The 88,917-nt window shown below is 63.6% G+C and carries 84 protein-coding genes and 1 pseudogene (1 of these 85 cut by a window edge); 36 read left to right on the top strand and 49 right to left on the bottom strand.

Annotation, left to right across the window (positions count from 1 at the left end; genetic code table 11):
• Positions 1–224: hypothetical protein (locus AC1RT2_RS19510; RefSeq protein WP_493104546.1), on the top strand; the 224-nt coding region annotated here is incomplete at its 5' end.
• Positions 225–265: 41 nt separating this feature from the next.
• Here AC1RT2_RS19510 and AC1RT2_RS19505 read toward each other — a convergent pair.
• The 4 genes from AC1RT2_RS19505 to AC1RT2_RS19490 form a co-directional block, all read right to left on the bottom strand.
• Positions 266–1,030: an ATP-binding cassette domain-containing protein gene (locus AC1RT2_RS19505; protein ID WP_493104544.1), complete on the bottom strand. Its 765-nt coding sequence runs from the start codon at positions 1,028–1,030 to the stop codon at positions 266–268.
• Positions 1,030–2,016, bottom strand: a complete 987-nt coding sequence (locus AC1RT2_RS19500; RefSeq protein ID WP_493104542.1) for an ABC transporter permease — start codon at positions 2,014–2,016, stop codon at positions 1,030–1,032. The genes AC1RT2_RS19505 and AC1RT2_RS19500 overlap by 1 nt, the downstream gene beginning before the upstream one ends.
• A gap of 98 nt (positions 2,017–2,114) precedes the next feature.
• Entirely contained in the window at positions 2,115–3,128 is a 1,014-nt protein-coding gene (locus tag AC1RT2_RS19495; protein ID WP_493104540.1) for a substrate-binding domain-containing protein, read from the bottom strand.
• A gap of 175 nt (positions 3,129–3,303) precedes the next feature.
• Positions 3,304–4,851, bottom strand: coding sequence for an FGGY-family carbohydrate kinase (locus AC1RT2_RS19490; protein WP_493104538.1), 1,548 nt, complete (start codon positions 4,849–4,851; stop codon positions 3,304–3,306).
• A gap of 157 nt (positions 4,852–5,008) precedes the next feature.
• Between AC1RT2_RS19490 and AC1RT2_RS19485 the strand changes: the two genes are divergently transcribed.
• The gene (locus AC1RT2_RS19485) at positions 5,009–6,235 is read left to right on the top strand and encodes an ROK family transcriptional regulator (RefSeq protein WP_493104536.1); all 1,227 of its coding nucleotides are present in this window, start codon (positions 5,009–5,011) and stop codon (positions 6,233–6,235) included.
• Positions 6,236–6,478: 243 nt separating this feature from the next.
• Complete coding sequence (locus tag AC1RT2_RS19480; RefSeq protein WP_493104534.1) at positions 6,479–7,975, top strand: methyl-accepting chemotaxis protein; 1,497 nt, start codon at positions 6,479–6,481, stop codon at positions 7,973–7,975.
• A gap of 53 nt (positions 7,976–8,028) precedes the next feature.
• Here AC1RT2_RS19480 and AC1RT2_RS19475 read toward each other — a convergent pair whose 3' ends face one another.
• Positions 8,029–8,646, bottom strand: coding sequence for a Crp/Fnr family transcriptional regulator (locus AC1RT2_RS19475; RefSeq protein WP_493104532.1), 618 nt, complete (start codon positions 8,644–8,646; stop codon positions 8,029–8,031).
• A gap of 207 nt (positions 8,647–8,853) precedes the next feature.
• Here AC1RT2_RS19475 and AC1RT2_RS19470 point away from each other — a divergent pair, with 207 nt between their 5' ends.
• From AC1RT2_RS19470 to AC1RT2_RS19460, 3 genes are all read left to right on the top strand, one after another.
• A complete protein-coding gene (locus tag AC1RT2_RS19470; RefSeq protein ID WP_493104530.1) occupies positions 8,854–11,154 on the top strand; it encodes a putative bifunctional diguanylate cyclase/phosphodiesterase in 2,301 nt (766 codons plus the stop codon).
• A 285-nt stretch (positions 11,155–11,439) separates the two neighbouring features.
• Positions 11,440–11,643 (top strand): cold-shock protein, encoded by a 204-nt coding sequence (locus AC1RT2_RS19465; RefSeq protein ID WP_069063263.1) that lies wholly within the window; start codon positions 11,440–11,442, stop codon positions 11,641–11,643.
• A 426-nt stretch (positions 11,644–12,069) separates the two neighbouring features.
• Positions 12,070–13,161 (top strand): extracellular catalytic domain type 1 short-chain-length polyhydroxyalkanoate depolymerase, encoded by a 1,092-nt coding sequence (locus tag AC1RT2_RS19460; protein ID WP_493104526.1) that lies wholly within the window; start codon positions 12,070–12,072, stop codon positions 13,159–13,161.
• Positions 13,162–13,480: 319 nt separating this feature from the next.
• On the opposite strand, the gene AC1RT2_RS19455 is transcribed toward AC1RT2_RS19460, so the two are convergent.
• The 4 genes from AC1RT2_RS19455 to AC1RT2_RS19440 all read right to left on the bottom strand — a co-directional run bounded on the left by AC1RT2_RS19455 (position 13,481) and on the right by AC1RT2_RS19440 (position 16,344).
• Positions 13,481–14,155, bottom strand: a complete 675-nt coding sequence (locus AC1RT2_RS19455) for a spermidine synthase (RefSeq protein WP_493104524.1) — start codon at positions 14,153–14,155, stop codon at positions 13,481–13,483.
• A gap of 320 nt (positions 14,156–14,475) precedes the next feature.
• Positions 14,476–14,724 carry an Atu4866 domain-containing protein gene (locus tag AC1RT2_RS19450; protein ID WP_493104522.1) on the bottom strand — a complete coding sequence of 83 codons (249 nt, stop codon included), beginning with the start codon at positions 14,722–14,724 and terminating at the stop codon, positions 14,476–14,478.
• Between the two features lie 629 nt (positions 14,725–15,353).
• The gene (locus AC1RT2_RS19445) at positions 15,354–15,809 is read right to left on the bottom strand and encodes a DUF2721 domain-containing protein (RefSeq protein ID WP_493104520.1); all 456 of its coding nucleotides are present in this window, start codon (positions 15,807–15,809) and stop codon (positions 15,354–15,356) included.
• A 247-nt stretch (positions 15,810–16,056) separates the two neighbouring features.
• On the bottom strand, positions 16,057–16,344 hold the full coding sequence (locus AC1RT2_RS19440) for a hypothetical protein (RefSeq protein ID WP_493104518.1): 288 nt from the start codon (positions 16,342–16,344) through the stop codon (positions 16,057–16,059).
• Between the two features lie 242 nt (positions 16,345–16,586).
• Between AC1RT2_RS19440 and AC1RT2_RS19435 the strand changes: the two genes are divergently transcribed.
• Complete coding sequence (locus tag AC1RT2_RS19435; RefSeq protein WP_493104516.1) at positions 16,587–18,800, top strand: adenylate cyclase; 2,214 nt, start codon at positions 16,587–16,589, stop codon at positions 18,798–18,800.
• A gap of 211 nt (positions 18,801–19,011) precedes the next feature.
• On the opposite strand, the gene AC1RT2_RS19430 is transcribed toward AC1RT2_RS19435, so the two are convergent.
• The 12 genes from AC1RT2_RS19430 to AC1RT2_RS19375 all read right to left on the bottom strand — a co-directional run bounded on the left by AC1RT2_RS19430 (position 19,012) and on the right by AC1RT2_RS19375 (position 31,682).
• Positions 19,012–20,280, bottom strand: a complete 1,269-nt coding sequence (locus tag AC1RT2_RS19430; protein ID WP_493104514.1) for an ABC transporter substrate-binding protein — start codon at positions 20,278–20,280, stop codon at positions 19,012–19,014.
• 464 nt (positions 20,281–20,744) lie between these two features.
• Complete coding sequence (locus AC1RT2_RS19425; protein ID WP_493104512.1) at positions 20,745–21,005, bottom strand: hypothetical protein; 261 nt, start codon at positions 21,003–21,005, stop codon at positions 20,745–20,747.
• Between the two features lie 108 nt (positions 21,006–21,113).
• The gene (locus AC1RT2_RS19420; protein ID WP_493104510.1) at positions 21,114–21,554 is read right to left on the bottom strand and encodes a hypothetical protein; all 441 of its coding nucleotides are present in this window, start codon (positions 21,552–21,554) and stop codon (positions 21,114–21,116) included.
• A gap of 16 nt (positions 21,555–21,570) precedes the next feature.
• Positions 21,571–22,467 carry a 3-hydroxyisobutyrate dehydrogenase gene (gene mmsB, locus AC1RT2_RS19415; RefSeq protein WP_493104509.1) on the bottom strand — a complete coding sequence of 299 codons (897 nt, stop codon included), beginning with the start codon at positions 22,465–22,467 and terminating at the stop codon, positions 21,571–21,573.
• Positions 22,464–23,582 carry an enoyl-CoA hydratase/isomerase family protein gene (locus tag AC1RT2_RS19410; RefSeq protein WP_493104507.1) on the bottom strand — a complete coding sequence of 373 codons (1,119 nt, stop codon included), beginning with the start codon at positions 23,580–23,582 and terminating at the stop codon, positions 22,464–22,466. The genes mmsB and AC1RT2_RS19410 overlap by 4 nt, the downstream gene beginning before the upstream one ends.
• Positions 23,566–24,954 carry a dihydrolipoyl dehydrogenase gene (gene lpdA / locus AC1RT2_RS19405; protein ID WP_493104506.1) on the bottom strand — a complete coding sequence of 463 codons (1,389 nt, stop codon included), beginning with the start codon at positions 24,952–24,954 and terminating at the stop codon, positions 23,566–23,568. The genes AC1RT2_RS19410 and lpdA overlap by 17 nt, the downstream gene beginning before the upstream one ends.
• A 4-nt stretch (positions 24,955–24,958) precedes the next feature.
• Positions 24,959–26,236: a dihydrolipoamide acetyltransferase family protein gene (locus AC1RT2_RS19400; RefSeq protein WP_493104503.1), complete on the bottom strand. Its 1,278-nt coding sequence runs from the start codon at positions 26,234–26,236 to the stop codon at positions 24,959–24,961.
• Between the two features lie 2 nt (positions 26,237–26,238).
• The gene (locus AC1RT2_RS19395) at positions 26,239–27,252 is read right to left on the bottom strand and encodes an alpha-ketoacid dehydrogenase subunit beta (RefSeq protein WP_493104500.1); all 1,014 of its coding nucleotides are present in this window, start codon (positions 27,250–27,252) and stop codon (positions 26,239–26,241) included.
• A gap of 1 nt (position 27,253) precedes the next feature.
• Positions 27,254–28,486: a 3-methyl-2-oxobutanoate dehydrogenase (2-methylpropanoyl-transferring) subunit alpha gene (locus tag AC1RT2_RS19390; RefSeq protein WP_069063278.1), complete on the bottom strand. Its 1,233-nt coding sequence runs from the start codon at positions 28,484–28,486 to the stop codon at positions 27,254–27,256.
• 64 nt (positions 28,487–28,550) lie between these two features.
• Complete coding sequence (locus AC1RT2_RS19385; RefSeq protein ID WP_493104496.1) at positions 28,551–29,678, bottom strand: acyl-CoA dehydrogenase family protein; 1,128 nt, start codon at positions 29,676–29,678, stop codon at positions 28,551–28,553.
• Between the two features lie 24 nt (positions 29,679–29,702).
• A complete protein-coding gene (locus tag AC1RT2_RS19380; protein WP_493104494.1) occupies positions 29,703–30,890 on the bottom strand; it encodes an acetyl-CoA C-acyltransferase in 1,188 nt (395 codons plus the stop codon).
• A 24-nt stretch (positions 30,891–30,914) separates the two neighbouring features.
• Complete coding sequence (locus AC1RT2_RS19375; protein ID WP_493104492.1) at positions 30,915–31,682, bottom strand: 3-hydroxyacyl-CoA dehydrogenase; 768 nt, start codon at positions 31,680–31,682, stop codon at positions 30,915–30,917.
• Between the two features lie 134 nt (positions 31,683–31,816).
• On the opposite strand from AC1RT2_RS19375, the gene AC1RT2_RS19370 reads away from it, so the two are divergent.
• Positions 31,817–32,881: an AraC family transcriptional regulator gene (locus AC1RT2_RS19370; protein ID WP_493104490.1), complete on the top strand. Its 1,065-nt coding sequence runs from the start codon at positions 31,817–31,819 to the stop codon at positions 32,879–32,881.
• A 126-nt stretch (positions 32,882–33,007) separates the two neighbouring features.
• Here the strand turns inward: AC1RT2_RS19370 and AC1RT2_RS19365 are convergent, their stop codons facing one another.
• The 8 genes from AC1RT2_RS19365 to AC1RT2_RS19330 all read right to left on the bottom strand — a co-directional run bounded on the left by AC1RT2_RS19365 (position 33,008) and on the right by AC1RT2_RS19330 (position 40,792).
• Positions 33,008–34,129, bottom strand: coding sequence for a mannitol dehydrogenase family protein (locus AC1RT2_RS19365; protein WP_493104488.1), 1,122 nt, complete (start codon positions 34,127–34,129; stop codon positions 33,008–33,010).
• A gap of 14 nt (positions 34,130–34,143) precedes the next feature.
• Positions 34,144–35,139: a Gfo/Idh/MocA family protein gene (locus AC1RT2_RS19360; protein WP_493104486.1), complete on the bottom strand. Its 996-nt coding sequence runs from the start codon at positions 35,137–35,139 to the stop codon at positions 34,144–34,146.
• Positions 35,136–36,017, bottom strand: a complete 882-nt coding sequence (locus AC1RT2_RS19355) for a sugar phosphate isomerase/epimerase family protein (protein WP_493104483.1) — start codon at positions 36,015–36,017, stop codon at positions 35,136–35,138. The genes AC1RT2_RS19360 and AC1RT2_RS19355 overlap by 4 nt, the downstream gene beginning before the upstream one ends.
• A gap of 23 nt (positions 36,018–36,040) precedes the next feature.
• Complete coding sequence (locus AC1RT2_RS19350) at positions 36,041–36,874, bottom strand: carbohydrate ABC transporter permease (RefSeq protein WP_493104481.1); 834 nt, start codon at positions 36,872–36,874, stop codon at positions 36,041–36,043.
• Positions 36,871–37,794, bottom strand: a complete 924-nt coding sequence (locus AC1RT2_RS19345; protein WP_493104477.1) for a carbohydrate ABC transporter permease — start codon at positions 37,792–37,794, stop codon at positions 36,871–36,873. The genes AC1RT2_RS19350 and AC1RT2_RS19345 overlap by 4 nt, the downstream gene beginning before the upstream one ends.
• A 107-nt stretch (positions 37,795–37,901) precedes the next feature.
• Positions 37,902–39,104: an ABC transporter substrate-binding protein gene (locus AC1RT2_RS19340; RefSeq protein ID WP_493104474.1), complete on the bottom strand. Its 1,203-nt coding sequence runs from the start codon at positions 39,102–39,104 to the stop codon at positions 37,902–37,904.
• Positions 39,105–39,128: 24 nt separating this feature from the next.
• A complete protein-coding gene (locus AC1RT2_RS19335) occupies positions 39,129–40,109 on the bottom strand; it encodes an alpha/beta hydrolase (protein ID WP_493104471.1) in 981 nt (326 codons plus the stop codon).
• The gene (locus AC1RT2_RS19330; protein ID WP_493104469.1) at positions 40,106–40,792 is read right to left on the bottom strand and encodes a GntR family transcriptional regulator; all 687 of its coding nucleotides are present in this window, start codon (positions 40,790–40,792) and stop codon (positions 40,106–40,108) included. The genes AC1RT2_RS19335 and AC1RT2_RS19330 overlap by 4 nt, the downstream gene beginning before the upstream one ends.
• Before the next feature lie 100 nt (positions 40,793–40,892).
• On the opposite strand from AC1RT2_RS19330, the gene AC1RT2_RS19325 reads away from it, so the two are divergent.
• Complete coding sequence (locus AC1RT2_RS19325; RefSeq protein ID WP_493104466.1) at positions 40,893–41,972, top strand: ABC transporter ATP-binding protein; 1,080 nt, start codon at positions 40,893–40,895, stop codon at positions 41,970–41,972.
• Between the two features lie 108 nt (positions 41,973–42,080).
• Here AC1RT2_RS19325 and AC1RT2_RS19320 read toward each other — a convergent pair whose 3' ends face one another.
• From AC1RT2_RS19320 to AC1RT2_RS19285, 8 genes are all read right to left on the bottom strand, one after another.
• Positions 42,081–42,449 (bottom strand): hypothetical protein, encoded by a 369-nt coding sequence (locus tag AC1RT2_RS19320; RefSeq protein ID WP_069063290.1) that lies wholly within the window; start codon positions 42,447–42,449, stop codon positions 42,081–42,083.
• Positions 42,450–42,684: 235 nt separating this feature from the next.
• Positions 42,685–44,121, bottom strand: coding sequence for an NAD-dependent succinate-semialdehyde dehydrogenase (locus AC1RT2_RS19315; RefSeq protein ID WP_493104464.1), 1,437 nt, complete (start codon positions 44,119–44,121; stop codon positions 42,685–42,687).
• Positions 44,122–44,140: 19 nt separating this feature from the next.
• Positions 44,141–46,087 (bottom strand): 3-hydroxyacyl-CoA dehydrogenase NAD-binding domain-containing protein, encoded by a 1,947-nt coding sequence (locus AC1RT2_RS19310; RefSeq protein ID WP_493104461.1) that lies wholly within the window; start codon positions 46,085–46,087, stop codon positions 44,141–44,143.
• A 31-nt stretch (positions 46,088–46,118) separates the two neighbouring features.
• Positions 46,119–47,378 carry a CaiB/BaiF CoA transferase family protein gene (locus tag AC1RT2_RS19305; protein ID WP_493104459.1) on the bottom strand — a complete coding sequence of 420 codons (1,260 nt, stop codon included), beginning with the start codon at positions 47,376–47,378 and terminating at the stop codon, positions 46,119–46,121.
• A complete protein-coding gene (locus tag AC1RT2_RS19300) occupies positions 47,375–48,409 on the bottom strand; it encodes an ABC transporter ATP-binding protein (RefSeq protein WP_493104456.1) in 1,035 nt (344 codons plus the stop codon). Before AC1RT2_RS19300 ends, AC1RT2_RS19305 begins: the two co-directional genes overlap by 4 nt.
• Positions 48,406–49,404, bottom strand: a complete 999-nt coding sequence (locus AC1RT2_RS19295; RefSeq protein ID WP_493104454.1) for an ABC transporter ATP-binding protein — start codon at positions 49,402–49,404, stop codon at positions 48,406–48,408. Before AC1RT2_RS19295 ends, AC1RT2_RS19300 begins: the two co-directional genes overlap by 4 nt.
• Entirely contained in the window at positions 49,401–50,237 is an 837-nt protein-coding gene (locus AC1RT2_RS19290; RefSeq protein ID WP_069063295.1) for an ABC transporter permease, read from the bottom strand. The genes AC1RT2_RS19295 and AC1RT2_RS19290 overlap by 4 nt, the downstream gene beginning before the upstream one ends.
• Positions 50,238–50,241: 4 nt before the next feature.
• A complete protein-coding gene (locus tag AC1RT2_RS19285) occupies positions 50,242–51,255 on the bottom strand; it encodes an ABC transporter permease (RefSeq protein WP_493104451.1) in 1,014 nt (337 codons plus the stop codon).
• 167 nt (positions 51,256–51,422) lie between these two features.
• Here AC1RT2_RS19285 and AC1RT2_RS19280 point away from each other — a divergent pair, with 167 nt between their 5' ends.
• The gene (locus AC1RT2_RS19280) at positions 51,423–52,280 is read left to right on the top strand and encodes an IclR family transcriptional regulator (RefSeq protein ID WP_493104449.1); all 858 of its coding nucleotides are present in this window, start codon (positions 51,423–51,425) and stop codon (positions 52,278–52,280) included.
• Positions 52,281–52,303: 23 nt separating this feature from the next.
• A complete protein-coding gene (locus tag AC1RT2_RS19275; RefSeq protein ID WP_493104447.1) occupies positions 52,304–53,599 on the top strand; it encodes an acetoin dehydrogenase dihydrolipoyllysine-residue acetyltransferase subunit in 1,296 nt (431 codons plus the stop codon).
• Positions 53,600–53,602: 3 nt separating this feature from the next.
• On the opposite strand, the gene AC1RT2_RS19270 is transcribed toward AC1RT2_RS19275, so the two are convergent.
• The 3 genes from AC1RT2_RS19270 to AC1RT2_RS19260 are packed head-to-tail and all read right to left on the bottom strand — an operon-like array spanning position 53,603 to position 56,666.
• Positions 53,603–54,247, bottom strand: coding sequence for a class II aldolase/adducin family protein (locus tag AC1RT2_RS19270; protein ID WP_493104597.1), 645 nt, complete (start codon positions 54,245–54,247; stop codon positions 53,603–53,605).
• Between the two features lie 12 nt (positions 54,248–54,259).
• A complete protein-coding gene (locus tag AC1RT2_RS19265; RefSeq protein ID WP_493104445.1) occupies positions 54,260–55,516 on the bottom strand; it encodes a four-carbon acid sugar kinase family protein in 1,257 nt (418 codons plus the stop codon).
• A gap of 10 nt (positions 55,517–55,526) precedes the next feature.
• A complete protein-coding gene (locus tag AC1RT2_RS19260) occupies positions 55,527–56,666 on the bottom strand; it encodes an acyl-CoA dehydrogenase family protein (protein ID WP_493104442.1) in 1,140 nt (379 codons plus the stop codon).
• Positions 56,667–56,826: 160 nt separating this feature from the next.
• Here AC1RT2_RS19260 and AC1RT2_RS19255 point away from each other — a divergent pair, with 160 nt between their 5' ends.
• The 4 genes from AC1RT2_RS19255 to AC1RT2_RS19240 all read left to right on the top strand — a co-directional run bounded on the left by AC1RT2_RS19255 (position 56,827) and on the right by AC1RT2_RS19240 (position 62,990).
• The gene (locus AC1RT2_RS19255; RefSeq protein ID WP_493104440.1) at positions 56,827–58,998 is read left to right on the top strand and encodes an alpha-ketoacid dehydrogenase subunit alpha/beta; all 2,172 of its coding nucleotides are present in this window, start codon (positions 56,827–56,829) and stop codon (positions 58,996–58,998) included.
• A gap of 125 nt (positions 58,999–59,123) precedes the next feature.
• A complete protein-coding gene (locus tag AC1RT2_RS19250) occupies positions 59,124–60,647 on the top strand; it encodes an ABC transporter substrate-binding protein (RefSeq protein WP_493104596.1) in 1,524 nt (507 codons plus the stop codon).
• Positions 60,648–60,700: 53 nt separating this feature from the next.
• Positions 60,701–61,945, top strand: coding sequence for an aminotransferase class III-fold pyridoxal phosphate-dependent enzyme (locus AC1RT2_RS19245; protein WP_493104438.1), 1,245 nt, complete (start codon positions 60,701–60,703; stop codon positions 61,943–61,945).
• Positions 61,946–62,030: 85 nt separating this feature from the next.
• A complete protein-coding gene (locus AC1RT2_RS19240) occupies positions 62,031–62,990 on the top strand; it encodes an aminotransferase class IV (RefSeq protein WP_493104436.1) in 960 nt (319 codons plus the stop codon).
• 133 nt (positions 62,991–63,123) lie between these two features.
• Here the strand turns inward: AC1RT2_RS19240 and AC1RT2_RS19235 are convergent, their stop codons facing one another.
• Together AC1RT2_RS19235 and AC1RT2_RS19230 are read right to left on the bottom strand one after the other, a co-directional pair.
• On the bottom strand, positions 63,124–63,495 hold the full coding sequence (locus tag AC1RT2_RS19235; RefSeq protein ID WP_493104594.1) for a TSUP family transporter: 372 nt from the start codon (positions 63,493–63,495) through the stop codon (positions 63,124–63,126).
• A gap of 483 nt (positions 63,496–63,978) precedes the next feature.
• Complete coding sequence (locus AC1RT2_RS19230) at positions 63,979–64,764, bottom strand: ABC transporter permease (protein ID WP_493104434.1); 786 nt, start codon at positions 64,762–64,764, stop codon at positions 63,979–63,981.
• A 112-nt stretch (positions 64,765–64,876) separates the two neighbouring features.
• Here AC1RT2_RS19230 and AC1RT2_RS19225 point away from each other — a divergent pair, with 112 nt between their 5' ends.
• Together AC1RT2_RS19225 and AC1RT2_RS19220 are read left to right on the top strand one after the other, a co-directional pair.
• Complete coding sequence (locus AC1RT2_RS19225) at positions 64,877–66,973, top strand: 4Fe-4S binding protein (protein WP_493104432.1); 2,097 nt, start codon at positions 64,877–64,879, stop codon at positions 66,971–66,973.
• Positions 66,970–67,845: an FAD:protein FMN transferase gene (locus tag AC1RT2_RS19220; protein ID WP_493104430.1), complete on the top strand. Its 876-nt coding sequence runs from the start codon at positions 66,970–66,972 to the stop codon at positions 67,843–67,845. Before AC1RT2_RS19225 ends, AC1RT2_RS19220 begins: the two co-directional genes overlap by 4 nt.
• Positions 67,846–67,847: 2 nt before the next feature.
• On the opposite strand, the gene AC1RT2_RS19215 is transcribed toward AC1RT2_RS19220, so the two are convergent.
• Positions 67,848–68,744 (bottom strand): substrate-binding periplasmic protein, encoded by an 897-nt coding sequence (locus AC1RT2_RS19215; protein WP_493104428.1) that lies wholly within the window; start codon positions 68,742–68,744, stop codon positions 67,848–67,850.
• Positions 68,745–68,751: 7 nt separating this feature from the next.
• Entirely contained in the window at positions 68,752–69,438 is a 687-nt protein-coding gene (gene pedF / locus AC1RT2_RS19210; RefSeq protein WP_493104426.1) for a cytochrome c-550 PedF, read from the bottom strand.
• Between the two features lie 243 nt (positions 69,439–69,681).
• Between pedF and AC1RT2_RS19205 the strand changes: the two genes are divergently transcribed.
• From AC1RT2_RS19205 to AC1RT2_RS19180, 6 genes are read left to right on the top strand one after another with little or no spacing between them, the layout of a single operon-like run.
• A complete protein-coding gene (locus tag AC1RT2_RS19205; RefSeq protein ID WP_493104424.1) occupies positions 69,682–70,773 on the top strand; it encodes an ABC transporter substrate-binding protein in 1,092 nt (363 codons plus the stop codon).
• A 1-nt stretch (position 70,774) separates the two neighbouring features.
• Entirely contained in the window at positions 70,775–71,740 is a 966-nt protein-coding gene (locus tag AC1RT2_RS19200; RefSeq protein ID WP_493104420.1) for a YVTN family beta-propeller repeat protein, read from the top strand.
• 20 nt (positions 71,741–71,760) lie between these two features.
• Positions 71,761–72,219, top strand: coding sequence for a cupredoxin domain-containing protein (locus AC1RT2_RS19195; protein WP_493104418.1), 459 nt, complete (start codon positions 71,761–71,763; stop codon positions 72,217–72,219).
• A gap of 7 nt (positions 72,220–72,226) precedes the next feature.
• Complete coding sequence (locus AC1RT2_RS19190) at positions 72,227–72,940, top strand: ABC transporter ATP-binding protein (RefSeq protein ID WP_493104416.1); 714 nt, start codon at positions 72,227–72,229, stop codon at positions 72,938–72,940.
• Positions 72,937–73,758 (top strand): ABC transporter permease, encoded by an 822-nt coding sequence (locus AC1RT2_RS19185; RefSeq protein WP_493104414.1) that lies wholly within the window; start codon positions 72,937–72,939, stop codon positions 73,756–73,758. Before AC1RT2_RS19190 ends, AC1RT2_RS19185 begins: the two co-directional genes overlap by 4 nt.
• Positions 73,759–73,787: 29 nt before the next feature.
• Entirely contained in the window at positions 73,788–74,336 is a 549-nt protein-coding gene (locus AC1RT2_RS19180; RefSeq protein WP_493104412.1) for a tetratricopeptide repeat protein, read from the top strand.
• Here AC1RT2_RS19180 and AC1RT2_RS19175 read toward each other — a convergent pair.
• Complete coding sequence (locus AC1RT2_RS19175) at positions 74,276–74,956, bottom strand: ABC transporter ATP-binding protein (protein ID WP_493104408.1); 681 nt, start codon at positions 74,954–74,956, stop codon at positions 74,276–74,278. The two genes, AC1RT2_RS19180 and AC1RT2_RS19175, sit on opposite strands and share 61 nt — an antisense overlap.
• Positions 74,928–75,902, bottom strand: coding sequence for an ABC transporter substrate-binding protein (locus AC1RT2_RS19170; protein ID WP_493104406.1), 975 nt, complete (start codon positions 75,900–75,902; stop codon positions 74,928–74,930). Before AC1RT2_RS19170 ends, AC1RT2_RS19175 begins: the two co-directional genes overlap by 29 nt.
• A 191-nt stretch (positions 75,903–76,093) precedes the next feature.
• On the opposite strand from AC1RT2_RS19170, the gene AC1RT2_RS19165 reads away from it, so the two are divergent.
• From AC1RT2_RS19165 to pqqE, 10 genes are all read left to right on the top strand, one after another.
• On the top strand, positions 76,094–77,860 hold the full coding sequence (locus AC1RT2_RS19165; RefSeq protein ID WP_493104404.1) for a PQQ-dependent methanol/ethanol family dehydrogenase: 1,767 nt from the start codon (positions 76,094–76,096) through the stop codon (positions 77,858–77,860).
• 115 nt (positions 77,861–77,975) lie between these two features.
• Positions 77,976–78,683, top strand: a complete 708-nt coding sequence (locus AC1RT2_RS19160; protein WP_069063786.1) for a response regulator transcription factor — start codon at positions 77,976–77,978, stop codon at positions 78,681–78,683.
• A 74-nt stretch (positions 78,684–78,757) separates the two neighbouring features.
• Positions 78,758–79,909 (top strand): FIST N-terminal domain-containing protein, encoded by a 1,152-nt coding sequence (locus AC1RT2_RS19155; protein WP_493104402.1) that lies wholly within the window; start codon positions 78,758–78,760, stop codon positions 79,907–79,909.
• Positions 79,906–82,095, top strand: coding sequence for a hybrid sensor histidine kinase/response regulator (locus AC1RT2_RS19150; protein ID WP_493104400.1), 2,190 nt, complete (start codon positions 79,906–79,908; stop codon positions 82,093–82,095). Before AC1RT2_RS19155 ends, AC1RT2_RS19150 begins: the two co-directional genes overlap by 4 nt.
• A gap of 76 nt (positions 82,096–82,171) precedes the next feature.
• Positions 82,172–82,612 (top strand): pseudoazurin, encoded by a 441-nt coding sequence (locus tag AC1RT2_RS19145; protein ID WP_493104398.1) that lies wholly within the window; start codon positions 82,172–82,174, stop codon positions 82,610–82,612.
• Between the two features lie 99 nt (positions 82,613–82,711).
• A complete protein-coding gene (gene pqqA / locus AC1RT2_RS19140) occupies positions 82,712–82,813 on the top strand; it encodes a pyrroloquinoline quinone precursor peptide PqqA (protein ID WP_319316463.1) in 102 nt (33 codons plus the stop codon).
• A 10-nt stretch (positions 82,814–82,823) separates the two neighbouring features.
• Positions 82,824–83,711 carry a pyrroloquinoline quinone biosynthesis protein PqqB gene (gene pqqB / locus AC1RT2_RS19135; protein ID WP_493104396.1) on the top strand — a complete coding sequence of 296 codons (888 nt, stop codon included), beginning with the start codon at positions 82,824–82,826 and terminating at the stop codon, positions 83,709–83,711.
• Positions 83,708–84,478: a pyrroloquinoline-quinone synthase PqqC gene (gene pqqC, locus AC1RT2_RS19130; RefSeq protein WP_493104394.1), complete on the top strand. Its 771-nt coding sequence runs from the start codon at positions 83,708–83,710 to the stop codon at positions 84,476–84,478. The genes pqqB and pqqC overlap by 4 nt, the downstream gene beginning before the upstream one ends.
• Complete coding sequence (gene pqqD / locus AC1RT2_RS19125) at positions 84,475–84,747, top strand: pyrroloquinoline quinone biosynthesis peptide chaperone PqqD (RefSeq protein WP_493104392.1); 273 nt, start codon at positions 84,475–84,477, stop codon at positions 84,745–84,747. Before pqqC ends, pqqD begins: the two co-directional genes overlap by 4 nt.
• Positions 84,744–85,832, top strand: coding sequence for a pyrroloquinoline quinone biosynthesis protein PqqE (gene pqqE, locus AC1RT2_RS19120; protein WP_493104390.1), 1,089 nt, complete (start codon positions 84,744–84,746; stop codon positions 85,830–85,832). The genes pqqD and pqqE overlap by 4 nt, the downstream gene beginning before the upstream one ends.
• A 20-nt stretch (positions 85,833–85,852) precedes the next feature.
• Here pqqE and AC1RT2_RS19115 read toward each other — a convergent pair.
• Positions 85,853–85,984: pseudogene (locus tag AC1RT2_RS19115) on the bottom strand (DDE-type integrase/transposase/recombinase); the annotation flags it as partial.
• A gap of 317 nt (positions 85,985–86,301) precedes the next feature.
• Between AC1RT2_RS19115 and AC1RT2_RS19110 the strand changes: the two are divergent.
• From AC1RT2_RS19110 to AC1RT2_RS19100, 3 genes are all read left to right on the top strand, one after another.
• Positions 86,302–86,736: an AraC family ligand binding domain-containing protein gene (locus AC1RT2_RS19110; RefSeq protein ID WP_493104592.1), complete on the top strand. Its 435-nt coding sequence runs from the start codon at positions 86,302–86,304 to the stop codon at positions 86,734–86,736.
• Between the two features lie 64 nt (positions 86,737–86,800).
• Complete coding sequence (locus tag AC1RT2_RS19105; RefSeq protein WP_493104387.1) at positions 86,801–86,989, top strand: helix-turn-helix domain-containing protein; 189 nt, start codon at positions 86,801–86,803, stop codon at positions 86,987–86,989.
• Positions 86,990–87,088: 99 nt separating this feature from the next.
• On the top strand, positions 87,089–88,126 hold the full coding sequence (locus AC1RT2_RS19100; RefSeq protein ID WP_493104385.1) for a threonine aldolase family protein: 1,038 nt from the start codon (positions 87,089–87,091) through the stop codon (positions 88,124–88,126).
• Here AC1RT2_RS19100 and AC1RT2_RS19095 read toward each other — a convergent pair.
• Both AC1RT2_RS19095 and AC1RT2_RS19090 read right to left on the bottom strand, forming a co-directional pair.
• A complete protein-coding gene (locus AC1RT2_RS19095) occupies positions 88,116–88,430 on the bottom strand; it encodes a hypothetical protein (RefSeq protein WP_493104383.1) in 315 nt (104 codons plus the stop codon). The two genes, AC1RT2_RS19100 and AC1RT2_RS19095, sit on opposite strands and share 11 nt — an antisense overlap.
• A 33-nt stretch (positions 88,431–88,463) precedes the next feature.
• A protein-coding gene (locus tag AC1RT2_RS19090) for an isochorismatase family protein (RefSeq protein ID WP_493104381.1) crosses the window boundary here: on the bottom strand, positions 88,464–88,917 show its 3' portion. The gene runs 170 nt beyond the window's last position; 454 of the gene's 624 nt are visible here — the last part of the coding sequence; its start codon lies beyond the right edge, outside the window; it ends in the stop codon at positions 88,464–88,466.

Raw genomic sequence — 88,917 nt, 5'->3', positions numbered from 1 at the left:
TTCATCAAAATCTCCTCATGCATATTGCCGAGAAAATTCTACTTTTGAACCCGATTAGTGCGCGGGAGGATTACCAGCTCAGTGAATCGCGCGCCGGTGGCCGGGCAGTAGCGGGAATGGGTATCCACATCGGCCAGGACACGCATATTTGGCGGAGCAGATCAGAACACTTGGGCTATATCGCGCCCTTGCCGTCGACGATGACGACGTCGGTGTGGGTATAGTTTCCGGCGCGCATGTCGCGCGAGCTTCTGGTCGTGGCGGTTCAAGCGACCGCGGCACCCGTCATGATGGCGACGACGTCGTTCATGGAGTGGGTTTTGGGCGTGACCACCGCAGCGCGCCGGCCAAGGCGCATGATGTGGATGCGGTCGGCGATGTCGAAGACGTTCGGCATGTTGTGGCTGATCAGAACGACGGGCAGGCCCCGGTCGCGGATCGAGCGGATGAGTTCCAACACCTGTCCCGTCTCGCGTACGCCGAGCGCCGCCGTCGGCTCGTCCATGATGACCAGCTTGCGGGCGAAGAGCGCGGCGCGGGCGACGGCCACCCCCTGCCGTTGGCCGCCCGAAAGCGATTCCACCGGGCTGTCGATCGCCGGCAGGCGGAACTTCAGTTCACCCATGGCGCGGCGGGCTTCCTCGCGCATGCCCTTCTTGTCGAGGCGGCGAAAGAGGCTGCCGAGAAGGCCCGGTGCGCGCCGTTCCCGGCCAAGGAAGAGATTTGCGGCGATGTCGAGCGCGGGAGCAACGGCGAGATCCTGATAGACCGTCTCGATGCCGGCATGGCGTGCATCGAGCGGCCCGCGGAAATGGACCGGCTCGCCGTCGAGCAGAATTTCGCCGCTCGTCGGGCGCACGGCGCCGGTCAGCGTCTTGATGAGCGTCGACTTACCGGCACCGTTGTCGCCGACGACAGCAAGGATCTCTCCATCCCGAAGTTCAAAATCGACACCGTCGAGCGCGGTGACATGGCCATAGGTTTTCACCACATTGCGTGCTTCGAGAACCACATGCGGAACGTCAGACATCAGCTCTTCCTCCGGGACATCTGGTCGAGCGCGACGGCGATGATGACGAGGACACCGGTCACAAGGTCCTGCCAGAGCGGATCGATGCCGGCGAGCGTCAGGCCGTTGCGCAGGACGCCAACGATGAGGGCGCCGATCAGCGTGCCGATGAGCCCACCGCGTCCCCCAAAAAGGCTGGTGCCGCCGATCACCACAGCGGTGATCGAATCGAGATTGGCGCTCTGCATGGCGTTCGGATCTGCATTGGGGATGCGCCCAAGCGCCAGCCACGCGGCGATGCCATAGATGAGACCGGCGAGCACGTAGACGGACAAGAGGTGACGGCGCACCGGGATGCCAACGAGACGGGCGGCTTCGGCATTGTTGCCGATGGCATAGACGTGGCGCCCCCACTTCGTCTGGTTTAGCAGATACCAAACGACACCATAGAGCGCGAACATGATGAGCACGCCATACGTCAGCACGAAGCCGCCGAGCTTCATCGTGTTGCCCGTCCAGGCGAGGAAGGGATCGCGCACCGGGAAGGCGCCGCCTTCCGAGATCAACCGCAGCGCCGCCGTCAGGATGCCGAGGATCCCGAGCGTGACGATGAAGGGCGGCAGCCGCAGGCCGCTGACGAGCCCCCCGGCGGCAAGCCCGGCCGCGGTGCAGAGCAGCACGGCAAAGCCCATGGAAAGCACCGGGTCATAACCGAGATTGACCAGCTTGCCCGCGACGATGGTGCCGAGCACGCAGATGGCACCGACGGCGAGATCAATACCGGCCGTCATGATCACGAGCGTCTGGCCGATCGCCAGGACGCCGATGATGACTGTCTGTTGCAGGATGATCGACAGGTTCTGGGTGGCGAGAAAGCGGGGGTTGGTCAGCGCGAAGATCACGCAGAAGCCGAGAAGGACCAGAAGCGGCCCCACCGACGGGGTCCCCAAGATGCGGGCCTTCAGGCTTCGCGGCGTCTCGGCCGGGGAAACGTTGGCTGTGGTCATGGACATCCCGTGCGTCAGGATCATTTATACGGGGCCGTTCGCCCGGTCGGGACCGCAGTGGCTCAACGCCTCAAGCGGCCCCGCCGGGAGAAAGGGGATCAGTCACCCCAGCAGTTTTCAAGGCCCCAGGCGGTGTCTTTCGATTCCAGACCCTCGACCGGCTTGTCGGTGATGAGGAAGGAACCCGTATTGACGAAGCCGCTCGGCTTGGTGCCGGACGCAGCGTATTCTATCACCGCATCGACGCCCATCGAGGCCATCTTGTAGGGGAACTGCATGACGGTAGCGGCAATCTTGCCGTCCTTGACGTCGCGCACGCCGGCGCAGCCGCCGTCGATCGAGGTCAGCATCACGTCGCCTTCCTTGCCGAAGGATTTCAGTGCTGCAAAGGCCCCGGCAGCCGCCGGTTCGTTGATCGTGTAAACGGCATTGATTTCGCCGTTCTTGGAGAGCAGGTTCTCCATTCCGACCTGGCCCTTGTCCTGCGCGCCGTTGGTGATTGCCGCGCCCGCAATCGAGGGGTCGCCCTCGGCGATGCCGAAACCTTTCAGATAGCCGTCGTGGCGGAACGTATCGACCGTGCCGCCGGGCGTACCGTCGAGCATGGCGACGACCGCCTTCTTGTCGCCCATCGCCTTGCGGGCATAGGCGCCCTGCTGCACGCCGGCTTCGAAATTGTCAGTGGCGAAGGTGGCGTCGACGGCATCGGCGGGGTCCGTCGCCGTATCGAGCGCGATCACCAGGACGCCCGCCTCGCGAGCCTTCTTGATGACGTCGAGCATGCCGGACGAATTGTTCGGCGTGACCAGGATGCCCTTGGCGCCGGCGCTGATCAGGTCCTCGATGGCGGCGACCTGCCCCTCGTTGTCGCCGTCGAACTTGCCGGCGCGGGCGATCAGCTTGGCGCCCTTCTCGGTGGCGCGGGCCTCCGCGGCCTGGCGCATCTTTACGAAGAAGGGATTGACCTCGGTTTTCGTGACGAGGCCGACGATGACCTCGTCGGCTGCGGCAGCGCCGGGGCCGAACACAAGGCCGAATGCGAGCCCGGCGGCGGCGATGCCGGCCCGCCAGGTGGTGGAACGTGCGGATGCGCGAATGCGATGAAACGACATGAAATCCTCCCAAAATTCAACGATGCCGCTGAGCCCTCCCGGCTCTTTCGGCGGGCATGGCCTCTCCTCAAAGGCCAAAGAGATTAGGTCATCTCTTTTGGATAAAGTCAAATAGTAATTACTAATCTTTTGTATATTTTTATCCCAAACAGAAACATCAGGCTGGCGTTCCGCTCTACAAGCCGCGCAACGCATGCAGGGCCGTGTGCACGCTCTCCCCGCCTGAAAGGCCGCGATAGATATCATAGGCTGCCTGATAGCGCCGTGCCTGCGGCTCGCGCGGAGAAATCCGCTCCACGCTGCGTGCGCCAAAACGTTCGGCACCTTCGGCATAGCTGTCGACAGTGCCGGCGGCAACGGCACCGTGGATCGCGGCACCAACGGCGGTGGCATTCGCGATCTCGGGCACCTCGATGGGCTGGTCGAGCACATCGGCCATGATCTGGATCAGCAGGGGGTTGGCGCGAGCAAGACCGCTCGCCATCAACACGCGTTCAGGCGCAAGGCCGCCGGCGGGGAGGAGATCGAAGATCGCCCGTGCGCCAAAACAAAGGCCTTCCATCAGGGCCAGGTAGATTTCGGCCGCCGTCGTCTGGCGTGTCAGGCCTGCCAGGAGGCCGGAAAGCATGCCATCTGCATAGGGCACGCGGTTGCCGCCCAGCCAGTCGAGTGCAACGAGTTTCCCTGCGGCTGGCGCAAGCGCCGCCGCTTCCGCATTATAGGCGCGAAAACTCTCGTCGATATCCGCGCCGCGTGGAAAGGTCCGCGCGAACCAGGCGAGCGTATCGCCGAAGCTTGGCTGGCCGGCCTCGTAACACCAGAGCTGGCGCATGGAGCCATCGAAGGCGACGCCCTCGATGCCGGGCGGCAGCGGCCGATAGATGTCGCTGAGATAGAGATAGGCCGCGGAAGTGCCGAGTGCACCGATAAAGGCACCCGGTGCCGTGCCGCCGATTGCCGGCAGCATGACATGAGAATCGATGACGGCGACGGCGACGATTGCGCGCCCTTCAATGCCCGTCAGGTCGCGCCATTGCGCAGAGAAGGAGCCAGCGGGCGAGCCAACGGCAAGCGGGTTCGCCAGCCGTCGATCGAGATCAGCTACGATGCCCTGCGGATAGCCGGCACCGGCTGAAAACTGCGCTTTGTACGCGGCAAAGCCTAGACCCCGCGCCTCCCGCCCGGTCAATTGCCACACGAGCCAGTCGCCGCTCTCGATGAAGCGGTCCGTCTCGGCCCAGATCGCCGGCGCTTCCGCCGCGATCTGCGCCGCCTTCGCCAGTAGCCACTCGCCGGAAACCCGGCCTCCGAAATTGGCGAGGAACGGATCGGGACGCGCACTGATCGCATCGGCATAGAGCTGTGCATTGTGCTTCCACAATTTGACATAGGCATGCGGCACGGCGGGGTGGAGGCGAGAGAGCGGCACGCCATCGGCGAGCGCGGGCAACGGGGAACTGGCGGTAAAGCCGAGGCCGATACCCTCGACGACACGTCCGCGCCCGAGCCGCGAAAGAATCTCGAAGGCCGCTTCCGTATAATCCTCGGCGTTCTGAAGGGCGAAGCCGGAAGGCAGGCGGGTCCCGTCTGGCAGCGCCCGGGTCATGATGCCATGCCGATAAGGATGGACATACTGCCCCACCTGCTGTCCGCTCTCGACCTCCACCAGCACGCCGCGCGCGGATTCAGATCCGAAGTCCAGTCCGATGAGATACGTGGTCACGAGGCGCCTTCCCTTACGGTCATTGTCCAATATACACAAATCCATACATAAATTGCAATCTTATGCATTATATTATACATAACTGCCGACGACACTAAACTGCGGCTTTATCTTGCCTGCCTTTCCCGCTAAACCGATCCGGCAATAGGAGTTTTGCATGGTGCGGTCGGATGAGGCGCAAGACAGACCAACGCTCGACGGCGCCGGAGGCATCCTGTCCCTGATTGCGGCTGGAAGTGCCGCTTCGCGCGCCGAACTGCTCTCGGCCTCCGGCCTATCGCGGGTAACGGTGACGCAGCGGCTGAACGCGCTGCTTTCCAGCGGGCTGGTGCGCGAGACGGAAAAGACCCTGCCGAGCGGCGGCCGTCCAACCCGGGTGCTGGCGATCAACGCGGCAAGCGGCTTCCTGCTGGTCGCCAATATCGGCGAGACCCACATCCATCTCGCCGCCATGGACGCGACGCCGGCGATCCTTTCTCAAACGACGCTGCCCTTTTCAGCGACGAGCGGCCCAGAGGCCACGCTTGCCCAGATCGCCGACGCCTTCACCGCGCTGGCGGGGGAAGCGGAGGTGACCCACGGCATGTTCCTCGGCATCAGCCTCAGCCTGCCGACGCCGGTGGATTTCAAGCGCGGCTGCGTCGTCGGCCCCTCGGTGCTGCCGGGCTGGGACGAGTTCGACATCATCGGCCACCTCAAGGCGCGGTTCGATGTGCCGGTCTATGTCGAAAACGACGTGAACCTCATGACCATCTGTGAGCACAAGCGGCGCTTTCCGGCAGTGGAAGACATGCTCTTCGTGAAAGTCGGCACGGGCATGGGCAGCGGCATGATCGCCGGTGGGCGGCTGTTTCGCGGCGCGCAGGGTGCGGCAGGCGATATCGGCCATATCCAGTTCCTGTCGGAAGACGCACCGCTCTGCCGCTGCGGCAAGTTCGGCTGCGTGGAGGCGCGGGCCGCCGGTTGGGCCATCGCCCGTGACCTCTCCGCGCGCGGCTTTCGTGCCGAGACGGCCCGCGACGTGATCGACCTCGTCGAGCAACGCAAACCCGAGGCGCTGATGCTGCTGCGCGCCGCCGGGCGCACGATCGGCGAGGTCATTTCCGACGTAGTCAGCATCATCAATCCGAGCCTGATCGTCATCGGCGGCACCCTGGCGCGCGGCGGAGATTTGATACTCTCCGGGATCCGCGAACTCGTCTACCAGCGCTGCCTACCGCTCGCCACGCGCGACCTCTCGATCACGTTGTCAACCGTGCACGAGGACAGCGCTTTGTTCGGCGCCGCCTATCTCTTGCTGGACGACGTCTATGCCCCCACGAAGATCGATCAACTTCTTGAACGGTACAGCGCCACGATGATGCGGGCCCACCAAGGCGCATAACCTTCCATCTGGCGACGATCCACTTGGGTTATTGGCCTTGCTTCTCCAACAGCAGGACGGAGATCGACCTCTTATCGTGAGGCCTTAGTGCCGGGTGCCTATGGCATTGGACACCCACGCCCTCGATGAAGACTGCCGCCAATCAGCCATCGCACACAACGCAAAACGGGCAACGTAACGTTAACCATCCAGAATGTACGGTATCGTACGTACGGAATCGTTCATTGCTTTTGGGGAGAGACAATGGCCAAAGATGGCGCATTGGGTGGGGAGTTACAGGAACGGCTCGACTTTATCGGGCTTGGAATGCAGGAAAGGCAGACCCTCAAAGCGGTTGCCAGCCGCGTCAAAGAGGCAGTACGGCCGGCGCTTGATCTCTTCTACGACAAGGTCAACACGACGCCACAGACGCGCCGCTTCTTTCCCGGCGACCAAAAGGTGGCAGAAGCAGGCAAGCGCCAGGAAGGCCATTGGGGCCTGATCCTCAGCGGCGACTATGCGCCCGACTATCTCGATGCCGTGAGGACGATTGGTTCGGTCCACGCGCGTATCGGCCTCGCGCCCCAATGGTATATCGGCGGCTACGCGCTGGTTCTTGACCATCTGGTGAAGACGCTCATCGCTCAAGCGCCCCTTCCACGCAAACGCGGGCTCTTTTCACGCCGGCAGGACACTGCGGCGGCTTGTCTTGCAGACGAAGTCGCCGTCGTGGTGAAGGCCGCTCTTCTCGATATGGAGCTCGCCATTTCCGTTTATCTCGACAGGCTTGAGGAGCGCCGGCAGGCGGCCGAGCAACAGGAGGTGGAATCGCTGGGCCAGGTTGCCGCCGCCTTGCGGCAACTCGCGGGAGGAGATCTCGGCGTTTCCATCGACGTCACCGTCTCGGCACGATCCGGGCAATTGGTGGAAAATTTCAACGGGATGGTGGAAAATCTTCGCGCGATTATCCTCTCGGTTCGAGACGCCTCCGGAAAAATCAAAAGCGGTTCCACCGAAATGGCCAATGCCTCGGAAACGGCGAGCCTCCAGTGCGAACGACAGGCCGCCGCGCTGGAACAGATGGTCACCGCGATTGCAGAGTTAGCCGCCGGTAGCCGGGCGACGACGGAGAGCGCCGCGGAAGCTTCACGTGCCGTCGCCGAAATTCGCGATCAATCGGAAGCCAGCACGATACTGGCCGGAAAGACAGTCGCAGCCATCGGCGAGATCAATGCGTCATCACGCAAGGTCTCCCAGATCGTCAAGGTTATCGATGAAATCGCCTTTCAGACCAATCTGCTTGCGCTCAACGCCGGCGTGGAAGCAGCACGAGCCGGCGATGCCGGCAAGGGCTTTGCCGTCGTCGCGCAGGAAGTGCGTGCCCTTGCCCAACGTTCAGCGGATGCTGCCAGGGAAATAGCAGCCTTGATCAAGTCCAGTTCCGATCAGGTCGCCGAGGGTGTGAAACTCGTCGGCGAGACGCGGGAATGGCTAACGGGCATCACGACGGCCGTCCAGCGAATGGATGGCCTGGTTGGCGATATCGCCACCTCAACCCGGGCGCAGGCCACTGGTATCAGCGAGATTTCCGCAGCCATCGCCCAGATCGACGAGGCAACGCAGCAGAACGCGGCAATGGTCGAGGAAAACAGCTCAGCCAGCAGCGCACTGGCACAGGAGGCAGAGGGGTTGGCCAATGTGGTTGACCGGTTCCGCACATCCCGGGAGGTCGCCTTCCTGCCATTGGCAATGACAGCATGACGACCCGGGCTGACGTTACCCCGGCGCCCGTAGAAGGCGCCACGTACCTGGCCTCACAGCGAGGCACGACGGATGCGGTCGTAGCATTCGCAGGCCCGCTCGTGCAGCACCGCCCGGTTGGTTACCCGCAGCGAACCGCGATGGTAGGAAATCGCACCGGCATCCATGAGATCGGTGCAGATCGCATTGACCGTGGCCCGTCGCAGCGCGAGCAGCATGGAGATCGCCTCCTGGGTCACGCTGTAGGTATCGCCTTCCACCCGGTCGTGTGCGTGCAACAGCCAGCGCGCAACGCGCTGTTCGGCGGTATGCAGGCTGTTGCAGGCAACAGACTCCATCAATTGAACCGTGTGAGACTTGGCGTATCGCAGCATGATCTCACGCACACACTGGAATTCCTCCAGCGCGACGTCGAGGTCGGCGGTCGTTACCCAGGAAGCCTGGCCCGGCACCTGCACGACCGAGCGGCCGAGCGAGGTCCCACCCCCCATGATCACGCTGAACCCGAGGAAGCCCTCGGGGCCGATGGAGGACTTCTCGACGCTTCGCCCGCTGCTCATTTCCGCGATGATCGAGACGACGCCCTCATGGGGGAAAACCACATGCGTGACAGGCGCGCCGTCTTCGAAAATGACGTCACCGGTGTTCATTGGCCTGACGTCGGCATGCATACGGAAGAACTCCTGGGCTTGCGGCCGGATGGAGTCGAGTATCCTGTTGCGTAGCGGTCCCATAGAATTGTCTTTTTCTTTCAATGGGTCAGCCCCGAATTTATCCGTCAAATTTTCTTAGTAGCCGGACAACCTAAATCAATCCCTAATATAAACACGGCGCCTGCACTGACACGAAGTGCGGCCTGATTACGGCTGGAGTCACCAATGGAAGACCTGCCATCGCATCACTTGTCAGAGTACATGCAGCCGTCCGACACATTCAAGCACCGTTCCGACCACGATGATCACGTCAGCGAGAGCCGGATCAGCCACATGATACAGCAAAATGCCGGCTCCCGCACGGACGGCCAAGGGGTCGAGTTGACGAAGCTGCTGGACGCTTATCAGGCAGCACTCGACCGGCACGCCATCGTCGCCGTCACCGACAGACGAAGCAGGATACTCTCTGCCAACAGGCAGTTCTGCGCGGTGAGCGGCTATCGTGAAGAAGAACTCGTGGGGCAGCCGCACCGTCTCGTCAATTCCGGACACCATCCAGGCGAATTCTTCCAGTCCATGTGGAGAACGATCGCCGACGGTCAGGTTTGGCACGGCGAGATCTGCAACCGTGCGAAGGGTGGCAACCTCTATTGGGTCGATACGACCATCGTTCCGCTCATCGGCTTCGACGGGCGCGTGGAGGCCTATATTTCGGTACGCTACGACATCACCAAGCGCAAGGCGGCCGAGCAGGCCCTGCGCGAAGAGGTCGAACGGCGGCGCGATGCCGAGGCGCTGCTCGTCGACGTCATGGAGACGGTGCCGGACGGCATTGCCGCTTTCGATGCGAATGACCGTCTTGTTCTCTTCAACCGTTCCTACGCGAACCTTCATGTGCGTTCGGCCGAGGCGATCCGGATTGGAGCCAGCTTCGGATCCATCCTGCAGCACGGCCTGGAAAACGGCCAATACGTCCTTCCGCGCAAGACAAGCGGGTCCCATCAGGCATGGCTTCGCGCCCGGTTGCGCGCGCACAGCAATCCTGGACGAAGTACGGTGCAGGAGCTGTCCGACGGTCGCTGGATACAAATTCGGGAGCGCCGCTCCACCTCCGGCCACACGGTTGGGACGCGCACCGACATCACCGAACTGAAGCGTTCGGAATCAGCCATCAAGTTCCTCGCGGAACACGATCCGCTTACCGGGCTGTTGAACCGGTCGGTGCTTTCCCAGCGGCTCGACGAAGCTGTAGCGGCCTGCCGACGCAGTCAAACTGGCGGCCTGCTGATGGTCATGGATCTCGACGGCTTCAAAAAGATCAACGATTCCATGGGCCATGCAGCGGGCGATGCGTTGCTCAAGACCATCGCACAACGGCTCATGGAAACACTCCGCCGCTCAGACACCGTTGTCCGGCTCGGCGGCGACGAGTTCGCCGTCATCGTACCGCAGCTCGGCCAGCGCGAAAAAATAGACGCGCTGGCGCAGCGGCTGCTTGCAGCAATTCAGCGTCCGGCGACGATTCAGCGTCGCACCCTTACGCCACGGCTCAGTCTCGGCATCGCACGCTTCCCTCAGGATGGGCATACGCTGGAGGTGTTGCTGCGAAAGGCCGACATGGCACTCTATCGGGCCAAAGCCGAGGGCCGCGGCACCTACCGCATCTTCACGCGCGCCATGCGCGCCCATGTCGAACAACGCGGTCGCCTTACCACCGCGCTCACCAAGGCCGTTGCCCGTGGCGCGATCGACCTCGCGCTGCAACCGCAGTTCACGCTTTGCGATCGCAAGCTCACGGGCTTCGAGGCGTTGGCGCGCTGGAACCATGAGGGGCGGCCGGTCAGTCCGTCCGACTTCATCGCCATCGCCGAGGAAAGCGGCTTGATAGGCGATCTCGGGAATCAGGTCCTGAACAAGGCCCTCGAAGCGGTCAGCGGTTTGCGGCGGAATGGCATCAAGACAGGTCCGGTCGCGATTAACATCGCCTCGGCACAGATACGGCATGCCGGCTTCATCTCCATGCTTCAAGCGAATGTTCACCGCCACGGCTTGAGACCTGGCGACGTCGAAATCGAACTTACCGAGAACATCCTGCTCGATGAAGCTGGCGATGAGATCGCCAGCACGCTGAAGACATTGCAAAGTGCAGGCTTTTCCATTGCACTAGACGACTTCGGGACTGGCTATGCCTCGCTTTCTCACCTCGGCCGCTTTCCCATTGATCGCATCAAGATAGACCATGGCTTCGTGTCCCGGATAAGCAGCACGCAGGATACCTGTACAATCGTTCGTGCGATCATCGGCCTTGCCCATGCCCTCGGCATGACAGTCGTTGCCGAGGGCATTGAAACGCCTGACCAGTTGGAGCAGCTACTGGCCTATGGTTGTGATTTTGGCCAGGGTTACCTGTTTTCGCCGCCGCTTGCGCCAGACCAGCTGGCGACCTGCTTCCGCCACGGAATGGATTTCGCCCCAACTGCAGCAGTCCTCGGCGGACCTCCCGGCGCGGCCCGACCCAACACTTGATCCTGGTTTGCGGCCATTGCACTCCGGGGCTGAAGGAGAGCCGCGACGCAAACCGCCCGGGAAGGTAGGTCGCGGCAACCGCAGCGGTGCCACTCAACCGTGGGTGAAGTGCATCGCACGATCGCCTTCATCGGAAACCGCCTTTTGTGAAAGGCGAAATGAGAACACCCGACAGGGCGGCGGTTCCCTCCCGCGCATGGTCGTGCGGATGAGGAGTTGCAGGACCGTGAAGCAATGCATAAATTGCGTCCGCGGCGCTAAGGCCGTTCAGATCACGAGGATAGAATGGCAACCGGAACCGTTAAGTTTTTCAATCAGGATAAGGGCTTTGGCTTCATCACGCCGGACAGCGGCGGGCCAGACGTATTTGTCCACGTGTCGGCCTTGCAGGCTGGCGGCTCGCTTCAGGACGGCCAAAAGGTCAGCTATGACGTTGGCCAGGACCGCAAGACCGGAAAGTCGAAGGCGGAAAACGTTCACTCGATCTGATCGAGCACCATATGCGGCCTTGCGATGTGCCAGATGAGGCGCATCGCAAGGCCGCAACCGTATCAAAGAGCGGCGGCTTCTCGCCAGTAAGATCGCCGGGAACAACCCGCACTCGCGGCGGCCGCAGATACTTCGGCAGCCGTGGTTGCAACATGACCGCGATCATCCGACAGCCCTCTCTCACTGCCGGTTTCGCCTTGCCGCTCCTCGCCGGCGCACTCATCGTTTCCGCTCTTGCTGCTCTTGGTAGATGTCAGCGTGACGAAGAGCCCCTTTGATCGTCAAACGTGTCTGAAGCCCTCGCTATCGAGCGGCTTCTTTTGCTCAGTGCCGGGCGAAGCAGATTTATTGTGCAGCGCAGCAACTATATCCCCATCCAGGGGTTAGAGTGGACGCGCCATCCCGGCGCGTCACCTGGAGCACCCGATGAGATCCTTATCCGATACACTCGAACGCCTCGCGCGGATGCGGTCGAGCAAACCCGCCACACCAACCGCCTCCTCCATCATGAGGAAGCTCGACCATTTCGGGAGCAACCCTGGCGCCCTGTCAGCCTGGCACCATATACCCAAGCAATTGCCGGTCGCACCGGCCTTGGTGGTCGTGCTGCACGGCTGCACGCAGACCGCCGCCGGCTACGACGCCGGTTCTGGCTGGACCGCGCTGGCCGATGACTACGGCTTCGTGGTGCTCTTTCCCGAACAGGTTCGGCAGAACAATGCGAACCTGTGTTTCAACTGGTTCAACGTCGCCGATACGCAGCGCGATCGGGGCGAGGCGCTGTCCATCCGGCAGATGATTGCGACGATGGTCGCTGCCCACCCTATCGATGAACGGCGGATCTACATCACTGGCCTCTCGGCGGGCGGCGCGATGGCAAATGTCATGATGGCCTGCTACCCGGACGTGTTTGCGGGTGGCGCCATCATCGCCGGCCTTCCCTATGCTGCCGCTTCGAGCATTCCGGAGGCGTTTGATCGCATGCGCGGTCACGGACTTGCCTCCACCAATGGCGCGCAGGCAAGCCTACGCGCCGCCTCGCGGCATGATGGCGCGTGGCCGACGATTTCCGTCTGGCATGGAACGAGCGACAAGACGGTGGTTCCCGAAAATGCGGCGGCGATCGTCGCGCAATGGCGCGGCGTGCATGGCCTGGCGGACCACCCGACCGCATCGGAAACATTTAACCGGCATTCCCGATCGGTGTGGCGTGATGCGCACGGCAGGGATGCGATAGAGCTTTACCAGATCTCCGGCATGGGACACGGAACACCCATCGACGCATCCTCGGGCTATGGCAGGGGCGCACCCTTCATGCTCGATGTCGGCATATCCTCCACGGTAGAGATCGCACGAAGCTGGGGCCTTGTCGCCTCCTTCGAGCGTCGAGAAAATACGAGGCCCGAAACATCGCGGGAGCAGCCGGCCGCGCGCCAAACGCCGCCAAGCGGCGGCGCTGAAAACAGGATTCAATCAGTCATCGAGAAAGCACTGCGCTCGGCCGGGCTGATGAAATGAGAAGCCGGTCCCCAGCCTATCGCACTCTACGTTCCGCCCGGCGGAACGTCATCTCCGCTCGAAGGCTTGTGAGTCCAGTCCACCCGAAAATGTGATCGGATTTTCGAATGCCTACTGAAAAGACATTGAACGACCTCTTCCTTGATGCGCGGAAGAAAGAGGTCGGCGTTCAGGGTTCCCAAATCGCTTGAGCGCCGGTCATTATAGGATGACGTATTGGAGCCCAGAGGTTCTGGCGCCGCTGCGAGGCGGCGTAAAGTGGACGATGCGCGATGGCTGACGATTGCACTATCCCCGCCCGGCAAGGTTGGGGGGTGTCTTAGCGCTTGGTCGCCATCCACAGAACATGGCGAGCACCACCGCGCTTGCCATTGGCGCGCACGTTCACCTCGTCGGTAGCAAAGCCTACGTCACGCAATCGGCGTGTAAAAGCGCTATCCGGCGCAGATGACCAGACGCCCAGCACCCCGCCTGCCCGTAGAGCAACCTTGGCGGCACGAAGGCCGTTGTGGTCATAGAGGCTGTCGTTGGAGGCGCGCGTCAGACCATCGGGACCGTTGTCGACATCAAGCAGGATGGCATCGTAGGCGGCCTTCGTCGACCGGATCAGCGCACCGACATCACCGACATGGATCTTGACGCGTGGATCATCGAGTGTGCCGTTGTGAAGATCTGCCATGGGTCCGCGCGCCCAATCGACGATCGCCGGAACCAGTTCCGCGACAACGACATGGGCGTCGTCGACCAGGGCGCCAAGGGCGGCCCGCAACGTGAACCCCATGCCGAGGCCGCCGATCAATATGCTGGCGTTTTTCCGACCGGCAATCCGCTCGCAGCCAAGCGTCGCCAGTGCCACTTCCGAACCGCTCAGCCTGCTGTTCATCAGCTCTGTCGCGCCAAGCATGATGGAGTATTCGCTACCCCGCTGCTTCAGGCGCAGCTCGCCGCCATCACCGGGAATGGGTGCACGATCCAGCTGAATCCAAGGAAGCATCGGCGTATCTCATTGTTTTGTACAAAGGGCCTCGTAACATGAGTGCAGTGATAAACACATCACCTTATCGATGAACCGGAAAGTAATGAACCGCGTCAGTTCACGGCCCCTGTGCCGAACAGGAACGAGTGAGCGGTTTCACCTATGCTCCCATCTGACAGGGCTTTATGTGCCTGGCCTTTGTAATCGACGCCTTCGCCGGCTAGCGGTTAACCCGAACCGGCGGCCCCACATCACTGATGCTCGGCTCCTCACAGAAACCCAGGACGAAGACGACCCGCTTCCGAACCGTTTTCATCTCAAAGCGCCGGCGCATTGTCTCAACGCCTGCAATACAGGAGCGTCCCGGCATGATGGAGCACACCATCGACAAAATCACCGTCGGCCGTGAAGTCGGTATCGTCCCGGTACTCGATATGGTCGTCGGAAACGTCATATCGTCCCTGGTAGGCGCTTTCGCGCTGGCCACGCGCCTCGTCACAGCGCCTGTTCGCAAGCAGTTCATGCCGGATGCATCCGTCCGCGGTTACCCACAGGCCGACATAAGGATGGGCGATCGCATCCCGCATCACTCGACCCTTCCCAAGAACGTTTCGATGGTTTGCGGCTCTACGACCCAGGCATAGTTGGCTCTGCGCCATCAGTAAGTTCCGGCTGTTTGTCATAGCCACCTCCTCCTTGACGCCACTAGAACCTTTCGGGGGCTTCAAGGCACGCCCCATGGCCCCTCGTCACCACCTAGGATGTCGCGCGAAACCGATCAGGAGGTGCACCGGGTTCTGCTCGAGGTCATCGTGGAACAGGTCCGGGTCCAGGTCCTCACCAGTCGTGTGTCGATCGATCATGGCGCGCAATCGTTGGATACCAGCGTCCGGACACCGCAACGGGAATTGAATCGCGTGGGCACCGATTTTCGCGGGTTGTCGAGCGCAACAAGGGTTCCGCGCCCCACAGAAGTCCCACAACACACCAACGGCTCGATCACGCAGGTATCGGCCGAATTGGGATATTCGTCTCCAGCCAACTTCGGGCGCACTTTCCGAAAGGCAACCAGCCGCGGGCCATGGGAGTTTCGCTCGACTGTCTCGTGTTGACAGGCCCACATCGACCGTTCGGCAACACGAACGTCACTTGGCAATACCAGCTGTTTGGCGAATCTAGACAGCTGTGGTCGTCAATGACCAGGGGATGCGAGCGGTCACTCTTCCTCTATGGCGCCTCGGTCCATTCGCATTTGCCGCACCATGTTTCGTCCCGCGAGCGCCAGTTCAAACAAGAAGACAACGAGCGATCCAATGAGCGAGAGGATGGCTCCTCCGAAGAACCAGAAGAGGTTTTCCTGGCGCAATTCGATGGCAAGAGTGCCAGCGAGCAGATTTAAGATTGCGCCACCCGTGCAAATGCCGGCCAACACGCCAAGTGTCACCGCAACTTCAAGCACAAGTGCCCTTCGCCGCAAATAGGCAAGCTGCGACCGAAACATCTTATTTTGCTGCTGCCCACGATCGGCGATCTCGTTCAGCCGGTCCGATACTCTCCCGAGGCGAATGGTATAGATGCTGACAAAGCCTGCGGTGCCGGCCAACAAGAAAACCGGCGCGAGAGACGTTTGGATGACGACGGCAAGGTCGCTGACAATCGGCGGTGTATCCATCAGTACTCCTCAGGTGTCCACCGCAGGCATTCGAGGCCACCCGGCCTGCGATCAGCCCACGTAGACGCCGACGTAGCGGCCGCTGTAGTTCTGGTAGCGGGAGCCTCGGCAGCCCGGCATTGCGGCCGGAAACCGGCCCCGAGATCGACTTTCACCTGTTTCATGTCACTTGTCCTCTTGTTGGGAGGATGTTCGCGAGCATCCCAAAGATTTGGTCGTGTCGCTCGCGACCGCTTCATACCGGCAATCATTGCTTCTGGCCGGGCTTTCGCCTTTCAAAGCCGAGAGCCTCGCGCATTTCGGCAACCAGTAAATCGATAAGCTCCAGCCATTCGCGGGTTCGTTCTTCGCGCAAATCTTCGGGCGTGGTCTGCGCAACCCTGGAGAGGGCGGCCTCGGCTTCGGCGAGTTCCGTGCAAAGATCGCAGAACGCCTCACTATGGTTCATCAGTCTGCGGATGGCGAGTTCGGCGTGCGGAAGCCGGTGCGCCGCAGCAGTAAACGAAAGCTCCTTGCCGATCAGTCTGCCGTTCATCCCCATCACGCCCCTCCGAGCAGCCATAGACTAGGGGGAGCTCCGCAGTACGCCCAGCGAGTTTCTGTAACCTACGTTGTATATTGCAGCGCCGAGCTTGTTGGCGAACGTTTGCCGGGTTCCGAAACCACCCGCGCAAGTAGCGGCTCTCTCTATTGCCGCGCAGACACCGGGTATGTAACCTGTCGCAGAGCGGTGCCTCTCGAACGAGGGACAGCGGTCTATGCAATCGGGGGGTTGCCGTGACTTATCCTGCCGCATTCAGAGCGGGCACGTCGCTTTCCAGCGATGACAGATGTCGCGCCCAACTTGCCCGCATCCTGCGGAGCCCCGATTTTGATGCAACCGATCGCGAACGCCGGTTCCTTCAATACATCATCGAAGAAACGCTGGCCGGACGGGGCAGCCGGATAAAGGCCTATACGATTGCCGTGGAAGTATTTGGCCGGGACAGTGCCTTCGATCCGCAAAACGATCCGATCGTGCGCATCGCCGCCAGCCATCTGCGCCGCGCTCTCGAACGGTATTACCTAATGGCGCCGACGGCGGAAGACGTTTTCATCACAGTCCCCAAAGGAAGCTATGTCCCCACCTTCTCGGTGCTGTCTCCCAGCGACGCTGATGCGCCGGGAGAGGCCAGTGGAAAACAAGGTATATCGGAGCCAAGCACTGACGTGGCTACGCCGGCTCGGCAGACCCCGAGCGACGAGGATGTTCGCGCCCAGGTCGAACGCATCGTTTCAAGCCCGGAGTTCCACAGTGCCGGGCGCGGAGCGACCTTCCTGACTTACATCGTCGAGGAGACACTGGCGGGCCGCGCCCAGCGCATCAAGGGCTATTCGCTCGCGATCGAAGTGTTCAAGCGGGATGAGAGCTTCACGCAGGACGATCCCGTCGTGCGCATAGAGGCGGCACGCCTGCGGCGGGCCCTCGAGCGTTATTATCTGGTGGCCGGCCAGCGCGACCCGCTCAGGATAGACGTTCCCAAAGGCGGCTACGTGCCCGTCTTTCGCTGGAACACCCCGCTGACGGGAGAAGCCGAGCCCGTAGCGGCGCCGGATGCGATACAGCCCGCGACCGTTGCGAGGTGGCGTTACAGCAGCGGTCTGATCGCGGGCCTCATGGCGGTTATCGCCGTCATGGCACTCGCCTACTGGATAGTCGATCGGCCCGGTTCGGTATCGTTTTTCCAGGCCGGAACCGCGTTGGAGGCCGATGGACCCACGCTCGTAGTCGCGCCCTTCGCCAATCTCGGAGAGGGTCCGAACGCCGCCCTTTATGCGCAGGGGATGACGGAAGAGCTCCTGACGGCGCTTCCGCGTTTCAAGGAGATAAACGTGTTTGGTCGAGAGACGTCGAAATCGCTCTCGCCGGATGTCGATGTATCACAGATCCGCACGGAGCTCGGTGCGGGCTATCTGCTCGCTGGTGGTGTGCGGGCCTCTGGTCACCGCATTCGCGTGACCGCGCGGCTTCTCGACACGTCGGACGGCGCAATCCTGTGGGCGCAGGACTACGACGATGATCTGCAGTCACGCGATTTGTTTGCCATTCAGACCGACATTGCAAACAAGGTTGCCACCGCCGTCGCGCAACCCTACGGCATCATGGCCCGCGCAGACGTCGCGGCGGCGCCGCCCAACGATCTCAGCGCCTACAAATGTACGCTGGACTTCTATGACTATCGCTCGGAACTCAGCGTCGAGCGTCATGCCGAAGTGAGGGAATGCCTCGAGAATGCCGTGGCCCTGTATCCGGGCTACGCGACCGCCTGGGCAATGCTGTCGATCACCTATGTCGACGAGGAGCGTTTCCGGTTCAACCCGAGATCAGGCACGCCGACGCCCGTGGAGCGGGCACTCCAGGCCGCGCGGCGGGCAACCCAGCTTGATCCGAGCAATACCCGCGGTCTTCAGGCGCTGATGATGGCGTTGTTCTTCAACCGGCAATTCGCCGAGTCGATGCGTTTCGGGGAGCAGGCGCTTGCAACAAACCCCAACGATACCGAGCTTATGGGGGAGTTCGGGACGCGCCTGGCCATAGGCGGGCAATGGCTGCGCGGCGCGACACTTCTTGACCGGGCGCTCGCGCTCAATCCCGGTGCCGCCGGCTACTATCATGGAACCCGCGGCCTCTCCGCCTATATGCTGGGCGACTATCCGACCGCCGTCGCGGAGATCAAGCAGGCGGATCTGCAAAAATTCCCGCTCTTTCACATCGTCGCCGCGGTCATCTATGCAGAAGTGGGCATGGATGAGGAAGCCCGCCGGGAGGGCGAGATCTTCGTGCAGATGCGGCCGGATTTTCTTCCCAACCTCACCGCTGAACTTACGCTGAGGAACATCCGGCCCGTCGACCAGACACGTCTGATCTCCGGAATCCGCAAGGCTGGATTGCCCGTGCCCGATGACGTGGGACCGGGTACCTCCGTCTCGTCAACGACCTCTGGGCTTTGATCGCACTCCGCTGGAAGGTTACCCAACAGGCCGGGGAGTGAACCAGTGCGCTGCCATCGACGGGAGGTCGCAACCAGGCCGCCATGTTTGAGCCAAAGGCTCTCGATTCAAAGACAACGGTACGCCGAGCACACAACAGGTTTCGAGTTGCCGCCGGTCTATGAAACAAAAGGTGCCGGGGTAACCGCCCCGGCACGTTGCTTGCCTTTCCTCAACGAGCGGCGGCGACGGCGTCGGCCAGTTCGGCGGCGGCATCCGCGGAAGCAAGCTCCGAGTTGAAATGGCGCGTCACCACGTCTGTGATAGCCGCCGTCACCGAGGCGTTGGCAGCGTGGGTGTACGCCACGGTCGGCATTGCAGTGCCGCTTTTCGAGGATGCTGCAAGGTCGGCGACGTTCTTCAGCGCGCAACTGTCGAGACCATCCGTCGGGGCGTTGGAAACCGCGGGAATCGACCCTTTCGCGATGTTGAACTTGAGCTGCACCTGTGGGTCCATGATCGCGTTGGCGAGAATCGCCTGTGCCTTCTTCGCATCGGCGTCGGGTTGCTCGAACATCGAGAAGGAGTTGACCAGGAACACAAAATCATTGCCGGTTCCGGGCGCGGCAAAGCAGAGGAAGTCCGCCTGCGCCTTCTTGCCGGCATTGGTAAACTCGCCCTTCGACCAGTCGCCCATGATCTGCATGGCCGCCTTGTTCTCGATCACCATGGCGGTGGCGAGGTTCCAGTCACGACCGGAGAAATTGTCGTCGACCATGCTGCGCAACAGCCGCATCTGGTCGAAGACCTTCACCATCGTCTCGCCGCGCAGCGTGGCATCGTCGAGGTCGACGAACGCCTTGCGGTAGAAGTCCGGCCCGCCAATGCCGAGCGCCACGCTATCGAACAGCGTCACGTCCTGCCAGGGCTGGCCGCCATGGGCGAGCGGCACGATGCCGGCTTCCCGGAATTTGGGCGCCAGCGCATTGAACTCTTCCCAGCTCGTCGGAGGGGTGGCGCCGATCTTGTCGAAGGCCGCCTTCGATCCCCAGACCATGTTGACGCGGTGGATATTGGTCGGCGCTGAAACCCAGCGGCCATCGACCTTCGTGAAAGCCTTTACCGCCTCCGGCAGCGCCTCGTCCCATTTCCCCGCTTCCGCGATGTCCTTGAGATCGGCGAGCATGCCGGCCTTGGCCCAATCGATGATGTTGTAGCCCAGCATCAGCATGGCGGCCGGCGGATTGCCGGAGGAGATGCGCGCCTGCAGCGCCGTCTTTGCCTGGTCGCCGCCACCACCGGCAATCGGCGCATCGATCCAGCTCACGCCCTCCGCCTCGACCTTCTTCTTGACCTCGGCAAGCGCGGCCGCCTCACCGCCCGCTGTCCAGAAATGCATGACCTCGACGCTCGGCTCGGCCCGGGCGATCACGGCCGGAAAAAGCACGGCAAAACCCATCGCGGCTGCGCGCAGCAGCCGCGTTCTGACCTGTTTCTGCATGTGAACATTTCCTCCCCAGGTTTTGCGCTCCCTGACGCACCGCACCGGACCTGAAACCGGACGGTGACGTGATTAGGACTGCCGAGAGCCGCGTGAGGATCCTCCCATCGCGCAGGCAGCGGCATCCTGTTTCGAAGCTATAATTGGAACGTTCCAATAAATCAAGCCGCCTGAGACCACTTGCTCATTTGGTCATCACGAAGTTATCTGCGATAATTCGCCATTTCTTGGCAGTAAGTATGGGCGAAGCACCCACTTCGGCATAGAAATTGGAACGTTCTAGTAAAACTGCGAAAAATAGCCTTGTCTTTGCGGGCCACGAGGCTGTCGATGACGCGTATGAGGAGCCGTGGTTTCCGTTCGACGCCGGTCGGCCAGGAGCACCGGCACCGCCCACTTGGCATGGAAAGCATTGCACTGAAGTGAGGGTAAATCCTAGGTTCAAGTCGAAATGGACCCGTCGGTCAAAACAGCCCTAATTTCGCGAGAAGAGGCGCTGGAAGACAGGCTTTCAATTTCGCCGCATCTGCTGCGGCGACAACCATCTCGCCTTCCATCCAGATATCGTATTCCATCTCGATGCACATGCCGTCCCGCTCAAGCACCGCCCAGGAATGGTCAAGGCCGCCACCCGTTTCGACACACCATCCCTCGTCCCGCAATGCAGATATAGCCGCGGACCAGACGTCTTTGGGGATCTCAAAACAGTGAATTCGTTCGGACACCTCGTCCCCCCGTGGCAGCTTGTCGCGATATCAGTCGTTAACAGGGCCTGTCCGCCATATCACCCTACCGTGTCGCGGCTGAAACGAATTCCGTGGAAATCAGTGATATCATTGCCGATCGGCCGGGCGACCGGTGGAGAATCCGCCTACGATTTCTGCCTTAGCAAAGGGCACACAATGCGCATTCTTCTCCTTCTTGCCTCTCTGATCGTCGGAACGATTGCCGGCATCTACCTGTTCGGTGTGATCTGGCGAACCACCGCTCCGGAAGGTTCCATGGCGATGATCGTTGGCGGAGGGACGCCGGTCGTCCTTGGCGCTTTGACGTTTCTCGGCACGAAGAATACCGATGGCCAAAGGCCAAGCCTGCACAATGTGCGGACGTGGTTTGCGCTCCTGGGCATAGCGGCGGCCGCGGCAGGGCTCTTCCTGCTCTTGATTGTCGCTATTTTCCTGACGGTTCAGCGCGGCTAGAAGCTTGGCCGCCTGGTCCGCGACGGCCGCGGATGACGGCGCGGTCATCCGCTTGACGCTGATCGGTTTCTCCACCGAAGCCCCTTTTCAGCTACTCGGAGGCGGCCATCGACTTGCCCCGCAACATATTGATGATGCTGGAAAAATCCTGCGCGCCAAATCCCTCGTCGGAAAGGAGCTGGTAGAGTAGCGCAGCCTTCGCGCCGAGTGGCGTCATGGCACCGGTCTCTTCTGCCGCCGCCTGCGAAAGCTTCAGATCCTTCAACATCAGCGCCGCGGCGAAACCGGGTTCGTAATCGTGGTTGGCCGGCGAGGTCGGGACGGGGCCGGGCACCGGACAATAGGTGGTCAGCGACCAGCATTGGCCCGAAGAGACGGAGGCAACGTCGAACAGCGCCTGATGCGACAGGCCAAGCCGCTCGCCGAGCACGAAGGCCTCGCCCACGGCGATCATGCTGATGCCGAGGATCATGTTGTTGCAGATCTTTGCCGCCTGGCCGGCGGATGCATCACCGCAATGGATGATCTTCTTGCCCATCGCCTCGAAAACCGGCCTTACATCGGCGAACACCGCCGCATCACCCCCCACCATGAAGGTCAGTGTGCCGGCCGAAGCACCCCCCGTGCCGCCAGAGACGGGCGCATCGAGCGCGGGACAACCATGCGCCTCAGCCAGCGCGTGGGCCTTGCGGGCACTGTCCATGTCGATGGTGGAGCAATCGATGAGCAGCGTGCCCGAAGGCACGATGGCGACCAGTTCCTGCCAGACCGCAAGCACATGCGCGCCGGCCGGCAGCATGGTGATCACGAGATCGGCGCCGGAAACCGCCTCCGTGACCGACGCCATGGTCGAAATGCCGTTCGCCCGGGCGAGTTCGAGCGAGGCCGGCGACAGGTCGAAACCGCGGACGGCATGGCCGGCTTTGGCAAGATTGGCGGCCATGGGGCCACCCATATGGCCGAGGCCGATGAATGCGATGGCGTTCATGTCCGTTCTCCTTTCCCTGCTTCCTCGGCAAAGAGTGGTTTTGCCGATGGTTCGAAGAAGGCAGCGATGTCCTGCTCTGTGACGTCGCCCAATTGCGCCGGCCGCCACTGCGGATTGCGATCCTTGTCGACAACTGCGGCCCGCACGCCTTCGTAGAAATCGTGGCTGCAAAGCACGGCTGCAGTGGCGGCGAACTCCCGTTCCAGGCACGCCTCAAGCGCGCTTTCCCGACGCCCGAGGCGAAGCAGGCGCAATGTTACCTTCAGGCTGAGCGGCGACTTCGTCCGCAAGACGCCGAGTGTCCTTTCCGCAAAGCTCGATCCATCCTGCACGAGCGCCGCCAGGATTTCCTCGACCGTGTCGAAGGCAAAAAGGCGATCGATCAGCGGCTGCTGTGCTGCCAACAGCGCCGGTGGCGGCGGATCCGCAAAGGCGCCAATCGTTGCCGAGACGTCGGCCCGCGAGGCGGATGCCGGCAGGCGGGACAGTTCTTCGGCCAATGCCGGCAACCTATCGGAAGGGATGTAGCCGTCGGCGAGACCGAAGGCGATCGCGTCACCGGCCGTCAGCTGTTCGCCGGTCAGCGCGGCGTAGGTGCCGAGCTCATTCTGCTGGCGCGTGAGGAACCACGAGGCACCGACATCCGGGAAAAAGCCGATACCGGTCTCGGGCATGGCGAAGCGCGTCCGCTCGGTGACCACGCGGTGACTACCATAGATCGAAACCCCGACACCGCCACCCATGACGATGCCGTCCATGAAGGCGATGTAGGGTTTTTCGAGCCGGCGAAGGCGCGCGTTCATGCGGTACTCCTCGCGCCAGAAATCGACGGGCTCTTGCGAGCCGGCCTTGCCGCCGTCGTAGATCATGCGGATGTCGCCGCCGGCGCACAATCCACGCTCGCCCTCGCCGGAGATGAGCATGACGGCGATGTCCGGGTCAGCTTCGAACACGTCCAGCGCTTTCTCTATGTCGCGAACCATCGAGAGGGTCAGGCTGTTGAGCGCCTTCGGTCGATTGAGCCGGATCCGCCCAAGCGTGCCGGTGTGGCCGATGAGGGTCTGCGGCTGGGGGGCAGCATCGAGCGGTTTTGCGGCGTCAGATGTGGAGGGCATGGCCAAGGGCTTTCAATGCGGCTTCCTGCAGGCCTTCGCTGCGGGTCGGATGCGCGTGGATGGTACCGGCGATGTCTTCCAGCCGTGCACCCATTTCAAGCGCCAGCGAGAAGCTGCTGGAGAGTTCGGACACTCCGGCGCCGACGGCCTGCAGGCCGAGCACGAGGTTGGTATCCGCACGCGCCACGGTGCGCACGAAACCATCTTCAGACTGGGTTGTCATGGCGCGCCCGTTGGCATTGAAGGGAAACAGACCGACGCGGACCTCATAACCCTGGGCGCGGGCTTCATCGGGCGAGAGGCCCGCGGTGACGATCTCTGGATCGGTAAAGCAGACGGCCGGGATGGCGCGTTTGTCCCAGACGCGCTTGCGGCCGGCAACGATCTCCGCCACCATCTCACCCTGTGCCATGGCGCGATGCGCCAGCATCGGCTCGCCGGTAATATCGCCGATTGCATAGACGCCGCGCATGGAGGTTCGGCAGCGCTCATCGATGCGGATGAAGCGGCCGGCACGATCAAGGTCGAGTTCTTCGAGGCCCCACCCTTCGGTACGCGGCTTGCGCCCGATGGTGACGAGCACCTTGTCCGCAGCAATCCGTTCCTCCTTGCCGGAGGCAGTCTCGATCACCAGCGCCTCTCCAGAGTACGCCTTCGCCTTTGCACCGGTCACGAGGCGCACGCCAAGTTCGTTCAGGCGTTTGGCGATCGGCTTGACGAGTTCGGCGTCGTACTGCGGCAGGATCTGTGCCAGCGCCTCGACCACCGTCACTTGTGCGCCCATCTTGGCAAAGGCCGTGCCGAGTTCCAGACCGATATAGCCGCCCCCCACGACGGCGAGCGTTTTGGGAACGCTTGCAAGCGACAGCGCCTCGGTGGACGAGAGGACCGCGCCGCCGAAGGGCAGCGACGGTAGCGCGACCGGTTCGGAGCCGGTCGCGATCACCACCGTTTCGGCACGGATGACCTGGGTTCCTGTCTCGGTCTCGACCTCGACGGTTTTGCCGTCGCGGAACCGCGCCCGCCCATGGACGATCTTGACCTTGGCCTTGCGCAGCAGGCCAAGCACGCCGCTGTTCAGCCGGCCGACAATGCCGTCCTTCCAGCGGATGGTCTGGGCAAGGTCGAGTTTCGGTGCCTCCACCGTGATGCCGAGCGCGTTGGGGCTCGTCATGTGACGGACCTTGTCGAACTCCTCGGCGGCATGGATCAGCGCCTTGGAGGGGATGCAGCCGACGTTCAGGCAGGTACCACCAGCCTTCGTCATTTCGACGATCACCGTATCGACGCCGAGCTGGCCGGCGCGGATGGCGCAGATGTATCCGCCCGGGCCGGCACCGATGACGAGAAGCTTGCAGACGATCTCTTTCATGTCATCAGCCTTCGATGAAGATCAGTGCGGGGGTTTCGATGAGCGCCTTGATCCGCTGGATGAAAACCGCCGCGTCCCAGCCGTCGACGATCCGGTGGTCGAAGCTCGACGACAGGTTCATGATCTTGCGCGGGATGAACTGGGTGCCATCCCAGACAGGCCGCATCAGGATCTTGTTGACGCCGACGATCGCCACTTCCGGGTGGTTGATGATCGGCGTCGTGACGATGCCGCCGAGTGCACCGAGCGAGGTGATGGTGATCGTGGAGCCGGACAGTTCTTCGCGTGCGGCAGTGCCGTTGCGAGCGGCATCGGAGAGGCGCGTGAGTTCGGCGGCGCTGTCCCAGATCGACCGGGCCTCCGCATGGCGCACCACCGGCACCATCAGGCCGGACGGCGTCTGCGTGGCGATACCGATATGCACGGCACTGTAGCGGGTGACGATACCGGCATCGTCGTCGAAGGTGGCGTTGACACCCGGCTGTTCGCCAAGCGTCTTGACCAGCGCCCGCATCAGGAACGGCAGGATGGTGAGTTTCGGCTGGTCGGGCTTGCGGCCGGCATTCATCGTCGCGCGCAGGTCCTCGAGATCGGTGACATCCACCTCCTCGACATAGGTGATGTGGGGAATGCGCGAGCTTGCAAGCCGCATTTTTTCCGCGATGCGGCGGCGCAGGCCCGTGACCTTGATCTCTTCCGTGGCGGTCTTGCGGGCAAGGCCGGCCGGAGCGGCGACAGGCTGCGCACCGCGTGCAACAAACTGGTCGAGGTCGTCATGGGTGATGCGGCCTGCCGGGCCGGTAGCCGACACCTGGCGCAGATCGACGCCGGCCTCCTGCGCCCGCAACCGGACGGCGGGCGACGCCAGCGGTCGATCCACCGGTTCACGGATGGCAGGACGCCCGGCAGGCTTTTCTGGCTCGACAGCTTTTGTTTCGGCTATCGGCTTCGCTTCGACGGGTTTGCTCGGGACCGGTTCGGCCTTCGCAATCATCTCTGTCACCGCAGGCAAGGGCTCTTCGGCCGCAGCCTCTCCCTCTCCGGCGATTTCGATGCGCAGAAGCGGCGCCTTGACGGCGACAATGTCGCCGATTTCGGCGCCGAGCCAGAGCACGACACCGTCGACGGGAGAGGGTATCTCCACCGTCGCCTTGTCGGTCATCACAGCGGCCAGCACCATGTCCTCGCGCACCGGGTCGCCCGGCTTGACGTGCCATTCGACCAGTTCGGCCTCGGCAACACCTTCGCCCACATCGGGCATCTTGATGACGAACTCGCCCATCCTCAGCCCTCCATCACTTCTTTGAGCGCCCGGCCGATACGCGCCGGGCCGGGGAAATAGTCCCATTCCTGCGCGTGTGGATAGGGCGTGTCCCAGCCGGTCACGCGCACCATCGGTGCTTCCAGGCTGTAGAAGCAGTGCTCCTGGACCAGCGACACGACCTCCGCGCCGAAGCCGGAGGTCAGCGTCGCCTCGTGCACGACGACACAACGGCCGGTCTTCTTCACCGACTGGACGATGGTGTCGAGATCGAGCGGCAGGAGGCTGCGCAGGTCGATGACCTCGGCGTCGATCCCTGTCTCTTCCGCCGCGGCAAGCGCCACATGCACCATCGTGCCATAGGCGATGACGGTGACCGCGCTGCCCGGCCGGCGGATTTCCGCCTTGCCGATCGGGATCGTATAATGCCCCTCCGGCACCTCGCCGAGATCGTGTTTCGACCAGGGCGTCACCGGCTTCTCGTGATGACCGTCGAAGGGGCCGTTGTAGAGCCGCTTGGGTTCGAGGAACATCACCGGATCCGGGTCCTCGATTGCCGCGATCAGCAGGCCCTTGGCGTCGTAGGGGTTGGAGGGAACGACGACCTTCAAGCCGCAGACATGGGTGAACAGCGCCTCGGGGCTTTGGCTGTGTGTCTGTCCGCCGAAGATGCCACCACCGGTCGGCATGCGCACGACGATCGGGCAGGTGAAGTCGCCGTTGGAGCGGTAGCGGATGCGCGCCGCCTCCTGGGTGATCTGATCATAGGCCGGGTACATGTAATCGGCGAACTGGATTTCGACGCAGGGCTTCAGGCCGTAGGCCGCCATGCCGATCGCCGTGCCGAGAATGCCGGATTCATTGATCGGCGCGTCGAAGCAGCGGGTCTTGCCATACTTGGCCTGGAGCCCCTGGGTCGCACGGAAAACGCCGCCGAAATAGCCGACGTCCTCGCCGAAGACGACGACATCGTCGTCTCGCCCCATCGAGACGTCCATGGCGCTGCGCACGGCCTCGATCATCGTCATTCTTGCCATGTCAAAACCCTGCCTTCTGGCGCTGGCGGCGGATATGGGCGGGCATGTCCGCATAGACGCCCTCGAAAATGTCGCGCACGGACGGCTTGCCGCCGGCATGCAGCGTGCCATGGCTTTCGGCCTGCTTCTGCGCCTGGATCACCTCGTCGAGGATTTCCGCTTCGGCCTGGACATGACGCTCCTCCGACCAGACTCCACGCACGATCAGGTGCTTCTTCAGCCGCAACACCGGGTCGCCGAGCGGCCACGCTTCGGATTCGGTCTTGGGCCTGTAGGCACTGGGATCATCTGAGGTCGAGTGCGCCCCGACGCGATAGGTGACATATTCGATCAGCGTCGGGCCGAGGTTTTGCCGGGCGCGATCCGCTGCCCATTTGGCAACTGCAAAGACGGCGAGATAGTCGTTGCCATCCACGCGCAGCGCCGGGATACCAAAGCCAAGACCGCGGGCGGCGAAAGTACCGGAGCCGCCGCGCGCAATGCCCTGAAATGTGGAGATGGCCCACTGATTGTTGACGATGTTGAGGATGACCGGCGCCTTGTAGGTCGAGGCGAAGACGAGCGCCGAATGGAAGTCGGACTCGGCGGTCGAGCCATCGCCGATCCAGGCGGCGGCGATCTTCGTGTCGTTCTTGATAGCCGATGCCATGGCCCAGCCGACGGCCTGGACATATTGTGTGGCGAGGTTACCGGAGATCGTGAAGAAGCCGTGCGCCTTCGACGAATACATGATCGGCAATTGCCGGCCACGCAGGGGATCCGCCTCGTTCGAGTAGATCTGGTTCATCATCTCAACCATCGGGTAGTCGTCGGCGATCAATAGCCCCGCCTGCCGGTAGGTCGGGAAGTTCATGTCACCCTTGTTCAGCGCCTTGCGGAAGGCGGAGCTGACCGCCTCCTCGCCGAGATGCTGCATGTAGAACGAGGTCTTGCCCTGCCGCTGCGCCATCAGCATGCGGGCATCGAAGGCGCGCAGCTTCATCATGTTGCGCAGCCCCGTCAGCAGGTCCTCGTCGGAAAGCAGCCCGGCCCATGGGCCGACCGCCTCGCCATCCCGGTTGAGAACGCGAATGATGGAATAAGCGAGATCGCGGATCTCCTCCGGCGCCACGTCGACCGCCGGCCGCGGCACCGCGCCGGCCTTGGCGATCTTGACGGTGGAGAAATCCGGCTGGCCGCCCGGCCGGACCGCCGGCTCGGGGACGTGCAGGCTCAGATGCGGAACCTCGTTCATGTCCTGTCATTCCTCCCTTGTCGGCCGCCCGTCCGCTACTCCTCACGGAAGGCCGGCCACAAACTTACAAATTGCGCGCGATGACGATGCGCTGGACGTCGCTTGTTCCCTCGTAGATCTGGCAGATGCGGACATCGCGGTAGATACGCTCGACCGGATAGTCCGCCATGTAGCCATAGCCGCCGTGGATCTGGATCGCATCGGAACAGACTTTTTCGGCCATTTCCGAAGCGAACAGCTTGGCCATCGACGCCTCGGTGAGGCAGGGCTGCCCCTCCTCCTTCAACTGGGCCGCATGCAGCACCATCTGGCGGGCCACCTCGATCTGCGTCGCCATGTCGGCGAGCCGGAAGGCCACGGCCTGATGGTTGATGATCGGCGATCCAAAGGCCGTGCGCTCGCGGGCATAGTCGCGCGCCGCCTCGAACGCCGCACGCGCCATGCCGACGGACTGCGACGCGATGCCGGTGCGTCCGCCTTCAAGGTTCGACAGGGCAATCCTGTAGCCCTCACCTTCCGCGCCAAGCCGGTGATCCGCAGGGATGCGCATGTTGCTGAAGGCGATCTGGCACGTATCGGAGGCATGCAGGCCGAGCTTGTGCTCCACACGCACGACCTCATAGCCGGGCGTTTCGGTCGGCACGATGAAGGCGGAAATGCCCTTCTTGCCCGCGTCGGGATCGGTGACGGCGAAGACGATGATGACGTTGCCGTTCTTGCCCGAGGTGATGAACTGCTTGGCGCCGTCGATGACATAGTGATCGCCGTCACGGCGGGCACGGGTCTTCAGGTTGGAGGCATCGGAGCCAGCCTGCGGTTCGGTCAGCGCAAAGCCGCCGATCCATTCGCCGGATGCCAGCTTCGGCAGAAAGCGCTGCTTCTGTTCCTCCGTGCCATATTTCAGGATCGGCACGCAGCCCACGGAGCTGTGTACGCTCATGATGGTCGAGCACGGACCGTCACCGGCAGCAATCTCCTCAAGCGCCACGGCATAGGCGATCGTACCCGTCTCCGAGCCGCCATAGGCTTCGGGCACCAACATGCCGAGAAAGCCGAGTTCGCCCATTTCCTTCAGCTCTTCGCGAGGGAAGCGGCTCTCCGCGTCGCGCTCGGCCGCACCCGGCGCCAGGCGTTCGCGAGCGAAATCGCGTGCCATGTCGCGGATCTGGATCTGCTGTTCCGTCAGGATCATGTCCGGTCTCCTCCCTGAAACCGTTCAGTGCCGTTCGATCGCCACCGCCGTCGCCTCGCCGCCGCCGATGCAGAGCGTCGCCATGCCGCGCTTCATGCCGTAGCGTTCAAGCGCGGACAGCAGGGTGACGAGCACCCTTGCGCCGGAAGCGCCGATCGGATGGCCGAGCGCGCAGGCGCCGCCGTGCACGTTGACCTTGTTATGCGGCAGGTCGAGGTCGCGCATCGCCGCCATGGCGACGACGGCGAAGGCCTCGTTGATCTCGAACAGGTCGACGTCCTTCAGGTTCCAGCCGGTGCGCTCACTGAGCCCGCGCAGCGCGCCGATCGGCGCGGTCGCGAAGAGATTGGGTGCCTGTGCGTGCGTGGCATGGCCGACAATGGTGGCAAGCGGCGTAAGTCCTTCCCGCTCGGCCTGGGAGCGCCGCATCAGCACCAGCGCGGCCGCGCCGTCGGAGATCGAGGAAGCGTTCGCCGCGGTTACCGTACCGCCTTCGCGGAAGGCCGGTTTCAGCGTCGGGATCTTCTCCGGCTTGGCCTTGCCGGGCTGCTCGTCGCGGCTCACGACCGTCTCGGACCGCCCCGCCTTCACGGTGACCGGAACGATCTCTGCATCGAACGCGCCGGTCTCGATCGCGGCGCGGGCGCGGGTCAGGGAGGTGATGGCGTAGTCGTCCTGCGCGGAGCGGGTGAACTGGTAGGCCTCGGCGCAGTCCTCGGCGAAGGTGCCCATGAGGCGTCCCTTGTCATAGGCGTCTTCCAGCCCATCCAGGAACATGTGATCGATGACGCGGCCGTGCCCGAGCCGGTAGCCGCCGCGAGCCCGGTCGAGCAGGTAGGGCGCATTCGTCATGCTTTCCATTCCACCGGCGACGGCGACCGAGGCGCTGCCGGCGGCGATGAGGTCGTGCGCCAGCATGACGGCCTTCATGCCCGATCCGCACATCTTGTTGACGGTGGTCGCCCCGGCGGCAAAGGGCAGGCCGGCGCCGATCGCGGCTTGCCGGGCGGGCGCCTGGCCCTGGCCGGCCGGCAGCACGCAGCCGAAGACCGCCTCCTCAACGGCGTCCGGGCTGACGCCGCTGCGGTCGAGCGCCGCACGGATTGCAGCCGCGCCGAGTTCCGGTGCGGTGGCATCCTTAAGGTCGCCCTGAAAGCCGCCTATCGGGGTGCGGGCCGAACCAACGATGACGATGGGATCCTGCGGCGTCATATCAAAACTCCCCAACGGCCTCACTCAGCGCGGCGCCATGCGCAACGCGCCGTCGAGGCGGATGATTTCACCATTCAGCATGACATTCTCACAGATATGCCGCACCAATGCGGCAAACTCCGCCGGCTTTCCAAGGCGCGACGGAAACGGCACGCTCCGTCCCAGTGAATCCTGCACCTCCTGCGGCATGCCGGCCATCATCGGCGTCTGGAAAATCCCCGGCGCGATGGTGACCACCCGAATGCCGTGGCGCGCCAGTTCCCGGGCAATCGGCAGCGTCATGGCTGCGACGCCGCCCTTTGACGCCGCGTAGGCCGCCTGACCAATCTGGCCATCAAAGGCTGCAACCGAGGCCGTGCTCACGATAATGCCCCGCTCGCCATCCGCCCCCGGCTCTTGCTGCGCGATGGCCGCTGCGGCAAGCCGGATCATATTGAAAGTGCCGACGAGATTGATGGCGATCGTGCGGGCAAAGCTGTCGAGCCTGTGCGAGCCATCACGGCCGATCACCTTCTCGCCGGGCGCGACGCCTGCGCAATTGACCAGCCCGTGCAGATGGCCGAAGCGGTCCAGCGCCATGTCGATGGCGGCCTGCCCGTCCTTCTCCTGCGTCACGTCCGTCTGGATGAAGGCGGCACGGGTTCCAAGCTCACTGACGATGCCGGCGCCGGCATCGGCGTTGACGTCGGCGATCACGACATTCGCGCCCTCGCCCACCAGCATGCGTGCCACCGCCGCACCGAGGCCCGAACCACCACCGGTGACGACAAAGGTCTTTCCGTCGATCAACATGGCTGCTCTCCCTCAGCGCATTCGATTTCCGTAGAGCCGGCCCGAAGCGTCATGCAGTCCTCCCTGAGTCACATTCTGCCGACAGCCTACCCGCCCGTCTTGCCTCACTCTATGACGGTGCGATATTGCATACGATGACCGAAGCGTCTCGAACCATCGGCCAGTTTTACCACATCCTGCAGGACCTGACGATGACGGAAACCGGACGGCGGATGATATCACCTTCCTTCGTGGAAGAGGCGACCGACTGCCTGAAGCGGCATGGCAAGGCACCCGAAGCGGTGCTGGCGGCGGTCGGGCTGCCCACCCGGATCGATGCGCCGGTCTCCGCCGAAAGCTATGGTGCGCTGTGGCTTGCGATCGCCGCCGAGATAGACGACGAGTTCTTCGGCATGGGCGGCAGGCCGATGCGGCGCGGCAGCTTCACGCTGCTCTGCCACTGCGTGCTGCATGCCAAGACCCTCGACCGGGCGCTGCGGCGCGCGCTACGCTTCCTCAATGTCGTGCTGGAGGATCCGCAAGGCCATCTCGAAATTGCCGACGGGTTGGCCCAGATCGTGCTCAAGGACCGAACCGGCGCACGCTCCGCCTTTGCCTACAGAACCTACTGGATCCTGCTGCACGGCATCGCATGCTGGCTCATCGGACGCCGCATTCCGCTGCGGATGGTCGATTTCCGCTGTGCCGAGCCGGACCATGGTGCTGACTACCGGCTGTTCTTCGGTGCGCCCGTGCGCTTCGCGCAGCCGGTCAGCCGGCTCGCCTTCGATGCTTCCCTGCTCAAGCTGCCGGTGGCCCGCAGCGAGCAGGCGCTGAAGCAGTTCCTGCGCAATGCCCCTGCCAACATCCTCGTGCGTTACCGCTATGACGCCGGCCTTGCCGCCAGCGTCCGCAAGCGGCTGCGGCAGGCGCCGCCCGCATCATGGAGCACGTTCGATGATCTGGCCGTGCAGATGCGCCTGTCGCCCTCAACCCTTCGGCACCGCCTGCATGCGGAAGGCCAGAACTACGCGGCCATCCGCGATGAAATCCGGCGCGACCTTGCAATCGAGATGCTGCAAACGACGGCGCTCGGGGTCGGCGAGATCGCCACACGCCTCGGCTTCTCCGAACCCAGCGCCTTCCACCGCGCGTTCCGCAAATGGACGTCAAGGAGCCCGGCGGCCTTTCGCCGGGCAACGACGCTGCAAAGCGGGTGACTAAATCTCGGCTGGAATAGGTTTTCAACTCGCGGGCAAAGCGGTTTTCGCGAGGGTCTTCGGCACCCTTTGACTGCGTCAACTGACCATCGGCCAGGTATCGGAAGACATGTGGCTGACCCCGACCTAGCCCACTACGCGGTCAGGTCGTGCCTCTCTCGCTACGATCGCCGCGAGGTGGCCCTGCGGCGAGGTGTATCCTGCAGCGTGGGCGAGATCGCGAAATGCGCCGATCCGGCGCTCGACCTTCTGCTTATGGTTCTGGGCGATATCGGCCAGCCTGTGATCTAGGAAGGGATTGGCGAAACGCTCCATCGTGACGGCCAGGTAGTGTTCTGCCGCCTGCCCTTGTCCGAGGTGGTTAAAAACTGGCAGGACATCATCACTGTAAATGGCAGTCAGTAGGTCCAGCACCTGAGGATTGGCGATGAAGTCGCGCACGATCGGATCGCCCTGCCCACCCCCTTGCTGCCATATATCGACCAGAACCGTATGGCCGAGATTGAGGATGTGCAGCTTCAGCCGCTCGATATCCTTCAGGTCGTCAACCATCTCGATCGCGGGGTGCGTGCAGGGGAGAACGACGCCGTGCCCCTTCTGGATCGCCCAGAGCGCATAGGGTTCCGCCACGGCGCCAGCAGGCTCGATCGGCTCGGAAACGATACGATCGACAAGGCTGCAAACCCAGACCACGCGGCCCTCGATATACGAGATAAGTGCACCGCCGGCGCCTTGCAGCCACGCCACCGCCAGGACCGCGTCCCTGAGAACCTTGCCGTTGTCGACAACGAGTTCCATCGGCATCACGATGATCGGGGCCGCCCCGGCGGTGTGCCGGGCAGCCAGCAGATGGAAGAGTTTGGCGGGAAAGCTCATGGCCGGATGGTAGGTCGTCGCACCGTCCTCCGGCCGGCTTTGATAACCCGCGTCCCCTGTATTAGACAGAACGAACTCCGCCTCCTCGACGAAGACCCGAACCACCTCCGGCCAGTCGGTAGCAGCGGAAAGGCAGCGCTTTACCGACGTGACGGTCCTCGTCTCATCGACCGTGTCCCCCGCCTTGAGCCCCCGGATGCGAACCGGGTAGCCCTCCGGCGCGGCGAGAGCGGCAAGCCTATGGCTGCGGGCCACATCGCCGGAGGTCTGCACCACGGTGATCGCCCGGCGTGGCGTTCCCTCCGAGAGAAAGAGATCGGCATGGGCTTGCAGGAACCGACTGGTTCCCAACTGGATGACGGGCGTCTTCATCGTGCTACCCCCCGTCAGAGTGCAAGCTCGTGCCGAAGGGTTTCCAGCCGCTCCATGGCGATCACGCCATCACGGATCGTCGGTGCCGGTGTTTGCGCACCCGTAAGCGCCGGGATCACGTCGGCGAGGAGCGAATGGTAGCCTTTCGGGTCCTCGTTAGCGGCTGCGGTGAAGTTGGGCTTCCATGCCAGCGTGTCGACCGCGTCATCGAGCGTGGCCGCCGCATCGTCAACCTTGAAGGGCGGGTTGCGGTTCCAGCGCACTTCGATGACATTGTCGATCTCGATGCGCTGGTGGTCGCCCATGATCTCGATACGCTCGACCGGCGCGCCGCGTGATTGCATTGTGCCCATGGCGATGGTGCCGATCGCACCGCATTCGAAATCGAAATTAACGTGGAACAGAACCTTGCCGCGGTCCTTCTCAACCTTGCGCGCGGTCAGCGTCGTGACCGGTGAGACGAGGAAGGACACGAGGTCCATGTAGTGCACGCAATGGTGCAGGAAGAAGCCGGTATAGTCGACATTGCCGGCGAAATAGCCAGGCGCAGTCATGTAGTAGCCGGTGAGGCCATAGATATCGCCGAAGCGGCCGGAGCGCAGGATGTTTGCTGCGATCTTGTTGCCGGCGGAGTAGCGCTTCATGAAACCGACGAGCAGCGGCTTGCCGGATTTTTCCGAAGCGGCGAGCAGTTCGCGCGCTCCGGCGGCGCTGCCTGATGGCGGTTTTTCCATGAAGACGGGAAGACCCCGCTCCAGCGCCTTCTTGCCGAAGACGAGATGCTGGTCCGGCCCCACGGCCATGCCGACGGCATCGATATCCGCGCTCCGGATAAGCGCCTCGGCATCGCTCGTCAGGTTCGTCACGCCGAACTGCCGCCCGGCGGATGCGAGGCGCGTGCCGTCGATGTCGCAGAGCGCGGTGATCTGAACGTCATGCCGGACGAGTTGCGGAAGCAGCATCTGGGTGGCGTGCACGCCACAGCCAATCCAACCGATCTTGAGTGTCATCGACGATATTCCGTAAGCAGGATGTGGGACTTGATGAATTCGGCACTGGCGGCGAGACGCTCGCTCTCGCCCTCATGCGGGGGGCGCCACTGGGCGAAGGGAACGCCGAAGCGGTCGTCGTTGCGGCGGAAGGGTTCGAGCGACACCGGACCTTCGTAGCCGACCCCGTGCAACGCCCGAAACACCGCGACCCAATCCGTGGCCCCCGTACCCGGGAAGCCGCGGTGGTTCTCATTGGCCTGGAAATGCACGATACGCTTGCCGCCGAGCCGGATCGCCTCGGCGATCGAGGCTTCTTCCATGTGCATGTGGAACGTGTCGAGCATCAGTTGGACGGCGGGATGATCGACAGCATCGAGCAGTTCGATCGCCTGCTGCGTGGTGCACAACACGTCGCTCTCGAAGCGATTGAGTGGCTCGACGGCAAGGACGATGCCGCGCGCCGCCGCATAATCGCCCGCTTCCTTCAATCCTGCAACGCAACGCGCCTTTCGGGCAAGCCGCTCCTCTTCCGAAACCGGCTGCGGCGGGCGCCCAGCGAAGACCAGCGGATTGCCGGTGAGCGGGCCGCCAACGATGGTGGCACCGAGTGCCGCGGCGCAATCGGCCGTGTATTTGAGATAGTCGATGCCGGCGCGATGGGCCGCAGGATCGTCCGACGAGAGATTGCGCTGCAGATTGACGCGGGCGGCGAGCACGACACCAAGCCCGGCGGCGTCAAGGGCACGGCGCGTCTCCGCCAGATCGAGTTCGCCCGGCTCCGGCACGAGAAGTTCGACGAAGTCATAGCCGAGCCTTCGCATTTCGGCGAAGAGCGGGAAGTGCTCGGCCGTGAAGGGCCGCGCATATTGCATGGAAATCAACCCGACGGGGTTCATGGTCTATCCTCTTTCATTCGCATTCAGCCCTTCACCGCGCCCTGGGTCAGCCCGCCGATAAGGCGGCGTTGCACGAGAAGGAAAAGGATGGTGGCGGGCATGGCGCCGACGACCGCACCGGCGGCGAGCAGCCCCCACTCGATCTGGTATTCGCCGATCAGCGTCTGGATCGCGACCGTGACGGGCCGGACATTCTTGCCGCCGAGGGTCAGCGCGTAGAGATATTCGTTCCAGGCGGTGATGAAGATATAGATGCCGGTAGAGATGATGCCCGGCATGGTGAGCGGCAGCACGACGCGGCGCAGAGCCGCCAGCCGCGAGCAGCCGTCGATCATCGCCGCCTCGTCGAGGCTCTTCGGGATCGCGCCGATATAGCTGGTCAGCATCCAGACCGCGAACGGAATGGCGACGGTCGCATTGGCCAGGATGAGCCCGAAATGCGTGTCGAGGATACCGACTTTGCGCATCAGCACGAAGAGCGGCAGGATGAGCAGCACGACCGGGAACATGTTGATCAGCAGGAATTGCAGCATCAGGAGTTTGCGGCCCGCGAACCGGAAGCGCGAGAAGGCATAGGCTGCCGTCACTGCGACGGCGAGGCCGAGCACCACCGTGCCGCAGGCGATGATCAAGCTGTCAAGCATATTGCCGAGGAACGACGTCTGCTGGAGCAGGCGCACGTAGTTGTCGAGGCTCCAGCCGGCCGGCGAGACGGAAACGCCCGTGGCGTTCAGTGCCGCGGTCGGCGTCAGCGAGGTCAGCACCATCCAGGCGAAGGGCGCCATGGCGAAGAGCACGATTGCCAGCACCGGCAGGTCGGTGGTGAGGATGCGACGGAGCGTGGACGGCTTGTTCATCGTTCGACCTCCCGCATGGTCCGGGCGAGATAGACGGCGACGATCGCGCCGAGAAGGATGGTGAAGGTCACGGCGATCGTCGTGCCGTAACCGAAATCGAGGTTCTGCCGGGCGCGCACGAATGCATAGAGCGGCAGGGTGTGCGTGGCATAACCCGGCCCGCCGCCGGTCATGACGAAGATCACGTCCATGGAATTGGCGACCCAGATGACACGCAAGAGCCCCGCCGTGGCCAGCACCGGTGCGATGCCCGGCAGCGTGATGTGCACGAACTGCCGCCAGGCCGAAGCACCGTCGATGGAGGCCGCCTCGTAGTGGCTGCGTGGAATGCCTTGAAGAGCGGCGAGGATCATGACGGCGAAGAAGGGAAAGCCCTGCCAGGTCAGCGTCGCGATGATTGCATAGAGCGCAAGATCGGGATCGGCGAGCCATGGCACGGCCGACTGCACGATCGAGAGATAAAGCAGGATATCGTTGAGCACGCCGGTGTTGGGATCGTAAATCCAGCGCCACATCAGCGCGATCACAACGCTCGGCAACGCCCAGGGGATGATGATGAGCGCCCGCGCCAGCCCCCGCCAGGGAAACTCGCGATTGAGCAGCAGTGCCGTCAACAGGCCAAGCCCCATCTGGAGCGGCACCGTCAGGCCGATCCAGAGAGCGGTGTTGCCGAGTGCAGTCCAGAACACCGGATCGGCGAAGAGCTTCGCATAGTTGCCGAAACCGACGAAGCGGCTCGCATTCGGTTTCCAGAGGACAAGATCGTAAAGGCTGGTGAAGACCGCCTGCACCATGGGAAAGAAAACGATGAACAGCGTGACGAGCACCGCCGGCGCCAACAGCATATAGGGCATCGTCCGGACGCTCCAGGGCGTCGGGATGGTCAGGGCGGTTGAAGTTGGGGCGGTTGTCGCGGTCATTCGGTCGTTCCGGGCCTTTGGCAATCAGAAGGTCCCATCCGCCCTGATGTTCGGGCTGGGCGGATGGGAGATCGGAGCGGACCAAGGACTGCCCGCTCCAGGGAGGATCATTGCTGCGCGAAGAGCGCCTCAAGCTGCTGCATCATCTGCTCGGAGGTGATCTGGCCGGTCAGCGCCTGCTGCATCGCCGTCTGCCAGGCCGTGTTGACGAATTCCGACGTCGCCGTGCTCTGCGGCAAGACATGCGCGAAGGGCAGCGACTGGACAGTCGCATCGACGAAGCGGCGCTCATGCAGCGTCCAGTTCGCAGACCCGCTCTTGGTCACCGTCATCTGGCCGGTCGCCTTGTTGAACGCGACGTTGTTCTCGCCCTCGGCAAGGAACGCGATCCATTTCCAGGCCGCATCCTTGACCGCGGAGGAAGAGAAGACAGCCAGCGATTCATCGCCATACGACGTCCAGCGGCCGCCGCTGCATTCCGGCACCGGTGTGGCCGAAACCTTGTCACCGAGTGCCTTCACCATGTCGTTGGAAGAGCCGATATGGTGGATCGTCATTGCCGTGGTGCCGTTCTTGAAGGCGGCGGTGATTTCCTGGAAGCCGTCGTTCGGCGCCGAAGCCGGAATGACCTTATCCTTCTGGAAGAGATCGATCAGCCACTGGTTGGCGGCGATCACCTGCGGTGTCGTCAGGCCACCCGGCTCCAGCTTTGCGCCCTGCGAGAGCACGAAAGCACCCCACTGGTCCCAGCCGCCCTTGCCGCCGCGCAGGCCGAAGCCATAGGTCGCCGGTGCCTTGGTGAGCTTGATCGCCGCGTCACGGAACTCTTCGCAGGTCGTCGGCGGCTTCAGGCCGGCCGCCTCGAAAAGATCGGCGCGGTAATAGAGATAGAGCACGACATACTGGATCGGCAGGTAATATTGCTGGCCATCCGGTCCCTTGTTGAGCTCCAGAAGATTATCGAGCAGATCCGCCTTGCCGGCCCAGGCGTCGATGCGTTCGCCGAGCGGTTCCAGCACGCCCATCTCCAGCAGGCGCGGCTGGGCGAAGAGCTTGACCATCGCGGCATCCGGCGCATTGCCGCCTACCAGCGCGGTATAGAGATTGTCGTAATAGCTGTTCCACGGAACGTTTTCCGCTTCGATTTCGATGCCCGGATTGGCCGCCTCGAATTTCGCGACCAGATCGGCCATCGGGTTTTCCGGATTGTCGAAGTGATACCAGAAACGAACGGTTTCCGCCGACGCGGTGCTTGCCAGAAGCGACGCCGCGAGTGCGGCGCCGATTGCCAGGGTCTTCCAGATTTTCATTGTCTCCTCCTTTGAAAATCGAATTCAGTTCGAGCCGGCCATGTGCCTCGCTGCGGCTCCTGCCGCTGCCAGCGCCTCCCGCGCGGCGGCCAGATCAAGCGTGTTCTGCAAAAAACCGTGCGTGACACCCGGCACCACCGTCAGCGCCTCGCTTCGCCCGAGGCGTCTCAGGCGCTCGTGCAGCGCGCGGCTGTCGGACAACAGCGGATCGACGCCGGCTGCCATCAGGTGGAGCGGCGGCAATGCTGCCAGCGCCTCATCCGTCGCGAGCAGCGGACAGGCGAGCGGATCTGCCGATACGTCGCGATCTCCGACATACCATTGCCAGTAGCGCTGCATCTTCGCGGTCGTCAGACCCGGACCGTTCTCGAAGTCGCGATAGGACTCCGTGTGAAAATCGCCGGCATAGGTGCCATAGAAAAGCAACGCGCCCGCGACAGCTTGACGCCCGCTGGATTGCTCATGCAGCATCGCGGCAAGGGCAAGATTGGCGCCAGCCGAGTCACCGGAAAGGATAAGCGGACCGTCCTTGACGCCACTGGAACCGGAAACGGCAAAGGCGTTGCGGATCGTCGCGACGACATCCATGAGGCCCGCGGGATACGGATGCTCCGGCGCCAGGCGATAGTCCGGCAAAAGCACAGGTAGACCACATTCCAGCGCAAGCACGCGCGCACAACGCTCATGCGTCTCCGGGCTGCAGAAGGCAAACCCGCCGCCATGCACAAAGATGACCGCACCCGCGCCGTGGCCGGGCGGGACAAGGACCCTGATCCGCAGTCTTGCCGAGCCGAGGCCCGCATCCTCATCGATCCAGACGTCAGCCACCTGTGCCATCTCGGGCAGGTCGACATTCCAGCGGCGGTTGCCATCTTCCGAAAGCGCGCGACCTTCGGCCGGCGGAAGCGTCGTCGGATCGACCTGCGGCCCTGCCTCGGCGGCAACGCGGGCCAGCAGTGCCGCCATTTCCGGCGAAAGCCGCGATGTGCCGGAATTCGCGGTCATTGGGTCGCATCCGGGAAAACGTCGGGGCCGAGATCGACGATCGTCGCAATGTGATGACGCAGTGCGTCGCTTGCCGCAGCCACATCGCCGCTTGCGATCGCATCGATGATCGAGCGGTGACGCTGGGCCGTCGCCACTAGGTCGCGCGGCATCGTGCTGCGCGAGATCTTGAAGCGGTGGTTGTGCACCAGGCAGCGATGCAGGATCGGGTCAAGCGCTGGAAGCTGCGCGTCCTGAAAGATGCGACGGTGAAAATCCCGGTCGAAGGATGCCAGTTCGAGCTCATCGCCAGCCTTTGCCGCCTCCAGCATGTCGGCGAAAATCGCGTCGAGATCGGAAACCAGGGCGCGGCCTGGTGCGCGCAACACCCGAACGATGCCGTTGCATTCGATCTGCTGGCGCACGCGGAACATCTCGACGGCTTCGGCCTCGGTGCATTCGGAGACCTGCGTGCCGCGATGCCCCTGCCGGCGCACCAGCCCCTCCTCCTGCAACTGAAGGAGCGCCTCGCGCACAGTCCCCTGGCTGCACGAGAAATGCGCCGCCAGCTCCAACTCTGTCAGAGCCGTCCCTGCCGGAAGCACACCCAGCATGATGTCGCGCTTGATGGCATTGAAGGCGGCGGCCGACTTGGCCGGCCTTGCCGCGTTTCGTGCATTCGACGGTGTAGAAAAATAAGTCATCACCCGGCCTGCAGAGTTGCCAATCGTCGTTAGTATCATTATTGATATTGATATCGATAATGAAGGTCAAGGGCGGATTGACCGGCTGGAGGAGAAAACCGTGACAGCAATCGCATTGAGGCAGATCCGGAAGACCTATGGTTCGCTTGAGGTCATCCACGACGTCGACATCGATATTGCGAGCGGTGAGTTCCTGGTTCTCGTCGGGCCGTCCGGCTGCGGCAAGTCCACGCTGCTGCGCATGATCGCGGGGCTCGAGGAAATTTCAGGCGGCGCGCTGGATATCGGCGGCAAAGTGGTGAACGCCCTGCCGCCGTCCGATCGCGACATCGCCATGGTCTTCCAGGACTACGCGCTCTACCCCCACATGACCGTGCGCGAAAACATGGCCTTCGGCCTGAAGATGCGTGGCACCGCCGTGGAAACGATCGACCGCCGGGTATCGCATGCCGCCGATATCCTGAAAATTCAATCCTTCCTGGACCGGAGGCCCGCGCAGCTTTCCGGTGGCCAGCGCCAGCGCGTCGCCATGGGCCGCGCCATCGTGCGCGAGCCCTCCGCCTTCCTTTTCGACGAGCCGCTGTCCAATCTCGATGCAGCCCTTCGCGTCGAAATGCGCCTGGAGATCGCCAAGCTGCACAACCGCATGAAGGCGACGACCGTCTATGTCACCCACGACCAGGTCGAGGCGATGACACTTGCCGACCGCATCGTCGTGCTGAATGCCGGCAGGATCGAGCAGATCGGCCCGCCGCTCGACCTCTATCACCGCCCGGCAAGCCTTTTCGTCGCCCGCTTCATCGGCAGTCCGACGATGAACACAATGCCGGTCGACGTGGTTTCCGACGGCAAAAGGAGTGCGCTACGGTTCAAGGGGAAGCCCCTGCCCAACTCGGATGTGGGTGTGCATTCAATACAGGCCGGCGCGGCAACGCTCGGCATCCGTCCGGAAGACCTCACGGCCTGTCCACAGGACGAAGCCTGGTTCAGCGGCGAACTCGCCGTTGCGGAGCGACTGGGAAGCCAGACATACGGCTATGTGGAGATCGGCGAAGCCCGCATGCTGACCGTCGAATTCCCGCGCGGCACCCCGATCAAGGTCGGCGACAAGATCCACGTGCGCCCAAATGTGGACGCGATTCACCTGTTCGACACAATATCCGGCATTCGGCTGACCTGATCGACGCGACGAACGATACAGCGCCGACGTGAGCCCGCATTAACCGGACGTCCCCATCAAAACCTCAATGGCGCGGGCTACCTGTCGCCGGATGCCCGTTTTGAACAATCATGTCGCGTCTTCGAAGGCCTGGGGGAAGTTTTTCCGCGCCAGGGGTTCGTTGATTTTCAGCATCGCCTGATAGGATGCCGGATCGAATCCCCGTTCCGCCGGGAGGATTTCCCGCCCGAACAACCGCGACAAACGCTCCCCGTCGAGATTGCCGCGCTCAAAGGGAGCCGTTCCGAAGTAGTGCCAGAGCGCATGCAGAAAAGCCGTATCGGCCAAGGCGACGGTTTGGTCGCGGGTGAGATGGCGCGGCCATTGGCCAATCACCGTGACCTTGGGGTTCGGGCGGCGAATGGTGAACTGCCATTGTGTCCCGGTCAGCCCGGGCGGAAAACCACGATGTTTGGTCATTTCGGAGATTTTGGCCATGCCGTTTCCTTAGGCCCATGGTGCCAAGTTGGTCAAAGCATCTTGTCTCGTCGTCATTAGATTTCAACGGAATCGTATCGCCCTTTCTCCAACACGCCGTCCCCCAGCTTGTCGCGCAGGGGGCGAATGCGCGGGCGATGCCACGTCACGATCTCGGCCGTTGGCTGGATCCCAGACGTCAGCAGTGCGGCGTGGCCAGCCACGCCGCACTGCCGTTTCTCCATAGCTGCGAAGGTTATCCCTTTCGCGTCACCAGGCGGGTATCGAGATAGGCCTGAAGGGCCTCGGCGCCGCCTTCCGTGCCGTGGCCGGAATCCTTGATGCCGCCGAAGGGGACTTCGGGGAGCGCCAGGCCCAGATGGTTGATCGACACCATCCCGGCCTCCACCTCGTTGCCGAGTCGCGTCGCAGTCGCGCTGCTTTGCGTAAAGGCATAGGCGGCAAGGCCGTAGGGCAGCCGATTGGCCTCGCTGATTGCCTCGCCGAGATCACCGAACCGGTTGATCACGGCGACCGGACCGAAAGGCTCCTCGTTCATGATGCGCGCCGAAAGGGGCACATCGGCCAGCACGGTCGGCTCGAAGAACCACCCTTCATTGCCGATGCGGCGCCCGCCGGTCCTCAGCTGCGCGCCATGCTCGACGGCATCGGCGATCAGGCTTTCCAGCGCCGGTATGCGGCGGTCGTTTGCGAGCGGCCCCATCTCGATACCGGCATCGAGCCCGTTGCCGACCCGTATTGCCTTGGCGCCAGCCGTGAAGCGTTCGGTGAAGGCGTCGGCTATTTGCTCCTGCACGAGGAAACGCGTCGGCGACACGCAAACCTGCCCGGCATTGCGGAACTTGTTGGCCACCATCAGGTCCACGGCGAGGTCGAGATCCGCATCCTTGGCGACGATGACCGGCGCATGCCCGCCAAGTTCCATGGTGGCGCGCTTCATATGCGCCCCGGCGAGCGCCGCAAGCTGCTTGCCGACTGGGGTCGACCCCGTGAAGCTGATCTTGCGGATGACGGGATGCGGGATGAGATATTCGGAAATCTCCGCCGGGACGCCATAGACGAGATTGATGACGCCGGCCGGAATTCCAGCATCGGCAAAGGCCCGAATGAGGGCAGCAGGCGAAGCCGGCGTTTCCTCCGGTGCCTTGACGATGATCGTGCAGCCGGCGGCAATCGCCGCCGAGAGCTTGCGCACGACCTGGTTGATCGGGAAGTTCCACGGCGTGAAGGCGGCGACCGGTCCGACGGGCTTCTTCAGAGTGATCTGCAGGACATCCGGCGACCGGGAGGGGATGACCTGGCCGTAAGCGCGTTGCGCCTCGCCGGCAAACCAATCGATGATGTCGGCGCCGGCCAGCGTTTCGACCCGCGACTGCGAGACCGGCTTGCCCTGCTCCATCGTCATCATGACCGCGATGTCGTCGGCCCGCTCACGCAGGAGATCGGCAGCCCGGCGCATCAGCCGGGCGCGATCGTGGGACGATGCCACGCTCCACGAGACGAAGGCGCGCTCGGCCGCTGCCAGCGCTTCGTCCAGATCCGCGCGATCCGCCCAGGCGACGCTGCCGATCGGCTGGGCGGTCGCCGGGTTGACGACGGGAATGGTCCTGCCGCCGGAGGCCGGACGCCAGACGCCGTCTATGAAAAGCAATGTATCGGGATAAGTCGTCATCATACGATCCTCGTTATGGTCATGTCTTGCCTGTCCGGCCGGCCTGGAACATTGGTCCACCGCGTTTTCGCGGAAAGCCATAGCCGTGAACTTCGACAAGGTCGATATCGGCGGCCCCAAGTGCAATGCCTTCGGCAAGAATTGCATGACCCTCTTCCGCCAGGCTCGCCATCAGCCGGAAGACGATCGCCTCGCCCGCCATCTCTGTTTTCGCCCCGACAAGCGGCGCGATGATCCGCTCCGCATCGGCGGAGGGCTTTGGGCGACGGTCGCCCGCGGCATAGTCGTACCAGCCCCCGCCGGTCTTCTGCCCCTTGCGCCCGGCACGCACCAGAAGATCCCCGGGCATGTCCGGCATGGGTTCTCCGCGCGAGCGCGCCGCCTCGCGGTAGAGGAACGCGATATCGAGACCCGCCATGTCCTGCATTTCGAAAGGCCCCATCGCAAAGCCGAAGGCCCGCATTGCCGCATCGACGGCGGTAATGGAGACACCGCCGCGAACCAACGCTTCCGCTTCCGCGCGGTAGCGACGCAGAATGCGATTGCCAATGAAGCCGTCGCAGATGCCCGACCGCACGGGAATCTTGCCGAGGCGACGGGCAAGATCGTAACCAGTTGCCAGCACATCCGGCGCCGTCGCGGGCGTGGGCACGATCTCCAGCAGCTTCATGACCTGCGCCGGGCTGAAGAAATGCAAGCCGAGAAAACGCTCCGGCCCCGGTAACCCGTCGGCGATCAGGCGCGGATCGATGTAGGACGTGTTCGTGGCAAGGATCGTATCCGGCCGACAGACGCGGCCGAGCTCGGCGAAGACCGAGCGTTTCACGGCAAGGTCCTCGAACACCGCTTCGATCACCATGTCGCATCGCCCGGCCGCACCATAGCCGATGGCCGTTTCGAGGCGGGCCATCCACCCGGCTGCGTCGTCGTCCGAAATCAGGCCCCGACGACGGGACGATTCGAAAAGGCTGGCAAGTGTCGAACGAGCGCGCAAAACAGCCGCTTCGCCCTGCTCGATCAGCACGACGGAGAGGCCGGCGTTGAGAAGGGCCGTTGCAATGCCGCTCCCCATCGTCCCGCCACCGACCACGCCGACCGTTTCAATCGGGCGTGGGCTCAAAGCACGCAAGTCCACCGGCCGCAGCGCCGCGCGTTCGGCAAAGAAGAGATGGCGCAACGCTGCCGCTTCTTCCGTGGCGCGAAGCGCGAGGAAAGTCGATCGTTCGAGCGCAAGGCCGGCCTCGGCGCCGTGCTCGATGCCGTGTTTCAGGGCCAGGAGCGCCTCGGGTGGCGCTGCCGCTCCTCTCGCGCCAGCGGTCACCCGGGCTTCCGCCTCCGCCCACACCTCTGGTGGGGGCATCGAAGCCACTCGCTCGATGCTCGGCGGCGGCAACGTCTGCCCGGCCACCGATCGCGCAAAGGCAACGGCAGCCGGCACGAGTGGTTCGTCGACAAGGGCATCGACCAGACCGAGCCGCAGGGCTTCCGCGCCGTCCGGTGAATGGTTTTCCGCAACGATGCGGATCGCCTCGGTGACACCGACGACCCGCGGCAGGCGCTGCGTGCCACCGGCGCCCGGGATGATGCCGAGGTTGATTTCCGGTAAAGCGAAACGGGCGCTCGCAGTGGCAACACGCAAGCTGCAGCCGAGCGCCAATTCGAGCCCGCCGCCAAGTGCTGCACCGCGGATCGCCGCGATCCACGGTTTTGCCGCAGCCTCGATGCGGGCGACGACGTCCGGCAGGAACGGCGGCTCTGGCGGCCGGTCGAATTCGGCAATGTCGGCGCCTGCGACGAAGAGTTTTCCCGCACCGGTCAGAACGACCGCCCGGACATTTGGATCATCATCGAGCGCCAGCGCCAGTGCCAGCAAGCGCTCCCGCACTGCCCCGCTCACGGCATTGACCGGTGGATTTTCGATCGTGACGATCGCGATCTCGCCATCGATTTCGACGTTGACGGTCATCATCGTTTCCTGTTCGGCTTGAAGTTCCGGCCTATGCGACCGCGCCCTGAACCGTCTCCAAGTGCGGCGCGTCCTGCAGATCGTGACAGGCCACGACGCCGGCAAGGGCAAGGCTTTCGATGCGAGCATCGTCGAAACCCAGCACGTCGCGCAGGACGTTGCGCGTATCCTCGCCGAGAAGCGGCGGCGCCTTGGCACCGGCATTCACCTGCGCGGCAAGGCCGTGGGCCGGACGGATGAGGGCGACCGTGCCGAGTTCGGGGTGCTCCAGATGCTGCACCACGCCACGCTCCGTCACGCTGGGGCTCTTCAGCGCCTCGGAGACGGACTTGACCTGGCCGGCCGGCACGCTTGCCGCAAGGCAGGCGGCAAGCCAGTGCGCGCAGGTCTCCTTACGGACGATCTCAGCTAGCAGGGGAAGCAACGCTTCGCGATGCACAGCGCGCTGGTGGGAGGTCACGAAACGCGGATCGCGGGCAAGCTCCGGACGCTTGACGACCTGCTCGCAGAAATCGACGAACATGCGGTCATTGCCCACGGCAAGCGCGAACGTACCGTCGCTTGCGTCGAAAATCTGGTAGGGCACGACGGTCGGATGCGCATTGCCGTAGCGTACGGGCTCGACGCCGGCATTCAAGTAACCCGTCCCGACATTGATCAGGAGGTTCAGCGTGGCGTCGAGCAGCGCGACGTCGATATATTGTCCCCGCCCGGTATCCCGGCGCTGGTAGAGGGCGGCCAGGATCGACTGGGTCGCGGTCATGCCGGCGACGACATCTGTGAAGGCGACGCCGAGCCTGTTCGGCGGACCGTCCACCTGGCCGGTGATGGACATAAGCCCGCTTTCGGCCTGCATGATGAAGTCGTAGCCCGGGCGCTCACGCTCCGGACCCGTCTGACCGTAACCGGAAATTGCGCAGTAGACGATGCCCGGATTGATTGCCTTGATATCCTCGTAGCCGATGCCGAGACGCTCGACCGTGCCGGCGCGAAAATTCTCGACGACCACATCGGCCTTGGCGGCGAGATCCAGCACGATCTGCCGGCCTTCCGGAGTCTTGAGGTCGAGCGCGATGCTCTGCTTGCCGCGATTGGCGCAGAGATAGTAGGTGCTCAGCCCCTTGAAGTTTGGGAAGGACCAGGCGCGCGTATCGTCGCCGCCCTTGATGTTCTCGATCTTCCAGACCTCGGCACCGAGATCCCCGAGGCTCATGGTCGTCCATGGTCCTGCAAGAACGCGCGTCAGGTCGAGCACACGAATGCCCTCGAGCGGCAATGTCAGTTCCGTCATTCCATTCCTCCAGACCCGCGTCGTTCGCGGGCCGACAAACCTGTCTCCATGGCATTCGGGAAGTGGCAGGCAACCGAATGGCCTTCTTCTTGCGCCGTCAGCGGCGGCTCCACCTGCGCGCAGAGCGGCTGGGCGATGGGGCACCTCGTCCTGAAGCGACAGCCGGAGGGCGGGTTCAGCGGGCTCGGCAGATCGCCCTTCAGCACGATGCGGGTCCGGCTGCGCTCAAGCGCGGGGCTTGCGAGCGGCACGGCGGACATCAGGGCCTGGGTGTAGGGATGAAGCGGCGCGCGATAGAGCCGGTGCTTTTCCGCAATCTCGACGATCTTGCCGAGATACATAACGGCCACCCGGTCGGAAATGTGCTGCACGACCGAAAGATCATGCGCGATGAAGAGATAGGCCGTGCCGAAATCCCGCTGGATATCCTTCAGCAGGTTGAGCACGCCGGCCTGTACGGAGACGTCGAGCGCGGAAACCGGCTCGTCGAGCACCAGCAGTTCCGGTTTCAGCGCCAGCGCGCGGGCAATCACCACGCGCTGGCGCTGGCCACCGGAGAGTTCGTGCGGATAGCGTTGCCCGTGTTCCGGATTGAGCCGGACGAGATCGAGCATCTCGACGACACGCGCCTTGCGCTGCATGGGCGAGAGATCGCTGATGCGCAGCGGCTCGGCGATGTTTTCTGCGACCCGCATACGCGGGTGCAGCGAGGCATAGGGATCTTGGAAAACCAGCTGGATCTTGCGGCGCAGCGCACGCATCTCGGCCGGGTTCGCCTCGTTGATGTCGCGGCCGCGAAACAGCGTCTCCCCGCTGGAGGGCTCGATCAGCCGCAGGATGCAGCGGCCGAGCGTGGACTTGCCGCAGCCGGATTCGCCGACGAGCCCCAGCGTTTCGCCGGGCTTCACGTCGAAAGAGACGTCGCTGACGGCATTGACCTGCGCGACCTGCCGTTCGAACAGCAGGCCGCCGGTGACGGCGAAGCGCTTCGAGAGGCCGCGGACGGAGAGAATGGGTTCCGATAGTGTCATGCGGCGCTCCCGATCGGCAGGGTGGCGAAATGGCAGGCTGCCGTGTGCTCGCCGTCGGCGCGAACGGGCGGCGGCGTGTGGCGACAGATGTCCTGCACCTGCGGGCAGCGGGGATGGAAGGCGCAACCGCCCGGCAGTTTGCCGAGCGGCGGCGGAGCACCGTCGATCGAGAACAGCCGCTCTTTCTCCTCTGCCATGTTGGGGATCGAGGCGATGAGCCCGCGTGTATAGGGATGCGCCGGGCGCTCGAAGAGATCGTCCACGCCCGCCTGCTCTACCACCTCGCCGGAATAGACGACCGCGACCCGGTCGGCATGCCCCGCAAGGACGCCGAGATCGTGGGTAATGAGGATCAGCCCCAGATTGAGCCGCCGCCGCAGGTCCGTGAGCACGTCCATGATCTGCGCCTGGACGGTGACGTCGAGTGCCGTCGTCGGCTCGTCGGCGATCAACAGGTCCGGGTCGTTGGCAACCGCCATCGCGATCATCACGCGCTGGCGCATGCCGCCAGAGAATTCATGCGGAAACTGGTGGATGCGCCTGTCCGGCTGGGGGATCGCGACCAGCGAAAGAAGCTCGGCGGCACCGTCCAGCGCCGCTCTTTTCGAGACGCCCGCATTGTGCAGCCGGATCGTCTCGGCAATCTGCGCGCCGACTGTCATGACCGGATTGAGCGAGGACAGCGGATCCTGAAAGATCATGGCGATGCGGGAACCGCGCAACGTTCGAAGCTCGCTCCTCGGCATTCCCACCAGCTCGCGCCCCTTGAACCTTGCCGATCCGCTGACGGTCGCGGTCTTCGGGTGGAGGCCGAGGGCCGCCAGCATTCCGACCGATTTGCCGGAGCCGGATTCGCCGACGATGCCGAGCACCTCGCCGTGATCGACATGCAGGCTGACGCCCCGCACGGCCTCGAAGGACTGGCCCTGGCGGGTGAAAGAGACACGAAGGTCGCGAACGGAGAAAAGCGGTTCCTGCTGCATCGTGCCCCTCATTTCGACTTCGGATCGAAGTAGTCGTGCAGGCCGTCACCAATGAAGTTGAAGCCCAGCACGATGGTGAGGATGGCAAGCCCCGGACCGAGGGCAACCCACCAGGAATAGAACTGCGACGCGCCATCGGAGATCATCGAGCCCCATTCCGGCGACGGCGGCGTTGCGCCGAGGCCGATGAAGCTGAGCGAGGCGGCCAGCAGGATGACCTGGCCAAGATCCATCGTCGCGCTGATCAAAACGGGCGTCCAACAGAGCGGCAGGATATGTTTGAAAAGGATGCGCGTCCTGCTCGCACCCGCAGCGATTGCGGCCTCGACATGCTCGCGCTCGCGGATTTCGAGGACCTGCGCACGCATCAGGCGGGCATAGACCGGCCACCAGACGATCACCATGGCGACCGTCGCATTTTCAAGCCCGGGGCCGAGCGAGGCCGCAACCGCCATGGCGAGAAGCATGGGGGGAAACGACAGGGTGACATCGACCAGCCGCATGATCGACGAGCCGAGCAGGCCGCCGGCATAGCCGGAAATCGCACCCAGCATGGCGCCGATCGCCACCGACAGCGTCACGACGACGACGGCGATCGGGATCGAATATTGTGCGCCGTACAAGGTCCGGCTCAGGACGTCGCGACCGAGCGCATCGGTGCCGAGCCAGTGACTCCAGCTCGGTGCCTGGAGCCTGCGTCCAACCATGTCGAGAGGCGCATAGGGGCTCATCAGCGGGGCGAGCACCGTGACGGCCAGCCAGAACAGCACGATGGCGATACCGATGGCGAGTGGAACCGACAGCCATGACGGTCGGCGAAAGGTGGTGAGGGCTATTGCGGTCATGATCTCATCCCAGACGCACGCGCGGATTGGCAATGACATAGGCGATGTCGGTGACGAGGTTCGTCAGGAGGAAGACGACGCCTCCCACGATCGTGACCCCGATGATGGCAGGAAAATCGAGGCCGCGCGCCGCCTCGACCGCATAGGAGCCCATGCCCGGCCAGGAGAAGATCGTCTCCGTCAGCACCGCGCCGGTGAGCAGGTAGGCGAAAGAATAGCCGATGACCGTCAGCGTCGGCACGAGCGTGTTGCGCAGCGCATGACCGACCACGACGCGAAGCTCGCCCGCACCCTTGGCCCGCGCCGTCAGAATGAATTCACGGTCGAGCACCTCCAGCATGTTGGCGCGCACCAGCCGGGAGATGGTGCCGGCAACGGCCCAGCCGAGCACGAAGGCGGGCAGGATGAGGTGCCACAATGCGTCGAGGAAGAGTTTCACGTTGCCGGCCAGCAGGGAATCGATGGTCATGAACCCTGTGATGGAGGCCGGCGGCGTCACGCGCGGATCCAGCCGACCGGGACCGGGCAGCACCCCCCACTTCACCGAGAAGACATAGAGCAGCGCCAGCCCCAGCCAGAAGACCGGTATCGACGAGCCGAACAGCGCGAAGAAGCGCGCGGCATGGTCGATGGCCGTGTTGCGGAAATAGGCGGCGAGGACACCCAGCGTAATGCCGATCGTCGAGCCGATGAGCATCGCGGCAAGCACCAGTTCCATCGTCGCCGGCAGGCGGAAGAACACGTCCTGCGCAACGGGCCGGCGCGTGATGAACGAAGTGCCCATGTCACCGGTCAGAAGATTGCCGACATAGATCACGTAGCGCTCCGGCAGGCTGCGATCGAGACCCCAGCGCGCCTTCGCGGCTGCAACTGCCACCGGATCGTTCATCTGGCGGTCCGAGACGATCGCCGACAGCGGGTCGCCCTTCGTGACCGTCGTGAGCAGGAAGGCGAGCGTCACGATGCCGAGGACCAGGAAGGGCATCGCGATCAGGCGCCGCAGTATGTATCGTGTCACAAATCGCGTCCTTTAATCCGTGTGCCACCCGTGTCGGCCGGGAAGATCGATACGGACATTATTGACAAGAGGCGATGCCGACGTCAACATAAATGAAATTATATTCCAATTACGAGATAACGACGAATCCCTGGACGTCGACATCGCGCTGGAAGGAAAGGCAGAAAATGCGCAAGAGGACCAAACCGGCAGACGGAAGCGAGGGCGCGGAAGTCGGCAATTCGGCGGCATCGCTGACCCGCGGGCTTGAAATCCTGCGCGCGTTCACCGCCGACGACGCCACGCTGGGCAACCAGGACCTGATCGAACGGACGGGCCTGCCGAAGGCAACCGTCTCGCGCCTGACTTCGACGCTGGTTGGCCTTGGTTATCTCCATTACGACGAGATGCTCGGCCGCTACAGCATCGGGCCGGCGACGGTTTCGCTTGGGTATTCGGCGTTAAGCTCCAGCGCTGTAATCCATATGGTGCGCCCCCTGATGCAGGAGCTGGCGGACCAGACCGGCGCCGCAGTCGCCCTCGGCACGCGCGATGGGCTGGAAATGGTCTATCTCGCCAATTGCCGCTCGATGAGCCCGGTTTCGCTTCGGCTGAACGTCGGTTCACGCCTGCCGATCTATCGCACCGCGATGGGTCTCGCCTATCTCGTGGAAATGAAGCCGGAAATCCGCCAGTCCGTCGTCGAGCAGCTCGTCGCGGCCGAGCCCGAAAAGGCTGCCGACCTCGAACGCCTGATCGAGAATGCCACAGAGGACCACCGGCGTGACGGCTTCATCAGCGCCTTCGGCAGCTGGCACAGCTATATCAACGCCGTCGGTGTCGCCTTCCGCCCGACGGACGGCTCGCCGCTCGTCGCCCTTACCTGCGGCGGCATCGTCGACATCCTTTCGCGCAACCATTGCCGCGAGATCGTCGGGCCGGAGCTCGTCCGGTTGACCCGACGCCTGCGCACAAGGCTTGCCGGGGAACCCGACACGCTTACGACCGCGCCGCGCACACCCACCTGGAAAACCTCGGCCGAATAGGCTCAAGCCTGCAAGGACCTCACATGCCCATCCATGTCGTCTATCCGAAGGTCAGCCTCGAACTGTCGAGCGGCCGCATCGCCCGTTGGCTGGTCGCCGAGGGCGAAACCGTCCGGCAAGGACAAGTGCTGTTCGAAATCGACAACGACAAGGCCGCCGTCGAGGTCGAATCACCGGCCGATGGCGTCATCCGCGAGCTGACCGACAGCGAGATCGAGGTCGAGGTCGGCGGGAATGTGGCGCGCATCTATGCCGACGGGGAGGCCCACGGTGATGGCAAGGCCGCACTCTCCGCGACGCCCGCTGTCGATGTGAAGGCGGCGCTTGCCGCTCCAGCGGCAGCGGTGCGCCAAAACGGCCATCGCCAACACCCGAACCCCACCCCCCTCGCCCGGCGCATTGCCAAGGAACACGGCATCGTGCTGGACGGGCTTCACGGCACCGGCCCGGGCGGCAGGGTCCAGAAGACGGATGTCGTCGCGAAGATCGGCAATGCCGGGCACGCACGCACGGCGGCGGCCGCGAGCATCGCTATCCGACCGCAGCCTGACGCAAGCCACGCCCCCCTCAACGCCGTTTGGCTGCGCAGGGGCCAAGGTCTTCCGGTCGTCTTCCTCCATGGTTTCAGCGCGGATCTCAACAACTGGCGCGGCCTGCTTGCCGGCGCACGCGGGGATTGGCCGGCCCTGGCGATCGATCTTCCGGCGCACGGCCGCTCACCGCGCGACGTGCCGCAAGACCTTGACCAGATGGCGGACCACGTCGAGGCAACGCTTGCCAACGAGCAGATCGGCCCGCTCGTGCTGGCCGGCCATTCCTTCGGCGGCGCGCTCGCGGCGCGGCTGGCGAGCCGCGGCCAGTTGGATATCCGCGGGCTCTGCCTTTTTGCACCGGCCGGCCTTGGTCCTGAGATCAACGCAGCCTTTGTCGATGGGATCTTGCGCGGACGGCGGAGCGAGAGCCTCAGGCCCTGGCTCGACCTGCTGGCGCATGATCCCGCGACCATCTCGCCCGCCTTCCTGCAGGCCGTCGTGCAGCAGCGCGACGATGAGGGCCTGACAGCGGCGATGCGCGCGTTTGCCGAACGGTTCCTGCCGGACGGCACGCAGGCGACGTCGATCCGCAGCGATCTCGCCCGCCTGCTATGTCCGGCGCGCATCGTCTTCGGCCGGCAGGACCGCATCCTGCCGTTCAGCGCGACCGCTGGCCTTTCCGGAAATATTGGCCTGCATGCCTTCGACAATTGCGGTCACATGCCGCATCTCGAACATCCGGCGCTCGCGATGACCATCCTCGAGGAAGTCAGGCGAAGCGGCTGAGGATCAGCGCGTCGCCTGCTGGCCGTAGGTGCCGTAGCGGGCGCGCACGTCCACCAGCTCTTCCGGCGTCAGCAGCACCGGCTGGCCGACCGACCGGGCGAGCACGTACTGGCGCGCCAGCATTTCCAGTTTTTCCGCCCTTGCGAGCGCAATCGTGACGTCGGGTCCGATCGTCACCACGCCATGATTGGCCATCAGGCAGGCGGAATAGGTCGTGCCCATGGCGGCGACCACGGTTTCCGACAGCGCCTCGCTGCCGAAACAGGCATAGTCGGCACACGGTATCTCGCCGCCGCCGAAGCCGGCGACCATGTAGTGGAACAGTGGAATGGGCTGGCGCAGCGCCGCTAGGGCGACGCAATGATCCGGATGGGCGTGCACGACAGCACCCGCCGTCGTCGTGGCATAGAGCCGCGCGTGGATCGCCCATTCCGAGGACGGGCGCCAGTCGCCCACCCAATGGCCCGCGAGATCCATCGCGACGATCTGCTCCGGCGAAAGCACATCCGGCACAATACCGGTCGGCGTGATCAACATGCCCACACCATGCCTGACGCTGAAATTGCCCACCGTGCCGCTGTTGAGGCCGATGGCCACCGATCGCCGGCTGGCCTCGACCAGCGCCTCTCGTGCTGCCAATTCTTCCATCATCGTCCCCTTCTATGTGTCCATCGCTTCGATTGCCCGCAACAGGATATCGTCGGCGCCCAGTTTGCCCGGCTTGAGATACAGCGACAGCGGAACCGGCCCGGGCGATACGCAAAAACCCGTTCCAAGCTTGCCTTCCGGCAGGGCGCGGACAGACGTGATACCGAGCGCATCGACAACCGCCCCTGAGGTCTCGCCGCCGGCGACGACGAACCGGCGCACGCCGCGATCGCGCAGGCCCTTTGCAATGGCGCCAAGGATGCGTTCGGCGCGCCGCGCTGCCGCAACCGGACCGAACCCCGCTTGCACCGCGGCCACTTCCTGCGGGTCGGCTGCCGTCGAAATGGCAAAGGGTCTTTCGCCGATTCGGTCATCAGCCCAGTCGAGCGCGCGGGAAACCAGCCCCTCCTCCCCCGCCGGGTCCATGAGATCCAGCTTCAGCACAGGATAGTGTTCCGAAAAGGCGGCGAGCTGCGCCAGCACGACCGGGCCGACGCTGCCGGCGAGAACCGCCGCCGGACCTTGTACATGCCGCGGCCACGCTACGGCATTCTTCGGTTCAGCGCGCCCGAGACGGGTTGCGTAGGCGATGATCAGCGGATCGCTCGCGACGACGACGCAAGGCATGGCCGCCGCGATGGACGCGGATACCACGACGTCACCGTCGTCCGTCGTGTCAAGCAGCACATGGCCGGCACCTTCGGCGGCAAAGGCCTCGATGGCGGCGATGGCCGCTTCCGGCCCCTTCAGAAGCGTCGCATGGTTGAGGAGAGCGATCCGGTGCGACGTCTGGCGACCGAGGAAGCGGACGAGGTCAGGATCGGACATGGGCGTCAGCGGATCGAACCGCTTGATCGAGTCGGAGACGAGACGGCCACGATAGAACATGTAGCCCTGGTGCACCGTCGCGCCGAAACGCGGAAAGCCCGCGCTCATCAACACCGGCCGCATGCCCGCACGATCGGCAAGATAGTCGGCGGCGGGCCCTATATTGCCGTCTTCCGTGGAATCGAACGAGGCGCAGGCCTTGTAGGCTAGGCGCTTGCAACCGGCTCGAGTGAAAGCGTCGGCAAACCTTGCGAGTTCCGCGAGTGCATCGACGACGGGCACGGTGCGCGTGCGCGTGCCGGCGATCACCACGGCGGAGGGCGGGATATCCGCCCCGGGATCGAACAGTACGGGACAATGCACGCCCGCGCTTTCGAGATACCCGGCGACCATCAAGGCGCCGGTAAAGTCATCCGCGACGATTCCAAGGGCTCGCTGCATCGATCCTGCCTCAGGCGTTGAGCATTTCGCGTGCGATGATGATTTGCTGGATCTGCGACGTGCCCTCGTAGAGCCGGAACAGCCGCACGTCGCGATAGAAGCGTTCCACTGCATAGTCCTGCATGTAACCGGCGCCGCCGTGGATCTGCACCGCCCGGTCGGCAACACGCCCCACCATTTCCGAACAGAACAGTTTGGCGCTCGCCGCCTGCTGGACGACCCGCTCGCCCCTGTCGAACTGGCGGGCGGCCTCCAGCACCATGGCGCGTCCGGCAAAGGTTTCCGTCGAACTGTCGGCAAGCATGGCCTGGATGAGCTGGTGTTCCGCAATGGGTTTGCCGAATTGGACACGCTCGCGCGCAAAACGCACGGCCTCGTCGCACAGTCGCTCCGCAGCCCCCACGCAGACCGCCGAGATATGCAGGCGGCCACGATTGAGCACCTTCATCGCCGTCTTGAAGCCCAAGCCCTCCGTGCCGCCAATCACGCTGTCGGCCGCAATCCGGCAATTGTCGAAGATGACGTCGCAGGTGCGGGTACCGCGCTGCCCCATCTTCTTGTCAATCGGGCCGAGGCTTAGGCCCGGACTGTCTTTCGTCACGAGGAAGGCACTCACGCCTGCCGGCCCGGGGCCGCCGGTACGCGCCATGACGGTGAAGACATCGGCCACCGGGGCGTTGGTGATGTAGCGCTTGGTGCCGTTGAGCACGTAGTGGTCGCCGTCCCGCCGCGCCGTGGTTTTCACGGAACCAGCATCCGAGCCGACATCCGGCTCGGTCAGCGCGAAGGAGCCGATGACCTCGCCCGTCGCCATGCGTGGCAGCCAGTAGTGTTTCTGCGCCTCGGTGCCGTCGACGATGATGCCATGCGAGCCGATGCCGTTGTTGGTGCCGATGACGGAGCGGAAGGCGGGAGAGGCATAACCGAGTTCGAAGGCGACGAGCACTTCCTCCTCCATCGTCAGGCCAAGCCCGCCAAAATCTTCCGGAATGGACATGCCGAAGAGGCCGAGCCCACGCATGTCCTCGATGATTTCAGAAGGAACGGCGTTTTCGTCTTCGACACGCGCCTCGGCCGGCAAGAGGCGTTCGCGCACGAACCGGCGCACCACCTCAACCAGGGCGTTCAGCACTTCGGCGTCCCGGATCATCGCAATTCTTCCTCTTTGGCGGCTCACGAAAATTTCTGTTGCATCCAAAGGCTGGCACAGCTTAGTGTGCCATTCAACAGAAATCGGAATTTATTTCCATAAACGAAAAATCGGCGCCCGAGACCTACGACGCGGCTCCCCTGTGAACCCGAGGATACGAATGGCACGTCAGATACCGCTCGCACCGTCCGCGCCCTGGTTCCGGCTGGAGCTGGAGGAAGCGGACTGGAGCGAGGAACAGGCCCAGGACCTCGTCCACTGGTATGGCCAGATGCTGCTGATCCGCCGCTTCGAGGAAAAGCTGCTCGATCTGGAAAAGGCCGGCCTTATCCACGGTCCGGCGCATGCCAGCATCGGCCAGGAAGCGGGTGCCGTCGGCGCGATGTCGGCGCTCGGCACCGACGACAAGATCAACGGCACGCACCGCGCCCACCACCAGGTGCTGCTGAAACTGCTTAATCCTTCGGTCCCGGACGGCTTCGACATCCGCAAGGACGCCTTCACACCCGGCATGGACGATGCGATCTACCGCTTCATGGCGGAGATCATGGGTCTGACGCCCGGCTATTGCGGCGGCCGCGGCGGCTCCATGCACATGCGGTTTTCCGGTGCGGGCGTCGTCGGCACCTCGGCCATCGTCGGCGGTAACCCGCCGCATGCGGCAGGCTATGCGCTCGCCGACAAGATGCTCGGCCGCGACCACATCTCCGTCGCCTTCTTCGGCGATGGCGCAGCCCAGAACGGCGCCAGCTACGAGGCGATGAACATCGCCGCCGCGCAGAACCTGCCGGTGATCTTCTTCATCGAGAACAACCTCTACGGCGTCGCCACCCATATTTCCGACGTGACGCGCGAGACGCGGCTGTCGTCGCGTGGCGCGATGCTCGGCATCGCCGCGATCGAATGCGACGGCATGGACGTCGTCGCCGTTCACCGGGCGATGGTCGAAGCCCGCCGCATCATCCGCGAGACGGGTGGCCCGGTGGTTGTCGAAGCGCTCTGTTACCGCCATTTTCACCAGTCCGGCTCCCGCACTGGCAGCGACTTCGGCTATCGCACGAAGGAAGAAGAGACCGCATGGCGCGAGCGTGACCCGATCGCACTCGCCGAAGCCCGCCTGACAGCGCTCGGCCTCCTCTCCGCCGAGGACCTTGCGCATATCGACGCGCTGGTGAGCGACCGGGTCGCATCCGCCGCGGCACGGTTGACCGAGCCGGTTCCCGGCGGCAATGCGCTCAGGATTCCGGAGCGCCTCTGGCCCGATCCGGCGACGCGCGACCATGGCATTCTCGGAGACCTCTCCGAACTGTCCGGCAAACGCATGCTCGACCACGACGACATGCGGCCCGGTGCCACCGAGAAGGTGAAGTTCGTCACCGCCGCCTCCGAGACGCTGGCGGCCGCGATGGCGCGTGACCCGCGCATCATCGTCATGGGCGAGGATGCCCACCAGATGCGCGGCGGCGTCAGCGGCTTCACCAAGGGTGTGTTGGAGCGCTGGCCCGAGCGCGTCCTGCCGATGTCGATCGCGGAAAACGGGTTTACGGGCGTGGCGCTAGGTGCAGCGCTCAACGGGCTGCGGCCGGTGGTCGAGATCATGTTCGGCGATTTCTGTTTCACCGCCGCCGACCAGATCGCCAATGGCGTCGGCAAGGTGCGCCACATGTTCGGCGACGGTTTTCCCGTGCCGATCGTCATGCGCGTGCGCATCTCGCCGCACACCGGCTACGGTTCGCAGCACTCCGGCGATCCGTCCTCGCTGTTCGGCATGTTCCCCGGCTGGCGCATCGTCACGCCGTCGAACGCCTTCGACTATATCGGCCTGATGAATTCCGCCCTCGCCTGCGACGACCCCGTCGTCGTGTTCGAGCATACGGAGCTCTACCAGAAGGAATTCGACGTCCCGCGTGGCGACCGAGAGTTCTGCATGCCCTTCGGCTCGGCGCGCATCGTGCGCCCCGGTAGCGCCTGCACGGTGCTCGCGACCTCCGTCATGGTCCAGAACGCCGTCAAGGCGGCCGAGGAGGCGGGGATCGATGCCGAGGTCATCGACCTGCGCAACATCGATCATCATGGCATCGACTGGACGCTGATCGGCAACTCCATCGACAAGACCGGCCGGGTGGTCATCGCCGAGCAGACTGCGCGCAGCCTGTCGATGGGCGGCACCTGGGCGGCGGAGATCCAGGAGCGCTTCTTCGACTGTCTCGATCACGAAATCCTGCGCGTGACCGGAGGGCTTGCCGCCCCCACGGTTTCGGCCGCCCTCAACCGTGCTGCACTGGCGACGGTTGCCGATGTGCGGGACGCATTGCTCAGAATTGCGGAATAACAAGTGGAACGGGCATCCGCGGCCCATCAAACTGGAGGTATAAACCGATGAAACGACTTCTTCTGCCGAAATCCAGACTGGCCTTCCTCGCCCTCGCTCTCTCGGCCAGCGCGCTCGGCGGGCTCATGCAGCCCGCAGCCGCCGAGGAGCGTGCGCTCGTCATCGCCCGCGACATGGACGTCAACTCGCTCGACCCGGCGCGCGCCTGGTGCGACACCTGCCAGATCTACAACACGTCCGTCTACGAGCAGCTCGTCACGCTCGACAAGGACAACAAGGTGCAGCCGTTGATCGCCTCGAGCTGGGAGGTCAACAAGGAACAGACCCAACTGACCTTCAAGCTCGACCCGGCGGCGAAATTCTCCGACGGTTCGCCCGTGGAGGCGAAGGATGTGAAATGGTCGTTCGAGCGACTGAAGAACATCAAGGGCAACGGCGCCTTCATTGCCGACCCGATCAGCTCCATCGACATTCCCGATGCACAGACGGTCATCGTCAAGCTCGCCGCGCCGAACTCTGAATTCCTCAACCAGGCGGCCGCGGGCTTCCTTGGCATCATCAACAGTGACGTCGCTGGCGCCAACGGTGCGCTCGCCGACGCGACGGCCGTCGACAAGGACACCTCGGAAAACTGGTTCCTCGCCAACTCCGCCGGCAGCGGGCCGTTCGTTCTCGAATCCTACGAGCCGAACGCGGAACTGCGCCTGAAGCGCAACGAAAACTACTGGCGCAAGGCCCCGACGATCCCGCAGGTCGTCTTCCGCCAGGTCAAGGATGCCGTGGCGCAGGCGCAGATGCTGCAGTCGGGTTCGGCCGACATCGCCATGCAGATCGACCCGGAAACCGCCAAGACGCTCGAAGGCAGCGACATCGTGGTGGAGAAGGTGCCCTCCTATAACTTCGTCTACATTTCCCTCTCGCCGGGAGCGAAGGCCAACACCGTCAAGCTGACGCCCGAGGTGCGTGAAGCCATCTCGATCGCCATCGACCGGACATCGCTGATCGACTTCACCGTCGGCGGCGCCGGCCGTGCGATCGCCACGCCCATTCCGCTCGGCTTCCCGGGTGGTGATGGTCACGAGATTCCCGCCTATAACCCGGATCGCGCCAAGGAGCTGCTTGCCGCGGCCGGTGCCGGCGATGGCTTCACGCTGAAGTCAATCTACCCGGACATGAACGTCTACGGCGTCGACTTCTCGCTGATGATGCAGAAGATCCAGCAGGACCTGGCGAAGGTCGGCATCACGGTGGAACTCTCGCCGGTTCCCTTCGCCAACTGGCGTGAAGCGGCCAATGGTGACCATATTCCGCTAACCGCCGTCTTCTTCGCCCCCGACTTCTTCGGCACCTCGCAATATGTCGACGTCTTCGGCCTGTCTGAAGGCTCCGTCTGGGCGAAACGCGCCGGCGGCGAGACCGATCCGTCGATCATCAACCCGCAAACCGGCAAGCTGCGCGAACAGGCGCTTGCCGCCGCCACGCCGGAAGAGGCGGAAAGGTTGTGGTTCGAGGCCGGTGAGCAGATGGCGAAGGCCCGGATCATCATTCCGATGGTCAGCCCGGACCTCATCCTGGCGCATAGCCCAAGCGTCAAGGGCGTTCGCTACAGCGCCTGCTGCAACCTGCCACTCGCCGAAATCTCGAACTGATCGCCCTATCGGGAGAGGCGCAAATGCCTCTCCCGCCAAGAAAGGAACGCAAGATGACAGCGAGACTGCTCAACAGCCGCGACGCGGAACTTCTGGAACGCGCCCAGCGCGTCGTTCCGAACGGCGTCTGGGGACATATGGCGACCCGGGCGATCGCGCCGGGCTATCCCCAGTTCTTCTCGCGCTCGCAAGGGTGCCGGGTGTGGGATGCCGACGGCAACGAATATATCGACTTCATGTGCGCCTGGGGGCCGAACGTGCTCGGCTATCGCCATCCCGAAGTGGAGGCCGCAGCTCTTGCCCGCATCGACCAGGGCGATATCGGCAACGGCCCGACGGACACGATGGTCGAGCTCGCCGAACTGCTCGTCGATACGCTTGACCACGCCGACTGGACACTCTTCCAGAAGAACGGCACGGATGCGACGACGGTCTGCGTCACCGTCGCGCGTGCCTCCACCGGCCGCCGCAAGATCCTCGTCGCCCATGGCGCCTATCATGGGGCCGTTCCGTGGTGTTCACCGTCACTCATAGGTGTGACGACGGAGGATCGCGCCCATCTCATCCTCTTCGACTACAACAATATCGAAAGCCTCGACGCCGCCGTCGATGCGGCCGGCGATGATCTCGCGGGCATTCTGCTCACCGCCTTCCAACACGATGTCGGCAAGGACCAGCACCTGCCGGAGGCCGACTTCCTCGCCCATGCCCGCGCCGTCTGCGACCGCACGGGTGCCGCCCTCATTCTCGACGATGTGCGCGCGGGCTTCCGCCTCGACGTGCGGGGAAGCTGGGCACGCTACGGCGTGAAGCCGGACCTCGCGGCCTATTCGAAATCGATTGCCAACGGCTGGCCGCTCGCCGCTGTCGCGGGTGCGGACCGGTTCCGGGAGGGCGCCGGCAAGATCTTCACCACGGGTTCCTTCTGGTATGGCTCCGCCGCCATGGCTGCGGCCGTCGCCACAATCCAGATCCTGCGCAACAGCGACGCGCTCGCCCATACCGAAGCGATGGGCAGCCGGTTCCGCGACGGTCTTGCGACGATCTCCGCCCGCCATGGCTTCACGCTCCGCCAGACGGGTCCGGTGCAAATGCCCATGGTCCTCTTCGACGGGGACCAGGATCTCAGGATCGGCAACGCCTTCTGCGTGGCGGCCCTGCGCCATGGCATCTACCTTCACCCGAAGCACAACATGTTCCTGTGCGCCGCGCATACCGCGGAAGACATCGACAAGGCGCTGGACGCCGCCGACGGCGCCTTCGCCGACATCGTCTCCGCCGGCATCCTCGCGGCCTGAGCGACGCTGCTTTTCAAAGCCTGCACGCCGCCCATGGGCGGCGTGCAAGGGCGCTTGATCATATGCTTTTCAGGGAGGACGGATCATGTCTTACACGGACCAGATCTTCACAGACTATCACCGGCGCGTGAAAGAGCTCGAGGCCAGCGACAACCCGTTCGCCAAAGGCATCGCCTATATCGCAGGCGAATACGTGCCGCTCAACGAGGCGCGCATTCCGATCCTCGACCAGGGTTTTTTGCATTCCGACCTGACCTATGACGTACCCGCCGTCTGGAACGGCCGGTTCTTCCGCCTCGACGATCACCTCGACCGGTTCGAGAAGAGCTGTGCACAACTGCGTCTGAAAAGCCCGCTGCCGCGGCAGGAAATCCATGACCGGCTCGTCGAAATGGTGGCGAAGAGCGGCATCCGAGACGCCTATGTCATGCTGATCGTGACGCGCGGCCTGCGGTTCGTGCGCCAGTATGCGCCGGAGGAGTGCGACAATTTCTGCTACCTCATGGTCATGCCCTATCTCTGGGTGATGGACGAGGCGACGCAGAAGACCGGCGGCACCGCCGTCATCACCCGCACGGTGCGCCGCGTGCCGCCAGGCGCAATCGACCCCACCGTCAAGAACCTGCAATGGGGCGATTTCACCCGCGGCCTGCTGGAGGCACGCGATCGCGGCGCCATGTACCCGATCCTGACCGACGGAGACGCAAACCTCACCGAAGGCTCCGGCTTCAACGTCATCCTGATCAAGGACGGCAGGCTTTACACGCCGAAAAAGGGAGTGCTGGAGGGGGTCACACGCAAGTCGGTGCTCGCCATCGCCGAAGCGCTCGGCTATCCCTACACGATCGACGACGTACCGGTGGAACTCGCCTACCAGTGCGACGAAATCCTGTTCGTAACAACCGCCGGCGGCGTCATGCCGATCACGACGCTCGACGGCCAGCCGGTCGGCGACGGCAATGTCGGCCCCATCAGCAAGGCCCTCTGGAAGGGGTACTGGGATGCTCATGCTGATCCCTCGGTAAGTTTTGCAGTCCACTACTGAGTGGGCTGTTTACAGGATCGCCATACGTTCCACGCAAGAGGCTTCGACATACGCCGGCTGACGGCCCCGTGGAGTGTGTTTCACTTCCGTGGGGTCGATTTTCGCTCTAATTGCGAGGACATAAGAATGGTTTTCACTTCACTCCAACCGCAACGAACTCCAGGACCACGAGCGTGACCAGCGAAGCGCCGGATAGCACCAGCAGCACGAACGCCGCGAAGCGCAAGGTTTGCGCCGAGAGTGCCGGGGACCAGCGACTGACCAGATAGGTCGAGACCAGGACGGCTGGCAACCCGGCGCCCCCCCACAGAAGCGCATGAGGCGGCCAATCACCGTGTGCCGCTACAAGGCCGAGGCGGAACAAGGAGTTGAGCGAGAAGATCTCCACCAGCGTCTCGCGAGCCACCCGGTGCGGCAGGGGCTGGCGGTAGAATTGGAGGACCAGCGGCGGCCCCGCCGTGGAGAAGAGGCCGCCCATCAGACCGCCGAACGAACATGAAAACAGGCGCGCCCGACGGCTGCACCAATGGCAACGGTCGCCGGATCAATGGAGGCTCGACGCGACGATGGCAAAGCCGAGAATGAGACGCAGCACCGACAGCGACGACGACGCCAGCAGCGTCAGTAGGCTGTAGCCGACAACGATCATAGGCAGGGTAACGGCAAGCGACAGAAGGAACGGCCTTGCCGCGATATCCCGCCAGCCTCTTGCCAGCTGGCCCCCATCTCATCCGTCTTATCCACGGTGTGGCCCCTTGACTTGAGCAGTAGCTTTGTCATTTCGGCGATCATCACAGCTAGCCGTTAAAACGACGTCAACGTTACAGCACCGATGAATGCGCTGCGCAAGGACGAGCCCTTGCGACATGGGGACGGCGCCATCGGAGTAACACGTTTCATCAACAGGCAGTTCGGTATGTATCTGCGACGTCTGAAGCAGCACCGACAAGCCCATTGCGCAACCATCGTAGCTTTCGCAGCAAGGCCATCAGAAGCCACGTTCGGCGTCGCTTTTCCAGCGGACGGAGCGGGTCTCCCATGGCTGGATGATCGCGTGTTCCACGACCAGCATGACGCCGACAAAAGCGATGGAATACGCGATCACGTGGGCGGTCTGGAACTGCTGGAAATACAGATGGATGCGAAAGCCGATGCCACTGGAGCGGCCCAGGAATTCGACGACAAGAACGATTTTCCAGATGACAGCGACACCATTGCGCGCGGCCACCGCCAGCCATGGCCCCAGTTGCGGCAGGACGAGATGGCGAAATCGCTCGCCGCGCGACAGCCTTGAGACGAATGCCAGATCATCCAGCGCCGGATCGAAGGACCGCACGCCCTGCCGCACCGTGATCAGAACCATCGCCGTCTTGTTGAGCGTGACGGCGACGATCGCCGCAAGCTCGTTGAGCCCGATCCAGAGATAGCAGAGCACGATCAGAACAAGTGCCGGCAGGTTCAGGAAGATCGTCACCCATGGATCGACCCAGCGGTCGAGCACCCGGTACCGCCCCAGGAGGAAGCCGAGCAGGCAACCCGCCGCCATTGCGAGGCTGAACGCGACCGCCACGCGCAGCAGCGTTGCCAACAGCGCCCGCGGCAGCCGCCCGGCGACAAGCTCCGACCAGAAGACATGCGCCACATCGATCGGCCCCGGGAGGACGGTCGGATCGGCTTTGACGGCCGAGAGCGCTGCCCAGAACAATCCGAACAGGCCGAGGGATAGAAGGAACACACCTCCTTGGAGACGACCTTCGAGGCTCTTTAGCGACATGCGAATTCTCCCGGACAGATCATAGCCGTGGAGGCGCCCGCCCGATCCGCGACCTTGGTCGTATGGCGACCTTTGCGCTGACGCAGTGAAATCGGGGCTGGAGGATTGCGCCATGAGACGACGCCTGGCCCTGCTGAGCATTCTCGTTTTCGGCATGCTTGTCTGCGCTCACATCGCCGCGGCGGCACCGCTCGATCGCGACGCGCTTGCGGACATGATTGTGCCGCCTTACGTGCTGGGCGAGCCGGTGAACGAGAACGGCGTGTGGACGCTGTTGAATTCCGGCGGTGCGGAGGCCGGCTATGTCTTCGAGACCGGGGCGCTTGCGCCGCTTCCGGGCTTCTCCGGCGCGCCCATCAACATGCTTGTAACGATCGATCGGGATGGTCGCTTTCTCGATGTGCGCCTCATCGCCCATAACGAGCCGATCTTCGTGTCCGGCCTCGGGCAAGCGCCGCTGCGCGCCTTCCTCGAACAATATCGCGGGCACTCGATCCGCGAAGCACTCGTCGTCGGTACGCCTTATGGCGCGGCGTCGGGTGGCTCCGACCTCGTCTATCTCGATGGGGTAACCAAGGCCACGGCCTCCGTTCGCATTGCCCATGAATCGATCCTCGCCGCGACGCTCGCCGTCGCGCGCGAAAAGATGCAAGGCGTAGCAAGCGGCCCACCGGTGCATCCCGATCCGTCGGTCGACGAAAAACTCGATTGGGCGGCGCTTGTCGAACGAGGGCTGGCGAGAAACCTGAAGATTACGAATGCCGAGCTCGACAGCGGCTTCAAAGGGACGATCTGGGTCCACGACGACCCCGAGGCGGCGGATGATCCGCAGGGCCTCTTCCTCGATCTCTGGGCGTTGGATATCGGCCCTCCCTCTGTCGCCCGGGCAGTCCTGAGCGAGGAGAGTTTCACCGACCTCCAGCGCCTGCTGCGCGTATCGCCCGACGACGAGCCCATCCTTGTCATCGACCGGGGCCGCCACGGGCTCGTTTCCGAGGATTTCGTGCGCAACACCGCGCCGGACAGGCTTTCGGCCATGCAGGATGGCCTGCCCGTCGCGCTGCGCGATGCCGACATGACGGTCGACGTCAGACGGGACGTGCCGCAGGGAACGACGATGATCCTGAGAACAGACCGCCGCCTCGGCTTTGATCCCACGCGTGAGTGGACATTGTCGGCGCAGGCCGTGCGCGCCCACGGCATGCTGAAGCCGGAAATGGGGTCTGCCCACTTTCCACTCGTCTTGAAGGCGGACGCCGCTTTCTATGTCCGCCCGGAACTGTCGATTGCGCTGCCGCCTTGGCAGGCGGCCATCGTCGACCGGAGATGGGACCTTGCAGGATTGGGCCTGCTGCTTGCCGGGTTGCTCGGCGGCGTCGGCCCCGGCATGCAGCGGCTCGCCGCGCCGGCTGTATTGCGTCCCGCGCGGCTCGCCTTCCTGGCCGTCATGCTGGTCTTCGTCGGCTGGTGGGGCCAGGGCCAGCTTTCCATCGTCACACCGCTCGCGGCGCTTCGGGCTGCAAATGGCGGTGGCAGTCTGGCGGTCCTGCTGTACGATCCCTTCTCCCTCCTGATCTGGGGCGCTGCCACTGTCAGTTTCGTGCTGTGGGGACGGGGCCTGTTCTGCGGCTGGCTCTGCCCGTTCGGCGCCATGCAGGAATTCGCCCACCATGCCGGCCGCCTCCTGCGGCTGCCGCAATGGAACCCTTCCCCCATGTGGGACAGGCGGCTGAAGACTGGCGCGTGGCTCTCCCTCGCCGGGTTGGTCGCCGTCACCTTCCTTGCGCCCGACAAGATCGAGACCGCCGCCGAGATCGAGCCCTTCAAGACTGCGGTTACCACGCTCTTCCAGCGGGAGTGGTATTATGTCGCCTATGCCGTCTTCTGGCTCGTCCTCGCGGCGACGACCTTCAAGGGCTTTTGCCGCTACGTCTGCCCGCTTGGCGCGGTCATGGCCCTGGGCGGGATGTTGCGCACGCGTAGCTGGATACCGCGCCGAGCGGAATGCGGCTCGCCCTGCCAGCTGTGCCGGGTGCGGTGTCCTTACGGTGCCATTCGCAAAAACGGCAACATCGCCTACAGCGAATGCTTCCAGTGCCTCGATTGCGTTTCGATCCACGATGATGCGACGCAATGTGTGCCGCTGGTGCTGGCGAACCGCAAACGCGCACCGGCTCGAGCACAGGACAAGGTGGAGATACCGGCATGAAACGGCGACGCTTCCTGTTCATTGCCGCGGCGGCGGCCTTTCCGGCTGCCGCCCGCGCTGCGGTCACGACCTGGCAGGCAGATATGTTCGGCGGCACCGTGCGCGTGGACCTACGTGGCCCGCATGGCCTTGCGCAGACCGTGTCTGGAACGATCGGTGACACAATCGCCGAGATCGAGGCCGCCGCCAGCCTGTTCAAGACCGGCTCTGCCCTCAACAGGCTGAACGCCGCGGGTCATCTCGACGATCCACCGCCTGCGCTTCTCGACCTGCTTCGCCTGTCCGGCGAGATATATAAGGCGACGGGCGGGCGGTTCGATTCGACCGTGCAGCCGCTCTGGCGCGCACTTGCCGAGGGCCGCAATATCGCGCAGGCACAGACCGCCATTGGCTGGGAACGGGTGCATATAGGCCCGCCCGTCCGGCTGGACGACGGGCAGGCGCTGACCTTCAATGGCATCGCACAGGGTTATGCGGCTGATCGAGTACGAACGCTGCTTCAGGAAGCAGGCTACGGCCAGGCGCTGGTGGAAATGGGGGAGTTCGCTGCCATTGGCGGGCCGTTCAGGGTCTCCGTGGAGGACCCGGCATTGGGCCAGATCGCTACCCGCCGCCTTGTCGGCAACGCCATCGCAACGTCCAGTCCCTCGGCCATGATGTTGGGTGCCGGTTTCCACATTCTTGGCCCGCATGGCGAACGGGTTCGCTGGTCGACCATATCGGTGGAAGCGGAAAGCGCCGCGATGGCCGATGGCCTTTCCACCGCCTTCTGCCTGATGCCGGCAGACGAAATCCGCGCGGCGCTGGCGCAGGCAACGGGCGTGGCCCGCGTAACGGCGGTAGACCTCGCCGGCGACGTCTCTACTTTCTAAAGCTATCGCTGCGGCGGCGTGAAGGTCAGGCCGTGCTCGGCGAAGATGCGCGCGATCTCTCCACTGGCAAGCGCGCTGTCGATCGCCTCGTCGATGGCGTAGGCGAGGTCCTTGTGCTGGAAATTCACACCGACACCGATGGTCCAGCTGCTTCGCGCAAAACCGACGAGCGGTGGGGAATGCGCCTTCAACCCAAGTCCCGGATGGCGGGCAAGCCCCACCTCCAACTCGGCGCGCGGTCCCATCGCCGCCTTGGTGTCTCCTGCAGCAAGGCCATCCACCGCCGCCTCGGTCGAGCGATAGCGATGGATTTTGTCGACAGGGCCGATCAGTGAGGTGAGATAAAAATCGGCAATCGAGTCGTTCTCCACGGCAACCGGATCGAACCGGAAGACCGGCGGTGTCGGACCCTTCTCCTCATAGTCGGAAGCGCGATAGGCGATTGCGATGTTTTCGCTCGCATATTGCCCGGTGAAGGTGACCTGCTCGATTCGGCAGACAAGGGCGCTATCATAGGGTACGTGCAACATCGCGTCGCTGACGCGGCCACCGACGACGGCGCCCCTCCAGACATAGTTCAGAAGATCCGCTTCGAGATTTTCGCCGGCCGCGACGAGGCGGAACCTCGCCTCGACGCCTAGAGCCTTGGCGACCAGCCTGCCGATGTCAACATCCACGCCGACCGCCATGCCCTTCTCCTCGTAGGACCAGGGGGCATAGTTCTCGTAGACGGCAAATTCGATCCAGCCGTCCTCGATGATCTGGTCGAATTTGCGCCCGACATCCTGCGCGAAGGTATTCTGTGGCTTGGCCTGTGGCACGTAGTCTTCACAACGCGCAAAGGCACCGCCCGGAAGGGCGATGCCGATTGCAAGGGCCAGAAGGGTGCGGCACATCATGGCCGTCTTACTGCGATGCGGAAAGGCCGACCGTCAGCACCTCCGCCGCCTTCTTCCAGCTTTCGGGCTTTTCCGAGAGAACCCGCGCGGCCTCGAAGGTAACGCTGTCGGCTACGGGTGCGCCGGAGGCGGTCTTCACGTCGGTGGAAATGGTCTCCAGTTCCTTTTTCAGCGCTGCTGTATCCGCAACCTTGCCGCTGCCGAGTTCGTCCCGGATTTCGTGCAGACGGGCTGAATGAGCGTCGAGTGCGCCGTCTTCCGGCCGCGTTTCCACATAGGTGCGGATGGCCCAGGCCGCCTTCTGGCCAAGAATGTCGCCGAAGCCCGGCATCTTCGTCGTGCCATCCTGGGTGTAGCCGTGGCGGAAGCGTTCAACGAACCATTCGTCACCGACCTCCTCCGCCTCGAGGAAGCGCAGGTCCGGCGCAAGACCGCCCGATACGGCGCCAAGGCCATGACAGCGTGCGCAGTTCTGATTGTACCCCGAGGAGCCGATCTCGACAGCCTTCAACCAGACCTCATGGCCGGCTTTCGCCTCGCGATAGGGGTTTTCGGTCAACCACTCGTCGCCCACTTCCGGCAGCGCATCGGTGTTGACGGGTTGCGGCGCGACATCGCCGTGAGCGATCACCAGACTTGTCGTCGCCATGAGGATGACTGCAGCGATCCCGCCGCGAATGATATTGGCCGACATACGGTCCTCCGTCCATTTCCAGCTGCGTTTTTGTACGGCAGCTGGGACGGGGCAGGCTATGGGACCTAGGTCGCGACGCCCTATGGCACCAAGGTCGTATTTCGAGCCCCCCGACATGCCGCCATCCTGATTTCGGGAGGACGCGACATGAGTGAAAGGGTCAAAGCTTGGCGGGGAGGCATATGCTTTGCCGTCGCGTTAGCCTGTTGGGGGCCATCGGCCTCAGCCGAGATCGCGATACCGATGACCTATCTCCGGCAGGAGGCGGAGCTGCCGCCGGTGCTCTCCAATCTCGATCCTATCCCGGAGGACCGTGGCATTGCCGGGGCGGAGGTGGCGCTCACCGACACCAAGACCACTGGCAGCTTCATGGGCCACGACTTCAGCCTCGCGTTCGTTTCGGTCGAGCCCGGCGGTGATTTCCTCGATGCCGCCCGCAAGGCACTTGCCGCCTCCAGGATCGTCTTCGTCGATGGATCGCCAGAAGAGATCCTCTCTATCGCCGACCTGCCCGACGCCCGGGACGCGCTTCTGTTCAATGTCGCATCGGGGGCGCGGCGCCTGCGTGATGCCGATTGCCGCACGAATGTCCTGCACACCATGGCGGAAGACGCCATGCGCACCGATGCGCTGATGCAGATGCTGAAGGCGCGACGCTGGACACGCACGGTGCTGGTTGTCGGGCCAAAGCCGGAAGACCAGGCCTTTGCCGAGACGCTACGCGCCTCCGCCCAGAAATTCGGCGTCGAGATCCTCGCCTCCAAGGACTGGACCTTCGACACGGACCTGCGACGGGCCGCAGGGCAGGAAATCCCGCTCTTCACGCAGGACTTTCCCGACCACGACGTTCTTCTGATCGCCGACGAGGCCGACGACTTCGCCCGCTATGTGCAGGACAATACCTGGCTGCCCCGCCCGGTGGCCGGCTCGGACGGCCTACGAGGCGAAGGCTGGGCGCCGGTACTGGAACAGTGGGCCGCCGTGCAGCTCCAGAACCGTTTCGAAAAGGCGGCGGGACGCGAGATGAGTTCGCGCGACTATGCCGCCTGGACGGCGTTGCGCACCATCGGCGAAGCCGTCACACGCACCAATTCCGCCGACCCGACCGTGCTTCGCGACTTCATCCTTTCGGACAAATTTGCGCTCGACGGTTTCAAGGGCCGCAGCCTCACCTATCGCGGCTGGAATGGCCAACTGCGCCAGCCGATGGCGGTCGTCAACGCCCGCGCGCTTGTCGAACTCGCGCCGCTCGAGGGCTACCTGCACCAGACCAATGAAATGGACACGCTGGGCCTTGACCGGCCCGAAAGCACCTGCACTGCCTTTGGAGGATGAGATGAGATTTCCGGCCCTGCTGATCGCGCCCGTGCTGGCCGCATTGCCCCTTCAGGCGATTGCCGGTGAAATCTGGGTGACGAACGAAAAGGACGACACCATTTCCGTTATCGACACGGAGAAGCTGGAGGTCGTTCGCACCATCAAGACCGGCGAGCGGCCACGCGGCATCACCTTCAACTCCGACCATAGCCGCGTCTATATCTGCGCGTCCGACAGCGACACGGTCCAGGTCATGGATCCAGCGACCGGCGAGGTGCTGCACGACCTGCCGTCGGGAGAGGATCCCGAGCAGTTCGTGCTTGCCCCCGACGACAGGCATTTGTGGATCGCCAACGAAGACGATGCGGTGACGACTGTCGTGGACGTCGAGACCCGCAAGGTCGTGGCGCAGATCAATGTCGGCATCGAGCCAGAGGGCATGGCGGTTTCGCCCGACGGCAAGATCGTCATCACCACGTCGGAAACGACGAATATGGCGCACTGGATCGATACCGACACCAAGAAGATTTTTGCCAACACGCTGGTCGATTCCCGTCCCCGCCATGCCGAATTCGCCAAGGGCGGGACGGAGCTTTGGGTCTCCTCGGAAATCGGCGGCACGATCACGGTGTTCGACGTGGCGACGCAGGCGGAAAAGGCCAAGATCCGCTTCGAGATCACCGGTGTCAACGCCGACCTCGTCCAGCCGGTCGGCTTCGAATTCACGCCCGACGGCAAGACCGCCTTCGTCGCGCTCGGCCCGGCAAACCATGTCGCCGTGATCGACGCCGATACGCTCGAGGTCAAGAACTATGTCCTCGTTGGTCGGCGGGTCTGGCATCTCGCCTTCTCGCCCGATCACAAGCAGCTCTTCACCACGAACGGCGTCTCCGGCGACGTGACCGTCATCGACGTCGCCTCGCTGGAACCCACGAAATCCATCAAGGTCGGCCGCTTCCCCTGGGGCGCGGCGAGCCGGCCGTAGCAGTGAAAGAGGAGAACAAGATGAAAAGAGCTATCCTGGCAGCCGTAGCGCTAGCCGCCCTGCCGTTCGTAGCGCTGGCCGATGACGATGATGACGCCAAGCCGGAAGCCGGCATGGGGCTTGCCGGTCTCCTTTCGAAATCCAATCGCGAAAAACTGCCCGATCTCACCCTCTCGGCCGGCCAGCCGGTATCAAGCGGCCCGCTGACGCTGAAATCCGGCAAATATTACACGCTGGAGATCAAGGCGGACGGCAGCCAGGAGCTGGCGCTCGAGGGGGCCGGCTTCTTCCGCGCCATCTGGGTCAACGAGATCGTCATCGAAGGCATCGAGATCCGGCCGCTCGGCGTCGATTCCATCGAATTCGACGAGGCCGGCGAGGCGGAAATCAGCTTCATCGCCATCAAGCCGGGCAGCTACCAGCTCAAGGTGCCCGGCAGCACCGGCGATACGCAACAGGTCTCGATCACCATAGAATGAGCAGAACATGAGCGGCTTGACGGTAGAGGATATCAGCCACGACTGGGGTGCACGGCCTGCACTCAATGGCGTCTCCTTTTGCGTCGAGCGTGGCCGCTTCTGTGCCCTGCTCGGGCCGAATGGCGCCGGAAAATCGACGCTGTTCGGTATGCTTACCCGGCTCTTCGTGCCGCGGACCGGTCGCATCGGCATCGCCGGTCATGACTTGGCGCAAGCGCCGCGCGCAGCACTTTCCCGCATGGGCGTGGTGTTCCAGGCCTCAACGCTTGATCCGGACCTCACCGTCAAGCGCAACCTGCTTTATTTCGCCGCCCTGCACGGGCTTTCGGGACGGGAGGCTGAGGCGCGCGCCATGGCGGCGCTCGACCGGCTCGGCATGGCGGAGCGGGCGGGAGAGAAGACCGCGAAACTCAACGGCGGTCACCGTCGACGCATGGAGATCGCCCGCGCGCTCATCCACCGGCCCGAGGTGCTCTTGCTGGACGAGCCGACGGTCGGACTGGACGCAGCCTCACGCGCCGCCATAACGCAGCATGTCCACGATCTTGCGACCGGGGGGCTGACGGTGCTGTGGGCGACCCATCTGGTCGATGAGGTGTGGCCGCAGGATCGCCTCGTCATTCTCCACCGTGGCCGGGTGCTTGCCGATGGCGAGGCCAGCGAGATCGGCGGCGCGGACCTCACCGGCCGCTTTCTTGCGCTCACGGGAGACCAGCCATGATCGTGGAGGCAGGCGTCGGCTTTTTCTCCTCGCACCCTGTCATCGCGCTGCGCGCGATCGTTCACCGGGAAGCGTTGCGATTTCTCGGCCAACGCGGTCGGCTCGTCGCGGCGCTCGTGCGCCCGCTCGTCTGGCTTTTCGTCTTCGCGGCCGGTTTCCGGGCCGCACTCGGCCTCTCGATCACGCCGCCCTACCAGACCTATATCACCTATGAGATCTATATCGTGCCGGGGCTGGTCGGCATGATCCTGCTGTTCAGCGGCATGCAATCCTCGCTGAGCCTCGTCTACGACCGCGAGATGGGATCGATGCGACTGTTGTTGACGGCGCCTTTGCCACGCTGGTGGCTGCTCTTCTGCCGCCTCCTTGCCGGCAGCCTGATAGCGGTGGTGCAAGCCTATGCCTTTCTGGCGATCGCCGCCCTCTACGGCATCCGCTTTCCCTGGGTCGGCTATCTGCTGGCGGCCCCGGCCATGGCCGTTGCGGCCATGATGCTCGGTGCGCTCGGCTTGCTGCTCTCTTCCTTCATCCGGCAGCTGGAGAACTTTGCCGGCGTGATGAACTTCGTCATCTTCCCGATGTTCTTCCTCTCCTCCGCGCTCTATCCGCTGTGGAAGATGGCCGAGGCCTCGCCACGACTGAGGGACTTGTGCGCACTCAATCCCTTTACCCATGCCGTCGAACTCATTCGCTTCGCGCTCTATGCGAAGACAAATCCGACCGCGCTTGTGGTCACGCTCGCCGCTTTCCTCGTCTTCGGCCTTGTCGCTGTCTGGGGTTACGATCCGGCGCGCGGGCTGACGGCGCGAAAGACCTGACCGGGCCAACCTCACCAAGGAAAACTGCCATGCGCCTTGCCACTGTCGCCGCCGGCCTTCTGCTCTCTTTCGCCCAAAACGCCTGGTCTCAAACCGAGACGAATACAGACGGCACGCTCAATCCCGAGGAACTGACACTCAACCGCGTCATGAAGGATGTGATCGAGGGACGCACCAGCATGACCATCTGTGCAACCGGCTACTTCATCACCAAGTCCGGTCGGCACGAAATGGCGCGAGAGCTTTTCGAGCGCTGCGCCGCGGCCGGCTGGACCGGTGCGATGACCTGGATGTCGCAACTCGACGACAACGGGCTCGGCGGCCCGGAAGATCCGGACAGCGCCGCCGAGTGGGACCGCCGGGCGGCGGAAGCGGGCGATCCGATCGGCAAGATGAACTACGGGCTCGACCTGATGCGCGGTCGTGGCGTCGTGGAAAACCAGGCGCTTGGCCGCCAGTATATCGACGATGCGGCCCGCAGCGGCCTAGCCCCGGCCCAGCGCCTGCGGGCGGCCGATTACGATCTCGACGCAGTGACGCCGGACGCCGACAACTGGAAATACGCACCGGGCTTCTGATCCTCCTCGACGACCCGCGCCGGGCGGCCCTCAAGCCGGAGCACGCGGGAGGCGAGCCTCTCGGCTTCGGCCCGCACATGTGTGACAAGAAGAGTGGCGCAGGGCCGCCGTGCGGTAAGCCGCTCGAGCAGGCTCATCATCTCGCAGGCGAGCACCGGATCGAGACTGACGAAGGGTTCGTCCAACAGGAGAAGATCGGGCGCCGACGCGAAAGCCCGCGCCAGCGACAGACGGCGCTGTTGCCCGAGCGACAGCATGCCGGGATAGCGCTCGCCAAGCCCCGCCAACTCCACATCTTCGAGCCAGCGCCTGGCCTCTTCGCGCGAAACGCGCGCGATGATCGTGAGGTTGTCGAGGGCGGTCCGCCACGGTAGGAGAACAGGCTCCTGAAAGACCATTGCGAGCCGCTCTGTCACCTTCCGCCGCCCTGTGAAGCCGCGATCGAGCCCTGCCACGACGCGCAGCAGCGACGTCTTGCCGACACCTGACGGGCCGGTGAGCGCCACCGTCTCGCCCGGCGCCAGCGAAAGCGTCATGGGGCCGAGAACGCCACCCGGCCCGCCGCGCTGGAGATCCAGCCGGAGAACCGGCTCAGCTGCCGGAGTGATGGAAGACGCCATCGGGCAGTTCCTTCAGGTCCCCGACCAGATCGGCGCCGCCGAGTTCCGTCATCAGCTTGAGCAGCCGCGCCGCGGCCACTTCATCCACCGCCCCCTCTCCCGGCGCACCGGCGAGGAACGCCGCCTTTAGCGCTTCGAATTCCGCATCGCTCTCTGCCCGCATCATCGGCCGGATCCGCTCCCAGGCCGCCGGATCGGCGGACAGCTTGTTCTTCGCCTGGCGCGAGGCGGCAGCGATCGCTTCTCCCAGCCCCGGATGGGACTTCAGGACGTCGCCCCGCACCACATACCCGACGAGCGGCGTCTGCGGATCGAGCCCCAGCGCTTCGGCCGCCGTGCCGACGGTAAGCAATGTGCGCATGCCTGCCGCCTGCATGCGCGCGCCAAAGTTCCAAAAATTCAAGGCACCCTGTACCTCTCCGTCAAGCGCGGCCTTGTAGACGAGCGGCGGAGCGCCGAAGACTTGTTCGGTCGTTTCGGCCAGGTCGAAATGCTCAATCTTCTGCGCGTAAGCGCGCAGAATCAGCCAGCTCTTGTCGATCGGGCTTCCGGCGACGCCGATCTTCTGCCCTTTCAGGTCCGCAAGGCTTTTCGCCGCGCTATCCGCCGGCACCATCAGTCCGCCGACGGCGCGCGAATAGGGAATGAAGACAACATCCCGGCCGGCGGCCCGCTCGCGGGCTACCCAGAGCCAGTCGGAAACGATCATGTCCACCTCGCCGCCGACGAGGGCGATCTGCGCCGCAGGAGCGCCGGCGATATCGATCACCTCCATGCGGAAGCCGTTGGCCTCGTCGAAACCGTAGTGGCGGATGGTATCGGCCTCCCAATTCACGGTGCCGGAAAGCTGGAGCGCCGCGCGCAGGACGGGCGTTTCGGCGCGCACCGGCAGGCTGGACAACAACGCCGCAAGCGCCGCGCCGGCGAGCGTCTTAAGGATTGTCATGGCTCTCCTCCCCTTGCTCCCGTGAGCCTATCCGCCGTGCCTGCGGGCGGATATACGACCTATAGAGGGGGGCTGAACCCGCCGGATTCCGGCCACTACGACCAAGGTCCAATTCATCGGATCGGTGAGTAAGTGGATGATCCACACCATGGAGCCTGCATCCAACTGCGGGCATGGAGTGGGAGGATGTTATGAGGAGTGTCATTCTGGCTGCGGTGGCAGCCTTTGCCTGTGCGGGTGCCGTACAGGCCGGTGTAACGGAAGAGGATCTCGCCAAGGACGCCGAAACCGTCAGCGATATCCTGACCAACGGCATGGGCCGCAGCCTGCAGCGCTTCTCGCCGATGGAGACGCTGAACACGAAGAACGTCAAGAATTTGATGCCGGCCTGGGCCTTCTCGCTCGGTGGCGAAAAGCAGCGTGGCCAGGAAAGCCAGCCGATCATCTATGACGGCATCATGTACATTACCGGCTCCTACAGCCGTCTCTACGCCATCGATGTCAAGACCGGAAAGGAAATCTGGCAGTACGACGCGCGCCTGCCGGAAGGTATTCTTCCCTGTTGCGACGTGGTCAATCGCGGCGCTGCGATCTTCGGCGACAACGTCTATTTCGGCACGCTCGATGCCCGTCTCGTGGCGCTGAATCGCAAGACCGGCGATGTCGTGTGGAACAAGAAGCTCGCCGACTACAAGGAAGGCTACAGTTATACCGCCGCGCCGTTGATCGTGAACGGCCTCGTGGTCACGGGCAATTCCGGCGGTGAATTCGGTGTTGTCGGCGAGGTTCAGGCCCGCAACGCAGAGACCGGCGAACTCGTCTGGACACGGCCCGTCATCGAAGGCCACATGGGCACCTTCAATGGCAAGGAAAGCACGATGACCGGGACGCTGAACGCGACCTGGCCGGGCGACATGTGGAAGACCGGCGGCGGCGCGACGTGGCTCGGCGGCTCCTATGACGAAGACACCAAGACCCTCGTTTTCGGCGCCGGAAATCCCTCGCCCTGGAACAGCCACCTGCGCGGCGCCGGCAAGCCGGTCGAAGGCAACAAGGGTGACAACCTCTACGCCGCATCCCGCCTCGGCATCGATCCGGCGAACGGAGAGATCAAGTGGCACTTCCAGACCACGCCGCGCGAGGGCTGGGATTTCGATGGCGTCAACGAGGTCGTTCCCTTCGTCGACAAGGACGGCAACAAGCGCTTTGCGACGGCCGACCGCAACGGCTTCTTCTACGTGCTGAACCGCGAGGACGGCAAGTTCGTCGCCGCCCATCCCTTCGTGAAGAACATCTCCTGGGCCAAGGGCATCGATGAGACGGGCCGCCCGATCTACGACGAAGCCAATCGTCCGGGCGACGCTGCGGCCGCTGCCGATGGCGCAAAGGGCCAGCAGGTCTTCGCCGTTCCGTCCTTCCTCGGCGGCAAGAACTGGATGCCGATGGCCTACAGCCCGAACACCGGCCTGTTCTACGTTCCTTCCAACGAATGGGGCATGGACATCTGGAACGAGCCGATCACCTACAAGAAGGGCGCCGCCTATCTCGGCGCGGGCTTTACCATCAAGCCGCTCTTCGATGATCACATCGGCAGCCTTAAGGCGATCGACCCCAATAGCGGCGAGATCAAGTGGGAATACAAGAACGGCGCACCGCTCTGGAGCGGCGCAATGACCACCGCCGGCGGCCTCGTCTTCTTCGGAACGCCTGAAGGCGATTTCATCGCCCTCAACAACGAGACCGGCGAGAAGCTGTGGACGTTCCAGACCGGCTCGGGGATCGTCGGGCAGCCGGTCACCTGGGAGCAGGACGGCGAGCAATATGTCTCGATCATCTCCGGTTGGGGCGGTGCAGTCCCTCTCTGGGGCGGGGAGGTTGCCAAAAAGGTCAACTACCTCAACCAGGGCGGCATGGTCTGGACCTTCCGTCTACCCAAACAACTGGCGGCTTTGGAATAGGAAAACGGGCCGGGCGGAAACGCCCGGCTTCCTGCTTTTCGAGATGGCCGAACAAGGCCGGTGAAGACGGATGAATTCGATGCTAAGCTATCGCCAGCCCTTTCGGGAATTTCGCATGATGCCAGTCCCAGCCACCGAGACACCCGTACGCATATTGAAGTCGGCCTTGATCGTCGACGATCACCCATTGTTCTGCGATGCGCTATCGATGACCCTGACAGGCCCGGTCGGCATTCCCGAAGTCGAGGCCGTCGGCACGCTGGCGGCGGCGCTCGCGAGGCTCGAGACCGGCCCCCTCCCCGATGTCGTGTTGCTCGACCTCAACCTTCCCGACGTCAACGGGCTCGACGGGGTGGTGCGGTTGCGCCGCGCCCTGCCGGAAACCCCGATCGTCGTCGTCTCGTCGCTCGACGAAATCCGCGTCGTGCGGGCTGCGCTGAAGGCGGGCGTGAACGCCTTCGTTCCCAAGCACGCCTCCCGCGAGGAGTTCCGCGAAGCCTTCTCCGTCATCGCACGCGGAGAAATCCACGCGAGCCGCATGGCGCTCGAGGCCTCCGCGCCTACACCGTCCGAGGAAGCGGTCAAGCGACTGGCCCTGCTGACCCGCCAGCAGGCGCGCATCCTGCAACTCGTGTGTGCTGGCCGCATGAACAAGCACATCGCTTACGAACTTTCCATAGCCGAGACCACGGTGAAGGCGCACGTCACCGCCATCATGCGCAAGCTCGGCGTTCAAACGCGCATGCAGGCCGTTCTTTTCGCGCAAGAGGCGAGCTTCAGCACAATGCTGACGACGCCAGAGGGCTGCTTTCTGGAGGAATGAAATGCGCACTGGTGTCAGCGCGCCGTGGATGCTCTAAGCTTTGGGTGGGGGAAGCTCGGAGGAGGCCGTCACCCGTGGACGAACAGTATATCTCGCGTGCATTCGTATCGGCGCATAGCGACCGCCCGGTCGAGCAGCTTGCTGCCGGCCTTGGCCCCGGCCCATTTTCACTCGTGCTCCTGTTCGTTTCGTCCGAAGCCGACGTTGCGGGATTTGTTGCCGATACTGCACGAATCTGGCAAGGCGCCCGCATCGTCGGCTGTACGACCGCCGGAGAAATCTCCGGCGCCGGTTATGACGAAGGAAGCATCGTTGCCATCGGTTTCCACGCACGCCACTTCGCCGCCGAGACACTGCTCGTTCCGGATCTTTCGCAACTGGTTGCAAACGATCTCTCGGAGGCGCTCCTCCATATCCGGCACTCGCTCTCCCGGGACCACGGCCACCTGCCGGAAGAGTTCGCACTGCTTCTGGTGGACGGATTGTCCGCGCGCGAGGACGAGCTAGCCTCGGCGCTTGCGGCAGGCACCGGGACGATGCCGCTGATTGGCGGATCGGCGGGCGATGGCGCCAATTTCCGCGAAACCCTGGTTTTCGATGGCGAGCAGCTTCTGGCGAATGCCGCGGTGATTTCCATCATGCGCGGAGCCTGTCCCCTGCGGGCCTTCAAGATGGATCACATAAGACCGACAGAACGCAGGATGGTCGTGACACAAGCGGATTCGGCCGCCCGGATCGTGCGTCAGATCAATGCAGAGCCCGCGGTGCACGAATATGCCCGTCTCATCGGCATGCAGCCGGAGAGCGTCGACATTCTCACCTTCGCGATCCACCCGTTGACGGTGCGCATGGGCGAGCGCCATCACGTCCGCGCCATCCAGCGCGTCCTGCCTTCGGGCGAACTCCTGTTTTTTTCCGCAATCGACGAGGGCATGGTTCTGACCATCGCCGAGCCGAACAATCTCGTCGATCATCTGGCGAGCGAATTGCAGGCCCTGACGCGACCCGGCAATCCCGTCGCCGTGCTTGGCTTCGACTGCATCCTGCGACGTGTCGAAGCACAGGAAAAACAGATGACTGGCCGCGTTTCGGAGCTTCTGCGCCAGCATGGCGTCATCGGGTTTTCGACCTATGGCGAGCAGATCGGCCCGATGCACATCAACCACACGATGACCGGCTTTGCCTTCTACCCACCCGGCACGGTCGTTTCGGGAAGCGATCCATGACGCGCCTGTCCGAAGGGTTGCTAGGCCCCGGCGAAAGCGAGACGCGAAATCTCGAAAAGATGCTTGTCATCGCCGATGCCCTCATGCGTCACGTCGAGCAGAGTTCCGGCGACAAAGGGGTCGCCTTCGAGCAGTTCCGCCGAGCAGCCGTTCTGGAGGACCGGGTACGCCAGCGCACGCGTGATCTCGAAACGACGCTGAAACAGCTCAACGACGCCAACAGCGCCGCCGAACGGGCGAGGCGCGACCTTGGCCAGGCGATCGAGGCCGTCGATGAAGGTTTCGCGCTTTTCGACCCCGCCGACGTCCTGGTTCTCAGCAATTCCCGCTTCTGTCGTGACCTCGTCGATATCCGCACGAAACTGTCGCCCGGTATCACCTTTAGCGACTATGTGGAGATCGTCAGCCGGTCCACGATGCTCGCCCTTTCCGAAGGCGTGACAACCGATAGCTGGATGGCCGAGCGCATCCGGCTACATAGGACGCCGCAGGTCTTCAATGTCGGGCTTCGCGGCGACCGCTGGCTCCAGGTGAGCGAGCAACGCACCGCCGATGGCGGCACTGTCATCCTCCAGACCGACATTACGGACATCATCCGCATGGAGCGCTCGGAACGCGGCAAGCTGTTGGACGACCAGGCTCGCATGATCCGCGCAACGTTGGAGCACATCAACCAGGGTGTCGCTATCTTCGACGCCAACAGACGGCTGGCGGGATGGAACAGCCGCGCAGCACAGCTTCTCGACATTCCCCCGCGGTTGCTGCGCCGTGGCACACCCTTCGAACTGCTGGCCGACCGCATTGCCCGCTCGCTCACTCTCGGCGAGGGTTTTGACGTCGGCGTGTTGCGCAAATGGATCGCAGGAGGGCTGCCGCGCGAACCGTTGTCTTTCGAGATCCAGCATATGTCGGGCATCATCCTCGACGTCTTCGCGCAGGAAATGCCGGGACGCGGCTTCGTCATGTCCTTTGCGGACGTGACGCGCGAGCGCCTCGCCATTCACGCCATGATCCGGGCCAACAGCTCGCTCGAAGCGCGTGTGGCAGCGCGCACCGGAGATCTCGCCGCAGCACTCGCCGAAGCCGAACGCGCCAATTCAGCCCGCGTCCGCTTCGTCGCGGCGGCGAGCCACGACCTGCTGCAGCCGCTCTCGGCGGCAAAACTCTTCGTCGCCGCCGCACGGGACGATGCAGAGGCCACGCCGATGTGCGGGACGCTGGAAAAGGCACACAACGCGCTTGTCAGCGTGGAGGGAATACTCGGCGCCTTGCTCGATATTTCCCGCCTGGAATCCGGCGGCTCTGCCGTGGATATCGGCCCTGTGCCCCTTTCGGTCCTGCTCCGGCAGCTGACCGACGAGTTTGCGCCCATCGCCGCGCGTAAGGGCCTGCGGTTCGATATTCTGCCCTGCGACCTCACCGTATCGAGCGACCCGACCTATCTGCGGCGCATCCTGCAGAACCTGATCAGCAATGCCATCCGTTACACGAGCAAGGGCCGTGTGCTCATCGGGCCGCGTCGCACAAAAGGCCAGGTGCGCATCGAGGTACACGACACCGGCGTCGGCATCGCAGCCGACCAGCAGCAATCGATCTTCCGCGAGTTCCATCGCATCCAGGGTTCAGCCTCTGCGTCCGAGGGCATGGGGCTTGGCCTGGCGATCGTGGAAAGGGCGTGCGGCCTGCTGGGACACAGGCTGGCGCTTCGCTCGGAACCGGGACGCGGCACCTGTTTCGCCGTCGATCTTGCCCTCGTCGCACCTCATGCGGCCGTCGCCTACAGGGAGACCACGCCGCCGATCCCGGAGGAACCGGGTGACAATACCGACCGCATCGCGCTTCTCGTGGAGAACGACGAAGATCTTCGGCGTGCCATCGCGTTGCTGCTGGAGCGTCGCGGGGTCAGCGTTCTCGAGGCGGCAAGCGGCGAGGAGGCGCTCTCCCTGCTGGAGGAAATCGGAATCGTGCCCGATCTCTACCTGATCGACCAGCAGCTCGATGGCACACTTACCGGCATAGAAACCGCGCAGGCCCTGCACGCCGAATATGGCGAGCGCCCGACGCGCATCCTCACCGCCAACCGCACGCCGCAGACCCGCCTTGCCGCGGAGGCGGCCGGTATCGAGATCATGTACAAGCCGATCGCCGCCGACACATTGGAGGCCTTCGTGCTGCACGCCTGCTGATCCTGCACCAAGGTCGCATTGCGACGGAGCGCGCCGGATGGGACATCCCTTCCACCCGAATTGGAGGAGGAAGGACATGAAGAAGCTACTCGTGGCGACAGCCCTGCTGATCCTTGCAAGCGGTGCAGCCCGCGCCGCCGAGCACACCATCAACATGATGAACAAGGGTGAAAGTGGCGCCATGGTCTTCGAACCGGCTGCCATCGTCGCGATGCCGGGCGATACGGTCCGCTTCGTCCCGACGGACAAGAGTCACAATGTCGAAGGCATCAAAGGCATGCTTCCCGAAGGGGTAAAACCCTTCAAGAGCAAGGTGAACGAGGAATATGTCCTGACCGTCGTCGAGCCCGGCTTCTACGGCGTGAAATGCTCGCCACACTACAGCATGGGCATGGTCGCCCTCATCCGGGTGGGCGACGGCTCGCCCAATCTCGACACAGCGAAAGCGGTGAAGCTGCCGAAGAAGGCGAACGAGCGGATGACGGCCGCCTTCGTGACGCTGGCCGGCGCCCAGTAGCCGGGGCTCCGGCGGATCGAGACCTTGGTCGCATTGTGAAGCCGCGCCGAAGAGATCAGCCTGAGGACGTCAACAGACCACGTTCTGGAGGAGAAGCAAATGGCCTGGAAGAAACCCGTCGTCAAAGACATCGCCTGCGGCATGGAAATCAACATGTACGGCCCGTCGGAAGATGACCCGCGTCCCGACCACCCGTTCTGAACAAGACGCAATGCGTCTCGTTGTTCTCGGGGCAGGCGCCGGTGGCGGCCTGCCCCAATGGAATTGCGGCTGCGTCCAGTGTAGCGCAGCGCGCGCGGGGCTCATCCCCCCGATGACACAGAGCACGCTGGCCGTCAGCGTCGATGGCCGCGATTGGGTGCTGCTCAATGCGTCGCCGGATCTGCGCCAGCAGCTTGCCGCCTGCCCATCACTGCATCCGGCGAGCCTTCGCGGCAGTCCCGTCAAGGCGGTGTTGCTGACCAACGGCGACGTCGATCATGTCGCCGGCCTCCTGACACTGCGTGAGAAGACTGGCTTCACCCTCTACGCGACCGAAGCCACGCAACGGACCCTGTCGGATAACTCCGTGTTCGGCGTGCTCGACCCGACCCTCGTCGAGCGTCGGACCATCGTCCTCGACCGGCCCTTCAGCCCGCTTGCCGGCTTGACGGTCACGCCCTACGCGGTTCCCGGAAAGATCCCACTCTATCTCGAAGACGAGATACCGGAACTGGACATGATGGGCGAACAGACCATCGGGCTGCACCTCCAGTCCGGGGGACGCGACGCGCATTACATACCGGGCTGCGCCACCCTCCCGGACTGGCTCGTCGAGCGGCTGACGCCGGCCGATGTCGTGCTGTTCGACGGGACGATCTGGCGCGATGACGAAATGCCGCGTTCCGGCACCGGGAGCAAGACCGGCGCGCGCATGGGCCATGTGGCGATGAGCGGGCCGGACGGCTCGCTCGCGCGTCTTTCCCGGCTTCAGGGGCGACGCATCTACACGCACGTGAACAATACAAATTCAGCGTTGATGCCCGAAAGTCCGGCCCGCGCGGCCATCGCCGCCGCCGGATGGGAAATTGCCGGAGACGGCACGGAGGTTGTCCTGTGAACACCAGTCCAAGGCACGAAGACTGGCCCTTGAGCCGCGCGGAATTCGAGGCGCGCCTGCGTCACGTCGGCGAGGAGCGCTATCACGACAAGCACCGGTTCCACGACCGGCTGCACGGCGGCGCCTGCACGATGGACGAGGTACAGGCCTGGGTGATCAATCGCTGGCAGTATCAATCCTCCATCCCCATGAAGGACGCCGCATTCCTGTCACGCTGCCGGGATCCGGATCTGCGCCGTATATGGCGCTCCCGTATCGAGGATCACGACGGGAGTGTCGAGGATGGCGGCGGTATACGCCGCTGGCTGAAGCTGGCTAAGGGCGTCGGGCTCGATCCCGCCTATGTGGCATCCGGGCGCGGCGTGATGCCGGCCACACGCTTCATCGTCGATGCCTATATCCGCTTCGTGCGCGATGAACCCCTGATCGCAGCCATGGCAAGCTCGTTGACCGAAATGTTTGCGCCGGCCATCCACACGCAGCGCATCGCCGGCCTGTTGGAGCATTACGAATTCGCCGATCCCGAAACGATCGGCTATTTCCGCCACCGCCTTGCCGAAGCGCCGAAGGATGTTCGCTTCACGCTGGCCTGGGTCCTGACCCATGCGGTGACCCGCGCCGACCAGGAGGCGGCGATTGCCGCCCTGACATTCAAGACGGACGTGCTGTGGGCACAGCTCGACGCTCTGTGGAGCGGCTATGTCGAGGGGCACATTCCGCCGGGTGCCTGGAGACCAGGCGAGGGACAGATGGCGGACCGGTTATGAACGCCGATCCGGTCCCCCTCCTGCCACGCGGCACACGTCTGCATCACGACCGGGTGCGCGACACGATGGTTCTCCTCGTTCCGGAAAGGGCGTTGCTGCTCGATGAGATCGGCACCGCCATCCTCCAGGAAGTCGACGGCAGGTCGACACTCGCGGCGATATCCAGCCGGCTGGCGGAGCGCTACGGCGCACCGCCGGAGGATGTAGCCAACGATGTCCGTGGTTTTATCGACGGGCTCGTGGCGCAGCGCCTGGTGGATTACCAATGACGGCGCACCTTTCCCCGCCAATCGCCATGCTCGCGGAACTGACCCACCGCTGTCCGCTGTCCTGTTCCTACTGCTCCAACCCGCTGGAACTGACAGCGCGCGACAAGGAACTGCCGACAGAGGTCTGGATACGGGTATTTCGCGAGGCGGCCGATCTCGGCGTTCTGCAACTGCACCTTTCCGGCGGCGAACCGGCATCCCGACGCGATCTGGAAGAGCTGGTCAGGGCGGCGCGGCAATCGGGGCTCTATGTGAATCTCATCACCTCGGGTATCGGGCTGACGCCCACCCGTCTCGATGCCCTTGAGGAGGCCGGGCTCGACCATGTGCAGCTCTCGCTACAGGCGACCACCGCCGAGAAGGCCGACTGGATCGGCGGCTATAGCGGTGGCTTTGCGCGCAAGGTCGCCTTTGCGGCCGAAGTACACCGGCGCGACATTCCGCTGACGGTCAATGCCGTGATGCACCGTCACACGATCGACGATATCGACGCTGCCATCGCCTTCGCCGCCGATCTCGGCGCGCGCCGGATCGAGGTCGCCTGCGTCCAGTTCTATGGCTGGGCGCTGGCAAACCGTGCAGCATTGCTGCCATCGCGCGAACAGGTCATGCGCGCGAAGGACACGATTGCCGAAGCAAGGTTGGCCTATGCCGGCCGCATGATGATCGACTTCGTTCCGCCGGACTACTATGCCGACTATCCCAAGGCCTGCATGGGCGGGTGGGGCTCGACCGGCATTAACATCGCGCCCGACGGCACCGTCCTGCCGTGCCACGCCGCAGCGACGATACCGGGACTTCAATTCGACCGGGTACCGGACCGCGACCTCGCCGGAATCTGGTATGATGGGTCGGCCTTCAACGCGTTTCGCGGCCATGAATGGATGCTGCAACCCTGCCGCAGTTGCGCGCGCCGCGACCGTGACCATGGCGGTTGCCGCTGTCAAGCGATGGCCGTCACCGCCGATCCCCACGCTGCCGACCCTGTCTGTCGCCACGCCCCTGCCCGGTATGTCGTAGATAACGTCATATCCCAACGGGCCCTGGAGCCGCCATCATTCCTCTATCGCGCCCATAAGCGCTGACCATTGCCCAGCAGCCCATCCATCACCTCGAAACCTTCGAGCGTGGCATAGACCGTCTTCATCGACCTGAAACCGAGCGTCGACTTGATCAGCCGCTTGAGCTTGCGGTGATCAGCTTCGCCATCATTGCTGAGGTATTTCACCTGTCTATGCACGGTCACCTGGAAGGAGGAGTGGAGCCGGTATCTCGTTACCACCGAGGGCCACATGATCCCCGTCGACGCCCAGCGCGACATGGTAAAGCGTGCCGGCGCCACCGTGGCGATTATTCACGCCGGGTTATTGTGCGCTATAAGCAAGGACGCGCATTTCTTGTCGCTCGCCAGATCATCGGTTGGGGAAGAACGACATGCCCTCAGGGGTCAACAAGATCAAGTTGTGGCGCTCCAATGCTCTGGAGGACACGCTCTTCCTATAGGCGAAATATCGAGACCATCGTTTCGAGCGAGATTTTCACGACGAGTTTGCCATAGGGATCATCGAGGAAGATTACCAGGCGTTTTCCTGCGACAGCAGGCATCGGGTCGACCTGCCGCGCGGAACGGTCTGCCTGATTGCCCCCGGCATCGTACACGAGGGCTGGGCCGGCGCCGAAGATGGCTGGACATACCGGATGTTCTATCCGCCCGCATCTCTGATCGGGCAAGCCGCGGAGGATATTTTCGGGACGCCCGATGTCACCTTCCCTTTGCCCGCCGTCGATGATCCCGAACTGCATGTCTGCCTGCGTCGGCTTCATCAGATGACGACTTCCCCCCGTTTTCAAAACCTGGAGTTCGAAACGCTCTATCTGGCTACCATACGAATGGCAGTCGAGCGCCATGCCGGCCGGCGTCCCGAGTCGGACCCAAAACGCCATTGGACGGCCCTTCGAGAGGTTCGCGACCTTCTCGAAGATCGCTAAGCTGAGGCCATCAGCCTGACCGAGCAAGTTCCATCTGCTGCGGCAGTTCAAGGCGACATACGGTTTGCCGCCGTATGCTTATCTTTCGCAGATACGCATACGTCGGGCCTGGGCGCTGATCCTTGCCGGCAACAATCTTGCTGACGCTGCGGCAGCCGTCGGCTTTGTTGATCAAGCGCATATGACCCACGCGTTCCGCCGCTCGCTCGGCTACACCCCGGGCTTGTTCCAGGCAGCCAAACCCATACTTTGAGCAATTTCCTACAAAACATTCTGATTGGAGGATTCTAGAACGGTCCCCGCAGCCTGGCCACATTGCTCGATGAAGCCTTGCGCCGATGAGGAGATCAAGATGAACCGTCATAGTTTCCTGGGCGACTACAGCGAAGGCGCCCATCCGGCTATTCTCAAGGCCTTGCGCGAAACCAATATGGTTCAGCAAACCGCCTATGGCGACGACGCCTATTCGCAGGAAGCACGCAACCTGATCCGCCGGCACATGGGCGACGTCAACCCGGATGTCTGGTTCGTCGCCAGCGGCACGCTTGCCAATATCCTGGCCATTACCAGCACATTGCGATCGCATGAAGCCGTGATCGCTCCGGCGAGCGGCCATATCGTCGTGCGTGAAACTGGCGCAATCGAGGCGACCGGCCACAAGATCATCACGGTTCCTCCAACGCACGGAAAACTGACCGCGGACAGCATTTCCGCTGCGTTGAAGGCGAATGCCCACATCCCGGACATGGCCAAGCCACGGCTGGTCTACCTTTCGAACGCCACAGAAGTGGGAACGCTCTACACGAAGAAGGAACTGGAGGCGATTTCAACGCTCTGCAAGGAGCGCAACCTTTTGCTGTTGCTGGACGGCGCGCGGCTGGGGGCGGCTCTTTGCGCAGAAAGAAACGATCTCACCTTGCAGGATATCGCCGAACTGACGGATATTTTCTGGATCGGCGGTACGAAGGTCGGCGCGCTTCTAGGCGAGGCTATCGTCATTCCCAATCCTCTCCTGCGCGATGAGTTCACGTTCCACATCAAACAGCGCGGGGGTCTCCTTGCGAAGGGACGTGTGCTGGGCCTTCAATTCGGGGAACTGTTTCGGGATGGCCTGTATTTCGACCTTGCCCGCCATGCCAATACCATCGCGCAGCGCCTGTCATCGAAAATTTCAAGCGCCGGCTTCCAGTTCGCTGCCGAAACCGAAACCAACCAGCTTTTCCAGATCCTGCCCAATGCTCTGATCGAGGCCTTGAAGGATGAATTTGATTTCTACACCTGGCAACCTCATGACGAGACCTCTTCCACCGTTCGGCTCGTTACGTCATGGACAACGCAGGAAATGCAGATTGATGCATTCGTCGCGCGGATAGAACAACTCACCGCTTGAAGGTCCATATCGAACCCAGGCTGGTTTGCGATGCCGGACCGGTCGATGAGCGGCGCATCCGGATGCATTTTACGACTTCCGGCAGGAACAAGTCATTTGGCTCCTGGGCATAACTCATCGTGAGCAAGGTCGGCAGGTTGAAGATCTTGCCGACCTTTGCCAGCGCGATGACATTTTCGCGGAATTCGCCCGGCGGATAGTCATGCACGAGTTGCATGACTATCCGATCGATGGTCGAAGAGGATGAGGATGAGGATGAGGGCGTATCCTCTTCTGATGGATGAGGAACGATGCCTTTCGGCATTCGGGATTTATCTGCTGTTATGTGCGGCACGATTCATCTGCCGTTGGCCTCGGCGATCTGCCCGACAAGCTTGGCCCAGGGCATATCGAGCGCCGCATAGACGGCACCCGCCTCTGGCCGCCCGTTGTCTTTCAATATCTCAACCATCAGCGTCGCGTAATCCGAGAGTACGACGCCGGCCTGCAGCATGCGCAGGAGGCCGGTTTCACGCTTCGTTTCACTGAACGTGCCGGACGCATCGACCGCCACATACGCGTCGTAGCCCTTGCCGGTCGCGGTGATCGCAGGGAACGCGGCGCAAACTTCAAGCGAGATGCCCGCGAAGATCAGCTTCCTGCGGCCCGTCGCCTCGATGGCGCGTGCGACGGCAGGGTCGTCGAAAGCATTCACCGACGAGCGATCGATAATCGTCACGCCGGGTAAGGCTTCGACCAGTTCCGGAAAGGTCGGTCCCCAAAGACTGTCACGCGCCGTCGTCGTGACCACG

The organism is Shinella sp. GW821-FHT11G07 (assembly GCF_058808115.1).
Note: the sequence above shows the minus strand (reverse complement) of the source record. Positions and strands in the feature narration are given on the sequence as shown.

Excerpts from the sequence above, each read along its gene's own strand:
- AC1RT2_RS19505 (WP_493104544.1), bottom strand. The coding sequence starts at position 1,030 with ATGTCTGACGTTCCGCATGTGGTTCTCGAAGCACGCAATGTGGTGAAA.
- AC1RT2_RS19500 (WP_493104542.1), bottom strand. The coding sequence starts at position 2,016 with ATGACCACAGCCAACGTTTCCCCGGCCGAGACGCCGCGAAGCCTGAAG.
- AC1RT2_RS19495 (WP_493104540.1), bottom strand. The coding sequence starts at position 3,128 with ATGTCGTTTCATCGCATTCGCGCATCCGCACGTTCCACCACCTGGCGG.
- AC1RT2_RS19485 (WP_493104536.1), top strand. The coding sequence starts at position 5,009 with ATGGTGCGGTCGGATGAGGCGCAAGACAGACCAACGCTCGACGGCGCC.
- AC1RT2_RS19480 (WP_493104534.1), top strand. The coding sequence starts at position 6,479 with ATGGCCAAAGATGGCGCATTGGGTGGGGAGTTACAGGAACGGCTCGAC.
- AC1RT2_RS19475 (WP_493104532.1), bottom strand. The coding sequence starts at position 8,646 with ATGCATGCCGACGTCAGGCCAATGAACACCGGTGACGTCATTTTCGAA.
- AC1RT2_RS19470 (WP_493104530.1), top strand. The coding sequence starts at position 8,854 with ATGGAAGACCTGCCATCGCATCACTTGTCAGAGTACATGCAGCCGTCC.
- AC1RT2_RS19465 (WP_069063263.1), top strand. The coding sequence starts at position 11,440 with ATGGCAACCGGAACCGTTAAGTTTTTCAATCAGGATAAGGGCTTTGGC.
- AC1RT2_RS19460 (WP_493104526.1), top strand. The coding sequence starts at position 12,070 with ATGAGATCCTTATCCGATACACTCGAACGCCTCGCGCGGATGCGGTCG.
- AC1RT2_RS19455 (WP_493104524.1), bottom strand. The coding sequence starts at position 14,155 with ATGCTTCCTTGGATTCAGCTGGATCGTGCACCCATTCCCGGTGATGGC.
- AC1RT2_RS19450 (WP_493104522.1), bottom strand. The coding sequence starts at position 14,724 with ATGCGGGATGCGATCGCCCATCCTTATGTCGGCCTGTGGGTAACCGCG.
- AC1RT2_RS19445 (WP_493104520.1), bottom strand. The coding sequence starts at position 15,809 with ATGGATACACCGCCGATTGTCAGCGACCTTGCCGTCGTCATCCAAACG.
- AC1RT2_RS19440 (WP_493104518.1), bottom strand. The coding sequence starts at position 16,344 with ATGAACGGCAGACTGATCGGCAAGGAGCTTTCGTTTACTGCTGCGGCG.
- AC1RT2_RS19430 (WP_493104514.1), bottom strand. The coding sequence starts at position 20,280 with ATGCAGAAACAGGTCAGAACGCGGCTGCTGCGCGCAGCCGCGATGGGT.
- mmsB (WP_493104509.1), bottom strand. The coding sequence starts at position 22,467 with ATGAACGCCATCGCATTCATCGGCCTCGGCCATATGGGTGGCCCCATG.
- AC1RT2_RS19410 (WP_493104507.1), bottom strand. The coding sequence starts at position 23,582 with ATGCCCTCCACATCTGACGCCGCAAAACCGCTCGATGCTGCCCCCCAG.
- lpdA (WP_493104506.1), bottom strand. The coding sequence starts at position 24,954 with ATGAAAGAGATCGTCTGCAAGCTTCTCGTCATCGGTGCCGGCCCGGGC.
- AC1RT2_RS19400 (WP_493104503.1), bottom strand. The coding sequence starts at position 26,236 with ATGGGCGAGTTCGTCATCAAGATGCCCGATGTGGGCGAAGGTGTTGCC.
- AC1RT2_RS19395 (WP_493104500.1), bottom strand. The coding sequence starts at position 27,252 with ATGGCAAGAATGACGATGATCGAGGCCGTGCGCAGCGCCATGGACGTC.
- AC1RT2_RS19390 (WP_069063278.1), bottom strand. The coding sequence starts at position 28,486 with ATGAACGAGGTTCCGCATCTGAGCCTGCACGTCCCCGAGCCGGCGGTC.
- AC1RT2_RS19385 (WP_493104496.1), bottom strand. The coding sequence starts at position 29,678 with ATGATCCTGACGGAACAGCAGATCCAGATCCGCGACATGGCACGCGAT.
- AC1RT2_RS19380 (WP_493104494.1), bottom strand. The coding sequence starts at position 30,890 with ATGACGCCGCAGGATCCCATCGTCATCGTTGGTTCGGCCCGCACCCCG.
- AC1RT2_RS19375 (WP_493104492.1), bottom strand. The coding sequence starts at position 31,682 with ATGTTGATCGACGGAAAGACCTTTGTCGTCACCGGTGGTGGTTCGGGC.
- AC1RT2_RS19370 (WP_493104490.1), top strand. The coding sequence starts at position 31,817 with ATGACCGAAGCGTCTCGAACCATCGGCCAGTTTTACCACATCCTGCAG.
- AC1RT2_RS19365 (WP_493104488.1), bottom strand. The coding sequence starts at position 34,129 with ATGAAGACGCCCGTCATCCAGTTGGGAACCAGTCGGTTCCTGCAAGCC.
- AC1RT2_RS19360 (WP_493104486.1), bottom strand. The coding sequence starts at position 35,139 with ATGACACTCAAGATCGGTTGGATTGGCTGTGGCGTGCACGCCACCCAG.
- AC1RT2_RS19355 (WP_493104483.1), bottom strand. The coding sequence starts at position 36,017 with ATGAACCCCGTCGGGTTGATTTCCATGCAATATGCGCGGCCCTTCACG.
- AC1RT2_RS19350 (WP_493104481.1), bottom strand. The coding sequence starts at position 36,874 with ATGAACAAGCCGTCCACGCTCCGTCGCATCCTCACCACCGACCTGCCG.
- AC1RT2_RS19345 (WP_493104477.1), bottom strand. The coding sequence starts at position 37,794 with ATGACCGCGACAACCGCCCCAACTTCAACCGCCCTGACCATCCCGACG.
- AC1RT2_RS19340 (WP_493104474.1), bottom strand. The coding sequence starts at position 39,104 with ATGAAAATCTGGAAGACCCTGGCAATCGGCGCCGCACTCGCGGCGTCG.
- AC1RT2_RS19335 (WP_493104471.1), bottom strand. The coding sequence starts at position 40,109 with ATGACCGCGAATTCCGGCACATCGCGGCTTTCGCCGGAAATGGCGGCA.
- AC1RT2_RS19330 (WP_493104469.1), bottom strand. The coding sequence starts at position 40,792 with ATGACTTATTTTTCTACACCGTCGAATGCACGAAACGCGGCAAGGCCG.
- AC1RT2_RS19320 (WP_069063290.1), bottom strand. The coding sequence starts at position 42,449 with ATGGCCAAAATCTCCGAAATGACCAAACATCGTGGTTTTCCGCCCGGG.
- AC1RT2_RS19315 (WP_493104464.1), bottom strand. The coding sequence starts at position 44,121 with ATGACGACTTATCCCGATACATTGCTTTTCATAGACGGCGTCTGGCGT.
- AC1RT2_RS19310 (WP_493104461.1), bottom strand. The coding sequence starts at position 46,087 with ATGACCGTCAACGTCGAAATCGATGGCGAGATCGCGATCGTCACGATC.
- AC1RT2_RS19305 (WP_493104459.1), bottom strand. The coding sequence starts at position 47,378 with ATGACGGAACTGACATTGCCGCTCGAGGGCATTCGTGTGCTCGACCTG.
- AC1RT2_RS19300 (WP_493104456.1), bottom strand. The coding sequence starts at position 48,409 with ATGACACTATCGGAACCCATTCTCTCCGTCCGCGGCCTCTCGAAGCGC.
- AC1RT2_RS19295 (WP_493104454.1), bottom strand. The coding sequence starts at position 49,404 with ATGAGGGGCACGATGCAGCAGGAACCGCTTTTCTCCGTTCGCGACCTT.
- AC1RT2_RS19290 (WP_069063295.1), bottom strand. The coding sequence starts at position 50,237 with ATGACCGCAATAGCCCTCACCACCTTTCGCCGACCGTCATGGCTGTCG.
- AC1RT2_RS19280 (WP_493104449.1), top strand. The coding sequence starts at position 51,423 with ATGCGCAAGAGGACCAAACCGGCAGACGGAAGCGAGGGCGCGGAAGTC.
- AC1RT2_RS19275 (WP_493104447.1), top strand. The coding sequence starts at position 52,304 with ATGCCCATCCATGTCGTCTATCCGAAGGTCAGCCTCGAACTGTCGAGC.
- AC1RT2_RS19270 (WP_493104597.1), bottom strand. The coding sequence starts at position 54,247 with ATGGAAGAATTGGCAGCACGAGAGGCGCTGGTCGAGGCCAGCCGGCGA.
- AC1RT2_RS19265 (WP_493104445.1), bottom strand. The coding sequence starts at position 55,516 with ATGCAGCGAGCCCTTGGAATCGTCGCGGATGACTTTACCGGCGCCTTG.
- AC1RT2_RS19260 (WP_493104442.1), bottom strand. The coding sequence starts at position 56,666 with ATGATCCGGGACGCCGAAGTGCTGAACGCCCTGGTTGAGGTGGTGCGC.
- AC1RT2_RS19255 (WP_493104440.1), top strand. The coding sequence starts at position 56,827 with ATGGCACGTCAGATACCGCTCGCACCGTCCGCGCCCTGGTTCCGGCTG.
- AC1RT2_RS19250 (WP_493104596.1), top strand. The coding sequence starts at position 59,124 with ATGCAGCCCGCAGCCGCCGAGGAGCGTGCGCTCGTCATCGCCCGCGAC.
- AC1RT2_RS19245 (WP_493104438.1), top strand. The coding sequence starts at position 60,701 with ATGACAGCGAGACTGCTCAACAGCCGCGACGCGGAACTTCTGGAACGC.
- AC1RT2_RS19240 (WP_493104436.1), top strand. The coding sequence starts at position 62,031 with ATGTCTTACACGGACCAGATCTTCACAGACTATCACCGGCGCGTGAAA.
- AC1RT2_RS19230 (WP_493104434.1), bottom strand. The coding sequence starts at position 64,764 with ATGTCGCTAAAGAGCCTCGAAGGTCGTCTCCAAGGAGGTGTGTTCCTT.
- AC1RT2_RS19225 (WP_493104432.1), top strand. The coding sequence starts at position 64,877 with ATGAGACGACGCCTGGCCCTGCTGAGCATTCTCGTTTTCGGCATGCTT.
- AC1RT2_RS19220 (WP_493104430.1), top strand. The coding sequence starts at position 66,970 with ATGAAACGGCGACGCTTCCTGTTCATTGCCGCGGCGGCGGCCTTTCCG.
- AC1RT2_RS19215 (WP_493104428.1), bottom strand. The coding sequence starts at position 68,744 with ATGATGTGCCGCACCCTTCTGGCCCTTGCAATCGGCATCGCCCTTCCG.
- pedF (WP_493104426.1), bottom strand. The coding sequence starts at position 69,438 with ATGTCGGCCAATATCATTCGCGGCGGGATCGCTGCAGTCATCCTCATG.
- AC1RT2_RS19205 (WP_493104424.1), top strand. The coding sequence starts at position 69,682 with ATGACCTATCTCCGGCAGGAGGCGGAGCTGCCGCCGGTGCTCTCCAAT.
- AC1RT2_RS19200 (WP_493104420.1), top strand. The coding sequence starts at position 70,775 with ATGAGATTTCCGGCCCTGCTGATCGCGCCCGTGCTGGCCGCATTGCCC.
- AC1RT2_RS19195 (WP_493104418.1), top strand. The coding sequence starts at position 71,761 with ATGAAAAGAGCTATCCTGGCAGCCGTAGCGCTAGCCGCCCTGCCGTTC.
- AC1RT2_RS19190 (WP_493104416.1), top strand. The coding sequence starts at position 72,227 with ATGAGCGGCTTGACGGTAGAGGATATCAGCCACGACTGGGGTGCACGG.
- AC1RT2_RS19185 (WP_493104414.1), top strand. The coding sequence starts at position 72,937 with ATGATCGTGGAGGCAGGCGTCGGCTTTTTCTCCTCGCACCCTGTCATC.
- AC1RT2_RS19180 (WP_493104412.1), top strand. The coding sequence starts at position 73,788 with ATGCGCCTTGCCACTGTCGCCGCCGGCCTTCTGCTCTCTTTCGCCCAA.
- AC1RT2_RS19175 (WP_493104408.1), bottom strand. The coding sequence starts at position 74,956 with ATGGCGTCTTCCATCACTCCGGCAGCTGAGCCGGTTCTCCGGCTGGAT.
- AC1RT2_RS19170 (WP_493104406.1), bottom strand. The coding sequence starts at position 75,902 with ATGACAATCCTTAAGACGCTCGCCGGCGCGGCGCTTGCGGCGTTGTTG.
- AC1RT2_RS19165 (WP_493104404.1), top strand. The coding sequence starts at position 76,094 with ATGAGGAGTGTCATTCTGGCTGCGGTGGCAGCCTTTGCCTGTGCGGGT.
- AC1RT2_RS19160 (WP_069063786.1), top strand. The coding sequence starts at position 77,976 with ATGATGCCAGTCCCAGCCACCGAGACACCCGTACGCATATTGAAGTCG.
- AC1RT2_RS19150 (WP_493104400.1), top strand. The coding sequence starts at position 79,906 with ATGACGCGCCTGTCCGAAGGGTTGCTAGGCCCCGGCGAAAGCGAGACG.
- AC1RT2_RS19145 (WP_493104398.1), top strand. The coding sequence starts at position 82,172 with ATGAAGAAGCTACTCGTGGCGACAGCCCTGCTGATCCTTGCAAGCGGT.
- pqqA (WP_319316463.1), top strand. The coding sequence starts at position 82,712 with ATGGCCTGGAAGAAACCCGTCGTCAAAGACATCGCCTGCGGCATGGAA.
- pqqB (WP_493104396.1), top strand. The coding sequence starts at position 82,824 with ATGCGTCTCGTTGTTCTCGGGGCAGGCGCCGGTGGCGGCCTGCCCCAA.
- pqqD (WP_493104392.1), top strand. The coding sequence starts at position 84,475 with ATGAACGCCGATCCGGTCCCCCTCCTGCCACGCGGCACACGTCTGCAT.
- pqqE (WP_493104390.1), top strand. The coding sequence starts at position 84,744 with ATGACGGCGCACCTTTCCCCGCCAATCGCCATGCTCGCGGAACTGACC.
- AC1RT2_RS19100 (WP_493104385.1), top strand. The coding sequence starts at position 87,089 with ATGAACCGTCATAGTTTCCTGGGCGACTACAGCGAAGGCGCCCATCCG.
- AC1RT2_RS19095 (WP_493104383.1), bottom strand. The coding sequence starts at position 88,430 with ATGCCGAAAGGCATCGTTCCTCATCCATCAGAAGAGGATACGCCCTCA.